This is a genomic window from Streptomyces narbonensis (genome assembly GCF_014649015.1).
GTDB lineage: Bacteria > Actinomycetota > Actinomycetes > Streptomycetales > Streptomycetaceae > Streptomyces > Streptomyces narbonensis.
Genome location: NZ_BMSF01000004.1, coordinates 1 through 113,598, shown reverse-complemented (window position 1 = coordinate 113,598; position 113,598 = coordinate 1). Strand labels below are relative to the sequence as shown.

The window sequence follows — 113,598 nt, the reverse complement described above, 5'->3', positions numbered from 1 at the left end:
CCGTCGTCGAGATGGTCTGCGCGACCATCCAGAACGCCGAGGTGTCCTGGCCGAACTGGTTGTACATCTGGACGCCGAGCATGCCCGAGGCGAAACACGCCCAGTAGATCGAGCCCGTGCCCTGGAAGGCGTTGAACAGCGGCACGATCAGGCCCATGGCCAGCGAGGTCACCCACGCGGCCTTCGTCTTGGGGTCGCGCCAGATGTACCGCAGGGTCCGTTCCATGGTCGCGCCCGTGCGCCCGACCGGCAGCATCCGGCCGAGCAGCCCCGTACCGCCGGACTTCTCGCGGACGCCCTTGTCGGAGGACGCGCCGATCGTGGAGCCGTCCGGCTCGACCATCAGCTTCACCAGGCTCCGCTGCCACCAGTACACGAGCGCCACGAGCGTCGCCGCCGTGAGCAGCAGCCGGGCCGCCGCCACGGCGTAGTCGCCGGTACTCGCCGCGTCCACGGCGCCGATCGCGGCGGCGGGCGGCAGCCAGCCGACGACCGCGGCCGCCGGTTCGAGCGGGCCCAGGCCGCCGGCCTGACCGAGGCGCTGGGCGCCGAAGTTGACCAGCTGCATGCCGACCGCGATCACCAGACCGCTGAGCAGCGCCAGGTCCCGGCCCTTGCGGGAGGTCAGGAGCCGGATGTTGGCCGCGACCACCGCCCGGGACAGCGCCACGCACACGACCGTCACGAGCGGGACGGCGAGGACGGCGACGACCGTCCCGGCCGCGCCGTGCGCGACCGACACGGCCGCGCCGAACGCCAGGCACAGCGTGAGGACCGGCCCGATGCCCACCAGGGACGCCACGAGCAGGGCGCGGACCAGTGGCCGCGGCCGCAGCGGCAGCATCACGAGCCGTGACGGGTCGAGCGTCTCGTCCCCGGTCGGCACGAACAGCGGCATGACGGCCCAGGAGAGCGCCACGACCCCCGTGAGCAGGACCGCGATCGTGTCGGCGTCCGCGCTGCCCCGCAGCAGGACGGAGGACAGCACCATGGCCGCGGCGAAGAGGACGCCGAGGACGATCGAGGCGATGTACGCGGCGGTCCGCCCGCCCGACTGCCGCAGCCCGTTCTTCAGCAGCGACAGCTTGAGCCGGACGAAGACCGAAGTGAGGGACGGTACGGGGGAGGGCGGGGTCGAGGAGGGCGAGGCGGAGGGGGAAAGGGCCGTGGCGTTCGTGCTCATCGCTGTGTCCCGCCCGAAGCGCCCGAAGCACCTGCGGAGCCCGAAGCGCCCGAAGTGCCGGCGGAGCCCGCCCCGCCGCCCAGCCAGTCCAGGGACTCCCCGGCCGTCTCGCGCCCGCTCGCCCCGACCAGTTCCAGGAACGCCGCCTGGAGCGAGGGCCGGTCGCCGCGGACCTCGGCGAGCGTGCCCTGCGCGCGGATCCGGCCCGCGGCCATCACGGCGACCCAGTCGCAGAGCGACTCGACCAGCTCCATGACGTGACTGGAGAAGACGACGGTCGCGCCGGACTGGGTGTACCGCTCCAGGACCCCGCGGATGGTCTGCGCGGAGACCGGGTCGACGCCCTCGAACGGCTCGTCGAGGAAGAGCACTTCGGGGTTGTGGAGGAGCGCGGCGGCGAGACCGATCTTCTTCCGCATGCCGGTCGAGTAGTCGACGACCAGCTTGTTCTGCGAGCCGGTCAGGTCGAGGACGTCGAGGAGCTGTGACGCCCGCTTGTCGACCTCGGCGCCCGGCAGCCCCCGCAGCCGCCCGCTGTAGGCGAGGAGTTCACGGCCGGAGAGCCGCTCGAAGAGCCGCAGACCCTCCGGCAGGATGCCGATCCGGGCCTTGACCTGGGCGACCGACTCGGGGTCCGCCCAGACGTCGTGGCCGGCGACCAGGATCCGCCCCTGGTCGGGCCGGAGCAGGCCGGTGATCATGGAGAGGGTGGTGGTCTTGCCGGCCCCGTTGGGCCCGACGAGCCCGATGAACTTCCCCGCCGGCAGGACGAGATCGATCCCGTTCACCGCGATCTGCTGGCCGAAACGCTTCCACAGCCCCTCGACACGCACCGCGGGCACCGCACCGGAACCCGGTGTGGTGCCCGCAGTGGCGCCCGCCTTTTCGAAAACTCCGTCAAATGCCTGGTCAGGCATGGTCCGTCAACCCTTCGGTTGTCCCCGTGTACAAGGGCACCACCATACGGGTGAGTCCTGACCCGGCCCAGGGATCACTGCGCCCGGGAGCGCGCCTCCGCCGCTTCCCGGCCACACGCGTACGCGAGGGGGCTGATCAGCTCCTCCGCGTCGGGGAGCCAGCGGTTCGCCGGGGTGGGCCGCCGCGCCCACTGCACCGCGCCGACGCCGCCGATCCGGGTCGGCGGGGCAGCGACGTAGTGGCCCTCGCCGCGCGTGGCGAGATCGATCGCCCCCGGGACCCAGCCCAGCTTGCGGACGAGGTCGGGCACCTTGGTCGCGGCGCCCGGCAGGACGAAGAAGAACATCCTGCGGTCCGGCGTGCAGGTCACCGGGCCGAGCGTCAGGTCCATGCGCTCCATGCGGGCGAGCGCGAGGAAACCGGCCGACTCCGACACCTCGATCGCGTCGAACGTCCGGCCCGTCGGCAACAGGATCGACGCCTTCGGCGTCTTCGACCACATGCGCCGTGCCCCGACGCCGCTCCCGGTGGCCTGGGTCGACCAGTCGGGCTTGACCGCGTGCGCGCCGGGGACGGCGCACTCCGCGCCGCAGGAGCAGCGCTCCCTGCCCTCGACGGCCTCAAGCCAGGTCCCGGGGAACACGTCCCAGTGCCGCTCTTCCGCGTACCGCACGGCGTTGTCCAGCAGTTGCTCGCCTCGCTGCTGGGGGATCTGTGCGGCTTCCGTGACTCCGATGGTCTCTTCCACGGTGAGCACAACTGCCCCCGTCACCTGGGGTTACGGGCGCGGGGGAGAGCGGTGTGACGCATCGATCCTGCATACGGGGCGCACAGGTGCACCGGCGGGGGCGCGCGGGGGCCGGGAGAGCGGGGGTGGGTACGCACCAGTGGGGGCGCCGGCGGCAGCGTCGCGGCCGGCGTGTCCGGTGCCGATCGTGCGGCACGTGCGAGGCCGGACTGTCCGGTTTCGCGTGTTCACATCGGCATTGACCGGATATCCACCGGGCATTGATCACTTCTCGCGATCACTGCACCGGTGATCATCGTTCGGCCTCAGGGGGTAATTCATGGCAGCCAGGCCACTCGTCGCGCGTCAGCCGAACGAACGGCTCCAGGCGCTCATCCAGGAGGCGGTCTGCTCACACGCCGGCCTCGCCCGCAGGGTCAACATGGTCGGCGCGGAGCGCGGCCTCGACCTGCGGTACGACAAGACGTCGGTGGCGCGGTGGCTGCGCGGGCAGCAGCCGCGCGGCCGGGCGCCGGGCATCATCGCGGAGGCCCTGGGGCGCAAGCTGGGCCGGACGGTCACCATCGACGAGGTCGGGATGGCGAACGGCCGGAACCTCGCCGCGGGCGTGGGGCTCCAGTTCGCGCCGACGGTCCTCGGGGCGATCGAGCAGGCCTGCGAGCTGTGGCGCAGCGACGTGGGCAGACGGGACTTCCTGACGGGTTCCACGGTCGCGGCCTCCGCGCTCGTCGAGCCGAGCAGGGACTGGCTGATCACCGGGCCGGACACGCACGTGGCGCGGCTCGCGGGCGCGCGCGTCGGGGTCGCGGACGTCGCGGCGGTGCGGGAGATGACGAGCGCGCTGGTCGACCTCGACCGGCGGTTCGGCAGCGGTCATGTGCGGCCGGTGGTGGTGCACTACCTCAACAGCGTGGTGTCGGGGATGCTTTCGGGCTCCTACCGGGAGGCCGTGGGCCGGCAGCTGTTCGCGGCGGCGGCGCGGCTGACCGAGCTCGCCGGGTACATGGCGGTGGACACGGGCGAACCGGGGCTCGCGCAGCGTTACTACATCCAGGCCCTGCGGCTCGCGCAGGCGGCCGGGGACCGGGGCTACGGCGGCTACGTCCTGGCCGCGTCGATGAGCCACCTCGCCGCGCAGCTCGGGAACCCCAGGGAGATCGCCCAGTTGGCGCGGGCGGCGCAGGAGGGGGCGCGGGGCAAGGTGCCGCCGAGGGCGGAGGCGATGTTCCTCGCGGCCGAGGCGCGCGGGCACGCGCTGATGGGGGACGAGAGCTCCTTCGAGACGGCGGCGGGCCGTGCGGTGCGGGCGCTGGAGCGGGCCGATCCGGAGACGGGCGACGACCCGGTGTGGATCGCGCACTTCGACCACGCCTACCTCGCGGACGAACTGGCGCACTGCTACCGGGACCTGGGGCAGGCGGAGGCGGCGGCGCGGGCGGCGCGGGAGTCGATCGCGGGGCATCCGGAGACACGGGCGCGGCGCCGGGCGATCGGGCTGGCCCTGCTGGCCTCGGCGCAGGTGCAGCAGCGGGAGGTGGAGCAGGCCTGCCGGACGGGGACGCGGGCGCTCGAACTCCTGGGCACGCTGCGGTCGTCGCGGGGCGCCGAATACCTGGACGACCTGAGGGACAGCCTGGAGCCGTTCGCGGGAGAGGCGGTGGTGCGGGAGTTCACCGCGCGGATGGACCTGTCGGCGGCCTAGGGCCTGTCCGACAGGTCTGTGCGGCGCCTTCGCGTGAGGAGCTTGTGTAACCGGCCTCACACGTGTGTGCGGAGCCCCGCGCGCACCCGGTAGCGTGAGCCGACGATTCCATAGGTTTATCGGTAGGAGTCCCGGTGACGCAGAACGGACAGGGTCAGGAGCCGCAGTACCCGGCGGCGCCCCCCGCGCACGACGGTGCCTGGGGTCCCGCCGGTGGCCGGTCGGGCGGGCAGCCGCTGCCGCCCGCACAGCCGCTGCCCCCCGAGGCGACGCCGGGCGCGGCCGACATGCAGTCCACGCAGTACCTGGCGCCGATACCGCAGCAGCAGTTCCCGCCGCAGGCGCCGCCGATACCGCAGCAGCTCCCGCCGCAGCCCGGGTACGGCTACCCGCCGCCGGCCGCCCAGGCGGCGGCCGACATGCAGGCGACGCAGCACATCGCGCCGGTCCCCGGCGCGATGCCGCCGGTGCAGGCCCCGCAGCCCGGGTACGGCTACCCGCCGCCGGCCGCGCAGGCCGCCGCCGACATGCAGGCGACGCAGCACATCTCCGCCGTGCCGCCGCACCCGGGAGCGGGCTCCGACACCCAGTTCCTGGGGACGAGCGCGCTCCCGCACCAGGGGCCCGGGCAGCCCGCGGGTGCCGCGGACGCGACCCAGTACATCGCTCCCGTACCGCCGCAGGCCCAGGCCCAGCAGCCCGGTGAGCGGCAGCCGCCCGCCGAGTTCGACAACCTTTTCCGTACGGAGGCGCCGCGGGCCCCGCAGCAGCCGCAGGCCTACCAGCCGCCGCAGCACCAGCAGCCCGCCCCGCCGGCGTTCCAGCAGCACCAGCAGCATCAGGGGCCGCCGCAGCAGCACGGCTACCAGCCGCCGCAGCCGCCGCTGGGGGCACCTCCCGGGCAGTACGCCTACCAGGACGCCTACTACGACGACGAGCCCGAGCCGCCGCGCCGCAAGTCGCCGGTCGCTCTGATCGCCGCCGTCGTCGTCGGCTGCGCGGTCGTCGGCCTCGGCGCGGGGATGCTGCTGAGCGGCGAGGACGAGAAGGACCCCAAGACGCCGGGCCAGAACGTCGCGGCGAGCTCCGCCGCGCCCTCCGCCACCGCCACCACCACGCCGCCGACGGAGAAGCCGGTCGACCCGGCGGAGCCGCAGGCCAAGGAGCTGGACAAGCTCCTCGCGACCAGCAACAGCAGCCGTGACACGGTGATCAGCTCGGTGGAGCAGATCAAGCAGTGCAAGAACCTGGACAAGGCCGCGAGCGACCTGCGGGGCGCCGCCGACCAGCGTCGGGGTCTGGTCACCAAGCTCCGGACGCTGTCGGTCGACAAGATCCCGAACAACCCCGCGCTGACGGCCGCGCTGACCAAGGCCTGGCAGGCCTCGGCCGCCGCCGACGACCACTACGCGGCCTGGGCCGTCCAGATGAAGGCCAAGAAGGCCTGCAAGGACGGCAAGGCGAAGAGCACCAACCGCCTGGCCGAGGCGAACAAGAAGAGCGGCGAGGCGAGCGCGGCCAAGAAGCAGGCGGCCGGGCTGTGGAACCCGACCGCCGTGAAGTACGGCCTCGACAAGCGGACGCCCACCCAGCTGTAGGGCCCCCGGCCGCAGCGCGGCCGGTGGGCGGCGGGTGGGCGGCCCGCGAGGGGGCGCTAGGGGCGCTAGGGGGCGGTGAGGACCGTCTCGCCGACGTCGACGAAGCCGGGCTTCTCCGCCACGAGCCGCCCCTGGCGGACCACCTGGAACGTCACCTGGTGGTTGACGACCCGCGTGAGGCCGGGGGCGCCGAGCAGGTCCTCGTACTTCCAGCGCAGGCTGGGGGTGAGGCCGCCGGTGTCGACGCGGGCGCCCCGGTCGAGGGCGTGGATGATCTGGTCCGGGGTGATCCGGTCCTTGTCGAGGGCCTCGACGACGGACTTGAGGACCGTGTAGGCGATCCATGTGGTCTGGACGCCGGCGTCGGCCGGGTCGACGCGGTTGTCGGCGAAGGCGTGCTCCTGGATGACCTTGCGCATCGGCGCCCAGCTCTTGTCGGAGGCCTCCGGGTACCAGCCGGTGACGTACGCGCCCTCGAAGGGGCTGCGGGCGCCGCCGGTGCGGTCGATGACGGGCTGGGCGACGCTGCCGAGCACGGAGGAGATGCGGACGGGGTCGCTCTTCCTGCCGGAGCCGCCGTTCTTCCCCTCCGCCGGGAGGCGGCGGAAGGAGTCGAAGAAGGTCTGGGTGCGCTCGCCGAGCACGGCGGTGACGCAGCCGTTGTCGCCGCCGGCCTTGTCGCGGGCCCGGCCGGCCTGTTCGGTGTACTCGCCGGCGTCCTCGACGGCCGGGATGTCGACGGCGCTGCGGTGACTTGCCCTGCGGAGACCGGAGTTGAGGAGATCGGGGAGCCGGTCACCGGCGACGGTGTCGGGCCGGACGAGGGAGACCCTGCGGCAGGACTCGGCGAGCTGGATGCCGTGGCCGGCGATGAGGGAGGCCTGTCCGCCGTTGACGGGGTAGGAGAGCGAGCTGGTGAACTCGTCCTCCGAGATGCCGTAGCCGCCGATGTACGGGATGCCGGCGGCTTCCAGCGGGCCGAGGAACGCGCTGCCGTTCTGGCTGTACGAGCCGACCACCGCGACAGCGCCCTCTCGGGCGGCGCGGCGGGCGCAGGCGGCGGCGCCGGCGCCGGTGTTCTGTTCGTTGCAGGTGAGGACTCGGAGTTCGTGGCCGTCGATGCCGCCCTGGGAGTTCACCCAGCGGGCGTAGGTCTGCGCCATGGCGGGCATGCCGGGCATGTTGGTCGCTCGGGTCTGGTCGGGGGCCCAGGTCATCACCGTGACGGGCTCCCTGGAGCCCCCCGTGGCTCCAGGGAGCACGCCACACCCGGTGAGCAGTGACGCTCCGGCCGCAGCGGTGGTGACGTACGCGAGGAGTGAGGTCAGTCGCCTACCGGTCATGGGCATGCACATTTCCGCCCCACGGGTAACGCGGGAGTGAGCACGGTTCAACGATGGGTGACGTAAAGGTGAATTACGGGGGCCGCTCACGGATGGGGAGGGGGTGAGTCCGCATACCGGGCACGGGAACGTACGATCGAAACGTGTCCAGTCCAGTCTCCGGTTCGGTTAACTCTTCCCGTCGCGGCCGTCGCTCCTCCACCATGGGCGGCATGCCGCTCAACGACATGCCGTGGTGGCGCTGGCGCATCAACGTGCGTTCCGCGCTGCACATGCTTTCCGACCCCGGGTTCCACGAGACCACCTGGCTGACCGGCCAGGAGGGGTACGGCGACGTCACCGACGCCGTCTACCGACTCGTCGAGGACACCTGGCTCGACAACTGGTCCGCCGAGAAGTACGTGGGTGCCGTCTTCCGCGACAGCGGCGAGGCCGCCCTCGTCGACGTCGCCGTGCTCCGCGTGCTGCGGATCCTGCACCAGGTGGGCCCGGACGCGCCCGTCTCCGCCTACCTGGAGCACCAGGGCTGGCCCGAGGTCGTCCTGGCCGCCCGCGAGGCCCACGTACGGATGGCGCGGGCCGACGGGGAGGACCCCGACGCGCCCCCGCGCTCCCTCGACGTGATCCGTATCATGACCCGGTCCTGAGCCGTTCCGCCTGGCGGACGGTGGCTCTTGCGGGCCTCTCGTGTATGGCAGGCTGACGGGATGACCGACCAGTACGTCCTCACCCTTTCGTGCCCCGACAAAAAGGGCATCGTGCACGCCGTGTCGAGCTACCTGTTCATCACCGGGTGCAACATCGAGGACAGCCAGCAGTTCGGAGACCACGACACGGGTCTCTTCTTCATGCGGGTCCACTTCTCGGCCGAGGCGCCGGTGAACGTGGAGAAGCTGCGGGCGAGCTTCACGGCGGTCGGGGACTCCTACGGGATGGACTGGCAGATCAACCGCGCCGACGACCGCATGCGGATCGTGCTCATGGTCTCCAAGTTCGGGCACTGCCTGAACGACCTGCTGTTCCGCTCGCGGCTCGGCGCGCTGCCGGTGGAGATCGTCGCCGTCGTCTCCAACCACACGGACTTCGCGGAGCTCGTCGGCTCCTACGGCATCCCCTTCCGGCACATTCCGGTCACCAAGGACACCAAGGCCGAGGCCGAGGCGGAGCTCCTCGACCTGGTCCGCGAGGAGGACGTCGAGCTGGTCGTCCTCGCCCGCTACATGCAGGTGCTCTCCGACGACCTGTGCAAGCAGCTCTCCGGCCGCATCATCAACATCCACCACTCCTTCCTGCCGAGCTTCAAGGGCGCCAAGCCCTACCACCAGGCCCACGCGCGCGGTGTGAAGCTGATCGGCGCGACCGCGCACTACGTGACGGCCGACCTCGACGAGGGCCCGATCATCGAGCAGGAGGTCGAGCGGGTGGGCCACGAGGTGACCCCGGACCAGCTGGTCGCGGTGGGCCGCGACGTGGAGTGCCAGGCACTCGCCCGCGCGGTGAAGTGGCACGCGGAGCGCCGCATCCTGCTGAACGGCCGCCGCACGGTCGTCTTCGCCTGACCCCTGACCCCTGGCCCCTGGCCCCTGGCCCCTGCCCCCTGACCCCTAGCCCATGGGGGCCCGCGGCTAGAGGCGACTGAGCGAGGCCGCCGCCGACAGGACGTCGCGGATGGCCTCCCGGTCGCCGTCCTGGCCGGCCGCGGCCTCCTCCGGCGAGATGTGGCCGGCCACCAGCTGGCAGAACTCCACCCCGTCCATCGCGACCTGCGCCACCGCCCGCTCAGGCGAGCCGACCGCAGCCGGGGAGTCCAGCGCGATGTACCAGTGGCCGCCGCCCGCGCCCTCGACCTCCAGATGGAGCGAGCGGCCGGGCGCGCCCGCCGCGACGAGCTGCCGGGCCGGGGCGGCGAGGCCGCTGCGCCGGCGCCCGGCGAGCGCCGCCGGGAGCAGCCGGGCCGCCAGGTCGATCATGCCGTGCAGATGGGCGCCGCTCGGCGGGGCGTACGGATACGCGACCGCGTTGGCGATGTCGTCCGCGTGCAGCCAGCACTCGAAGGCCCGCTCCAGGAGCGAGTCCCGCAGGGGCAGCGCGAAGTCCTTGTAGGTGACCGTGAGGTCGCCGACGCCGCGGCCCGCGAAGGAGACCGTGCGGATCAGGGTGTGCGACTGGTCCCGCCAGGGGGGCCACGCAGCGCGCGGTTCGGCGGCCGGTCGAGCGCCGACCAGAAGGCCTCGGTCCGCTCCGTCGGCGAGAGCTCGGGCACGCCCGAGCCCAGCGGGTCCTTGATGCCGAGCGCGGAGCTCACCAGGCCGTCCACGGCGAGGAGGTGGCCGATGACCCCGGCGACGGTGGTCTTGCGGCGCACCAGGTGGTCCTCCTCGTACCACTTGAGCCGCACCGGGGCGTGCCACTCCGACTCGCCGATGTCCCGCAGCAGCGCGTCGAGCCGGGCGGTCTCCGCGTCGTACGGGGTGACCCACTCGGGTACCGGTACGCGGGCGGGGCGGCGGCCCAGGCAGTTCTCCAGGACCCGGGAGCGCAGCAGCGGGTCGAGGTCCAGGTCGCGGTCCTCGTGGAGCAGTGCGACGGCGTCCCGCAGCCGCAGGGCCTCCTCGGCGCAGGGTGCGCACTCGGTGAGGTGGTCCTCGACGGCCTTCGTCTCCCCGGTGGAGCACGCCGAGAGCGCCCAGGCCCCGAGGAGGGACTTGAGCACGCGGTGCGTCAGCTGGGGCACGTCAGGCGGGTCGTCGGGCTCCGGCTCGGTCACCCCGGCCACCCCGGTCACCCCGGTCACCCCGGTCACCCCGGTCACCTCAGTCACCCCGGTCACAGGGCTCTCCGGGTTCGCGGGAGTCTCCGGGGCCGTCGGCGGGCTCCACGTCAGGTCCGCGTGGTCGTCCGCCGAGCGGCGCGGGCCCGGTATCCACGGGGCGCGTGCGACGTCGTCCGCGTCGCCGTTCGCCCCCGTCACAGCGTCCGTCCGTAGCCGCCGGGCGGCGAGGAGCCCTCCAGGGGGCGGGTGTTCGCCGAGGAGAGCAGCTGGAGTCCGAGCCGGAGGCGGCGCCGCGCCTCGTCCTCCGTGACCCCGAGGTCGGCCGCGGTCTGCCGGTAGTCCCGCCGCTGGAAGTAGGCCAGTTCGAGCGCGGCCCGCAGCGGCGCCGGCATGGAGGTCACGATGTGCTCCGCGCGGGCCGCGACATGGGCCCGCCGGACCTTCTGCTCCAGCTCCTCGGCGGAGCCCTGCCCGGTCTCCGCGTAGGCCTTCGCCTCGGCCTGCCGCAGCCGGTGGACGGCCTGCCGCTGGGTCAGCCGGGCGACCCACGAGCGCATGTTCCCCTGCTTGGGGTCGTAGTCGTCGGGGTTCTCCCAGATGTAGCCGAAGACCTCGCGGGTGACCTGGTCGGCCGCGGCGTCGTCGTCGAGCACCCGGTGGGCGAGGCTGTGCACGAGCGAGGCGAAGCGGTCGTAGAACTCGCCGAGCGCGGCTGCCTCTCCGGCGGCGAGCCGCTGCTGCATCTTGCGGTCCCAGCGCGGTGGTGTCTCCATCGCCATGCGAATCCTCCGTCCCCTGCCGGTCCTCTGGTCCTCGACTGCCCTCGTCCTGGTGGCTTTCCAACTCCAAAGTAATGTGCCGGGCCGACAGAACACGTCTGTTTGCCGCAAGTGCGCCCTTGACGCGGGTCTGGATGGTAAGGAAAGCGCCATACCTCGGAGAAGGGGTTTCGCGCGGCCGTGCCGGGGCAGGCGGCGACCGTGACGACGATCGAGGTCGACGAGGACGAACGCGGTCCCTGGACGGTGCTGCGCATCCGGGGGGAACTGGACCTGGTCACCTCCCCCCGGATACGCCGCCGCGTCCACGACGCCGTCGCGGGCGGCCGCCACGACCTGGTCATAGACCTGTCCGCCGTGCGGTTCTGCGACTCCAGCGGGGTCGGCGTCCTCATCGCCGCCCGCCGCCTGCTGCGCTCCTGCGGTGGCCGCCTCCGCCTGATCCTGCCCGAGGCGGTGATCGAGAGCGGCGACGGCCACGTCGACCGCGTGCTGTCCGCCCTGGGCGTCCGCCGCCTCTTCGAGGTCTACGGGGACGTCCCGGCGGCGGTGGAGGAGGTCAGCTGATCGACCGGATCGTGCTCCACGAGCTCGACCCGACCGTGGTGCGGGGGCCGTCCACCGGGGTTCCCGAGGCGCCGGTGCCGCCCGCGTAGAAGAGCAGGGTGCCGGTGCCCTCGTCCGTCGTCGCCCACAGGTCGGCGACCCCGTTCAGGTCGGCGTCGGCGGCTCCCGCGAGCAGCGGGCGCGAGGCGACGTCGTAGCCGTGCCCGTACGCGACCCGGTGGTCGAAGGTCCCGTCGTCGTACCCCCGGTAGAGCCAGAGGTCGCCGGTCCCGGTGTGCCGGGCGAGCAGATCCACGCGGCCGTCCCGGTCCGCGTCGCCGGGGGACGTCAGCGTCATGACGTCCCAGCCGCTCGCCCCGATCAGGACGGGCGCGGCCACCGCCGGCGCGGAGCCGCGGACCCCGGCGCGCAGCCACAGCCCGTCGTCGTACCGGAGGACCGCGTCCGGGTGTCCGTCATGGGTGACGTCGCCGACGCCCACGACCTTCGCGTCGGTGGGCAGTCCGGTCGCGACCGTCACGGGCGCGGTGATCGAGCCGTCGCCGCGGTTGGCGTAGACGCGCAGTTCGCCGCCGACGCGGGCGAGCACGTCCTCCGTGCCGTCGCCGGTCCAGTCCCCGCGGTGCGCCACGGAGGCGGTGGACCAGCCGCCGGTGCCGATGACGTCGTGGGCGCCGGGGACGCCGCCGGTGCCCTTGCCGTGGTAGAGCCGCAGCCTGCCGGCGTCGTCGACGGCGACGAGGTCGGGCGCACCGTCGCCGGTCTGGTCGCCGGGGACGGGGGCCGGGCGGCGGTAGCCGATGACGGGGGCGTGGTCGGACCAGCCGTTCGGCTCCTCGGCTCCGGACGCCAGGTTGTGCGTGGTGTCCAGGAGGGAGTGGTCGACGGTGCAGGACACGAACCGCTGCCCGCCGGGCCGCTGGGTGCCGAAGAGGTGGTCGAGCCGGCTCCAGCGGGGCTCGGGCTTGTCGTTCTCCCAGCGTACGAAGGTGTCGTCGTCGTTCTCGCAGCGGTCGAGGGTCCCGGCGATCGGGGCCAGGGCCGCCGTGGTCTCGCGGTTGTTGAGGTCGCCGCCGAGGACGACACCGGTGGCGAGGGCGCCCTGGAGGTGGTCGCGGATGGTCTCGCTCTGGCGCTGTGCGACGGTGGCGTCGTTGTCGATGAGGTGCGTGGTGCAAAAGGTGTCGGTGAGGCCGGTGACCTTGGCGCAGAGCAGGGGCATCCGGCGGTCGGAGAGTTCGGCGGGGACGGTCTCGACGCGTTCGACGGGGCCGTCGAAGGTGCCCTTGACGGCGAGCAGGACGCCGAGCGTGCCGCCCAGGGCGGTGCCGCGGCAGGCCGACACGGGCTTGAGGGTGCTGGTGTCGGGGATGTAGTCGCCGGCCCTGTTCCCGGGGGCGTGCGCGAGGGACCAGCCGGCGCCGAGGCGGGCGGCGAGCAGCGCCATGTGGCTCTTCTCGGCACCGGGCGGGGGCGTCGCGCCCTGGTAGCCGCAGGCCTCCTGGAGCATCACGACGTTCGCCTGGTGGGCGTCGACGAGCTTCTTGACCTCGTCCATCTTGGGGCCGGGGTCGTTGCGGTGCGGGCAGAAGCCGAGCTGCCCACGCACGCCGCCGGCCTCGCCGCAGATGTTCCAGGTGACGACGCGTACCTCGTCGGCGTACGGGGCGGTGGCCGTCGGCGCGGATGCCGCGGCCGCTGTTGCCGTTGCTGTTGCTGTTGCCGTTGCCGTCGCCGTCGCCGTCGCCGTCGCCGTCGCCGTCGCGGTCGTGGCCGCCGTCGCCGGGGCCGCCGCCGGTATGCCGAGCAGCAGGCCCACGACGGCCGCGAGGCCCGCCGCGAGCGCGATGGGTCGTCTTCTCATGTGGTCCCCCTCCGGTTCCGCGGGCGGGTGCCCGCGGAGGATTCCCGGGGATCATAGAGCGGGGGTCACCGAGCGCCGAACCGCTCTCTGAGCTGGTACTTGAGCACCTTGCGCAGGGTCTCGTTGCGCGGGAGGGCGGCCACGACCTCAAGCTGTTCGGGGAGTTTGTGGACGGAGAGGCCCGCCTCGCGGAGGAAGGCAGTGACCGTCGGCAGGGTCAGCGGGGCGGCGCCCGGGGGCTGTTCGACGACCGCGCAGACGCGTTCGCCGCGCTCGGGGTCCGGGAGGCCTATGACGGCCGCGTCGCCGACGTCCGGATGGCCGTGGAGGAGGTCCTCGATCTCCTTGGCCGAGATGTTCTCTCCCTTCCGGATGATGATGTCCTTGATCCGGCCCGTCAGGACGAGGTGGCCGCTGGGGGTCAGACGACCCACGTCCCCGGTGATGAGGAAGCCGTCCTCGTCGAAGGCCGCGGCGGTCTGCGCCGGGTCCAGGTAGCCCTGGCAGACGGCCTCGCCGCGGAGCCGGACCTCGCCGTCGCCGGTGCCGTCGCCGGTGATCCGGATCTCCATGCCGGCGGGCGGGCGGCCCTCGGTGGTCGCGAGGTTCTCGGCGGTGTCGTCCGGGTCGCCCATCGTGATCATCGGGACCTCGGTCATGCCGTACCCGTGGGTGAGCTGGCAGCCCAGCTCCTTGCGGACCGCGTGGTAGATCTCCGGCGGCTTCGGCGCCCCGCCGCCCGCGAGCAGCCGCAGGGTGGGGATGACCGGTTCGCCGGGCCGCGCGCGCTGTTCGGCGAGGAACATCGCGTAGAAGGCGGTCGAGCCGCCGGCGACGGTCACGCCGTGGGCGCGGTACTCGTCGAGCGCCTCGGGCAGCGAGAACTGTTCGAACATGACGGCGGGGAATCCGTACAGCAGGAGCATCACCGTGTAGTCGGGCCCGGCGATGTGCGCGTACGGGAAGGCCATCGAGCCGACGTCCTCGGCGGTCAGCCGCAGGGCGTGGGCGAGGCAGGAGCCGCCCGCGAGGAGCGAGCGGTCGGTGTGCAGGACGCCCTTGGGGTCGGAGGTCGTGCCGGAGGTCCAGTAGATCCAGCGGACGTCGGTCCCGGAGGAGGGCGGCGGGGGGAGCACCGCCGGGTCGCCGTCGGGGAGGCTCTCGGGGGAGTACGCCTCGAAGATCCCGCGCGCGCCGAGCCGGCGGGCCATCTCCGTGTGGTCGAATCCGCGCCACACGCCGGGGACGGCGAAGTACTCCGCCCGGGACTCGCGCAGGGCGAAGCCGACCTCCTTGTCCCGGTAGAAGGGGATCACCGGCGTCTGTACGGCGCCGAGGCGGGCGAGCGCGAAGGTGAGCACCGCGGTCTCGATGCGGGTGGGCAGCTGCCAGGCGACGACCGTGCCCGGCCGCACCCCCATCCCGTACAGCCCGGCGGCGCAGCGCTCGGCGCGCTCGCGCAGGCCGCCGAAGGTGAGGACGCGGTCGCCCTGGAGCAGGACGGGCCGGTCGGGGGTGAGGGCGGCGCGGCGCTCGACGAGCTCCCAGAGGGTGCGGGACTCGCCGAGGGCGTGCGCGGTCTGGTCCAGGGCCGTATCCATGACCGTACTCCTCTTGGCTGACGTTCCGTCAGATAGTGCGGTGAGCGTAGAGGCCGGGCGCTTGTCGGTCCAGGGGTGCGGGGCTAGCCTGATCCCGTCAGATCTGACGGTCCATCAGAAATCGTCATCAGAAACGCCATCAGAAACGCCATCAGAAACGCCATCGGAAAACGTCATCAGAAACGCCATCAGGAACGCCATGAGAGACATGGAGGGGTCATGACGGAACTGCCCCGCATCATCAGCGTCGACGACCACGTGATCGAGCCGGCCCACCTCTTCGACACCTGGCTCCCGAAGAAGTACCGCGACCGCGGCCCCAGGCCCCTCACGGCCGGTATCGGCGAGCTCGCCTACGTCGCCGGCAAGTACCAGATCACGATGGACCCGGACGGCCCGCCGACCGACTGGTGGATCTACGAGGACCTCAAGTTCCCGTACAAGCGGAACATCGCCGCCGTCGGCTTCGACCGCGACGACATGACCCTCGAAGGCATCACGAGGGAGGAGATGCGGCGCGGCTGCTGGGACCCGGCCGCCCGCCTGAAGGACATGGACCTCAACCACGTCGAGGCCTCCCTCTGCTTCCCCACCTTCCCGCGCTTCTGCGGCCAGACCTTCGCCGAGGCCCACGACAAGGAGGTCGCCCTCGCCTGCGTCCGCGCCTACAACGACTGGATGGTCGAGGAGTGGTGCGGCGACAGCGGCGGCCGGCTCATCCCGCTCTGCATCATCCCGCTCTGGGACATCCGTCTGGCCGTCGCCGAGATCCGGCGCAACGCCGCCCGGGGCGTCAAGGCCGTCACCTTCTCCGAGATCCCCACCCACCTCGGACTCCCGTCCATCCACTCCGGCTACTGGGACCCCTTCTTCGCCGTCTGCCAGGAGACCGGCACGGTCGTCAACATGCACATCGGCTCCAGCAGCCAGATGCCCGCCGCCTCCCCCGACGCCCCGCCCGCCGTCCAGGCCTCCCTGAGCTTCAACAACGCGATGGCCTCGATGATGGACTTCCTCTTCAGCGGGGTGCTCGTGAAGTTCCCGCGGCTGAAGCTCGCCTACAGCGAGGGCCAGATGGGGTGGATCCCGTACGCCCTCGAACGCGCCGACGACGTGTGGGAGGAGCACCGGGCCTGGGGCGGCGTCCGCGACCTCATCCCCGAGCCGCCGTCCACCTACTACTACCGGCAGATCTTCTGCTGCTTCTTCCGCGACAAGCACGGGATCGCCTCGCTGGACGTGGTGGGCCGCGACAACGCCACCTTCGAGACCGACTACCCGCACGTCGACTCGACCTTCCCGCACACCAAGGAGGTCGCCCTCGACCACGTCCAGGGCCTCGACGACGAGACGGTCTACAAGCTCATGCGCGGCAACGCCATCCGCATGCTCGACCTGGACTTCGACCGAGGCCCCGACCTGGGCGCCGTCTGATGGACCTCGCGTACAGCGCGGAGGAGGAGGAGTTCCGGGCGCGGCTGAGGGTCTGGCTCGCGGCCGTCCTGCCCACGTTGCCGCCGCGGCCCGACCCGCTCGACTGGCCGGCCCGGCGCGCGTACGACTGCGGCTGGCAGCGCAGGCTGCACGACGCCGGGTACGCCGACGTCCACTGGGACGCCTCACCCACCCAGCGGCTGATCTTCCTGGAGGAGACGGAACTCGCCGGAGCGCCCTACGTCGGCGCCAACTTCGTGGGGCTGCTGCACGCCGGCCCGACGATCGCCGCCGAGGGCACCGCCGCGCAGCGGGACCGCTGGCTGCCGCCGGTCCTGCGCGGCGACGAGGTCTGGTGCCAGGGCTTCAGCGAGCCCGACGCCGGCTCCGACCTCGCCTCGCTCCGCACCCGGGCGGTCCGGGACGGCGACGAGTACGTCGTCAGCGGGCAGAAGATCTGGACCTCGCACGCCGAGGTCGCCGACTGGTGCGAACTCCTCGTCCGCACGGACCCCGCCGCGCCGAAACACCGGGGCATCAGCTGGCTCGCCATGCCCATGGACGCCCCCGGCGTCACCGTACGGCCGCTGCGGACCCTCGCCGGGTCCACCGAGTTCGCCGAGATGTTCCTCGACGAGGTGCGGATACCCGTCGGCAACCGGGTGGGCGACGAGAACGACGGCTGGCGCGTCACCATGGTGACCCTCTCCTTCGAGCGCGGCACCGCGTTCGTCGGGGAGGTCGTCGCCTGCCGCCGCCTCCTCGGCGAACTCGCGCGTACGGCACGGGAGAACGGCACCTGGGACGACCCCGTCCTGCGGCGGCGGCTCGGCAGGCTCTCCGCCGAGTTCCAGGCGCTGTGGCGGCTCACCCAGGCGAACGTCAGCGAGGCGCAGGCGACCGGCGGGGTGCCGGGCGCCGGCGGGTCCGTCTTCAAGCTGCACTACTCGCACGCCCGCCAGGAGCTGTACGAGGCCGCCGCGACGGTCCTGGGCCCCGACGCGCTCGACCTCGGGCACGACTGGACGCTCGACCGGCTGTCCTCGCTCTCGTACACGATCGCCGCCGGCACCTCCCAGATCCAGCGCAACATCGTCGCCGAGCGCATCCTCGGCCTCCCGAAGGGACGGTGACCCCCGCCATGGACTTCCGACTCACCGAAGACCAGCGGGCGCTGCGCAAGGGGGTGCGCGAGCTGCTCGCGCGGCTCTTCGACCGGGAGGCGCTGCGGGCCGCCGTGGACGCGCCGTCCCTGGACCGGGAGCTGTGGCGGGAGCTCGGCGCGGCCGGGTTCTTCGCGCTGCGGCTGCCGGAGGAGGAGGGCGGGGTGGGGCTCGGCCTCCCGGAGGCGGTGCTCCTCTTCGAGGAGGCGGGCCGGGTGTTGCTGCCGGGGCCGCTGGTCGCGACACATGTGGCGGCGGGGGCCCTGCGGGGCGCGGCGGAGGGGGAGGTGGTGGTGACCTCCGCCTCGGAGGGGCTGGTCCCTTGGCTGGACGAGGCGGATGTGGTGCTGGGCTCGACCGAGGGCGCCGTACCGGTGCGATCGGTGGATCCACTGACGCCGCTGCATCGGGTGCCGGGCCTCGTGGGCGCCGTAGGTGCGGGGAGCCCAGGCCCGGCAGGGGAGGTGCGGCCCGCGACGGGGGGCCCGGTGACGGGCGACGACCTCGTCGCGGCTCTCCTCTCCGCCGCCGAGCAGGTCGGGAGTGCGGGGCGGACCACCGACATGGCTGTCGCCCACGCCCGCGAGCGGGAGCAGTTCGGGCAGGTCATCGGGGGGTTCCAGGCGGTCAAGCACCTCTGCGCCGGGATGCTCGTGCGGGCCGAGCTCGCGCGGGCCGCCGTGCGGGCCGCAGCCGTGACCGGCGACCCCGTCGAGATCGCCGGGGCCAAGCTCCTCGCGGACGAGGCCGCCACCGCGAACGCCCGGGACTGCCTCCAGGTGCACGGCGGCATGGGGTTCACGTGGGAGGCGGACGTGCACCTGCACCTCAAGCGGGCCTGGGTGCGGTCCGAGATGTGGCTGCCCGCCGCGCGGGCCGAGGAGGTGGTGGCGGCCCACCTGTAGCGCTCTGCGTCCGCCACGTCACGGAATGTCGATACCGGGTTGTGTCCTTCGGCGGGGCCGTCACGGCCCGGAGTCGGTCTCCGGCTCCGGTACGCTCCGTGGGATGCGAGTGCTCGTTGGCCCGGATCGTCCCGGTGTCGCCCCCGTGGTGACTCCGGGCCCGGGGATGCCCGCCGCTCGCACCCGGCGTTCGACTACCCGCAGAGTGCGTCGCACAGTATGGACCACTCGTACTCCTTCGCGCTGGAATATGCCCGAAGCGCTTGTTGCGGTGACTGTACGTCAACCATGCTGTCCCACAAGGGAATCACGTTCCGTGAAGGTGTGTCCGCCGGTTCGGATGGTGTGAGCGGTGCAGGTGCTTCAGGTTCAGTTGGAGGTCGGGCCCGACCCGGCGGAAGTGGGGCGAGCCCGGAGGTGGGCGCGTTCGCGGCTCGCCGGTTCGGGCATAGGGGACGACGAGCCGCTGGCGGAGACGCTGGTGCTGCTCATCTCCGAGCTCGTGACCAACGCCGTCGTGCACACGGGCTGCCCCGCGGTGCTGCGGATGCTGTTCGCGGCGGAGGGCGGCGTGCGGGTCGAGGTCGCGGACGCGAGCGACCGCCCGCCGCAGCCCCGGCACGCGGAGGGCGAGGACACCAACGGGCGCGGTCTGGAACTGGTGGACGGCCTCGCGGACCGGTGGGGCTGGCAGCGCGAGGGTGCCGGGAAGAGCATCTGGTGCGAGGTGGACCGGGCCCCGGTGACTCCCGCGAGCGGCCCGGGCGCGGTGGCGCCCGGCCGGGTGCGCTGTTGACGGTTCGTTCCGTTTTGCCCACTCTGGTGTGAGCGATTCGTGGCGAGGGGAGCCGAGGGCCGTGTGCCCTCGGCGTGTGCGGGTCGTGGCCGGGTGGCGGCGCCCGCACCGTGCTCGGGGCGCGTGCGAGCGCGCCGCCACCGGCTGAGACAGGTCTCGGAGGGCCGCGACCTCGGGGATTCCGACCTCAGAGGATCGCGACCGGTGCCACCGGTGTGCCCGTGCCGCCGACGAAGGGCTCCGGCATCGCGGAGAGCAGGAAGGCGTAACGCCGCTCCTGTGCACAGGCTGTGGACAGTTCCTCCAGATTCCAGTTCTGCCCCTGGAGCATCCCCATCTCGACGAGGTCGAGGGCGTGGACGGGCAGCCAGAGGTCGTCGATCTCCGGCGGGAAGATCTCGAAGGTGAGCGTGTCGTTGGCGACGGCCGCGACGTCCCGGGCGTGGAACCACTCCGGCGTACGGACCGAGAGGCCGGGGGACGGGAAGGCGTACCCGTGCTTGTCCCCGGCCAGGTACACCTGCATCTGTCCCGTCCGTACGAGGACGATGTCGCCGGACCGGACGGTGACCCTGCCGAACTCGGCTGCCTCGTCGAGGTCTTCGGGGGTGACGGCGTGGTCGCCGGGCAGCCGGTCGAGGCTCTTGGCGGCGGCCACGTCGAGCAGGACGCCCCGCGAGACGACCTGGCGGGCGGTGTGGATGCCGCTGAACTCGGCGCGGCCGTGCGCGGTGATCGTGCCGGCGGGCCGGCCGTTGTAGATCCGGCCCGAGTGCGAGGCGTGCGTCAGGGCGTCCCAGTGGGTGCCGGCCTGGAGGCCGAGGGTCACGGCGTCGTCGCTGGTGGCGACCGTGCCGGGGCCGAACAGCTCCTGGTTGACCTGGACCATCACGTGGAGCGGGTTGACGCGGCCGGGGATCATGCCGGTCTGGACGCCGTCCTGCTTGAGGTCGACGGCGAGGGGTACGCGCCGGCCGGTGCGTACGGTCGCGACGGCCTCCCGTACGACCTCGTCGGTGACGAGGTTGAGGGTGCCGATCTCGTCGTCCTGGCCCCAGCGGCCCCAGTTGTTGACGCGCTTGGCGATCTCGTGAAATGCGGCGGGCAGAGACATCGGGGCCTCCGGGGTCTTGTTCTCGGGTATCTGACGGACCGTAGAATCCTGACGACGAATGAATCTAACGGACCGTCAGAAACTGCGGGAGGGGCCGGGCATGGGGAACTTCTTGGCTGGCAAGGTCGTCGCCGTGACGGGCGCGGGGCGGGGCATCGGCCGCGCCGTCGCCCTCGCGTGCGCGGCGGAGGGCGCGAAGGTCGTCGTGAACGACTACGGGGTGTCGATCGAGGGCGGCGAACCGACCTCGGAGATCGCCCTCTCCGTCGTGAAGGAGATCGAGGCCGCCGGCGGCACGGCCGTCGCCGTCGCCGACGACATCTCGACGATGGCGGGCGGGCAGCGCGTGGTGGACATCGCGCTCGCCGAGTACGGGCGGATCGACGGCGTCGTGTGCGTGGCCGGCATCCTGCGCGAGCGGATGCTCTTCAACATGGCCGAGGAGGAGTGGGACCCGGTCGTCGCCACCCACCTGAAGGGCACCTTCACCGTCTTCCGCGCGGCCTCGGCCGTGATGCGCAAGCAGGGCACGGGCACCCTGATCGGATTCACCAGCGGCAACCACCAGGGCTCGGTCGCGCAGGCCAACTACTCGGCGGCGAAGGGCGGGATCATCTCCCTCGTCCGGAGCGCCGCCCTCGGGCTCCACAAGTACGGGGTCACCGCGAACGCGGTCGCGCCCGTGGCCAGGACCCGGATGTCCGCGAACGTCCCCATGGAGCTGAAGGAGATCGGGGAGCCGGAGGACGTGGCCGCGCTCGTCGTCTACCTGCTCTCGGAGCGGGCCAGGGCCGAGAAGATCACCGGCCAGGTGTACACGATCGCCGGCCCGAAGATCGCCGTCTGGGCGCAGCCGAGGGAGCTCCGCGCCGGGTACGCGGAGGGTGGTGGCTGGACCCCGGAGCGGATAGCGGACTTCCTGCCGGGGACGGTGGGGACGGACCCCATGCCGATGCTGGAGCGCCTTGAGGAGATGGCCAGGGCGGCGGCGGCCGGCGAGCGCCCCAACACGGACAAGAGGAGCGGGTCATGAGGGGTGTCGTGTTCGACGGGAAGTCCGTCCAGGTCGTCGACGACCTGGAGGTGCGGGACCCCGGCCCCGGCGAGGTGCTGGTCGGGATCGCCGCCGCCGGGCTCTGCCACAGCGACCTGTCCGTGGTCGACGGGACGATCCCCTTCCCGCCGCCCGTCGTCCTCGGCCACGAGGGCGCCGGAGTCGTCGAGGCCGTAGGCCCCGGCGTCACGCACGTCGTCCCCGGTGACCATGTCGCCCTCTCCACCCTCGCGAACTGCGGCGCCTGCGCCGACTGCGACAGCGGCCGGCCCACCATGTGCCGCAAGGCGATCGGGATGCCGGGGCAGCCGTTCTCGCGCGCCTCGACCGGACAGGCGCTGTTCCAGTTCGCGTCCAATTCCTCCTTCGCCGAGCGGACCGTCGTCAAGGCCGTCCAGGCCGTGAAGATCCCGAAGGACATCCCGCTGACCTCCGCCGCCCTCATGGGCTGCGGCGTCCTCACCGGCGTCGGCGCCGTGCTCAACCGGGCGAAGGTCGGCCGGGGCGAGACCGTCGTCGTCATCGGCACCGGCGGCATCGGCCTCAACGTCATCCAGGGCGCGAGGATCGCGGGCGCGCCGACGATCGTCGCGGTGGACACGAACCCGGCGAAGGAGGGGGTGGCCCGGCAGTTCGGGGCGACGCACTTCCTGACCTCGACGGACGGGGTGCGCGAGATCCTCCCGACCGGCGCCGACCACGTCTTCGAGTGCGTCGGCCACACCGGGCTCGTCCGCACCGCGATCGACCTCCTCGACCGGCACGGCCAGGCGATCCTCCTCGGGATGACCGCGCCGAAGGCGGAGGCGAGCTTCCTGCCCGCCGCGATGTTCCTCGACAAGTCGATCCTGGGCTGCCGGTACGGCTCCTCCCGCCCGCAGAAGGACCTCGCTCTCTACGCCGAGCTCTACCGCTCCGGCACCCTCCTCCTCGACGAGCTGGTGACACGGACGTACCCGGTGGAGGAGTTCGCGCGGGCCGTCGAGGACGCGGAGCGAGGGAAGGTGGCGCGCGGGGTGCTCACCTTCTGAGGCGCACCGGGCCGCCGGTTCTGAGGCGCACCGGGCCGCCGGTTCTGAGGTGCACCGGGCCGCCGGTTCTGAGGTGCACCGGGCCGCCGGTAACTTTCCTGGGTGTCAGGACCGCCTGAGGGCTACGGTCATGGCCATGTCCTACCGCGAGCTCGCCACCCGCCCCGTCCTCGCCTGGTGCGCCGTCACCGCCGCCGGGCGGCTGCCCGTCGCCATGGCGCCGCTCGCGCTCGTCTTCCTCGTGCGCGAGCGGCCCGGCGGCTACACCGTCGGGGCTCTCCTCGCCGCCGCGTACGTCATCGGGGAGATCGTCGCCGCCCCCGTCCTCGGCATGCGCATGAACGCCGAGCGAGCCCGGCCGCAGCTCGCCGCCGGACTCGCCGTCGGGGCCGCCGGCTTCGCCGGCCTCGGGCTCGCGCCCGGCGCGCACCCCGCCGTCCTCGCCGCCTTCGCTCTCCTCGCGGGCGCCGGACCCGCCGCCGTCCCCGGCGGGCTGCGCGCGCTCCTGACGAGCCTGGTCCCCGAGCGGGCCGTGACCCAGGCGATGAGCCTGGAGTCGGTGCTGACCTTCGGGATCTGGGCGGCGGCGCCCGCGCTCGCCACCGGTCTCGCGCTCGGCGTCGACCCCGCCGTACCGTTGCTCCTCCAGGCCGTCCTGATGGCGCTCTCCGTGGCGGGGCTGTGGCTGCTGCCGGCCGGCTGGTCGGCCGAGCCGCCGGGCGAGGGCGCCTCGGTGCGGCGGGCACTCCTGCGGGCCTGGCCCGTGTACGTCCTCGGGGCCGGCGCCCTGACCCTGCTCGCGCTCGCCGAACTGATCCTGCCCGCCCTGCTCGAACAGCGCGGGATCGCCATCGGCTGGGCGGGTCCGCTCCTCGCCGGCTTCTCGATCGGCTCGGCCGTCGGCGCGTTCGTCTACGGCCTGCGGGGCGGCCGCTGGCCCGGTCCGCTCCCCGTCCAGTCCGTCGTCCTGGTCCTCGCCGTGTCCGCCGGGGTCGCGCTCGTCGCGCTGCTGCCCTGGACGGCCGGCATCGCGCTCACCCTGGCCGCCTCCGGCCTGCTCATGGCCCCCGCGATGCTCACCCGGAACCTCGCGCTGCGGGAGATCCTCCCGCCGTCCGCGCTCGCCGCCGGGTACTCGGTCATGTACGCGGCCGTCGGCGCCGGTTACGCGGCGAGCGGCACCCTCGCGGGCGCCCTCCTCAAGGTGGTGGCCCCCTCGACGGCGATCCTCTGCGGGGTCGGCCTGACCGTGCTGCTCACGGTCGTCGGCGCGGTGGGGGAGCGGCGGTCGGCCCGCCCGGGCCCGGAGGGCCAGGAGAGTCAGGAGGAGGCTTTCGAGGGATCCTGCGCCGCCCCCGAGGCCTCCGAGGCCTCCGACGACTTCGAGGCCTCCGGCGACTCCGAGGCCTCCGAGGCCTCCGAGGCCTCCGACGACTCCGGCGACGAGGCGGTGCGGAAGGTGCGCCGGTAGGACGTCGGCGTCACCCCTATCGCGCTCATCAGGTGCACCCGCAGCGACTGGGCCGTGCCGAAGCCCGCGTCCTGCGCGACCCGGTCGACGGGCAGGCCGGTGGACTCCAGGAGGTGCCGGGCGCGCTCGACGCGCTGCTGGGTGAGCCACTGCCCGGGGCTGATCCCGACCTCGTCGCGGAAGCGGCGGGTGAACGTCCGTACGCTCATCGCCTCCTTCCCGGCCAGGTCCCGCAGCTGGATCGGCTCGTGGAGGTGGGCGAGCGCCCACGCCCTGGCCGTGGTCGTGGTGTGCGTGCCGGCCTCGGGAAGGGGCCGCTCGATGTACTGGGCCTGTCCGCCGTCCCGGTGCGGCGGTACGACGGTCCTTCGGGCGACGTCGTTGGCGACGGCCGTGCCGTGGTCGCGGCGCACGATGTGCAGGCACAGGTCGATGCCGGCGGCCACGCCCGCCGAGGTGAGGACGTCGCCGTCGTCGACGAAGAGCACGTCGGCGTCGACCCGCACGCTGGGGAAGAGCCGCTGGAAGTGCGCGGCGGAGGACCAGTGGGTGGTGGCCGGGCGCCCGTCGAGGAACCCGGCGGCGGCGAGCACGTACCCGCCGGTGCAGATGGAGACGAGCCGGGTGCCGGGCCGGATGTGCGCGAGGGCGGCGGCGAGCTCCTCGGTGAGCCTGCCCTCCTCGTAGACCGGGCCGAGCTCGTACGAGGCGGGGACGACGACCGTGTCGGCGGTGGCGAGGATCTCGGGGCCGTGCTCCACGTGCACGGAGAAGTCGGCGTCGGTGGGGACGGGGCCGGCGACCGGGGCGCAGGTGACGATCTCGTACAGGAGCGTGCCCTCGGGGTCCCGGGCGCGGCCGAAGATGCGGTGCGGGATGCCCAGCTCGAAGGGGAGGAGCCCGGGCAGGGCGAGGACGGCGACGCGGTGGGGCGGCCTCGGCACGGTGGGGGCTCCTTCGGAAGCGCGTGGGCGGGAAAATCAGTGGTGGTCCAGACCAGTTGGCTGGTACCTCTTCGTGTCCGTGACGGACAACACGTACAAGTCTGAGGCCGCCGAACGGATTCCCGCACCGGGTTCCGCACCGGCCGGGCCGCCCGCACTGTGGAACCGTAACTTCCGGCTCTTCTTCGTCGCCCGCGCGGTGGCCGTCTTCGGCGAGGGCATGGTCCCGGTCGCCTATGCCGCCGGACTCCTCGGCGCCGGCCACCCCGGCTCCACCGTCGGCTACGCACTCGGCGGCTGGACCGCCGCCTTCGCGCTCTTCGTGCTCTTCGGCGGCGTCCTCGCCGACCGCTTCACCGCCCGCCGCATGATGATCCTCGCGGACCTGCTCCGGCTCCCCGGCGCCGCCGTCCTCGCCGCCTCCTTCACCCTCGGCAGCCCGCCCCTGTGGGCCGTCTACGCCCTGTCCGTCCTCAGCGGCATGGGCGCCGCCCTCTTCCAGCCCGGGGTCGCCTCCACGATCCCGCGCATCGCCCCCGACGTGCAGCGTGCCAACGCCGTCCTGCGGGTCGTCGAAGCCCTCATGATCATGGCGGGACCCGCCGCGGCGGGCCTGCTCGTCGCCGTGTGGAACGCGGGCGCGGCCTTCGCCGTCAACGGCGCGACCTTCGCCGTCAGCGCCCTCTGCCTCACCCTCGTGCGGCTCGTCCCCATCCCGTCCGACACGGCCCGCCGCGACTCCCTCGGCGCCGAACTCGCCGGCGGCTGGCGCGAGTTCCGCGCGCGCAGCTGGCTGTGGGGGGTCATCTCCATCTGGACCGTGTACGGGCTGACCGTCGCGGGCCCGATGGTCCCGCTCACCGCGAGCCTGGTCACCGGGGAGCACGGCTCCGCCGCGTACGGCGTCCTCATGGCCGTCAACGGCGCGGGCAGCGCCGCCGGCGGCCTCCTCGCCCTCCGGCTGCGCCCCCGACGCCCCCTCGCGGCGGGCGCGGTGGCCCTCCTCGGCCTCCCCGTGAACCTCCTCCTGCTCGGTACGGGCGCCCCCGTGGGGCTGCTCGGCGCGGGCCAGTTCATCGGCGGCGCGGCCTTCGCCTTCTGGCTGGTCATGTGGTCCACCGCCGTACAGACCCATGTCCCGCATGAGGCCCTCAACCGGATGCACGCGTACGACGTGGCCGGCTCGCTCCTGATGATGGGCGTCGGCCGCACCCTCTCGGGCCCGGTCGCGGCGGCCGTCGGCACGGAGGAGGTGCTGCTCACGGGCGCGGGCATCGCCGTGCTCGTCGTGGCGGCGCTGCTGGTCGTACGCCCGATCAGGAGGCTGCCGAGGGTGTAGGCCGTTGCGGGTGGGCCGGTGTCCCGATCCTTTGGGTGTCCGATCCTTTGGGTGTCCCGATCCTTTGGGTGTCCCGATCCTTTGGAAAGGTGTCGTTCAGGCCAATGGTCGGTAGGGGGCGGGAGCCGGGATGCTCGATGGCATGGCCCAGACAACCGAGAGTCCCGCTCCCGCGACGCCCGCTCCCGAGCCCCCCGCCCGCCGCACGTCTCGCGCGCCCCGCGTCCACCGTGCCTGGTTCGTCGCGGCGGTCACCTTCGTCACGATCATCGGCGCGGCGGCCTTCGCCTCGCTTCCGGGCCTGCTGATCGAGCCGCTGCACGAGGAGTTCGACTGGTCGCGCGGCACGATCGGCTTCGCCGTCTCGGTGAACCTCGCCCTCTACGGGCTCACGGCCCCCTTCGCCGCCGCGCTCATGGACCGCTTCGGCATCCGCCGGGTCGTCGCCCTCGCGCTGACGGTCATCTCGGTCGGCTCCGTCCTCACCGTGTGGATGACGGCCGCCTGGCAGCTCGTCCTCTACTGGGGCGTGCTCGTCGGCCTCGGCAGCGGCTCGATGGCGCTCGCCTTCGCCGCGACCGTCACCAACCGCTGGTTCGTCGCCCGCCGCGGCCTCGTCACCGGCATCCTCACCGCCGCCGGCGCCTCCGGACAGCTCGTCTTCCTCCCCCTCCTCTCCTGGCTGGTCGAGCACCACGGCTGGCGCCCCGCCGCCGTGACCGTGTCGCTCGCCGCTCTCGCGGTCGTCCCCTTCGTGTGGCTGCTGCTCCGCGACCACCCGGCGGACACGGGCCTCGCCCCGTACGGCGGGGAGTACGCCGAGAAGCCCGCCCCCGTCACGGGCGCCGCGCGCCGGGCCGTCACCGTCCTGCTCAAGGCGGCCCGCACAGGCCCCTTCTGGCTGCTCGCCGGCACCTTCGCGATCTGTGGGGCCTCGACGAACGGCCTGGTCAAGACCCACTTCGTGCCCGCCGCCCACGACCACGGGATGCCCGTCACGGCGGCCGCGGGACTGCTGGCCGTCATCGGTGTCTTCGACGTCGTCGGCACGATCGCCTCCGGCTGGTTCACCGACCGCTTCGAGGCCCGCCGGCTCCTCGCGGTCTACTACGCGCTGCGCGGCGTCTCGCTGCTCTTCCTGCCGATGCTCCTCGCGCCCACCGTGCACCCGCCGATGCTCTTCTTCATCGTCTTCTACGGCCTGGACTGGGTGGCCACGGTCCCGCCGACGATCGCCCTCTGCCGTGAGCACTACGGCGAGGACTCGGCGATCGTCTTCGGCTGGGTCCTCGCCTCCCACCAGGTGGGCGCGGCCCTCGTCGCCTTCGGGGGCGGTGTCGCCCGGGACCTCTTCGGCTCGTACGACGTCGTCTGGTACGCCTCCGGAGCGCTCTGCGCGGCGGCGGCCCTGATGGCCCTGGTCATCCGCCGCCCCCGGACGGAGGCGCCTTCCCTGGCGGGAGCATGAGCGATCACCAGGGGGTGATCGCTCATGAACAGCGGTCCTGACATGGGGCGTACGCACGCCCGGATGCTGCGGGTCTCGACGCTGGCGCTGCTGCTGGAGGCCGGGGTGGCTCTGGCGGTGCTCATGACGGTGGGCCTGTCGATGGAGCCGGAGCCGGGAGACGACACCGCCGGCGGCGCTCTCGTCCTGTTGGCGCTTCCGTTCGTGGCGGTGTTCGGCGTACTGGTGGCGTTCGCGGTCTCCGCCGTGCTGATCCTGCCCGTGGTGCTGCTGGGCGAGGACCTGGGCCGCAAGTCCGGCCGCGACCCGCTCTGGTGGCAACTGGCGCTCGCGGGCCTCGCCGGCGCCCTCCTCGCACCCCTGGCGGGCGTGCGGGGGTGGATCGTGGGCTGGACGGTCCTGGCGGTGGCGGTGCTGCTCACCCGGCCGGCGAGGCAGGGCTACTTCGTCTCCCTGCTTCTCTGGGGCACGCTCGCCGTGGTGAGCGTCTTCATGGTGGGCGGGATCGTCCTGTACGCGCAGGGCTAGGAGCTGAACCGCCCGAACCGCCCCCGGTGGAACAGCAGCGGATCCCCGTCCTCCGCCGCGCCGAGCGACTCGACCCGTCCGACCACGATCAGATGGTCGCCGCCCGTGTGGACGGCGGTGATCGTGCAGTCGATCCAGGCGGGCGAGCCCGCGAGGCGCGGTGAGCCGGTGGCCGGCGCGTGGTCCCACTCCACCCCCGCGAACTTGTCGGCCCCGCTGACCGCGAACGACCGGCAGAGCGGGCCCTGCTCGGCCCCGAGGATGTTGACGCAGAAGGTTCCGGAGTCCGCGATCCGGGGCCAGGTCGTCGACGTACGGGCGACCATGAAGGCGACCAGGGGCGGGTCGAGGGAGAGCGAGGCGAAGGACTGGCAGGCGAAGCCCGCCGGACCGTCGGCGTCGAGGGCCGTGACGATCGTGACCCCGCTCGCGAAGTGACCGAGGACGCGGCGGAATTCGGCCGGGTCGACGGGCGGTCGCTCGTCCTCCCGTACCGCGCGCAGTACCGGCCGTGGCAGTGGTTCGACGGCCGTCGGCGAACCGGCCGCTCTCAGGTGTCGGACGGCGGTGGCGGCCATCCCGGCGTGTCCCATCACACCGTCCATTGAAGCTGACGGTGTGTCAGATAGGAAGCCCCTCGGTGCGACGGTCGTCCGCCGCCCGAGGGGCCGCGTTCCGCCGGAGGAGAACGTGAAGGTCAGGCTTCCGGTGCCCTGGATCCGGTGCAGTCCCGGCCGCTCCACCGTCACCGTGAAGCAGACGGAGCCGGGGGCGGGGACGGACACCGTCCTGACCGCGTCGCCCGGGTCGCCGAAGGGGGCGAGCGGCAGGGCGGGGCAGTTGTCGATGGTGGGGGCGACGGTGGGGGTGGGCGTCGGCTCGACCGTTGGGGTCGGGTCCGGGGTCGGCGTCGGGTCCGGTGTCGGGTACGCCGACGGCGCCGTAGGCTCCGTTTCCAGTGTGGGAGCTGTGCTCGCGGTCGCCGCCGGCGTAGCCGCCACCGCCGCCCCCGTCGGAAGCATCGGGCTCAGCAGGGCCGCGAGCAGCGCGGGAGCGAGAAGAAGGGATCTTCCTGATCTTCGGGATCTTTTGCGCGAGCGCGCGGAGTTGGGTATTCCGTCCCCCCCCGGAGCGGCAGTGTGTGGCATATGCGCGACACGCCATAGGGCTCCGGTACGACAGCCTCCGCTACCGCCCCTCGTACCGCGCCTCCCGCCGTTCCACGAAGCTCGCCACCCCCTCCTGCGCGTCCCGTGTCGTCATGTTGAGCTCCTGGGCCGTGGCCTCCGTCGCGAAGGCCGTCGCGCGGTCCGTGTCCAGGGACGCGTTGACCAGCTGTTTCGTCAGGGCGAGGGCGCGGGTGGGGCCCTGGGCCAGGCGTTCGGCCCATTCTCGGGCCGTCTTCTCCAGGTCCTCCGCCGGGACGACCCGGTTCACCAGGCCCATCTCCCTCGCCTCCGCCGCGCCGACCGCGTCGCCGAAGAACATCAGCTCCTTCGCCCGCTGCGGACCGATCAGCCGGGGGAGGAGATACGCGCCTCCGCCGTCCGGGACCAGGCCCCGCCGGACGAACACCTCGATGAAGCGCGCCGATTCGGACGCCAGCACCAGGTCGCACGCGAACGCCAGGTGCGCGCCGATCCCCGCCGCCGTGCCGTTCACCGCCGCGATCACCGGCTTCTCGCAGTCCATCACCGCTCCGATGAAGCGCTGCGCGCCCTGCCGGATCATCCGGGCCACGTCCCCCGCGACCCGCTCGGCGGCCGCCGCAGGGCCGCCCCGCAGGTCCGCGCCCGCGCAGAAGCCCCGGCCCGTCGCCGTGACGACCACCGCCCGGATCTCCGGGTCGGCGGAGGCCGACGCCAGCAGGGCGATGATCCGCTCCCGCTGGTCCCAGGTGACGGCGTTCATCGCCTCGGGGCGGTTGAGCGTGATCCATGAGACGCCGTTCTCCACGGTGTGCAGGACCTCGTCCACGAGAAACTCCTATCGGCAGACAGCCAGCGCGTCCAGGGCCACCGCCCCCTGCCCGCGCGGCAGCACCATCAGCGGGTTGATGTCCAGTTCGGCGAGGTCGCCGTCGAGTTCGAGGGCCATCCGCTGCACCCGCAGCACGACCTCGACGAGCGCGTCGACGTCGGCCGGCGGAGCACCCCGTACTCCGTCGAGGAGCGCCTTCCCGCGCAGGTCGGCGAGCATCGAGCGGGCCTCGTGCTCGCCGAAGGGCGGGACGCGGACGGCGGTGTCGCCGAGGACCTCGACCAGGACCCCGCCGAGGCCGACCGTGACCGTCGGGCCGAACAGCTCGTCCCTCGTCACGCCCACCACCATCTCGACCCCGCGCCCGACCATCTGGCAGACCAGGACGCCGTCGAGGTCGATCGACTCGTACCGCGCGATGTCGGTGAGCTCGCGGTACGCGTCCCTGACCTGGCTCGCCGAGGTCAGCCCGACCTTCACGAGCCCCAGCTCCGTCTTGTGCGCGAGCTGCGCGCCCGAGGCCTTCATCACGACCGGGTAGCCGACGAGCCCCGCCGCCCGGACCGCCGCCGCCGCGCTCGTCACGAGCTGTTCGCGCGGCACCCGTATCCCGTACGCCCGCAGCAGCTGCTTGGCCGCGTGCTCGCTGAGTCGCCGGCCGGGGCGAATGAGGGCCTGCGCCTTGCGGAAGGAGGGGGAGGGGGTGCGGGGGGCCTCGTCGAAGGGGGAGCGGTAGCCGACGGTGAAGCGGTGGTGGTCGAGATAGGCCTTCACGGCCCCGATGCAGTTGCCGAAGGTCCGGAAGGTGGCGACGCGCGAGGAGCCGAGGAGGGTCGTGCGGTAGGCGTCCTCGGTGCCGACGGGGGAGCCCCACACCACGCAGACCAGCTTGTCCGTCGCCTCGGCGGCGTCGACCAGGTCCTGCGCGAGCTTGTCGCTCATGGGCGGGAAGGGCCCGGTGATCGGACAGATGAGGACGCCGACGGAGGGGTCGGCGAGGATCGCGTCGATGATCTTCCGGCCGCGCCAGTCGCCCACCGGGTGCCCGCCGTTGTCGACGGGGTTCGAGACGCTCAGGTACTCCGGGATCCACTGGTGCAGTTCGTCCTGCTTGGCCTGCGGGAGCGTGGGGAGTTCGAGCCCGGCCGCCGTCGCCAGGTCGGCGAAGTGGGCGCCCGTACCGCCGGAGATCGAGTAGACGACGACGCCGTCGGCCTGCGGCCTGCGGGCGCGGGCGAGCAGGGTCGCGGTGTCCTGGAGCTGGTCGAGGCCGTCGACCCGGATCACCCCGTACTGGCGCATGGCGGCGTCGACCACCTGGTCGGCGCCGGTGAGCTTGCCGGTGTGGGAGGCGGCGGTGCGGGCCCCGGTCTCGGTGCGGCCGACCTTCACGGCGACGACGGGGACGCCCTGGCGCGCGGCCCGGTCGGCGGCGAGGAGGAAGGAGCGGCCGTCCTTGAGCCCCTCGACGTAGCAGGCGATGGCGCCGACCTCGGGCAGTCCGGCGAAGTACGAGATGAAGTCGGAGGTCTCCAGGTCGGCTTCGTTTCCGGTGGGTGCCCAGTGGGAGAGCCGGACGCCCAGCTCCTGGAGGGTGAAGACGGGCCGTCCCTGGTGGCCGGACTGGGTGATGAGGGCGACGGCCGGGCCTTCGAGGTCCTCGCGGAAGCGCTCGAAGGCGTTGAGGTTGGTGTTGGGGCCGAGGAGCCGGAGCCCCGAGCGGCGGACGGCGGCGGCGAGACGTTCCTGCGCGGCGGCGCCGGCCTCGCCGGTCTCGGCGAAGCCGGAGGCGAAGGCGACCGCGAACCGCACCTTCGTGTCGGCGAGTTCCTCGATGACGGGGAGCGGGTCGGCCACGAGGAGGACGGCGAGGTCGACGGGTTCGGTGAGTGCGCCGACGGAGGGTACGCAGTCGATCCCGAAGACGCTCGTACGGGTCGGGTGCACGGGTACGAGCCGGGCGCCGACCCGCTCCGCCCAGGCGAGGAGCTGTCGGGTGATGCCGGTGTTGGGGCGGCCCTCGGTGTCGGAGGCGCCGACGACGGCGACGGACCCCGGCCGGAAGAACCGGTCGAGGTCGGGCACGGCGGCGTGCAGCGGGCGTCCGCTGACGTCCTGGTCGCCGGGGGCGGCGGTGAAGCCGTGCACGACGCCGGTGGGCTCCTCCCCGCAGGCGACCACGCGGGCGCGGAGATCGGTGGTGAAGGTGCCGTGAGTCGATCCAAGCATCGTTCCGCTCCACCTTCCGCCCAAGACCATTGACCTGACGCATAGTCAGATTAGCGAACTGACGCTCAGTCAGGAATGGTTGTGCGGGAGTGGATGTTCGGGAATGTGCGGGGGTGGATGGTCGGGTCGTACCCGAACTACCCTCTCTCTAGGCATTCTTCGGCCGTGACGCGTGTGCGACGCCGAGGAGCAGGACCCCGCAGACGGCGACCAGGATCCAGCCCGGGCGCGACGCCTGCGCGAGCTCGGCCGGGGCGGCGGTCGCGACCAGGCCCCCGGCGAGCGCGATGCCGAGGGCGGCGCCGAGCTGCCGTGCCGTGGAGGTGATCGCGCCGGCCACACCGGCACGGGCGGGCGGCAGGCCGTTGACCGCGGTGTTGGTGATCGGGGCGTTGGCGAAGCCGAACCCGATGCCGATGAGCGAGAGCGCGGCGAGCAGCAGGAACACGCTGGTGTGCGGGGTGAGCCCGACCAGACAGAGCCCGCCGGCCGTGAGGAAGCCGCCGGCGAGGAGTAGCGGCGGCCGCGGTCCCGTACGGCCCACCATGCGGCCGGACCAGGGGGCGCAGAGGGTCGCGCCGACGGCCAGGGGCAGGGTCGCCGCGCCGGCGGCCAGCGGCGACCAGCCCCGGGTGTGCTGGAGGTAGAGGGTGTTCAGCAGCAGCGTCATGTTCAGGGCGACGAAGACGGCCACCGCGCCGACGACGGCACCGCTGAAGACGGGGCGCCCGAAGAGTCGCAGATCCATCAGGGGTTCGGGCCGGCGGGACTCGGCCCACACGAAGCCGGCCGTCGCCGCGGCGGCTGCCGTGTATCCCGCGAGCGCCGCGGGAGACGTCCAGCCGATGCGCGGCCCCTCGATCAGGATGCCGACCACGGCCGCGAGGACGACGGTCAGCAGGAACTGCCCGGGCAGGTCGAGCCGCCGTGCGCGCGGGGCCCGGGACTCCGGCACGAACACCGCGGTGAGCACCAGCGCGGCCACGACGACGGGCGCGTTGATCCAGAACAGCGCCCGCCAGTCGAGCCCCGCGAGCAGCGCGCCGCCCGTGAGGGGCCCGGCGGCCATGCTCAGTCCGAACACCGACGCCCACACGCCGATCGCCCGCGCCCGCTCCTTCGGTTCCGGCATCGCGTTCACCACGATCGCGAGCGCCACGGGGCTGAGCATCGAGGCGCCGACGCCCTGCAGGGCGCGTCCCGCGACGAGGGCGCCCGCCGACGGGGCGAGCGCGCAGAGAAGCGAGGCCACGCCGAACACCACCAGCCCGCACCGGAAGACCCTGCGGCGCCCGAAGCGGTCCGCCAGCGCGCCGGCGGAGATCAGGAGAGAGGCCAGGACGAGGGTGTAGGCGTCCACGATCCATTCGAGACCGCGCGTGCCGACGTCCAGACCGCGCCCGATGGCGGGCAGACCCACATTGACGACGGTGGTGTCCAGGCCCACCAGGAACATGCTGAGGCAGCAGACGGCCAGCACCGTCCAGCGTCTGCGTCGGCTCAGCGGGGGGTGAGGGGGGCGAGCGGCATCGGCCGCCGTCGCCTCGGACGTCTTGGTTGCCTTGGTCGCCTTGGACGTGGTCATGGTCCACCCCTGACGTTCGGGAACAGTGCCCGGCAAGGCTCGCGCGCGTCACCCCGTGCTGCAAGGAAACTTGCCGACACCGCAAATCCCCGGACGCCCCGGACGCCCCGGACGCGCCCCGGACGGGCCCGCGGGCGGCGCACGGCCGGGCTAAGCGCCAACTCAGCGCCAACTCAGCGCCACTCAGCGGCGCTTGGCGCTCCTCGCGATCCTGCGCGCGATCTTCTCCGCGTCGATCGCCAGCTCGCGCAGCATCCCGCTGATCGGGTTGGTGAAGCCCTGGAAGAAGAGCCCCGGCGCCTCGCGCGGGCTGCGCGCCCCGTGCACCACCGGCCGGCCGCTCGCGTCGAGCACCCCGTCCAGGTGACCGAGGAGCGGCTCCAGGGCGCGCCGGTAGCCGGTCGCCGCGATCACCGCGTCCGGGGCGATCCGGGTGCCGTCCGCGAGGAGCACCTCGCCGTCCTCGAAACCCTCGACGGCGGCGACGACCTCGACCTTCCCGGCCCGTACGGCCTCGATGAGGCCCACGTCCTGCACCGGGACCGCGCCTTCCCGCTGGCGGGTGGCGAGGCCCTTCCCGGGCCGGGGCAGCCCGTGCGCCGACAGGTCGGGCAGGAAGCAGCGGGCGATCACGTCGCCCAGTCGGTCGACGACCGCCGTCGGCAGGCGCCGGACCAGGATGCCGCTGCGCTGGGCCGGCCAGCCGAGGGTCGTGCGCCGCACGATGTGCGGGACGGTCCGCACCGCGAGCCGCACGCGCCCGGCGCCGCCCTCGGCGAGGTCGGCGGCGATCTCGGCCCCGGTGTTCCCGACGCCCACGACGAGGACGTCCTTCCCCGCGTACGGCTTCGGGTTGCGGTACTCGCGGGCGTGGCTCAGCTCGCCCGCGTACGCGTCGAGGCCGGGCCACTCCGGCAGGCGCGGGGTGTGGTTGTAGCCGGTGGCCATGACCACGGCACTCCCGGTGAGCCGTCGGCCGCCGGTCGCGTGCAGGACCCACTCGTCGCCCGCCCGGTCGATACGGAAGACCTCGACGCCCGTCACGACCTCCAGCTCGTGCTTCTCCGCGTACTTCTCCAGGTACCGCACGACGTCGGCGCGGGCGACCCAGCGCCCGAAGGAGCGGGGTATCCGCAGGCCGGGGAGGCCGGAGAGGCGCCGGGTGGTGTGGAGGCGCAGCCGGTCGTAGTGGGTGCGCCAGGAGGCGCCGACGGCGTCGGACTTCTCCAGGACGACGGCCCGTACTCCGCGCTCGCGCAGGGAGGCGGCGACGGCGAGTCCGCCGGGGCCGCCGCCGATGACGTACACGGGGTGAGCGGGAGATTGCTGGGGGGTGGTGGCCATGAATGCTGAGCGTAATGACGTGTACACGTAGTGGGTCTCGACCGGGAGGGATTTCGGTTGCGAATCGGTCACGTCCGCCCGTGTCGGGCCCGCTCGCCCGCGTCGGGCCCGCCCGCCTCTTGCGCGGGGACCCGCCCTGCGCTGAACTGACGTACCGTCAGATTCATCTCTTCGGATTCCCGGACCGGCTCGTGGGGGCGCGCATGCAGACCGTCTGGCTCACCGGCGCCGAATGGCTCGCCGTCCTCCGCATCGGCCTCGGCCTGTGGTGGCTGGAGAGCTGGCGGCACAAGGACAGGAAGGGCTGGTTCGAGCGCGGCACCGGCATAGCCTGGGCCGCCGACGTCGCCGCCAAGCACAAGTGGCCGCAGGTGAAGAAGGGCTTCGACACCGTCGTCGCGCCCCGCCCCAAGGTCATGGCGTACGTCGTCGTCTACGCCGAACTCGCCCTCGGCCTCGGCCTGGTCGTCGGCTTCCTCACCCCGGTCGCCCTCGTCGGCGGCCTCCTCCTCAACCTCCTCTACCTCGTCCTGATGATCCACGACTGGGCCGAGCAGGGGCAGAACGCGATGATGGCGCTGATCTCCCTGGTCGCGCTCCTCGCGATGTCCTGGCAGACCTGGTCCCTCGACCACGCGATCGGACTCTTCTGATGACGGCAGCCGACCCCGAGATCGACGCCTTCACCCGCCCGTACTGGGACGCCGCCGCGGAGGGCGGGCTCCTGCTGCGCCACTGCGCGGCCTGCGACCGGACCCACCACTACCCGCGCGAGTTCTGCCCCCACTGCTGGAGCGAGGACGTCGGCTGGGAGCGGGCGAGCGGCCGCGCCACGCTCTACACCTGGTCGGTCGTCCACCGGAACGACCTCCCGCCCTTCGGCGAGCGCGTCCCGTACGTCGCCGCCGTCGTCGACCTCGCGGAGGGGCCGCGCATGATGACGGAGGTCGTGGACGTCCCGGAGGCGGACCTCCGGATCGGCATGGAGCTACGGGTCGCCTTCCGCGCGGAGGGCGACGCGACGGTGCCGGTCTTCACGGCCGGCACCTGACGCGCGGTTCAGACCGGAGAGACGTTCCGCCAGAGGTGGCTCCTGTCGCTCGGGTTGCAGGCGTACATCATCAGGAACGGCGGGCCGGGGATCATGCAGTCGCCGCTGTTCACGTTCTTGATGGTGTGACCCGCGGACGTCTTGGTGCCGATCGTCCACGACTGGAGGCTGGAGCCGTCGCAGGCCTTGGCGGTGAAGCCGGGTGTGCCGCCCGGCTGGAGGCAGTAGCCGGACTTCTTGTTGATCAGCCGGAAGGTGCCGTTCCCCGTGGACGAGTAGGTCCAGGAGTAGGTGATGGTGCCGCTGGTGGGCGGGGTGCCGCACGGGGCGGTGTTGACCATGACGCCGCCCCACGCGGGGTGGCTCTCGGACAGGCACTCCCCACTGGAGACGTTCTCGACGGAGTACGTCCCCGAGGGCACCGAGCCACCGCCGCCGGTGGCCGGCGGGGGAGCGGGCCGGTCGGTGGTCCGCGAGGGCTGCGGGGCGGGCGGCTGCGTGGTCTTCGTCCCGCCACCGCCTCCGTCGCCGCCGGGGCTGGTCGTGGTGGATCCGCCGCCGCCCGGGCTGGTCGTCGAACCGCTGCCGGACCCGCTGCCGGACCCGCTTCCGTCTCCGGGCGCGGTCCCTCCACCACCTCCCGCACCTCCCGCACCGCCCGTGCCGGGCGGAGGGGCCGCCGTGGACCCGGCGGGAGGCGCGGAGGGCGGACCCGAGGAGGCGGAGGCGGACGGGGAGGTGGAGGCGCCCGGCTTCGCGGACGCGGAGGGCGACGAGGGTACGGGCGCGGGGTTGCCGGGCGCCGGCTGCGAGGCGACGACGGAGGGCGAGCCCGAGGTGTCGGGGGCCGCGCCGAGGCGGCCGATCTCGTACGGGCCGAGGGCGACGGTCAGGGTCGTGCCGGTCGCCACGACGACGGGCACGGCCACCATGACGAATCGATTCCGCCGGGTCCGCCTGGCGCCCGGGGCGGCCGCCCCGGTGACCGAGGCGGGGTCGGGGGCGGCGGTGGCCGGCTCCTTCCCGCCCTGCGGGGTGAGCGAGGCGGTCGCGACGTCCTGGGCCGGCTCGGCCCGCTCCAGCTCCGCCAGGTGCTCGGCGGTGGGCGCGCCGGCGGCGAATTCCGCTCGCTCGCCTATCCGTTCGGCGACGGCGGCGGGCCACGTGGCCCCGGCGGCCTTCTGGGCGGCCCGCTCGACGAGCTCGGCGGCGGTCGGCCGGTCCGCGGGGTCCTTGGCGAAGCAGGTCCGGACGAGCGCGGCGAGCTCGGGGTCGCTCTCGGGGAGCTTCCCGAAGTCGGGCTCGCCGTGGACGACGCGGTAGAGGAGGTCGGGCCCGGAGCCGTCACCGAACGGGGGCCGCCCGTTCGCCGCGTACAGGAGCAGGCTTCCCAGCGCGAAGACATCTGCGGCGCCGGTCAGTTGGCGGTCGGCGACGGCCTGCTCGGGTGCCATGTAGGCGGGGGTGCCGATGACCATGCCGGTCTTGGTGAGCCGGCTCTGGTCGGCCGCGCGGGCCACGCCGAAGTCGATGAGGGAGAGGCCGCTGCCGGTCAGCATGATGTTGGACGGCTTGAGGTCGCGGTGCACCATGTCGGCGCCGTGCACGACCTTCAGCCCGGCCGCCGCGTCCCGGAGGAGCCGCCAGAGGGACTCCGTCGGCAGCGGGCCGCCGTGCAGCCGGACGGCCTCGCTGAGGGTGATGCCGGGGATGAACTCGGTCGCGAACCACGGCGGTTTGGCCGTGCGGTCGCTCGCGAGGAGCTTCGTGTCGGCCCCGCCGGGCAGTCGGGCCAGGTTGTCGAGCTCGTGCCCGAAGTGGCTCAGGAAGTCGGCGTCCTCGGCGAGCAGGGGAAGGACCCGCTTCACCGCCGCGAACTTCCCCGGCACGGCGCCGAGATAGACCCGCCCCATACCGCCGGATCCCAGCACGCCGAGGAGCCTGAAGGCCCCGATCCGGCGGGGGTCTCCCGCCTCGAGTGGCATGGCTCCGCTGCCGTTCAGGCTGCCCGGACCGGTGTGGTCTTCCTGTTCCCCCTGCATGGGCCACACATTAGCTGAGGGTTATTCACCTCTGTACTGATGCCAAGTGCGGCTCGCGGGACGGCGGTTGAAGGGTCGCGGAGACCGCTGAAGGGTCATTGAAAGCTCGCTGAAGGGCAGTTGAACGCCGACCGGGGGTCCGCGGCGCGTTCACCTCCATTCCATTGCAACGCCCCCATAGGATTTGTTGCATTAGCCCGCATGGTGGTTGCAATGAAATTCCTGGTGTGACCTGCATGGATGGGGGATTGGAGCAGGAGGGTCGTTGCAGGAATCGTGAACGCAACGTAGCGTTTCTCTTGTCGGAAACGGCGCGGACAAGAGTCCGAGAGCCTGAACCGCAAGAATCCGAGGAGTACGTCATGCAGTTCCCCACCACCGCCCCGATCGCCGTCGTCCTGTCCGTCCCCGCGGGTCTGATCCGCTTCATCGCCGCCGACCGGGCCGACGCCACGGTCGAGGTCCTCCCGGCCGACGCCTCGAAGGGCCGCGACGTGAAGGCCGCCGAGCAGATCGCCGTCGCCTACGCCGACGGTGTGCTGCGGATCGAGGCCGCGGAGGCCGAGAACCGCATCCTCGGCAACTCCGGCTCCGTCGAGGTCACCGTCCAGCTCCCCGCCGGCTCCAGCGTCGAGGCGAAGACGGCCACCGCCGAACTCCACGGAGTCGGACGCCTCGGTGACGTCACCTTCGAGAGCGCGCAGGGCACGGTCAAGCTCGACGAGACCGCCGCCGCCCACCTCACCCTCCAGGCCGGTGACATCACCGTCGGCCGCCTGGACGGGGCCGCCGAGATCCGCACCCAGCAGGGCGACATCCGCATCACCGAGGCCCTGGGCGGCACGGTCGTGCTGCGCACGGAGGCCGGTGACCTGGAGGTCGGCGCCGCGCAGGGGGTCTCCGCCACCCTCGACGCCGGCACCTCCTACGGCCGCATCAGCAACACCCTCCAGAACAGCGCGGGCGCCAAGGCCGGCCTGAACATCCAGGCCACCACCGCCCACGGCGACATCACCGCCCGCAGTCTCTGAGACACCCCGCCTCCGAGACACCCCTCCACCCCGCCCCCGCTCCTCACCACCAGAAGAAGGAACACCGTGAAGACCACCACCACCACCGCCTCCTCCACCACCACCCAGCACCCCGCCCCCTGGACCGGCACGGTCTCCGTCGACGACACCACCCTCGCCGTGACCGACACCGGCGGCCCCGGCCGCCCCGTCGTCTACCTCAACGGCTCCTACGCCGACCAGAAGCACTGGCGCCGCGTGATCACCGAACTCGGCGGCGACTACCGGCACATCACCTACGACGAGCGCGCCCGCGGCAAGTCGGGACTCTCCGAGGACTACTCCTTCGAAGCCTGCCTGCGCGACCTCGACGCCGTCCTCACCGCCCGGGGCGTGGAGCGCCCGATCCTGGTGGGCTGGTCCTACGGTGCGATGCTCGCCGTGCACTGGGCCTCCCGGAACCCGGACCGTGTCCTCGGCGTCGTGTCCGTGGACGGCGCCATGCCGCACGCATGGCTCGACGAGGCCAACAAGGCGCAGGTCCGCAAGCTGTTCCGCCGCCTGAGCCCGCTGTTCCCGGTCGCCCGCCGGATCGGCATGGCGGCCCGGATGAGCGCCGAGCAGCACGCCGAGATCAACATCGAGGTCAACGAGCTCTGCGCGCCCGCCCTCCTCGACCCGGTCTTCGACCGCCTGACGGTTCCCACCAGGTACGTCCTCGCCACCGACGGCAACCTGGGCGGCGACCCGAAGCTGATGGAGGAGATCCGCGACAACATGAACCCGGTGACCGCACGCAACCCGCACGTCCGGGTCAGCGCCAAGGTCCCGAGCAACCACTCCAAGATCCTGCGCAAGGACTTCCGGGCGGTGGCCGACGCGGCCCGCGAGATCGCCGCCGGCGCCCACGAGACCGGGCGGTGAGCGCGCGGCAGGACCCCACCCCGGCAGGACCCCCACTCGGCAGGACCCCACCCCGGCAGGACCCCACCCCGGCAGGACCCGCCCCTAGCGCACGCGCTCGCCGAGCCGCCTCATGGCCTGTTCGAGCTCCCCGCGCGCCCCGATCGGTACGAGGGCGGGCCTCCCCGGCACGCGTACGCCTCCGGTGAGCGCCACCCTCGTCCGGCCGTCGTCCAGCGCGTCGGCCGCCATCCCGACGACCAGGAACCGGCTCTGCAGCCAGCCCCAGCCGGGGCGCAGGACGCCGTGGAAGTGGGCGCGCATGCCGTACCGGCTGCGGGCCAGGGCCTCGACGCGGTCGCCGTCGACACGGAGGACCCGCACGGACCGCATGTCCGGCTGGAAGTCCCCGAAGCCCCCTTCGAGATCCCCCATCACGTCCCACACCTCGTCGAACGACGAGGGCAGCACTCCCTCGACGAGATGAGCCCCCCGGATCGCGGCCCCCATGACGCGCAGCCGCCCCACGTTGGTCTGTGTCATCCGTTCCACGCCTTTCGGAAACTCTGCCGGGCCCGGTGCAGCCGCGACTTCGCGGTGCCGGCCGGAACGCCGAGCACGGCCGCCGCGGACTCCTCGTCCATTCCTTCGACATCGCGCAGCACGAGCACGGCGCGATGCTGCGGAGACAGCCGCGAGAGGACGTCGTCGATGTCGGCGGCGAGCTGCGGATCACCCCGCTCCGGTACGTCGGCCGACTCGGCCGGCCGCGCCCGCGCCGCCCGCTTGGCGACCCGGACCGCCTCGCGTACGGAGATCCCCCGCACCCACCCGTACAGCGCCTCCGGATCCCGCAACGACCGCAGCGACGTGAACACGGCGACCAGTGCCTCCTGAGTGGCGTCCGGGCCGTCGTCCAGCGCGATCGGACGGCAGATCCGGGAGATGTACGGGGTGAGATGGTCGAGCAGGTCGTGCAGGGCCAGCGTGTCCCCCCGCCGGGCGGCCCGGGCCAGCGCGACGCCTCGTTCGAAGCCCCGGTCGGCGCCGCGTTCGCAGCCCCCGTCGACGCCTCGGGTGCGGCCCCGCTCGACTCCCTGCTCGACGCCGTCCCGGCCGGCACCCCGGCCGGCGTGATCAGCGGGCGGCACGCAGGGCCGCCCATCCGAAGACCAGGCACAGGGGCGTGTACAGGAAGGCGTTCAGCCACGGGAACGCCGCACCGGAGCCGTCGCGCCCGACCACGATCCACACCACCCCGACCGCCGCGCGCAGCAGCATCCCGGCGGCCACGGCGGCCGTCACCCACTGCGCCGCCCTGCCGCCCCGACCACGCACCCGGGCGTACACGGCCAGGGCGGCGAGGCCCTCCAGCGCGGCGAGCGGCAGCACGACGGGCGGCCCGAAGGAGACGACACTGCCGAGGACCGCGAGCGAGAGCGCCCGCTCGTCGTGGGCCGGCCAGGTCAGGCCGGTGGCCCAGTAGACGTGCACCAGCGCGAGGACGGCGAGCAGCGCCGGGACGGCCCGCGTGCCTGTGGCCGTACGAGGCCGCTGGATGTCGATGACCGTCATGGGTCCCCCTCCGAGTCGAGGCCGGCGCCGAGAGCCGACACCCGAAGGAGGAGCCGAAGCACCGATACGTTCCCTGTGACCCGCCTCACAGTGCGCGTGCGCAGGGCTACGTCAGCGTCGCCAGGATGTGCGGAGCCGCCTCGGCGAGGGTGGCGAAGTGGCGTTGGGCGCCCGCCACTTGATCGGGGCCGTTCACCGACCAGACCGTCATCCCGGCGGCGAGCCCCGAGTGGACCCCGGAGGGCGCGTCCTCGATGACCAGGCACTCCGCCGGGTCCGCGCCCAGCTTCTCGGCCGCGAGGAGGTACGGGACGGGGGACGGCTTCCCCTCGGTCACCGAGGCCGCGTCCACGATCAGCCCCGGCAGCGGCAGCCCGGTCCGCTCGAACCGCCCCCGCACCCGGTGCTCGTAGTTCGACGTGACGATCGCCCACCGGTCCGCCGGAAGTCCCCCGAGCAGCTCGGCGGCCCCGTCGAAGGCCGCGTACGAGCCCGTACGGACGTCCTCGTCCTCCAGCGCGTGCAGCAGGGCGAGGCACTCGTCCGGGTCGTGCCCGGGGGCGACGGCCGCGAAGGTCTCGACCGGCCGCGTCCGCAGGGCCACGGCGTACACCGCATCCCCGTCGAGCCCGTATCGGGCGGCCCACTCGTGCCACATGCGCCGCTGGTCGGCGACGGCGTCCATGAGGGTCCCGTCGACGTCGAAGAGTACGAAGGTGCTGGTGGAGGTCACGCCCCGGATGCTACGGCGAGCCGTCCGGGGCGCGACCGCCCGGGCGTCGCGCTACTGGGGGAGCGTCACGACACCGACGTGAACCTGGTCCCCTCGCCCGCGTACAGCGAGGTCACGGTCTTCGTGAACGGCGCCGCCCACGAACCCGTCCCGAGGAAGACGTGCGTCCCCGCCGACCCGTAGGCGACGAGGTCGTTCCGGCCGTCGTTGTTCGCGTCGCCGACGCCCACCATCTGGCTGTAACCGCCCCAGCCCGTACCGATCTTCGTCCGGGCCGCGAACGTCCCGTCGCCCTTCCCGAGGTACAGCCACAGCACGCCCGCCGCGTCCCGTGCGACGAGGTCGCCGGCGACTCCGCCGGCGATGTTCCCGACGGCCGTCAGCTGGTTGTAGACGCCCCAGCCGGACCCGACCTTCACCCGGCCCGCGTACGGCGCGGTGGAGCTGCCCGTGCCCTTGTAGAACCACAGCACGCCGGACGCGTCGGTGGCGACGAGGTCGGCCTTGCCGTCACCGTTGAGGTCGGACCCGCCGGCGAGCTTGTTGTAGATGCCCCAGCCGGGACCGACCTTGATCCGGGTGCCGAAGGTGCCGTCGCCCTTGCCGGGGTAGTTCCACAGCACCCCGGCCGTGTCCCGCCCGAGGACGTCGCCGACGGCGGAGCCGCCGTTGTTCCCGGCCGCCTCGATCAGGTTGTACGTGTTCCACCCCGTACCGATCTTCACGCGGGGCTTCGCCGGCGTCACCTGACCGCCCACCGGCCAGTCGAGCAGGTCGTCCCGCCACAGCACGCCCGAAGCGTCCCGTGCGAGCAGGTCCGGCGAGCCGTTGTCGTTGAAGTCGTGCGGGTTGGCCTTGCGGACGACCTTGAAGGCGCCGGAGGCGTATCCCGGGTACCCGATGCCGTTGGCCGGCGTGAGGGTGACCTGCCAGGTGTAGTCGCCGTTCGGGGCGCTGGCCCCGTCGACGAGCCCGTCCCAGGTGAGCCGCGCGGGGGCGGCGGGCCGCGTGAGCCGCTTCGTGAACGTCTTCCCGGTCACGGTGTGCCGCAGGGTGACGTCCATGTTCACGTTGTACCGCGAGAGTTCCCACTCCATGGCGACCTGACCGCCGTTGCGGTCGAGCTCGGCCACGGCGGGGACGGTGCTGCGGAGGACGGCCGGGTTGGTCGACGCGCCGGGGGTGGCCGCGATCAGCGAGGCCTGCGGATAGCCGCCTTCCGCGATCTTGAACAGCCCCTCGCCGTCGGACGCCTTCCCGCCCTGGACGTAGACGCTGCCGTCGGGTGCGGTCGACGTCGACGTGAAGTGGTCGAGCAGCGTCATCTTCTCGCCCGTGAGGACGTTGTGCGCGGTGAGCGCGTACTGCGGGTTGGGAGTGGGGGCGGTGAGCCCGCCCGGCACCCCGTACAGCACCCAGTCGCCGTTGAACCCGACGACGACCCCGCTCTTGCCCGCGCCAAGGGAGATGCGTGTGAAGGGCTCGAACTCGCTCCGCTTCTCCACGGCCACCCGTGTGACGCCGTCCACGTGCTCCGTCCAGGCGCTGTACGTCGGGCTGATGGCGGCGGTGACGGTGGCCGGGTCGAAGGCCTGCGTGCTCCGCTCGGGCCGCATGAAGTTGCCGGTGATGTCCGTCAGCGCGCGGTAGTACCCGGTCTGGCCGAAGCCGGCGGGCTGCGTGAAGAACACGAACACGGTGGAGAGCGAGTCCGCCGCGACCTTGTAGGTGGTGGCGGTGGGGTGGGTCGAGATCTGCTCCTGCTGCTGCACGCCGTTCACACGGGTGAGCCGGTAGAGGTCGTTGCCCTCGTACCGGTTGGGGACGCTGAGGTAGAGCGTCGAGCCGGCCGCCCCGACGACCGTGTACTCCGTCCCGATCCCGGTCGGCTCCACGTAGGTCGTGAACATGCTGACGCTCATGTCCCGCAGGACGAAACGATTCCCCTCACGGGTGATGACCGTGTCCGAGCGGCTCTTGTAGGCGAGCGTCCCCGGAATCGGCGTCCTGTTGCCGTCGGCGAACCGCGTCCACGTCAGCTCGGTCCCACCCGCGCCGTCGTCCTTCGAGGTGAGGAACCCGGTGCTCCCGGAACTGACGAGCTTCTCGCCGGCCGGAAGCGTGATGCTCGCGTCCTGCGTCGCCGCTGCGACGGCCGCCTCGGCGACCGGAGCGGTGACCAGCGTCCCGCCGACGGCGGAGACGGCGAGCACGGCGGTGACGGCCACGGCGAGCCGACGGCCGCGTATGTGCGCGTGGTTCATGGTGTGTTGCCCCCCTGCGAAGCGGGCGCGGAGCTACACGACACCGTGCCCGCTAACGATCTTTACGATTCCTCCGCAGCGTACGAGACGAAGGCGGCCCACGTCGCGGGGGTGACGGCGAGTCGGGGGCCGTGGGGGACCTTGGAGTCGCGGAGGTGGACGGTGGTGGGGTGGGCGGCGACTTCGATGCAGTTGCCGCCCTCGCCGCCGCTGTAGCTGGACTTCCGCCAGTCGTAGGCGATCTCGATGCAGTTGCCGCCCTCGCCGTCGCTGTAGCTGCTCTTGAACCAGGCCAGATCCGTGGTGCTCATAGCTCTCCCAGCATCTTCTCGATCAACTCCAGGGACTCGTGTGGCGTGAGTGCCTGCGCCCGGATGATCCCATAGCGCTCGGTGTACATGCGCACCTCTTCCGGGTCGGTGATCAGCCGAGGATGTCCGTAGCTCTCGGTGTACGCGACCTCCCGTCGCCCCTTGGGCGTGAGAAGGGTGAACGCCCCACCGAGAGCCGGGTGTTCCTCGCGGTCGATGGGCATGACCTGGAGGTGTACGGTCCGCATCCGGGCGACCTCGACGAGGCGCCGTAGCTGCTTGCGGAAGGCGTCCCGGCCGCCCAGCGGGCGGCGCAGCACCGCCTCCTCGATCACGAAGCTCATCGTCGGCGAGGGCCACCTTTCCAGGATGACCTGACGGGCGAGGCGGTCGGCCAACCGCGTTCCGATCGTCTCCTCGTCGTAGAGGGGACGTCGATGGCGGAACACGCTCTCCGCATAGCTGGGAGTCTGCAGAATGCCCGGCACGGCCTGCACTTCGTAGTAGTGCAACGCCACCGCCTCCGCCTCGGCCTTCGCGAAGCTCCGGAACCAGTCCGGATGCCGCACCCGTGCCTTGGCCAGCGCCTCCCGCACGTCGTCCACCGCCGCGATCAGCACCCCACCCGCGTTCAACACCGGGTCCACCCGCACCAGGAAGTCCGGCTGGGGAGTCCGTACGCCCCGCTCGATCGAGGAGATCAGGTCCTCGCTGCAATGGGTGATCTCCGCCAGCTCCGTCTGGCTCAGGCCCGCGTTCTTCCGCAGGACCTTGATGATCTTCCCGAGCGCACGAAACAGGTGCGCCGTACCGTCCACCTCGGAGGGCCGTTCCGGCCGCTCCTCCACGTTCCCCGACATCCGTACCGCCCTCTTGGCGCACCCGTACAGTGACTCAGCGTCGTCGCGTCGCTGCTGTTCAGGGTAGGTCGCGGCCAGCAGGCTCTGGGGCATGAAGTCCGAAACGACCACTCCAACCGGTGAGTTCACGCTCCGGCTCTCGGCCACGCGCCGGGGCGCGCGGCTGGCGCGGCTACTCGCCGTACAGCAGCTCCACGACTGGGGCGTGACCGGCTCCGCCGCCGAGGCGGCCGAGCAGGTCGTCGCCGAGCTCGCCAACAACGCCGCCCTGCACGGCCGGGTGCGGGGGCGGGATTTCGAGGTGCGGATGGAGCGCGGCGACGAGCACGTACGGATCGAGCTCTCCGACGCGCGGGGCGAGCGCCGCCCGTCACCGGCCGGGCAGCCCGACGAGGGCGGCTACGGGCTGGTGCTGGTGGCCGCCCTGTCCACCACGTGGGGCGTGAAGGACCGGTCCGTCGGCAAGACGGTCTGGGCGGCCGTCCCGCTCGTCTGCCGGTAGCTCCGGGGTCGGTACGGCGTCGGGCGTCCGTGGGCGAGGTCCGCCGGGAGCGGGGTGGCCGACCCGAGGGCGAACGGCACGCGCCAGTCGCCGCTGCCGCCGTACACGACGACCTCGTCGCCGCGGCCGGCGACGAGGTGACGCCGACGGCGACGGGCGGACAAACGGTTTTGCACGGTGAAGTACCCCCAGGACGACCGGGCGTGGCGTGCCACGCCCGGTCGGAGGGTGATCAGTGGTTGTACGACTCTTCGGCCGCGTGGGGCGGTGGGCGGGTCAGAACATCAGGGAGCCGTCGCGGACGAACCGCCGCGACGCGTCGATCCGCTCCTCCTTCGGGAAGGGGTTCCGCCAGTCGCCGCTGCCGGGGTAGAAGAGGAGGCTGCCGGTGTCGCCGCCGGTCACATGACGGACGACGAGGTCGGAACGGCCGTCGCGGTCGGCGTCACCGACGGCGATCAGGTCGGTGTAGTAGCCCCAGTTGCCGCTGATCCGGGTCCGGGCCGCGAAGGTGCCGTCGCCCTTGCCGAGGTAGAGCCAGTCGTCGCCGTTCCTGTCGCGGGCGATGAGGTCTCCGGCGGGGCCGCCGCCGATGTTCCCGGTGGCGGTGATCTTGTTGTAGATGCCCCAGCCGCCGCCGACCTTCACGCGCGGCCGGAAGGGCGAGGTGGGGGAGCCCGTGCCCTTGTAGACCCACAGGACGCCGGCCTTGTCGGCGGCCAGGAGGTCGCGGCGGCCGTCTCCGCTGACGTCGAGGCCGGCGGTGAGGTGGTTGTAGATCCCCCAGCCGCCGCCCACCCTCGTACGCGTCTTGAAGGGGACGGACGGGTTGCCGGTGCCCTGGTACGACCACAGCACGCCGTCCCTGTCCCGGCCGAGCAGGTCGGCGTGGACGGAGCCGCCCAGGTTTCCGGGGGTGACGATCCGGTCGTACGTGTCCCAGCCGGATCCGACGACGACCTCCGACAGCGGGGCCGTCGTGTTGCTGTCCAGGACCTGTCGGGCGTCGAAGACGGAGAGCCGGCCGCCGTTGCGGAAGAGCAGGTCGGGCGAGGTGCTGTTCGAGAAGTCGTGGTCCGCCGGCCGGCCGATGACCCTGAGCGAGCCCTTCAGCTCCGCCTTCTCGCCGATCCCGTTGCAGGGCACGGTCGTCAGTCGCCAGGTGTAGTCGCCGTTGTGGACGGCCGTGCCGTTGTCGAAGGTGCCGTCCCAGTTCAGGCTGACGGCCCCCTGCGTGGCCGTGCCGCCCAGGGTCGCGCGGGCCCCCGTCGCCGTGTGCGTCAGCTCCAGGGTCACCTTCCCGAGGCTGCTGCCGCTGCCCTGCACCTTCAGCGGCACGCCGTTCTTGGCGACGGAGAAGTCGACGGTCGCGGGGATCGTCACGCCGGTGACCGTGTACACGAGGGGGCGGCCCGTGCTCGCGACGAGGGTGGCGGCCGGTTCGCCGTCCGCGCCCACGGTGAGCCGGTAGAGGCCCTCGCCCTGCGCGAGCGTGGCGCCCTGGACGAGGAGGGTGTCGTCGCCGGTGGGGACGACACGGTGCACGAGGTCGAGGAGCTTGACCGTGCGGCCGTCGGTCAGCGAGCGGACCGTCAGGGCGTGCAGGGGGTTGGGCTCGGCCTTCGCGAACCCTCGCGGATCGCCGTACGCCACCCAGTCGTCGCCCAGGACCCCGAGCGCCAGCGACGCGTCCGAGCCCACGGGGACCCGCGTGGCGCCCTCCTGGCCGCGCTTGGCCAGCCAGAGGGCCGTGGTGGTGTCGCGGGCGTACTCGCCCCAGATCACATGGGTGGCGGAGGCGGTCACGTCGGGGCTCGCGATGCCATCGGTGAGCACCCGGTTCTCCGCGACCTTGGCCGTGGCGACGTCCACGAGGAGCGCGCGCAGGACGCTCTGGGTGGCGTCCCAGTAGCGGACGAGCAGCTCGCCCGGCGCGACCGGGTGGTAATAGCGGACGGAGGTGGTGGCGGGAACCCCGGAGACCTTGCGGTTCAGGAGGGTCCCGTCGGCCGCCTTGGCGACGAGGTGGACGTCCGAGCCGCCCCCGGCGCGCGGGACCTCCATGACGAGGGTCGAGCCCTCGGCCCGTACGAGCCTTGCGGTCGCACCGACCGAGGTGGTGTCGATGACGACGGGGGCGGCGCCCGTGGCCATGTCGTACAGGTGGTGCGTCGCCCCGTTGACCCTCTTCACGATCACGTCCGAGCCGGCGCTGCCCTCGTACGTGCCCGCGGGCAGGAGGGTGGTGACGCCGTCCTTGTACCGCGTCCATCGGTACTCCGACTGCCCGCCGGAGGGGGCGGCCCAGCGGACGGACAGGAAGCCCGTCGGTCCGTTGCCGATCACGGACGAGTTCGGCAGGAGCGCGGCGACGCTCTCCTGGGCCGTACCGCTCGAAACGGCGGCCGTCGTCCCGGTGGTGGCGAGGGCCACGCCCGACGTGAGCGTGCCCGCGCAGGCGGCGGCGAGGGCTACGGCGACGGCCGCGGTGAGGTGGCGGCGACGACGGGCGGACAAACGGTTCTGCACGGTGAATTACCCCCAAGACAACCGGGCGTGGCGAGTGCCACGCCCGGTTGGACCCGTGATCGGGATCAAGGGTTGTACGGCCTCGCCTGCTTGTTCGGGCTAGGCGATCAGGTTGATGTCGGGCGAGCCCCCGACGAAGACCGGGATGCCGGTGCGGACCCCGATGGGCGCCGAGAGGTTGCCCGTGCCCGGGTAGTAGAACGATCCGCTCGGGCCGTACGCCAGGACGTCGTTGCGGCCGTCGCCGTTGACGTCGCCGGAGCCGACCAGGTGGGGGTAGGCGCCCCAGCCGCCGCCGACGCGCACGCGGCTGCCGAGGGCGGTGCCGCCCGTGCCCGGGTAGAGCCAGAGGACGCCGCCGGTGTCGCGGGCGAGGAGGTCGCCGTGCGCGGTGCCGCCGAGGTTGCCGACGGCGGTGATCTGGTTCATGGTGCCCCAGCCGCCGCCGACCTTGGTCCGGGCGCCGTAGGGCGCGCGCCAGTTGCCCGTGCCCTTGTAGGCCCAGAGGACGCCGGTGGTGTCGGTGGCGAGGAGGTCGGCCCAGCCGTCGCCGTTGACGTCACTGCCGCCGGTGATCTTGTTGTACGTGTTCCAGCCGGTGCCGATCTTCGTCCGGGCCGCGAAGGTGCCGTCGCCCTTGCCGAGGTACAGCCAGAGCGCGCCGTCCCGGTCCCGGGCGACGACGTCGGAGACGGGCCCGCCGGCGACGTTCCCGACGGCCTCGATCTGGGTGTAGGCGTTCCAGCCGGAGCCGAGCAGCTTGTGCTCGGAGGTGGGGACGCCGTCCTCCGTACGGAAGTTGAGGACGTCGTCGCGCCACAGCCGGCCCGAGGGGTCGCGGGACAGGATGTCCGGGGTGCCGTTGTCGCTGTAGTCGTGCAGCGCGGCCTTGCGGACCACCTTGAAGGTGCCGGTCTTCGTCAGCTCCGGGCCGATGCCGCTGTTCGGCGTGGCGCGGAACTCCCAGGTGTAGTCGCCGTTGAAGGCGGCGGTCCAGTCGGTCTGCCCCGACCAGTTGACCGTGACCTTGTTCCCGGTGCTCGTGTTGCCGACCGTGGTCCTGAAGTCGATCTTCTGGGACTTCCCGGTGCGGACGTGCCGCAGGGTGAGCGAGCCCTGGACATAGGAATGGGTCAGGACGAAGTTGAAGGTGGCCCGGCCGCCGTTCTTGTCGAGGTCGACCGTGGCGGGGATGTCGTGGGAGACGAGACCGAGCGCCGTCGGGGCGTTCGTGGTCGCGACCATCTCGACGGTCGGCGCGCCGTTCTCGCCGTTCGGGGTGATCCGGTAGACGCCCTCGCCCTGGGCGAGCGTGCCGCCGCGCACGACGAGGGAGCCGTCGGGGGCGGTCGTCGCGGACTGGACGTGGTCGAGGAGCCGGACCAGCTCGCCACCGCCGACGGGGCGGGCCATCAGCGGGTAGAGCGCCGACGGGGACTCGGGGTTGCCGTAGTGCGTGCTGGAGTACGCCACCCAGTCGCCGAGGATGCTCGTCTGCAGGCCCGAGCCGCCGCCGAGGGGACCCAGGTCGGTGTACGTGGGCGTGTCGCCGCCGCCGCGCGGGGCGGTGGCGAGGCGGGCGCGGCCGTTGCCGAGGTACTCGACCCAGGTCCAGTGGGTCGCCGACGCGAAGGTGGAGTCGCGCGACGCCTGGGTGATCTCGGGGAGCTGCTCCACGATCTGGCCCGTGAGGGTGTCCAGGACGGCCACACCGTTGCGGACGTTGCCGACCGTCCCCGTCGTGTACCGGACGGTCGCCGTTCCGGGGGCGGTGACGGCGGCTCTGATGTAGCGGGCGTCGGACGGCAGCCCGGTCACGGGCGTGGACTTCGTGGAGCCGTTGGTGTTGCGGAGCAGGGCGAAGGTGGTGTCACCGGTTTCGTCGTCCTCGGTCGAGACCAGGAGCGCCGAGCCGAGGAAGGCACGTACGTAGGAGCCGTTGCTCAGCGAGATGGCCGGCCTGAGCATGTTGCCCGGCTGGGTCATGTCACGGACCGTGTACGAGAGCGAGGCGGCCTTGCTCTCGAAGACGATGTCGGAACTGTTGCCGGAGTAGGAGGTCTCCCGCGCGCTCAGGAGAGTGGTCGCGCCGGTCTCGTAGTTGGTCCAGCGGTATTCGTCCGTGTCCCCGGCGTAGTTCGGGACCGTGGTGAGGAAGCCGGTGGAGCCGGCGCTGACCATCCGCGAGTCGTTCGGGAGCGTGGCGAGGGCCGCCGTGTCCTGGGTGTTCTGCGTGGCGGTCGCGGGGGCCGCGTGGGCGGCCGGGACCACCGTCAGGGCCGTGCCGGCGGTGACGGCCAGGACGGCGACGACGGCGGCGGCGAGGTGCCGGCGGGGCGTCCGGGTCCGGGTGTACGAGCTGGAAATGGTCAAAGGATCGTTTCCTCTTGAGACGTGGGTGATCAAAGGGCGTGCTGGCACGCGGTGCTCGCGTACATGAGGAGCTCGGCTTCGCTCTCCTCCTTCTGACCGGGTCAGAACAGCCGCGAGTCGGTCTGGGCGAGCCGCGGCGACGTGAGGACGGATTCCACGGGCGAGAACGGAGCGCGCCAGTCGCCGGTGCCCGGGAAGAGGAAGAGCCGGCCCGCCGTGCCCTCGCCGCGGTGGCTGACCACGAGGTCGTTGCGGCCGTCGCGGTTGGCGTCGCCGACGGCGACGATGTCGTGGAACCAGTCCCAGCCGGTGTCGATCCGGGTCCGGCCGGTGAAGGTGCCGTCGCCCTTGCCGAGGTAGAGCCAGAGCTCGCCGGAGGTGTCGCGGGCGATGAGGTCTCCGGCGGGGCCGCCACCGATGTTCCCGGTGGCGGTGATCTTGTTGTAGACGCCCCAGCCGCCGCCGATCCGTACGGCCTTCGAGAAGGGCGCGGTGGCGGATCCGGTGCCCTTGTAGAGCCACAGGACACCGGTCTTGTCGGTGGCGAGGAGGTCGGGACGGCCGTCCCCGCTCATGTCGCCGCCCGCCGTGAGGAAGCCCGTCGCCCCGTGGCCGATGACCACGGAGTTCGGCAGGAGCGAAGCCACGCCCTGCTGCGTCGTGCTGCTCGAAACGGCCGTCGTCGCCGTGGCGGCGGCCGTCCCGCCCGTCGTGAACGTGCTCACGCACGCGGCGGCGAGCGCCACGGCGACGGCGGTGGTGAGGCGGCGACGGGACGAACCGGTGGGGGACAAGACGGAGTTCTCCCTCAAGTGATGTGGGTGCGGTGATCCACGCCGCACCCACATGACCTCCGATTGCGTCGCAAGGTTGTACGACTATCCGGAATGCCTCAGGACCGTCAGGCGTGGTGCCGTTCGGCACCCCGCCCGAGACATGAACGGGGTGTCAGATGACCGGGCTGTGGGCCGTCGAGCCCGGCAGGTAGACGCCGATGCTCGTGCGCGGGGCGAACGGCGCCGAGAGGTTCCCCGTCCCCCGGTGGAGGAACGAGCCGCCGCCCGGGCTGTACGCGAAGAGGTCGGCGCGGCCGTCGCGGTCGAAGTCGCCGGTGCCGACGAGCTGGGTGTAGCCGCCCCACCCGCCGCCGACGCGCACGCGCGTGCCGAACGTGCCGCTGCCCGTGCTCGGGTACAGCCAGAGGACACCGGTCGTGTCACGGGCGACGAGGTCGCCGTGGACGGTGCCGCCGAGGTTGCCGGTGGCGGTGATCTGGTTCATGACGCCCCAGCCGCCGCCGACCCGCGTCCGCGCGCCGTAGGGGGCCTGCCAGTTGCCCGTGCCCTTGTAGAGCCAGAGGACGCCGGAGGTGTCGGTGGCGAAGAGGTCGGCCTTGCCGTCGTTGTTGACGTCACTGCCGCCGGTGATCTTGTTGTACGCCTTCCAGCCGGTGCCGATCTTGGTGCGGGGCGCGAAGGTGCCGTCGCCCTTGCCGAGGTAGAGCCAGAGGACGCCGTCCTTGTCCCGGGCGACGAGGTCGCTCACGGGCGCGCCCGCGACGTTGCCGACGGCCTCGATCTGGTCGTAGATGTTCCAGCCGGATCCGAGCACCTTGTGGTCGGTCGTGGGGACGCCGTCCACGGAGACGCTGTTGTTGAGGTCGTCGCGCCACACCCGGCCGGCGGAGTCCCGGGCCAGGATGTCCGGGGTGCCGTTGTCGGAGAAGTCGTGCGCGGCGGCCTTGCGGACCACCTTGAGGGCGCCGGTCTTCCTCAGCTCGGGGCCGATGCCGCTGCGCGGCTTGAGGCGGAGGTCCCAGGTGTAGTCGCCGTTGAAGGCGGCGACGGAGGAGTAGGCGAGCTTGCCCGACCAGTCGACCGTGGCCTTGTTGTCCGGGTTGGCAGTCCCGTCCGTGGTCGAGATGAAGATCTGCTCGGTCTTGCCGGTGCGGGTGTGCCGCAGTGTGAACGAGCCATCCACGTTCGGCTGGGTCAGGGTCCAGCTGAACCTCGCGCCCTGGTTCTTGTCGAGGTCGACCACGGTCGGGGCGGCGTCCTGGGAGACGATCCCGAGTGCCGTCGGGGTGTTCGAGGTCGCGACCTTGGTGACGGTCGGCGCGCCGCCCGTTTCGTTGGCGGTGACCTTGTAGACGCCCTCGCCCTCGGTGAGGCTGCCGCCGCGCACGACGAGGGAGCCGTCGGTGTCCGAGACCGCGGAGACGACGTGGTCGAGGAGTTTGACCGGCGCCCCGCCGCCGAGGGGGCGGGCGGCCAGCGGGTAGTACGGCGACGGACCGGTGGACTGGAAGCCACCGACGCTGGTGTAGGTCACCCAGTCGCCCAGGAGGCCCGTGCGCATCGACGCGCCGCCGGTGACGAGGCCCAGGTCGATGGTGGTGGTCGCGCCGCCGCCGCGCGGGGCGGTGTGGAGGAGGGCGACGCGCTTCCCGCCGAGGTCCCCGTCGGGGTAGTCGTACTCGATCCACGACCAGTGGGTCGCGGAGAGCGCGACGTCGCCGAACTCCAGCGAGCTCGCCGGGCGCGTCTCCAGGACCTCGCCGGTCACGGTGTCCACGGCGGCCAGGTGGTAGCGGAGCGTTTCGGCGCGGCCCGTCTCGTACGCGATGACGGCCGTGCCGGGCGTCGTCAGGACGACCTTGATCAGGTTGGCGTCGCCGGGGATGCCGGGCACGGGCGTGGAGACCGGTGCGCCGGAGGGGCCCTTGCGGAGGATGGCGACGCTCACGGCGCCGGTGTTGCGGTCCTCGGTGGTGGTCACGAGCCCCGAGCCGATGGCCCCGTGCGCGTAGGTGCCGTTGTTCATCGAGACGCCGCCCGCGGAGGTGTTCGCCTGCGTCATGTCGTACATCGAGTACGAGAGCGAACCGGCCTGATGGCCCCAGACGATGTCCGAACCGGTGCCGAAGAAGGAGGTGTTCGGCTTGTTGAGGACGGTGGTGGAACCGTCTGCGTACTTCGTCCAGAGGAAGTCGGTGGTGTACGTGTCGTAGTGCTGGACCGTACTGAGGAAGCCGGTGGCCCCGGCACCGGTGACCCGCGCGTCCTGCGGGAGGGTGCCGATCGCCTCGGCCTTCTGTCCGACCGCCGGGCCGGGGGCGGGGGCCGCCGTGGCCGGGGTGGCGACGAGGGCCGTACCGGCCGTGAGCGCCAGGACGGCGGTGACGGCGGCGGCGAGGTGACGGCGGCGGTGACGGACGATCAAACGGTTCTGCAAGGTGAAGTCCCCCCATGGAAAGCCGAGATGGCCGATGGCACACCTGTTTGACTCACCATCACGATCTTTGGTTGTACGGCCGGAGGTCACCGCTCCCTGCGCCCCCGGCCCGCCTCACACCGCCGCGCGCCGCTCCACCACTCCCCGGACGAACGCCGCCTGCCCCGCGTGCTGGAGGTCGTCCGCGATCACCGAGACGAGCCGGACGCCCAGGGTGACCGGCGGGTCCCAGGCCGTGTCGACGACCCGGTCCAGGTCCGCGTTCGTCACCGTTCCGACCAGCTCCACCGTCCGCGCGTGCACGGCGTCGTGGTAGCCGAGCAGCAGCTCCGCCGGTGCCCGCACCGCGCCGACCTGGGCGCTCGTCTGCCCGTATCCCGTGGCCCGCCGGGAGAAGGGCAGGTCGAAGCGGCTCTCCCAGCCGTCCGCCACCCACAGCTGCTCCGTGTCGAAGGCGTCCGCGAGGTGGTCGTCCTGGATCCGGGTGAGGTGCCACACGAGCCAGGCGACCGAGTTGGCGTCCGGGTCGACCCGCGCCGCCAGCTCGTCCTCCGTCAGCCCCTCCACGGCCTCGTGGACGGTTTCCCGCACCCGCCCGAACGCATCGACCAGCAGACCGGCGCTGTTCACGGCAGCCTCCTCTCCGCCCGCCACCCCTCCAGCACCGCGTCGACGTCGAAGAGCGTCAGGTTCAGCGGCGGTCCGGCCGGCGGCCGGGCGAGGGCTTCGGCGATCTTGGTGTTGATCTCGCCGAGGATCCGGCGGACCTGGCTCTCCGAGACGGCCGCGGCCACCGCCTCCTCCGCGTCCTCGGCCTCCTTGCGCAGCGCCAGCGAGGGGGGCAGTACGGACGCGCCCTCGCTGTGCATCTTGCCCTTGATCCACCACAGCTCGTCGTACGGGGCGGAGTCGTCGGGCAGAGGCTGCCCGAAACCGGGCAGGCTGCGGAACTCGCCGCGCTCCGAGGCCTCCCGGATCTGCTTGTCGACGAAAGACTCGAAGCTCACACCCGGCGGTTTCCGTTCGGTCATGTGTCCAGCCTACGTAACAACGGCCGTACGAGTGTGGTCGTCGCGGACTACTGCGGCACGCGATCTTCCGGCACGCTGTGGTCCGTTCAACGCGCGTCGACCCTTGTCCCCACTCGGTTCCAGGAGGATGCATGCGTGCCCGGATCACTCCGCTCGGCACCCTGCTCGCGCTCGTCGCGGGCCTGCTCACCGCGCTCGTCACGACCACCCCCGCCCAGGCCGCGCCGCTCTTCAAGGCGCCCTACCCCTGCGGCCAGAAATGGACCTACAGCCACCACTCCGCCGAGGTCCGCCAGGCCCTCGACTTCATCCGCGCCGACGGCGGCGGCACGGCCGGCACCCCGGTCCTCGCCTCCGCGTCCGGCACCGCCTACCGCTACTCCCAGCCGAGCGGCGCGGGCAACTACATCGTGGTCGACCACGGCAGCGGCTGGAAGACGTACTACTTCCACCTCAACGCCTACTCCGTCGCCAACGGCGCCTGGGTCGCCCAGGGCCAGCAGATCGGAACCACCGGCTCCACCGGCAACAGCTCCGGCGCCCACATCCACTACGAGCAGCTCTACAACGGCGTCGGCCAGCCCATCGTCATCAACGGCGCCTCCCTCGCCCCCTACCCGGGCTCCTACGGATCCAAGTACCTGGCGAGCGACAACGGCTGCTCGGGCGGCGGAGGCGGAAAGTACTGGGTCGACACCTTCGCCAACGCCACGGGCTACGCCCAGGCCAACACCAACGACGCCCAGGGCGTGCTGAACGCGGGCACGAACTACGTCTACTGCAAGGTCTGGGGCCAGGAGGTCCGGGACGCCTCCGGGAACTTCAACCACTGGTGGCTGCGGACCGACCTCGACACCGTCTACGCCGGCAAGAACGGACGCGGAGCGTACGTCTCCGCCTACTACCTGTCGCGCTGGGGCAACGACGAGGCCCGTGACAACAACGGCACCGTGATCCCCACCTGCTGAGCCCTGGAGGAAGGGCCCGGAAAGAGGCAGGAGCCCCGCTCGTGCCGAGGCACGGAGCGGGGCTCCTTGGGTACTGCTCTAGTCCAGCGCTGACGCCGACCCGGGCAACTTAGGCCGGGGTGACGTTCTCCGCCTGCGGGCCCTTCGGGCCCTGCGTGACGTCGAAGGTCACGAGCTGGTTCTCCTCGAGCGAACGGAAGCCGTTCGCGTTGATCGCGGAGTAGTGGACGAAGACATCCGGGCCGCCGCCGTCCTGGGCGATGAAGCCGAAGCCCTTTTCAGCGTTGAACCACTTGACGGTTCCGGTAGCCATAAGCCCTCCTTGGGCCAAAGGGTTGCCCTGCTCCAGAACCTGCAAACAAGTCTGAAAACTACAAAAGCCTGCGGGTCACATGCTCCGCAGGCTCTGTACTGCAAGGGAAACCAAACTGCAACTTGCGTTGAGCGTAGCACGCAGGACGCGGCGGGCGGTAGAGGGAAAGATCACGTCGCCCACATGTTTGATCTGCGGTTCCGTCCCCATGGCGGACGACTCGCGCAACGCCCCGCGGCCGTGTCGCGCGCCCCGGCGATGCCCGCCGCACGCGACGGGTCTAGCCTCGCGATGTGGACAATGCAACCGATGACCACCAGCGCAGCCGGCCCCGCGTCGGACACATCCAGTTCCTGAACTGCCTGCCCCTTTACTGGGGGCTCGCGAGGACCGGAACGCTCCTCGATCTCGAGCTCACGAAGGACACCCCGGAGAAGCTCAGCGAGCGCCTCGTCAGAGGCGACCTCGACGTCGGCCCCATCACCCTCGTCGAGTACCTCCGCAACGCGGAGGACCTGGTCGCCCTGCCCGACATCGCCGTCGGCTGCGACGGCCCCGTCATGTCGTGCGTGATCGTCTCCCAGCGGCCGCTCCGGGAGCTGGACGGGGCCCGGGTGGCGCTCGGCTCCACCTCCCGCACCTCGGTGCGCCTCGCGCAGCTGCTCCTCGCCGAGCAGTACGGGGTGAAGCCCGACTACTACACGTGCCCGCCGGACCTCGGCGTGATGATGCAGGAGGCGGACGCGGCGGTCCTCATCGGCGACGCCGCGCTCCGGGCCTCGCTGCACGACGCCCCCCGCCTCGGGCTCCAGGTCCACGACCTGGGCCTCATGTGGAAGGAGTGGACCGGGCTGCCGTTCGTCTTCGCGGTGTGGGCGGCGCGCAAGGACTACCTGGCCCGCGAGCCGGAGACCGTCCGCGAGGTGCACCAGGCCTTCCTGGCCTCGCGCGACCTCTCCCTCGAAGAGGTCGCCAAGGTCGCCGAGCAGGCCGCCCGCTGGGAGACCTTCGACGCGGAGCTCCTGGAGCGGTACTTCCGTACGCTCGACTTCCGCTTCGGCCCGGAGCAGCTCGCGGGGGTCCGGGAGTTCGCCCGCCGCACCGGCCCGACGACCGGATTCCCGGCCGACGTGCGGGTCGAGCTGCTGGCGCCGAGCACCCTGCGGCAGCCGTGAGAAGCCCTGGCGTACGCTGGTTCGGTCGTTCAGAACCCCTCCGAAAGGGACGCACCCGGTGACCGAGAAGGCCGAACTGCAGTCCGTTCTCGACCGCGCAGCCGCGGGTGGCCGGATCACCCCCGAAGAGGCGCTCGACCTGTACCGCTCGGCGCCCCTGCACGCGCTGGGCGCCGCCGCCGACGCCGTGCGCCGCCGCCGGTACGCGGGTACCGAGCACATCGCGACGTACATCATCGAGCGGAACATCAACTACACGAACGTCTGCGTGACGGCGTGCAAGTTCTGCGCGTTCTACGCCGCGCCGAAGGACACGAAGAAGGGCTGGACCCGGGACCTCGACGACATCCTGCGCCGCTGCGCGGAGACCGTGGAGCTCGGCGGCACCCAGATCATGTTCCAGGGCGGCCACCACCCGGACTTCGGCGTCGAGTACTACGAGAAGCACTTCGCGGCCATCAAGAAGGACTTCCCGCAGCTCGTCATCCACTCCCTCGGCGCCTCCGAGGTCGAGCACATGGCGCGGATCTCCGGCGTCTCCGTCGAGGAGGCGATCACCCGGATCCACGAGGCCGGTCTCGACTCCTTCGCGGGCGCCGGCGCCGAGCTGCTCCCCGAGCGGCCGCGCAAGGCCATCGCGCCGCTCAAGGAGAGCGGCGAGCGCTGGCTGGAGATCATGGAGATCGCCCACAAGCTGGGCGTCGAGTCCACCTCCACGATGCTGATGGGCACCGGCGAGACGAACGCCGAGCGGATCGAGCACCTGCGCATGATCCGTGACACGCAGGACCGGACGGGCGGCTTCCGGGCCTTCATCCCGTACACGTACCAGCCCGAGAACAACCACCTCAAGGGCCGTACGCAGGCCACGCTCTTCGAGTACCTGCGGATGATCTCGATCGCGCGGCTCTTCCTGGACAACGTCGCCCACATCCAGGGCTCGTGGCTCACCACGGGCAAGGAGATCGGCCAGCTGACCCTGCACTACGGCGCGGACGACCTCGGCTCGATCATGCTGGAGGAGAACGTCGTCTCCTCGGCGGGCGCCAAGCACCGCTCGAACCTGCGCGAGATGATCGACATGATCCGCACGGCGGACCGCGTCCCGGCGCAGCGCAGCACGACGTACGAGCACCTCCTCGTCCACGAGGACCCGGCGAACGACCCGGTCGACGCCCGCGTCGCCTCGCACATCTCGTCCACGGCCATCGAGGGCGGCACGGCTCACCCCGAGCTGAAGCTCCTCGACGCCAACTGACGGCGCCATGCTGACGATCCACTGCGCCGAGGCCTCGCCCGAGACCGCCGTCCTGGTCGACGGCGAGCTCGTCGCCGCCGTCGGCCCGTACGACGATCTGGTCGCCGTCCGCCCCGACGCCCGGGTGCGGCGGTGGCCCGGCATCCTGACGCCGGGACTGCTCAACCCGTACGCGCCGGAGCTCCTGGAAGGCATGTACCACCCGGACCCCCGGGAGGCCGAGGGCTTCGGCACGGAGCCGATCGGCGGGGAGCGGGCGCAGCGGATCTTCCGCATGGACGCCTCCCGCCGGGGCGCCTCCGCGCGCCGCGGCGTGCAGCGGCTGCTCGCGCACGGGACGGTCGCCGTCGCGGGCGAGCTCCGCGGCCGGGCGGCGACGGACGCCGTGCGCCGGGCCGGTCTCGCGGTGGGCCGCCGCCCCGAGAAGCTCCCGGGCAGCCCGTCCTTCTCGCCGACGCCGCTGATCCTGCTGCCCGGCCTGATGCCGGGCGGCCCGGCCCGGTTCGCCGTCTTCGACGTCCCCGACCGGGCCGCTCTGGTCCGCCTCGGCGCGTCGACCTGCGTCGCGACCGTGATCGCCGGGCGGCTGGTCTACCGGGCGCGCTGAGCGTCAGGGGCAACCGGGGGCGAGGGGAGCAGGTCGAGCGGCGGGTCGTCAGCCTCCATCTGACGCGCGTCCGCTTCCTGCACGAGCTCCAGGAAGCGCGGGTCGCTGGTGACGGGGAAGAGATCGGTCGCCGACACCGGCGCTCCCCCATTCTTGTCGTACACGATGAGAAGGACATCGCTCCGGCGGTAGGTGTAGCCCACGAGCACTCTGCCGCCCAGCTCACTGATCGGCCCTGTCCGTAGCTTCGCCACCTCCTTCTCGGCCCACCGGTCCCCCCCGAACGCGCCGTGCACGGGAATCCGCCGCACCGACACGACCATGCGGAAGGTCTCACCGCCCGCCTCGAAGCGGTACTCGCTCACCCGGTCGCCCTCCGGCCGGACCCCCGTCACCGTCGCCGGCAGCAGCTCGTCCAGCAGCGCCGCCATCTTCCACCGGTACTCCTCCCGGCGCTCCCGCTCCTCCGGGGACAGCCGCTTCCCGACGGGGGCCGAGGCGGCGGGCATCGCCACGCCGGGATCGGCCCCCGGCAGCAGCGTGAGGCCGAGGGCCCCCGCCGTGACCACGCCGAGCGCCGCCGCCCCGACCGCGAACCGCGACCGGGCCCGCCGCCTGCGGCCCTCGCGCACCGCGAGCGGGGCGAGGTCGGGCAGTGGTGGCAGATCGCCGGCCGTCCGGTCCATGGCATCGCGCAACAGGGTGATGTCGTCGTTGTTCTCCACGGTGGACCTCAGCTTTCCGTGATCGAGAGCCCGGCATCGGCCAGGCTTACGCGAAGTCGGGCGAGCGAACGGGAGCACTGGCTCTTGACGGTGGCCTCGCTGCACCGCAGCAGGGTCGCCACGGAGGCCACGCTCTGGTCCTCCCAGTAGCGGAGTACGACCATCGCCCGTGCCCGGGGCGGGAGTTCGGCGAGCGCGCCGAGCAGCGTCACCCGCAGGTCGGTGTGGTCGGCGGCCGGTGCCGGGTCCGTGCCCCCGGTCCGGGTGAGCACGAGCAGATCGCGCAGCCGGCGCCGCCGCTCGGACAGGAAGGTCCGGGTCAGCACCGTCTTGGCGTAAGCGTGCGGATGGTCGGCCGCCCCCGCCCGCTTCCAGTGCTGGTACAGCTTGGCCAGCGTGGTCTGGGTCAGGTCGCGGGCGGTCTCGGCGTCGCCGCAGAGCAGGTACGCCGTGCGGTAGAGCCGCAGCTGGGCGGAGCGCGCGAACTCCTCGAAATCGGCGACCGGCCCCACGTCCACCTCTCTCGCCGCCTCGGGTCTCACTTCGGTCGACAGTGCCATCGCACCCCTGCTCTCCTGGCCGTCGCGTGCTGTTCTCGACCGTCCTTGAGTGCGCCCGGGCCCGAAAGGTTGAAGCGGTACGGGAAGAGATTCGGGCGGCTGCTTGAATGGGGAGCGTGACCCGAGCCAACCTGGACAAACAGCCGCACGAAGTCGCCTCGATGTTCGACGACGTGGCGGCGAACTACGACCTCACCAACGACGTGCTCTCCCTCGGCCAGGACCGCCGCTGGCGCAAGGAGGTCGCGAAGGCGGTCGACGCCCGCCCCGCGCAGCGGATCCTCGACCTCGCGGCGGGTACGGCCACCTCCTCGCAGCCCTTCGCCCGCGCGGGCGCGTACGTCGTGCCCTGCGACTTCTCGATCGGGATGCTCCAGGTCGGCAAGAAGCGCCACCCGTGGATGCCGTTCACGGCGGGCGACGGCATGAAGCTGCCCTTCCGTGACGACGTCTTCGACGCCGTCACGATCTCCTTCGGGCTGCGGAACATCCAGGACACCGAGGCGGCGCTCCGCGAGCTGTACCGGGTGACGAAGCCCGGCGGCCGGGTCGTCATCTCCGAGTTCTCGCACCCCACCTGGGCGCCGTTCCGCACGGTGTACGAGGAGTACTTGATGCGCGCCCTGCCGCCGGTGGCCCGCGCCGTCTCCTCGAACCCCGACGCGTACGTGTACCTGGCCGAGTCCATCCAGTCCTGGCCGGACCAGCCGACCCTGGCGGGACTGCTCCAGAAGGCCGGCTGGTCGAAGGTGGCCTGGCGGAACCTGACCGGCGGGATCGTCGCGCTCCACCGGGGGTTCAAGGCCTGACGGCTACGAGGCCTCTACGGCTTCGCGTACATCCCGTAGCCGCCGACGCCGGTGTACACGGTGTCCGCCACGTCCCGGTGCACGAGCTTGCCTTCCACGAGGTCCGTCGGCGGCGTGTGCACGGTGGTGCCCGTCTGCAGGGTCGTGGAGCCGCCGCCGTCCAGGTTGAGGGCGTCGAGGATCCCGAGCACCGGGGCGTCCAGGAGGGCGGCGAAGGTCTGGAGGTACTCGCCGTCCTCGTTGTCCTGCCCGGTGAGGGTGATGAGCACCGGACGGCCGCGGACGTTGGTGCCGAGCGCGGTGCGCGAGTCGGTGCAGATCAGGGTGACCCCGTCCGCGCCCGGCTCCTTGCCGCTGCACGAGTTGGGCAGCTCCTTGGGGATATCGCTGTTGAGGAGCAGCGTGTGGAAGGAACTGACGACGTCGACCGAGGCGTCCAGCGGGATGTCCCGGCCCGTGGTCACGTCCTCGAGCCGCTGGCCGATCGTCACCGTGTCGTCGCGGACGAGCCGGGCGCGGAGCCACTGGGCCCCGGTGCCGATGCCCTGGATGACGCGGCCGCCCGCCGGGACCACGGTTCCGCCGCGGCCCTCGCGGGCCTCGGTGACGACGCCGTGCGCGTCCACGACGACCTCGTAGCCCGGGTCGGCGGTGGCGGCGACGAGGGGATCGGTTCCGGGCTTCGGGGTGGGCAGGCCGTAGTCGTCGGTGAAGACGACGATCTCGTCGGTGTCGGTGAAGACGGGCGGACTCGTGCTCACGCGCTGGTCCTCTTCGTCACGCGCGCAGTGCGGGGGGCGTCCGGGTGTCCGGTTGATGTCGTCGATCCGCTCGAACTCGCCCGAGGACGTGGTGAGCTTCAGGTGGGTGCGGAGCTTGGTGACGTACGGGATGCCGTACTGGATGACCGCGCCGGAGGAGCCCTTGTCGCCGTCCCAGCAGCTGGAGCTGTGCAGGACGCCGTCGGTGACCGAGACGCTGGTGTGCGCGGTGGTCTTCTCGGCTCCGGCGCCCGCGGGTTCCCGCTGGAACAGGCCGCCGTTGACGCCGGCCCACGGGTGGCGGGCCGTGACGTGGGTGACCTTGGCGAGCTGCTCGGTGAGCGTCTCCGCGGTGGCGTCGTTCGTGCCGACCGCGCTCTCCAGGGTGAGCGAGCCCGCGGTGGGGTCGATCTCGACGATCTGGAGGACGCGGGCCTTGGTGCGGTTGGAGAGGGTCCGCCCGGTCTCGGGGTCGATCTTCTCGGTCCAGGTGGTGCGGGTGACGCCGGGGGTGACTGTGACAGCGGTTCCCTTGGTCCAGGCGACGAGCGGGCCCAGCTCCGCCTCGTCGTCGGCGCCGGAGGCGGGGGTGGTGAGGGCGAGGGCGGCGCCGAGTGCGGCGGCCATGGCCACCCAGGGGCGAAGCTTCCTGGTCACTGGCAGTCCGCCGTTCCCTTGACGAGCTCGTGAGAGCGGAAGGTGCCGGCGAACGGCGCCGGGATGGTGGTGCTGTCGCCGCGCAGGATGACGTAGGCGCCGAACTTCCTCACGCCCGAGGAGTCCGCCGGGTCGGCCCAGGTGCCGGTGTACGTCGGCTCGGGGTAGAAGCAGACTTCCTTCGCGGTCCGGTTCCAGGCGGACCTGGGCGCGGGCTCGGTGCCGTAGCTGTTGCCGTAGTTCTTGGTGGTGGCGTCGGTCGCCGGGCGGTGGACGGTCATCGCGCCGCGTCCGTTCGCCTCCTTGAAGGTGCAGACCCGGTTGTCGGGGCAGCGCTCGTAGCCGGTGAAGCAGAGGGCCCGGGACGGGACCAGCTTGTGGCCGCTGACGGTGCCGGCCGGGTAGGCGTCCGGGGCGCCCTTCTTGACGGTCTCGAGGTGCCCGCCGTACCCGGCGTCGCCGTAGACGCAGGCCCACATCGCGGTGTTGTTCTTCGCCGACAGGGTCTTGCCGTCCCAGGCCGCGCCGTAGCTCTCCGCGCTCTGCAGGTCGGTGAAGTCCCGGCGCTCGCCGGTGCCGCCGGCTCCGGAGTAGAGGCAGAACGTGGCGGGCGGGCAGTCGTCGAAGGGCTCGGCTTCGGCGCTCGCGGGCAGCACGAAGAACACCGAGCAGAGGAGGGCGAGGGCGGCCGTGATCAGCGCGCCCCGCCGTAGGTCGATACGAAAGTCGGTCACGGATGATCATCGTGCCACCACGCACAGCGCATGGGAACACGTGTTCACTCTGCGGGAAAGCGGTGGGGTGACCCTCCGTTTCTCCCGCACCGGCCCCCCATAGACTGCGATACGTCTCATCCCCTTCTTTGTCGCCGAACTCCGGGAGACTCCGCCGTGACCGAGCAGCCCCTCTCCGAGCACACCGCAGATGTGATCGTCGTCGGGGCGGGCCCGGCCGGCTCCACCACCGCGTACTACCTGGCCAAGGCCGGACTCGACGTCCTGCTCCTGGAGAAGACCGCCTTCCCCCGCGAGAAGGTCTGCGGCGACGGCCTCACCCCCCGCGCCACCAAGCAGCTCGTCTCCATGGGCATCGACATCTCCGAAGAGGCCGGCTGGCTGCGGAACAAGGGCCTGCGGATCATCGGCGGCGGCGTCCGTCTGGAGCTCGACTGGCCTGAGCTCGCCTCGTACCCGGACTACGGACTCGTCCGCAAGCGCGACGACTTCGACGAGCAGCTCGCCCGGCAGGCGCAGAAGGCCGGCGCCCGGCTGTACGAGCGCTGCAACGTCGGCGCCCCGATCGTCGACGACCGCACCGGCCGCATCACCGGAGTCGAGGCCAAGCTCGGCGAGGAGAAGACCCCGGTCACCTTCCACGCCCCGCTCGTCGTCGCCGCCGACGGCAACTCCACGCGGCTCTCGCTCGCCATGGGCCTGCACCGCCGCGAGGACCGCCCGATGGGCGTCGCCGTCCGCACGTACTTCACCAGCCCCCGGCACGACGACGACTACCTGGAGTCCTGGCTGGAGCTGTGGGACCGCCGCGGCCCGCAGGACCGGCTGCTCCCCGGCTACGGCTGGATCTTCGGCATGGGTGACGGCACCTCCAACGTCGGCCTCGGCATCCTCAACTCCTCCTCCGCCTTCCGCGAGCTGGACTGGCGCGAGGTGCTCAAGGCCTGGTGCGCCTCGATGCCGGAGGACTGGGGCTACACCCCGGAGAACATGACGACGCCGATCCGCGGCGCCGCCCTCCCGATGGCCTTCAACCGCCAGCCGCACTACACGAAGGGCCTGCTGCTCGTCGGCGACGCCGGCGGCATGGTCAATCCGTTCAACGGCGAGGGCATCGCGTACGCCATGGAGTCCGGCCAGATCGCGGCCGACGTCATCGTCCAGGCCCACGCCCGCACGACCCCGGCGCAGCGCGAACTGGCCCTGCGGAACTACCCGCAGGTCCTCAAGGACACCTACGGCGGCTACTACACGCTCGGCCGCGCCTTCGTGAAGCTCATCGGCAACCCGAAGGTCATGAAGATCGCGACCCAGCGCGGTCTGACCCACCCGCTGCTGATGAAGTTCACGCTCAAGATGCTGGCGAACCTCACGGACCCGACCGGCGGCGACGCGATGGACCGCATCATCAACGGCCTCTCGAAGGTGGCCCCGAAGGCCTGAACCCACCGGCGGTGCCTCCTCTCCCCACGGGGGAGGGGAGGCACCGCCGTTCCTCAGTTGCCGTTGACCTTCGCGGCCTTCCTGATCCGTTCCTCGTGCTCGGTCCTCACCTGCTTCAGGGTCTCCGCGTGCTCCTCCATGAGCTCCCGCTGGAAGCCGACCTCGGCCTCGTACCAGAGGCCCACGAGACGCACCCGCTTCTTGCAGGCGACGTCCTGCTTCGCGGCGGCGACGGCCTTCGGGGTGCTCAGGTCGGCCTCGCCCTCGGGGTTCAGCCCGAGCTCCTTGTGCGGCGCCATGGGGTCGGTGACGCGGTAGCCCTTCTCCGCCATGCACGCGGACCACGCCTTGACGGCCGCCGCGACCTTCGGGGACGCCTTGGCCCGGGTGAGCGCCTCGCCCTCCATCCCGAAGACGTAGAGCAGGTCCTCGGGCTCCTTCTTCTCCGCGTACAGCCGCAGGTGTGCCTCCCGGCCGCAGCCGCCCGCCGGGACCTTCTTCCCGTTGACCGTCCGGCCGCTGTCGGTCCTGCGCTGCTCCTCCAGGGTGCGCGGGGGCAGTTTCATGCCGCCCCCCGGCTTGGACTCCAGCGGCGGGCCGCTCAGCGCCAGGCGCTCGGCCGGGGTGAGCGGGTCCGAGCGGGGCCCCGCGGAATCCGGTACGTAGCCGGGCGTGCCGTAGCCGTACCGGGCCGCCCTGACCTCGTCCGTGAGTCCGTACCGCTGCGTGCTCCTGGCCGCGGGCACAGGCCGGGCCGCGGGCCTGTACGTGATCCCGAGCCGCTTCATGCAGTCCACCGCCAGCAGGTCCTGAGCCTTCTCCAGGGCGCGCCGCTGTTCGTCCGTCGCCTTGTACGGGTCCAGGGGGTACACCAGCTGTGCGGCGGACACCCTGGACGGGTCGGACAGCGGCGCCGGGTCGGCGGAGGCGGAGGGCTCACCGGTCGAGCAGGCGGTGAGCAGCAGCCCGGCACTCAGCAGGAGCGCGGCGGCCGGACGGGACGTGCGGGGATGCATGGTCGACTCCGGGGAGGGGTGGACTGCCGGTGAAGCAGGCTCAGTTGGCGTCGTTGTTGTAGATCGACGAGACCTGGTTCTTGAAGTTGGAGGAGAAGTCGCCCAGGTAGTAGTCCGGAAGCCATCCCTCGTTCCCCGTGTGGACGGCGCCGGTGTACACGTACCAGGTGAAGTCCGCCCGGTTCAGGTACGACTCGGCGTTGTTGTCCACGGCCTGGTTGTAGCCGCTGCCGGGTGTGATGAAGCGGTCGTTGAAGAGGTAGTCCTCGTCCCAGGCGAAGTCCGTCCACGACTCGTCCAGGCCGGCGGAGTAGTGCAGGATGAACTCGCCGAAGTCCGCGCGGCCGTCCTTCATCGCCGCGGAGGCGGGCGCGGCGGTCACCAGGGAGCCCGTGCCGAGGGCGCCGAGGGCGACGGCGGTCGCGAGGGTCCGGCGAAGCGTGCTGCTCTTCAAGGTTCTGGCCTTTCGGTACGAAGGGAGAACTGTGGGTGAAGCAGTGAGTGCCGAGGGTGAAGTCCACGTGACGGAAGCGGAATCGGTCAACCGTCGGGAATCGCGAACGGCGGCATGAGGGCTCCCGCGCGCCGCCGACCAGCGATCCTTCCCCCGGCCTTCGGGCGTGCCCCCGCGGCGAATATGTCAGGTCGGCCGAAGCCTTCTGCTGCAAGTCGTCCACACATGAACAAGAGGCGTGCGCCGAGGGAAAGTTGGGAATCGACGCCCCCTTCTCCCTGTGGTTAGAGTGACGCCGATCGAGCACCTGTACGCCGTGCCCGGTCCCTTCCGTGCCGAGCCGAGCAGGCGCCTCGCGCCGCCGGCTCCGGGCGCGGCCCCACCGCCGGGAACGCCTCCCCGCAGAAGGCAGAAGGACGTGCACCCATGAGACGTTTGCTCACCGCCCCGCTGCTCCTCGCGGCCCTCGGGTGCGCGGTCACCGGGTGCACCTCGGAGCCCGAGCTCTCACCGGTCGAGGCCGCCTACGTCGAGCACACGGAGTGCCTCGGCGAGAACGGGGTGAAGCTCAAGGAGGCGCGCCCCGGCTACTGGGTCGTGGACAAGGACGCCCTCGACAAGCAGCCGAGAAGGGTGATGCTCGACGCCCAGGAGAAGTGCGAGAGTCTCGTTCCCGCCGAACTCCCCGTCGACCCGGCGGTGTTGAAACAGCAGCAGAAGCTCGCGGACTGCTACCGGCGCAACGGGTACCCCGACTGGCCCGACCCCGACCCGAAGACCGGCGAGATCCCGGCGGACATGAACGACAACGCCGTCCAGAGCAAGTGCGGCGATGAGACCACCTGAGGCCCCCGGCGCGGACACCACGACCGCCGTCACGGACACCGCCGCCGCCGGCTCCGCCCCTGCCTCCGCCGCCGGCCCCGCCCCTGCCTCCGCCGCCGACCCCGCCCCTGCCGCCGCTCACCACCACCTTCGCCGCGGCCGCCTCTGGATCGGCGGCCTCGTCGTCGGAGCCGTCGTGCTCACCGCCGCCGGCGCCTTCGCCGGGACGGTGATCAAGTCGCCCGCCCAGGTCGCCGCGGACGCGGCCGCGCCGCCGGCCGACGTGCTCACCGCGCCCGTCGAGCGCCGCGTCCTGCACGAGACGGTGGTGCTGCGCGGCACGGTCACCGCGGGGCAGACGGTGCAGGTCGCGCCGGTCGTGTCCGGGGGCGAGGGCGGGACGCCCGTCGTCACCAAGGTGCCGTTCGCCGTCGGGGCGGCGGTCCGGCCGGGGCAGGTCCTCCTGGAGATATCCGGCCGGCCGCTCTTCGTCCTGCCGGGGCGGCTGCCCGTGTACCGGGACCTCAAGCCGGGCGCGACCGGTGACGACGTGGCCCAGCTCCAGGCCGCGCTGGTGGGGCTCGGCTTCGGCCGGGGCGGGGATCCGGAGGGGACGTACGGGGAGGGGACGAAGGCCGCCGTCGAGGGGTTCTACCTCGCCGCCGGCTACGACCCGCGTCCGGCCGTGGACGACGACGGCGCCGGCGTGGACACGGCGACCGCCGCCGTGACGGCCGCCGAGCGGGCCGTCGAGGACGCCGCTGACGCGCTCGCCGAGAACAAGGACCAGGCGCAGCGGAAGAACCTGCGCAAGTCCCGGGACCGGGCCGCCGAGGACCTGGCCGAGGCCCGTACCGCGCTCGGCAAGGCGTGGGCCGCGGCGGGGCCGATGGTCCCGGCGGGGGAGGTCGTCTTCGTGGAGCGGTTCCCCGCCCGCGTGGCGTCGGCCGCCGTGCGCCCCGGGTCACAGGCCTCCGGGACGCTGGTCTCGCTCTCCTCCGGCAGGCTCCTCGCGCAGGGCCTCCTCCAGGACCACCAGAGGGGCATGGTCCGTCCCGGTCAGAAGGTCCGGGTCGTCGACGAGGTGACCGGTACCGAACTCACCGCCGAGGTGGCGAGCGTCGCCTCGACGCCCACGTCGCCCGAGGCCGCGCAGGACGGCGGCGGGGGAGAGGGCCGGGAGGGCGCCGCCCCCGCGAAGGGCCCGGCCGGATTCCTCTTCACCGCCCTGCCCGCGAAGGAGATCCCGCCCGCCCTCGCCGGCCAGGACGTACGGCTGACGATCGAGGCGGCCTCCACGGACGGCGAGGCCCTCGTCGTCCCCGTCACCGCCGTCTCGGCGGGCGCGGACGGCCGGACCCTGGTCACCGTCGTCGACGCGAACGGGCGCCGGAACCCCGTCGAGGTGCGGACCGGCACCCTGGGGGACGGTTACGTCGAGGTCGTACCGCTCAGGGCGGGCGCCCTGGCGGAGGGCGCCGAGGTCGTGACCGGGGTGGCCGCCACCGGCGCCGCCCAGGACGGCGGGGCAGAGAAGTGACCCCGCTCGTACGAGGCCGATGGCCCCGACGCCCGGCACCACCCCCCGCCCCGGCACCACCCCCCGCCCCGACCCCGCACCCCACGCCGGACGCGGCCCCCACCCCGTACACCCCGTCCTCCCTGCCCACCCCCGTGGTCGAGTTCCGTCAGGTCGGTCTCACCTACCCCGGCCCGCCCCCCGTCCAGGCCCTGCGCCCCTGCGAACTCACCCTTCACCACGGCGAGTTCGTCGCCGTAGTCGGCCCCTCCGGCTCCGGCAAGTCCACCTTCCTGAACGTCGCCGGCCTCCTCGACGCCCCCACCGAGGGCACCTACCGCCTCGACGGCATCGACACCGCCGCCCTCTCCGACGGCGATCGGACCGCCCTGCGCGGCCGTCGCATCGGCTTCGTCTTCCAGGCGTTCCACCTCATGCCGCACCGCAGCGCCACGGAGAACGTCATGCTCTCGATGGTGTACTCGGCCGTGCCCCGCGCCGAACGCCGCAGCCGGGCCAGGGAGGCGCTCGCCCGCGTCGGCCTCGCCCACCGCGTCGACGCGCTCCCGGGCCGCCTCTCGGGCGGCGAGCGCCAGCGCGTCGCCATCGCCCGCGCGCTGGCGGGCCGGCCCTCGCTGCTGCTCTGCGACGAGCCGACCGGAAACCTCGACTCCGGCAACGCGGAGACGGTCCTCGCGCTCCTCGGCGAACTCCACGCCTCCGGCATGACGGTCGTCGTCATCACCCACGACAGCGAGGTCGCCGCCCGCGCCGGGCGCACGGTCACGATCCGCGACGGCGTCCTGAGCGAACGGCCCGGGGACACCGCACCCCGCGCGGATCGGGACCGCGCATGAGAAGCCGCCGCCCCCGTGCCGGCCGGCTCGTCGAACCCTCCCGTCTCACCCCCCGCGACGCGCTCTCCGAGGCCGTCGCCGGCATGCTCCAGCGGCCCGGCCGGTCCGTGCTCACCGCGCTCGGCACCGTCCTCGGCGTCGGCACCTTCGTCGCGATCCTCGGCCTGACGGCGACCACGTCGTCCCGGATCGACTCCCGGTTCGACCTGCTGACCGCCACCGAGGTCACCGTCGAGGACATCGCCCAGGAGCAGGACGAGTTCGCCGGCCCCGCCTTCCCCGCCGACGCGGACGCCCGGATCGGGCGGCTCGGCGGCGTCCGGGACGCCGGGGTCTACTGGACGGTCCGGCTCGGCCCGGAGGTCACCGTGCGCGCCGCCCCCGTGGGCGACGGCGCCGACGGCGTCCCCGTCGACGTGGTCGCCGCCTCGCCCGGGGCGCTGCGGGCCGCCGTCCCCCGTCTCGCGCAGGGCCGGCTCTACGACGAGTTCGCCTCGGCCGAGGCCCAGCCGGTCGCGGTCATCGGGGCGTCCGTCGCGGCCCGGCTCGGCATCACCACGCTGGAGACCCGGCCCGCGGTGTTCATCGGCGACGAGCCGTTCGTGGTGGCCGGCATCGTCGACGACGTCGAGCGCAGGCCGGACGTGCTGATGTCGGTCAGCGTGCCCCGTACGACCGCCGAGCGGATGTGGGGGCCACCCGGGGCCGGTGAGGCGCGGATGCTCGTCGCCACGGAGACCGGGGCGGCCCGGCAGATCGCCCACGAGGCCCCGGTCGCGCTCCGCCCGGACCATCCGGAGTATCTGAAGGCCGTCCCGCCGCCGGACCCGAGGGCGCTGCGGGCGGGCGTCACCGGCGACCTCGACCAGCTGTTCCTGCTGCTCGCCGGGGTCTGTCTGGTGATCGGCGCGGTCGGCATCGCCAACACCACCCTGGTCGCGGTCCTGGAGCGGACCGGTGAGATCGGTCTGCGGCGGGCCCTGGGCGCCCGGGCGCGGCACGTCACCGTCCAGTTCCTCACGGAGTCCGGGGCCCTGGGCGCGATCGGCGGGCTCGTCGGGACGGCACTGGGGGTGTGCACGGTGATCGGGGTGGCGCTGGCCCGGGACTGGACCCCGGTCGTCCATCCCGCGGCCGTCGTCGCGGCGCCGCTGATCGGTCTGGCCACGGGTGTGGTCGCCGGGCTCTACCCGGCCTGGCGGGCCTCCCGCGTCGAACCGGCCGAGGCGCTCCGCCACTGATCCGGGCCGGACACGACGAAGGACCGTCTCTCCCCCGAGGAGTGACGGCCCTTCGTGCTGTGCTCGGTCGTGCGGCGGATCAGAGGATCCGGACGGCGCCCGACGGGGTGTCCCAGTCGAGCGAGCGCTCGACGACGCCCGTGGACGGGTTCTGCGCGCCGACGTACTTGCCGCCGCCGACGTAGATGGCGACGTGGTACGAGCCGCTGCGGCTGCCCCAGTACAGGATGTCGCCCGGCTGGAGGTTGCTCAGCGAGACGGAGGTGCCCATGCTCGACTGGCTGCTGGAGATGCGCGGCAGGTCGATGTTGGCCTGGCGGTAGGCGGCCTGGACGAGGCCCGAGCAGTCCCAGGAGTTGGGGCCGGTGCCGCCCATGACGTACGCGTCGCCGATCTGGGCGCGCGCGAAGGCCACGATCGCGGCGGCGGAGCCGGAGGGGGCCTGCGTCTCGTTGCTGCTGCTGCCCGTGGAGGAGCCGCTGTCCGAGGTGCCGGAGGAGCCCGAGCCGGAGGAGCCGGAGTCCGAGACGGTGGAGCTGCTGCCGCTCGTGGAGGCGGTCGAGAGCTGGGTGCGCTCACGGTCGCGGGAGGCGCGCTCCTCGGCCTCCTTGCGCTCCTGCTCGGCCTTCGCCTTGGCCTCGGCCTCGGCGCGGGCCTTCTCGGCGCGCTCGGCCTCGGCCTTGCGGTCCGCCTCGGCCTTGGCCTTCTTGGCTTCCTTCGCGGCCTTCTGCAGGGCCGCGTTCTCCTGGGTCTCCAGGCTCTGGTCGAGGGCCTCCTGCTGGGAGGCCTCGGCCGAGGCGGCGACAGCGCTCGCCAGGCCCGCGGTGTCGAGGGATCCGAGCGTGGGCATTTCGATGGTCTCGGTCACCGGCTCGGCATTCGCCGGACCGGCAGCACCGGCCACCGCGATGGTGCCGAGGACGCCACCGGCAACTCCGGCGCGGAGCGCGAGCTTCGAGGCGCTGCGGCGGGGCTTCCGGTGGCTGGGTATGTGAGCGGAGTGGGACATGGGAACAACCGCTATCAGGGCTTGGCGGTTCCCTTCAAGAAACGTGGGCTGCGCCACAGTTGCCCAGGGAATGGCTGAATCCGGTTCCCTGGCGCCCTTATTGACGCCGTAACGGGCAAATCGGGCACGCCCCATCGCGCCCTTGATCATGTGTTTTCAATAAAACGTCCGAATTGCCCGTCGCTTACCACCTCTTCACCTCTGTGGCCAAGCCCCGCTTTTCCGGGGCCCTTTGATGCGTGACGCAGGTCACACTCCCGCTCGTGAACGCGTGCACGCGTCCACCTCCGTACGCAGGACCCCCCGACCGGGCGACGGCGGCTTGCTTTATCACCCCGATCCATCCCATCGCCAATTTGCCTGTATGGGCCATGGCTTGATAGTGCGCCACCCCCTCCGAGCAGCGACTTCCGGTACGGATGTCACATCTGGTGATCACCTGGGCGCTTCGCGCAACAAGATCACTGCTCATCCGGCTTCATGATCCTTCGTCAGGTGGTGGAGATCACAAACTCCTTGGCGTACCCCGTGTCGCAGATCACAGAGGGGCAGGCATAAGATGCGGGGCAGCCGGGCTTGTGAACTGCCTCACATGGGGGCGATCTTTCACGGTCCGGCCGTGCGATCCAACGGTCAAGGACGACTGGAAGGAGCGAGGAGCGTGAATGCGTACGCGCCCGTCCTCGTGCTCGGTGCCCTGGGTGCGGGGTTTGCGATCTTCTCCGTGGTCATGGCCACGCTTATCGGGCCAAAGCGGTACAACAGGGCAAAGCTTGAGGCGTACGAGTGCGGCATCGAGCCGACACCCACGCCCGCCGGAGGCGGCCGCTTCCCGATCAAGTACTACCTGACGGCGATGCTCTTCATCGTCTTCGACATCGAGATCGTCTTCCTCTACCCCTGGGCCGTCACCTTCGACGCCCTGGGGCTTTTCGGGCTCGTGGAGATGCTGCTCTTCGTGCTCACCGTCTTCGTCGCCTACGCCTACGTGTGGCGACGCGGCGGCCTGGAATGGGACTGAGGGGCTGAGGGGCACCAATGGGACTCGAAGAGAAACTCCCGAGCGGCTTTCTGCTGACGACGGTCGAACAGGCCGCGGGCTGGGTGCGCAAGGCGTCCGTGTTCCCCGCGACCTTCGGCCTCGCCTGCTGCGCCATCGAGATGATGACCACCGGAGCCGGCCGCTACGACCTGGCCCGCTTCGGCATGGAGGTCTTCCGCGGCTCGCCGCGCCAGGCCGACCTCATGATCGTCGCCGGCCGCGTCAGCCAGAAGATGGCGCCGGTCCTGCGGCAGGTCTACGACCAGATGCCCAACCCCAAGTGGGTCATCTCGATGGGCGTCTGCGCCTCCTCGGGCGGCATGTTCAACAACTACGCGATCGTGCAGGGCGTCGACCACATCGTGCCCGTCGACATCTACCTGCCCGGCTGTCCGCCGCGGCCGGAGATGCTCCTCGACGCGATCCTCAAGCTCCACCAGAAGATCCAGACCTCCAAGCTCGGCGTGAACGCCGAGGAGGCGGCCCGGGAGGCGGAGGAAGCGGCGCTGAAGGCGCTGCCGACCATTGAGTTGAAGGGTCTGCTCCGGTGAGCGACGAGACACCCAATCCCGAGAAGGACCTCAGCGCGCAGAACCTGCCGGGACAGCGCGGGGACCACGGCGAGGAGGTACGCCTCCAGCGTGGCATGTTCGGCGCCGACAAGGGCGGCGACACGTCCGGCTACAGCGGCCTCGTCCGCTCGATCCGCCTCCCCGGCCCGGCCACCCGCCCTTACGGCGGCTGGTTCGACGAGGTCGCCGACGAACTCGAAGGCGCCCTGGAGGAGCAGGGACTGCTCCCCGCCAACGCCATCGAGAAGACGGTCGTCGACCGCGACGAGCTCACCTTCCACATCGAGCGCGAGCACCTCGTCCGGGTCGCCCGCACCCTCCGCGACGACCCGGCGCTCCGCTTCGAGCTCTGCACCGGCGTCTGTGGCGTCCACTACCCGGGGGACAAGGGACGCGAGCTGCACGCCGTCTACCACCTGCGCTCGCTCACCCACGGCAGGCTGATCCGCCTGGAGGTCTCGGCGCCCGACGCCGACCCGCGCATCCCGTCCCTCGTCGCCGTCTACCCGACGAACGACTGGCACGAGCGCGAGGCGTACGACTTCTTCGGCATCGTCTTCGACGGCCACCCCGCCCTCACCCGGATCATGATGCCGGACGACTGGCAGGGCCACCCGCAGCGCAAGGACTACCCCCTCGGCGGCATCGCCGTCGAGTACAAGGGCGCCCAGATCCCGGCTCCGGACCAGCGGAGGTCGTACTCGTGAACACCCCGTCCGCCTCCCCCCGGGAGACGACAGAAGGCGCCGTCTACACGGTGACCGGCGGCGACTGGGAAGAGGTCGTCCAGTCCGCCGCCAAGGCCGACGACGAGCGCATCATCGTCAACATGGGCCCGCAGCACCCGTCCACCCACGGCGTGCTCCGGCTCATCCTGGAGATCGACGGCGAGACCGTCACCGAGGCCCGCTGCGGCATCGGCTACCTCCACACCGGCATCGAGAAGAACCTCGAATACCGGACCTGGACGCAGGGCACCACCTTCGTCACGCGCATGGACTACCTCACCTCGTTCTACAACGAGACGGCGTACTGCCTCGGCGTGGAGAAGCTGCTCGGCATCACCGACCAGATCCCGGACCGCGCCAGCGTCATCCGCGTGCTCCTCATGGAGCTCAACCGGCTCTCCTCGCACCTGGTGTGCATCGCCACCGGAGGCATGGAGCTCGGCGCCACCACGATCATGATCTACGGCTTCCGGGACCGCGAGATGATCCTGGACCTCTACGAGCTGATCACCGGCCTGCGCATGAACCACGCGTTCATCCGCCCCGGCGGCCTCGCCCAGGACCTGCCGCCCGGCGCCGTCGACGCCGTCCGCGAGTTCGTGAAGACCATGAAGAAGAACCTGCCGGAATACGACAAGCTCGCCACCGGCAACCCCATCTTCAAGGCCCGCATGCAGGACGTCGGCTACCTCGACCTCACCGGCTGCATGGCCCTCGGCGCCACCGGACCGATCCTCCGGTCCGCCGGCCTCCCGCACGACCTGCGCAAGACCGACCCGTACTGCGGCTACGAGGACTACGAGTTCGACGTCCCGACCGCCGACACCTGCGACTCCTACGGACGCTTCCTCGTCCGCCTGGAGGAGATGCGCCAGTCGCTGCGGATCGTCGAGCAGTGCCTCGACCGGCTCGCGCCCGGCCCGGTCATGGTCGGCGACAAGAAGATCGCCTGGCCCGCGCAGCTGGCGCTCGGGCCCGACGGCCTCGGCAACTCCCTCGACCACATCAAGAAGATCATGGGCACCTCCATGGAGGCCCTGATCCACCACTTCAAGCTGGTCACCGAGGGCTTCCGGGTCCCCCCGGGGCAGGCCTACGCGGCCGTGGAGTCCCCCAAGGGCGAGCTCGGCGTGCACGTCGTCTCCGACGGCGGCACCCGCCCCTTCCGGGTCCACTTCCGCGACCCGTCCTTCACCAACCTCCAGGCCATGGCCGCGATGTGCGAGGGCGGCCAGGTCGCCGACGTCATCGTCGCCGTCGCCTCCATCGACCCCGTGATGGGAGGCGTCGACCGATGACGGAGAACGTCAGCCTGGGGATGCCCCAGCTCCCCGCCCCCGAATACCCGGCCGAGGTCCACGCGCGCCTGGAGCAGGACGCCCGGGAGATCATCGCCCGCTACCCGGACTCGCGCTCCGCGCTCCTGCCGATGCTGCACCTCGTGCAGTCGGAGGAGGGCCACGTGACCCGTACCGGCATGCGGTTCTGCGCCGACCTCCTCGGCCTGACCACCGCCGAGGTCACCGCCGTCGCCACCTTCTACACGATGTACCGGCGCAAGCCCTCCGGCGACTACCAGGTCGGCGTCTGTACGAACACGCTCTGCGCGGTCATGGGCGGCGACGCCATCTTCGAGGAGCTCAAGCAGCACCTCGCCGTCGGCAACAACGAGACGACCGAAGACGGCAAGATCACCCTCGAACACATCGAGTGCAACGCGGCCTGCGACTTCGCACCGGTCGTGATGGTCAACTGGGAGTTCTTCGACAACCAGACCCCGGAGTCCGCCAAGCAGATGGTGGACGACCTGCGGGCCGGACGGACCGTCGAACCCACCCGCGGCGCCCCCCTCTGCACCTTCAAGGAGACCGCCCGCATCCTCGCCGGCTTCCCCGACGAGCGCCCCGGCGCCGTCGAGGCCACCGGCGGCGCGGGCCCCGCCTCCCTCGTAGGACTGCGACTGGCCAAGGGCGAGGCGCCCCACCACCGAATCGTCCACCCGCGCGGTGAGGCAACCCGTCAGGAGGGGGAGTGATGACCTTGGCGGCCGAGATCGACAACAGCAGCCCCGAGAAGCTTCTCGCCCCGGTCCTCTCCGCGTTCTGGGACCAGCCCAACTCCTGGACCCTGGAGACCTACGAGCGGCACGAGGGATACCAGGGCCTCAAGCGGGCCCTCGCGATGAGCCCCGACGACCTCATCGCCTACGTCAAGGAATCCGGCCTCCGCGGCCGCGGCGGCGCCGGCTTCCCCACCGGCATGAAGTGGCAGTTCATCCCGCAGGGCGACGGCAAGCCCCACTACCTCGTCGTCAACGCCGACGAGTCCGAGCCCGGCACCTGCAAGGACATCCCCCTCCTCTTCGCCAACCCGCACTCCCTCATCGAGGGAATGATCATCGCCTGCTACGCGATCCGCTCCGAGCACGCCTTCATCTACCTGCGCGGCGAGGTCGTCCCCGTCCTGCGCCGCCTCCACGAGGCCGTCCGCGAGGCCTACACGGCCGGCTACCTCGGCCGGAACATCCTCGGCAGCGGTCTCAACCTCGAACTCACCGTCCACGCCGGCGCCGGCGCGTACATCTGCGGCGAGGAGACCGCCCTCCTCGACTCGCTCGAAGGGCGCCGCGGCCAGCCCCGGCTGCGCCCGCCCTTCCCCGCGGTCGCCGGTCTGTACGCCTGCCCCACTGTCGTGAACAACGTCGAGTCCATCGCGTCCGTTCCCGCGATCCTCCACCGCGGCAAGGAATGGTTCACCTCGATGGGCAGCGAGAAGTCCCCGGGCTTCACGCTCTACTCGCTCAGCGGGCACGTCGCCTCGCCCGGGCAGTACGAGGCCCCCCTCGGCATCACGCTGCGCCAGCTCCTCGACATGAGCGGCGGCATGCGGCCGGGCCACCGGCTCAAGTTCTGGACCCCCGGCGGCTCCTCCACGCCCATGTTCACCGACGAGCACCTCGACGTGCCCCTCGACTACGAGGGCGTCGGCGCCGCCGGATCCATGCTCGGCACCAAGGCCCTCCAGTGCTTCGACGAGACGACCTGCGTCGTCCGGGCCGTCACCCGCTGGACGGAGTTCTACGCCCACGAGTCCTGCGGCAAGTGCACCCCCTGTCGCGAAGGCACCTACTGGCTCGTCCAGTTGCTCCGCGACATCGAAGCGGGCAAGGGCGAGATGTCCGACCTGGACAAGCTCAACGACATCGCCGACAACATCAACGGCAAGTCCTTCTGCGCCCTCGGTGACGGCGCCGCCTCGCCGATCTTCTCCTCGCTCCGGTACTTCCGCGAGGAGTACGAGCAGCACATCACGGGCAAGGGCTGCCCCTTCGACCCCGCCAGGTCGACCGTCTGGGCCGACCGGCGCGCAGACAACACGGAGGTGAACGCATGACAGTCTCCACGTCTGCCCCCTCCGGGGGCGGCGCGGCGGCGCTCCCGCCCCAGGACCTCGTCACGCTGACCATCGACGGCATCGAGATCTCCGTCCCCAAGGGGACGCTGGTCATCCGCGCCGCCGAACAGCTCGGCATCGAGATCCCGCGCTTCTGCGACCACCCGCTCCTCGACCCCGCAGGCGCCTGCCGCCAGTGCATCGTCGAGGTCGAGGGCCAGCGCAAGCCCATGGCCTCCTGCACCATCACGTGCACCGACGGCATGGTGGTCAAGTCGCAGCTCACCTCACCCGTCGCCGAGAAGGCGCAGCACGGCGTGATGGAGCTGCTGCTCGTCAACCACCCGCTGGACTGCCCGGTCTGCGACAAGGGCGGCGAGTGCCCCCTGCAGAACCAGGCCATGTCCCACGGGCAGGCCGAGTCCCGCTTCGAGGGCGTCAAGCGCACCTACGAGAAGCCGGTCCCGATCTCCACCCAGGTGCTGCTCGACCGCGAGCGCTGCGTCCTGTGCGCCCGCTGCACCCGCTTCTCCAACCAGGTCGCGGGCGACCCGATGATCGAGCTGATCGAGCGCGGCGCGCTCCAGCAGGTCGGCACCGGCGAGGGCGACCCCTTCGAGTCGTACTTCTCCGGCAACACCATCCAGATCTGCCCGGTCGGCGCCCTCACCTCGGCCGCCTACCGCTTCCGCTCCCGCCCCTTCGACCTGGTCTCCTCGCCGTCGGTCTGCGAGCAGTGCGCCGGCGGCTGCGCCACCCGCACCGACCACCGGCGCGGCAAGGTCATGCGGCGGCTCGCCGCCGAGGACCCCGAGGTCAACGAGGAGTGGATCTGCGACAAGGGCCGCTTCGGCTTCCGGTACGCGCAGCAGCGCGACCGGCTCACCACCCCGCTCGTCCGGAACACCGAGACGGGTGAGCTGGAGGCGGCGTCCTGGCCGGAGGCCCTGGAGGCCGCCGCCCGCGGACTCGTCCGCGGCCGCACCGGCGTCCTCGCCGGCGGCCGGCTGACCGTCGAGGACTCCTACGCGTACGCCAAGTTCGCCCGGGTCGCCCTCGACACCAACGACATCGACTTCCGGGCCCGCGTCCACTCCGGCGAGGAGGCCGACTTCCTGGCCTCCGCCGTCGCCGGACGCGGGAAGGACCTGGACGGCAGCGGCGTCACGTACACCTCGCTCGAAGCGGCGCCGGCCGTGCTCCTCGTCGGCCTGGAGGCCGAGGAGGAGGCCCCGGGCGTCTTCCTGCGGCTCCGCAAGGCCTGGCGCAAGCACGGCCAGAAGACCTACGCGGTCGCCGCCTTCGCGACCCGCGGCCTGGAGAAGGCGGGCGGCACGCTGCTGCCGGCCGCGCCCGGCACCGAGACCGAGTGGCTCGACGCCCTCACCTCCCGGCTCAGCCTCGAAGGCGACGGACTCGCCGCCGCCGAGGCCCTCCGCCAGGAAGGCGCCGTCATCGCCGTCGGCGAGCGCCTCGCGGGCGTGCCCGGCGCGCTCACCGCAGCCCTGCGGGCCGCGGCCGCCACCGGCGCCCGGCTCGTCTGGATCCCGCGCCGCTCCGGCGAACGCGGAGCGGTGGAGGCGGGCGCGATCCCGACGCTGCTGCCCGGCGGCCGGCCCGCGACCGACCCGCGCGCGCGGGAGGAGGTCGCCGCCGCCTGGGGCGTCCGCGAACTCCCGCACCGCTACGGCCGCGACACCGGCCAGATCCTGGAGGCCGCGGCCACCGGCGAACTCGGCGCGCTGCTCGTCGCCGGTGTCGACGTCGTCGACCTGCCCGACCCGGCACGCGCGCGTGAGGCCCTCGACGCGGCCTTCGTGGTCTCCCTGGAGCTGCGGCCCGGCGAGGTCACCGACCGCGCCGACGTCGTCCTCCCGGTCGCCGCCGTCGCCGAGAAGCCCGGCACCTTCCTCAACTGGGAGGGCAGGGCACGCCTCTTCGAGGCCGCGCTCAAGCCCGAGCAGATGACCAGGCCGCTCGCCCCGGCCGACGCGCGCGTGCTCCACATGCTCGCCGACGCCATGGACGCCCACCTGGCCCTGCCCGACCTGCGGTCCGCGCGACGGGAGTTGGACCGGCTCGGCCGCTGGACCGAGGAGCGGGCCTCCGAGCCCGCCGAGCCCGGCCGGCCCGCGCCCCGGCCCGGCGACGGCGAGGCCGTCCTCGCCGGACACCGGATGCTCCTCGACCTCGGCCGTCTCCAGGAGGGCGACACCGCCCTCGCCGGCACCCGCCACGCGGCCGTCGCCCGCCTCTCCGCCGCCACCGCCGCCGACACCGGCGTCAAGGACGGCGACACCCTGGAGGTCACCGGCCCGGCCGGCTCGGTCGCCTTCCCGCTCCGGGTCACCGAGATGCCCGACCGGGTGGTCTGGCTCCCGCTGAACTCGGCCGGCGCCGGCGTCCACTCCGACACCGGCGCCCGCCCCGGAGACCTGGTCCGCATCGGCCCGGCCACCCCGACGGAGGTGCAGGCATGAACACCCTCCTCGCCGCCGAAGACCTGTCCATGTTCGGCACGGACCCCTGGTGGCTCGTCCTGATCAAGGCCGTCTTCTGCTTCGCCTTCCTGATGGTCACCGTGCTCTTCTCCATCGTGTGGGAGCGCAAGGTCGTCGCCTGGATGCAGCTGCGCGTCGGCCCCAACCGGCACGGCCCCTGGGGCCTCCTCCAGTCCCTCGCGGACGGCATCAAGCTGATGCTCAAGGAGGACGTGATCGTCAAGAAGGCCGACAAGGTCGTCTACGTCCTCGCCCCGATCATCGCCGCGATCCCGGCCTTCATGGCGATCGCCGTGATCCCCTTCGGGCCCGCGGGCAACGAGGTGTCGATCTTCGGCCACCGCACGGCGATGCAGCTGACCGACCTGCCGATCGCGATGCTGTACGTCCTCGCGGTCGCCTCCGTCGGCATCTACGGCATCGTCCTCGCGGGCTGGTCCTCCGGCTCCACGTACCCGCTCCTCGGCGGCCTGCGCTCCTGCGCCCAGATGATCTCGTACGAGATCGCCATGGGCGCGGCCTTCGCCTCCGTCTTCCTCTACTCCGGGTCGATGTCGACCTCGGCGATCGTCGAGGCGCAGGCGGACCGCTGGTTCGTGATCCTGCTGCCGGTGTCGTTCATCATCTACATCGTCACGATGGTCGGCGAGACCAACCGCGCCCCCTTCGACATGCCGGAGTCCGAGGGCGACCTCGTCGGCGGCTTCAACACCGAGTACTCGTCCATCAAGTTCGCGATGTTCATGCTCGCCGAGTACGTGAACATGGTGACGGTCTCGGCCGTGTCGGTGACGCTCTTCCTGGGCGGCTGGCGGGCCCCGTACCCGGTCTCCACCTTCTGGGAGGGCGCGAACCACGGCTGGTGGCCGATGCTCTGGTTCGTCCTCAAGGTGCAGTTGCTCCTCTTCTTCTTCATCTGGCTCCGCGGCACCCTGCCCCGCGTCCGCTACGACCAGCTGATGAAGCTCGGGTGGAAGGTCCTCATCCCGGTCTCCGTGGTCTGGCTGATGCTCGTCGCCACCGTCCGGGCCCTGCGGAACGAGAACATCGCGTTCAGCAACATCGTCCTGTACGTGGCCGGCGCCGTCCTCGGACTGCTGCTGCTCTCCTTCCTCTTCGACACCTTCCGCGACAGGAAGGCCAAGGCGGAGGCGGCGGCGCCGGAGAAGGCGCGCGCCTTCGACCCGATGGCCGGAGGCTTCCCCGTACCGCCCAAGCCCGGGCAGTCGCTGCCGCCCGTGCCCCGGCGCAGGCCGCGGCAGGACCGGGACCTCGTGGCCAGTGGCGCCCCCGATACAGCTCCTGCGAGTGAGGGAAAGGAGACGGACGGTGTCTGACTTCCAGAATCCGGTGGCCGGCTTCGGCGTGACCTTCAAGGCCATGTTCAAGAAGCGGCTGACCGAGCAGTACCCGGAGCAGCAGAAGACGACGGCGCCCCGCTTCCACGGCCGGCACCAGCTCAACCGTCACCCCGACGGCCTGGAGAAGTGCGTCGGCTGCGAGCTCTGCGCCTGGGCCTGTCCCGCCGACGCGATCTACGTCGAGGGCGCGGACAACACCGACGAGGAGCGCTACTCGCCCGGCGAGCGGTACGGCCGCGTCTACCAGATCAACTACGCCCGCTGCATCCTGTGCGGTCTGTGCATCGAGGCCTGCCCCACGCGCGCGCTGACGATGACCAACGAGTTCGAGCTGGCCGACTCCTCCCGCGAGAACCTGATCTACACCAAGGAGCAGCTGCTCGCGGGTCTGGAGGAGACCATGGTCGACTCTCCGCACGCGATCTTCCCCGGCATGACCGAGCAGGACTACTACCGGGGCCTCGTCACCGAGGCCGCGCCCGGGACCGTCCAGCAGGTCGCCGTCTCCAAGGGTGAGAAGGGCGAGCCGGAGGGGGCGGACTCATGAGCGCGACCCATCTCGCGGCGTACACCACGTCGTCCGGTGAGGCCTTCCAGTTCTGGGTCCTCGGCACGGTCGCCGTCGTCGGCGCCCTCGCCACGATCCTGATGAAGAAGGCCATGCACAGCGCGCTGTCGCTGGCCGGCACGATGATCGTCCTCGCGGTCTTCTACCTCGCCAACGGCGCGTACTTCCTCGGCATCGTCCAGATCGTCGTCTACACCGGCGCGATCATGATGCTCTTCCTCTTCATCGTCATGCTGGTCGGCGTCACGGCCGCGGACTCGCTGAAGGAGACCATCAAGGGCCAGCGCTGGTGGGCCGCGGCCTGCGGGCTCGGCTTCGGCATCCTGCTGGTCGCCGGCATCGGCCAGGCCTCGCTCACCGAGTTCACCGGCCTCGGCGCGGCCAACGCGGCGTACGGCGGAAACGTGGAGGGCCTCGCCGCCCTCATCTTCACCAAGTACGTCTTCGCCTTCGAGATCACCGGCGCGCTCCTCATCACCGCGGCCGTCGGCGCGATGGTGCTCACGCACCGCGAGCGCACCGAGCGGGCCCGCACCCAGCGCGAGCTCTCCGAGCAGCGCGTCCGCCAGGGCACGCACGTGCCGCCGCTGCCCGCGCCCGGTGTCTACGCCCGGCACAACGCCGTGGACGTCGCCGGTCTGCTCCCCGACGGCTCCCCGTCGGAGCTCACCGTCATGCAGACCCTGCGCAAGCGGGGCCAGATCCGGGACGTGTCCGGCGAGGCGATCGCCGACCTCAAGGCCCTGGAGCAGCGCTCCGAGGAGCGGCTCGGCCGGGACCGGGACGAAGAGGAGGCCACCCGGTGAACCCCGTCAACTACCTGTACCTCGCGGCCCTGCTGTTCACCATCGGTGCGGCGGGGGTGCTGATCCGGCGCAACGCGATCGTGGTCTTCATGTGCGTCGAGCTGATGCTCAACGCCTGCAACCTCGCGTTCGTCACCTTCTCCCGCATGCACGGCAACCTCGACGGCCAGATCATCGCGTTCTTCACGATGGTCGTCGCCGCCGCGGAGGTCGTCGTCGGGCTCGCGATCATCGTGTCCGTCTTCCGTGCCCGCCACTCGGCCTCGGTCGACGACGCCAGCCTGATGAAGCTGTGAGGGGCTGACCCGTGGAAAATCTCATTGCGCTGCTCGTCGGGGCACCCCTGCTCGGCGCGGCCGTCCTGCTCTGCGGCGGCCGGCGGCTCGACAAGTCCGGGCACTGGCTCGGCACCCTGCTCGCGGCCGTCTCCTTCGTCATCGGCCTGGCGCTCTTCGCCGACATGCTCGGCAGGAGCGCGGACGACCGAGCGATGTACCAGCGGCTGTACACCTGGATCCCGGTGGAGGGCTTCCAGGCGGACATCGCCTTCCAGCTCGACCAGCTGTCGATGACCTTCGTCCTGCTGATCAGCGGGGTCGGCACGCTCATCCACGTGTACTCCATCGGCTACATGGAGCACGACGAGCGCCGCCGCCGCTTCTTCGGCTACCTCAACCTGTTCGTCGCGGCGATGCTCCTGCTCGTCCTCGCCGACAACTACCTGCTCCTGTACTTCGGCTGGGAGGGCGTCGGCCTCGCCTCGTACCTCCTGATCGGCTTCTGGCAGCACAAGCCCAGCGCGGCCACCGCCGCGAAGAAGGCCTTCATCGTCAACCGCGTCGGTGACATGGGCCTCTCGATCGCCATCATGATCATGTTCACCACCTTCGGGACCTTCACCTTCGGGCCGGTCCTCGCCTCCACCGGTGAGGCGTCCCAGGGCACCCTGACCGCGATCGGCCTGATGCTGCTCCTCGCGGCCTGCGGCAAGTCGGCCCAGGTGCCGCTGCAGTCCTGGCTCGGGGACGCGATGGAGGGCCCGACCCCGGTCTCGGCCCTCATCCACGCGGCCACGATGGTGACCGCCGGCGTCTATCTGATCGTCCGCTCCGCCGACATCTTCAACGCGGCGCCGGACGCGCAGCTCGTCGTCACGATCGTCGGCGCGGTCACGCTCCTCTTCGGTGCGATCGTCGGTTGCGCCAAGGACGACATCAAGAAGGCGCTCGCCGGTTCGACGATGTCGCAGATCGGCTACATGATCCTGGCGGCCGGCCTCGGCCCCATTGGTTACGTCTTCGCGATCATGCACCTGGTGACGCACGGCTTCTTCAAGGCCGGGCTCTTCCTCGGCGCCGGCTCGGTCATGCACGGCATGAACGACGAGGTCGACATGCGGAAGTACGGCGGCCTGCGGAAGTACATGCCGGTCACCTTCGTCACCTTCGGCCTCGGCTACCTCGCGATCATCGGGTTCCCCGGTCTGTCCGGCTTCTTCTCCAAGGACAAGATCATCGAGGCGGCCTTCGCGAAGGGCGGCACCGAGGGATGGATCCTCGGCGCGGTCACCCTGCTCGGCGCGGCCATCACCGCGTACTACATGACCCGCGTGATGCTCATGACCTTCTTCGGCGAGAAGCGCTGGGAGAACGACCCGGACGGCAACCCGCCGCACCCGCACGAGTCGCCGAAGTCCATGACGATCCCGATGATCCTGCTGGCCGTCGGCTCCGTCGCCGCAGGTGCCTACTTCGAGTTCGCCGGCTTCGTCGAGTGGCTGGAGCCGGTCACCGGCTTCGCCCACGGCCACTCGCCTCTCAGCGCCGCCACCGTCACCGCCGCCACCGTCGCCGTCATGGTGATCGGCGTCGGGCTCGCCTACCTCCAGTACGGCCGCAGGCCCGTCCCGGTGGTCGCCCCGCGCGGCTCGCTCCTCACCCGGGCGGCCCGCCGTGACCTGCTCCAGGACGACTTCAACCACGCCGTCTTCGTCACCGGCGGGACGCACGTGACCCGCTCCCTGGTCTACGTCGACCACACCCTGGTCGACGGCGTCGTCAACGGCACCGCGGCCGCCGTCGGTGGCCTCTCCGGCCGGCTGCGCAAGCTCCAGAACGGCTACGCCCGCACATACGCGGTCTCCATGTTCGGAGGTACTGCGGTGCTGATCGCCGCGACCCTGCTGATGAGGGCGGTGTAACTCACATGTCTTTCCCGCTCCTTACGTTGACGGCAGCGGTGCCGGCGGCCGGTGCGATCCTCACCGCCGCCGTCCCCGCCGCCCGCCGCACCGCCGCCAAATGGCTGGCGCTGCTCGTCTCGCTCGCCACGCTGGTGCTCGCCGCCGTCGTCTTCGTACGGTTCGAGCCCGGCGGCGAGCGGTACCAGCTGACCGAATCGCACGCCTGGATCAAGGACTTCGGCGTCCGGTACGAACTCGGGGTCGACGGCATCGGGGTGGCGCTCATCGCGCTCACCGCGCTGCTGATCCCCTTCGTCATCCTGGCGGGCTGGCACGACGCCGACCCCCTGGAGACGAAGTCGTCCCGCTGGCGCCCGACCCAGGGCTTCTTCGCGCTGATCCTCATGGTCGAGGCGATGGTGATCCTCTCCTTCGAGGCCACCGACGTCTTCCTCTTCTACGTCCTCTTCGAGGCCATGCTCATCCCGATGTACTTCCTCATCGGCGGCTTCGGCGACCGGGCGCACTCGGGCTCCGACGAGAACGCGGCGGCCCAGCGCTCGTACGCGGCGGTCAAGTTCCTGCTCTACAACCTGGTCGGCGGCCTCATCATGCTGGCCGCCGTCATCGGGCTCTACGTGGTCGCGGGGAACTTCTCGCTCACGGAGATCGCCGAGGCGCGGGCCAACGGCACGCTGGAGATGGCGACCAACACCGAGCGGCTGCTCTTCCTCGGCTTCTTCTTCGCCTTCGCGGTGAAGGCGCCGCTCTGGCCGCTGCACACCTGGCTGCCGAACGCGATGGGGGAGGCGACCGCCCCGGTCGCCGTCCTGATCACCGCGGTCGTCGACAAGGTCGGCACCTTCGCGATGCTCCGCTTCTGCCTGGGGCTCTTCCCGGAGGCCTCGAAGTGGGCCACTCCGGCGATCATCGTCCTCGCGCTCATCAGCATCGTGTACGGGGCGCTGCTCGCCGTCGGCCAGCGGGACATCAAGCGGCTGGTCGCCTACGCGTCGATCTCGCACTTCGGCTTCATCATCCTGGGCATCTTCGCGATGACCACCCAGGGCCAGTCCGGTGCCACGCTCTACATGGTCAACCACGGCATCTCGACGGCCGCGCTGATGCTCGTCGCCGGATTCCTGATCTCCCGGCGCGGCTCGCGGCTCATCGCCGACTACGGCGGTGTGCAGAAGGTCGCCCCGGTGCTCGCCGGCACCTTCCTCATCGGCGGCCTCGCGACCCTGTCGCTGCCCGGACTCGCGCCGTTCGTCAGCGAGTTCCTGGTCCTGGTCGGGACCTACGCCCGGTACCCGGTGGCCGGGATCATCGCCACCACCGGCATCGTCCTCGCCGCGCTCTACGTCCTCGTCCTGTACCAGCGGACGATGACCGGGCCGGTGAAGGAGGAGGTGCGGGAGCTGCCCGACCTGCGGGTGCGTGAACTCGCGGTGGTCGTCCCGCTGATCGCCGTCCTGATCTTCCTCGGCGTCTTCCCGAAGCCGCTGACGGACGTCGTCAACCCGGCGGTGCAGCACACCATGTCCGACGTCCAGCAGAAGGACCCCCAGCCCACCGTGCCCAACGTGGAGGCCGCCCAGTGAGTACAACGGCTGTCCACAGCCTGTGGACGACGGCGGCGGTCGAGCCGCTGAACAAGATCCCGGCCCCCCACATCGAGTACACGCAGCTCTCGCCCGTGCTCATCGTGGTCGGCGCCGCGATCGTCAGCGTCCTCCTTGAGGCCTTCGTGCCCCGCAAGGGCCGGTACGTGGCCCAGGTGTTCCTCTCCGTCCTGGCCCTCGCCGCGGCCTTCGCCGCCGTCGTCGCCCTGGCGGCCGGCGGCTACGGCACCACCAAGGCCCAGATCGCGGCCATGGGTGCCATCGCCGTCGACGGACCCGCCCTGTTCCTCCAGGGCACGATTCTCCTCGCCTCGATCGTCGCGATCTTCACCTTCGCCGAGCGCAGGCTCGACCCGGCCGACCACGGCCACAAGGTCGACTCCTTCGCCGCCGAGGCCGCGGCCGTCCCCGGCAGCGAGCAGGAGAAGGCGGCCGTCAAGGCCGGCTTCACGACCACCGAGGTCTTCCCGCTCGCGCTCTTCGCGATCGCCGGCATGCTGGTCTTCCCCGCGGCCAACGACCTCCTGACGCTCTTCGTCGCCCTGGAGGTCTTCTCCCTCCCGCTGTACCTGCTCTGCGCCGTCGCCCGCCGCAAGCGGCTGATGTCGCAGGAGGCGGCCGTCAAGTACTTCCTGCTCGGCGCCTTCTCCTCGGCGTTCCTGCTCTTCGGGATCGCCCTGCTCTACGGCTACGCGGGCTCCGTCTCGTACGCGACGATCGCCCGGGTCGTCGACGGCGCAGTCGTCTCCGTGAACCCGGCGCTCGCCGACACCATGGGCAACGACGTCCTGCTGCTCATCGGCTTCGCCATGGTCCTCACGGGGCTCCTCTTCAAGGTCGGCGCCGTGCCGTTCCACATGTGGACCCCGGACGTCTACCAGGGCGCCCCGACCCCGGTCACCGGCTTCATGGCCGCCGCGACGAAGGTCGCCGCGTTCGGTGCGCTGCTGCGTCTGCTGTACGTGGTGCTGCCGGGCCTCACCTGGGACTGGCGGCCGGTCATGTGGGGCGTCGCGATCGCCACGATGCTGGGCGGTGCGATCGTCGCCATCACCCAGACCGACATCAAGCGGCTCCTGGCCTACTCGTCCATCGCACACGCCGGGTTCCTGCTGGCCGGTGTCATCGCCGCCACCCCCGACGGCATCTCGTCCGTCCTCTTCTACCTGGGGGCGTACTCCTTCGTGACGATCGGCGCGTTCGCCGTCGTCACGCTCGTCAGGGACGCGGGCGGCGAGGCCACCCACCTGTCCAAGTGGGCGGGTCTCGGCCGTCGTTCGCCGCTCGTCGCGGCGGTCTTCGCGGTCTTCCTGCTCGCCTTCGCCGGCATTCCGCTGACCTCCGGCTTCTCCGGCAAGTTCGCGGTCTTCAAGGCGGCGGCGGACGGCGGCGCGGGCGCGCTCGTCGTGGTCGGTGTGCTCTCCTCGGCGATCGCCGCGTTCTTCTACATCCGGGTGATCGTGCTGATGTTCTTCAGCGAGCCGAAGGCGGACGGCCCGACGGTCGCCGTGCCCTCGGCCCTGACGACGCTCACCATCACGGCGGGTGTGGTGGTCACGCTGGTGCTCGGCGTCGCGCCGCAGTACTTCCTGGACCTGGCGAACCAGGCGAGCGTGTTCGTGCGGTAGCCCGTACGCGGTCCGTACGGGGAGGGGCCCGGCTCGTGGCGAGCCGGGCCCCTTCTGCGTGCCTGCGGGTGCGGGGGGCCTTCGGCGGCATCGGCCGCCCGGCCGGGGATGCCGCACGCGGGGGTGACCCATGGGACGTGCCCGTGCCATCGTGGAGACCGCCCCGAATGGTCTGTACCAGCCGTCGAGAGGGAAGCGGCCCGATGCGTGGCTCGACCGTCTTACCAGGGACTCCCTGCGCCGCCCCGCGCGCGGGCGAGCCGCCCGTCCACCGGCTGGAACTGCGCCTGCCCGACGACGTGCCCTTCGCCGCCGGAAGCTTCGACGCCCTCGGCCCCATGTCCCGGGCCGCCTTCCCGCACCGCCACACCTTCTACGAGATCGTCCACGTCACCGCCGGGACCGGCGCCCACGTCGTCGACCTGGCCCGATGGGAGCTGCGCCCGCCCCACCTGGCCGTGATCGTGCCCGGACAGGTGCACCGCTGGGAGGACGCCCGCGGCCTGGACGGCACCGTCGTCCTCTTCACCGAGGACTTCCTCCTCGACCACCCCGGCGACCGGGAGCTGCTGCGCCGCCTCGGCGAGCGCCCCTGGCTCACCCTCGACGGGCCCACGCACGCCCGTACCGCCCGCCTGATGGCCGAACTCGCCGAGGAGTACGGGCACGGCGACCCCGGCTTCGCGACGGTCCTGCGGTCCCTGCTGCGCGTCCTCCTCGTCCGCACGGCGCGACTGCCGGGACCGGGGCCCGACGCCGGGGCCGGGGCGCCGGGGGGCCGGACGGGGGCCGTCGCCGAGGAGTTCGCCCGGCTGATCGCCCGTACCGGCGAGGACCACCGGTCCGTGCGGGAGTGCGCCGAGCTGATCGGGGTCACGCCCGGCCACCTCACCGCGGCCGTCCGGGCCGCCACCGGCCGGACCCCGGGCGTGCTGCTCCGCGAGGCACGCACGCGCGAGGCCCAACGCCTGCTGCTCGGGACGGACCTGTCGATCCATCAGGTCGCCCGGCGGGCCGGCTTCGACGACCCCGCCTACTTCTGCCGCTTCTTCCGCCGCGAGACCGGCCGCAGCCCGGGGGACTTCCGAAAACACCACGACGGCCGTGTTCCGTCCCTCGAAGGCGGCGGCGCACGCGCCTAGGTTCGTAGCGACCCAAGCCCCCCCCGCACGAGGAGCAGGCATGGACCACGAAACCAGTACCGGCCACGTCACCCGCAAGGCGGTGCTGCGTGCCGCGCTCGCCGCCGGCATGGCGGCGCCCGCGGTGCTCATGGGCGTCCCGGCGCTCGCCCGGACCCTCACCGCCGGCGAGGCGGCGCCCGCGCTCACCCCGGAGTGCGACGACGGCGACGACCCGACCCCGCCGCAGACCGAAGGCCCCTACTTCAAGCCCAACTCGCCCCTGCGCACGAGCCTGTTGGAGTCCGGCACGGTCGGCGTGCGACTCACCGTCAGCGGCTACGTCTTCGGGCTCGCCTGCCGGCCGATAGCCGGCGTCCTGCTGGACTTCTGGCAGGCCGACACCAACGGCGCCTACGACAACACCGGCTTCCGCTTCCGCGGGCACCAGTTCACCGACGCCCAGGGCGCCTTCAAGCTCACCACGATCGTGCCCGGCCTCTACCCCGGCCGCACCCGGCACATCCACGTCAAGCTCCAGGCCCCCGGCCGCCCGGTGCTCACCACCCAGCTGTACTTCCCGAACGAGCCCCGCAACAACACCGACACGATCTTCGACCCGCGGCTGCTGATGACCGTGCGGGACACGGGCGGGGTCCGGGAGGCCGCCTTCGACTTCGTCCTGAACGTGCCGCAGACCCCCGGTCCGACCCCGACGGCCACCGCGACGACCCAGCCGCCCGGCGGCAGCTGGGCCGCCGGGACCGCCTACCGGGCGGGGGACACCGCCACGTACGGCGGCCCGGGCTACGTGTGCCTCCAGGCGCACACGGCCCAGGCCGGCTGGGAGCCGCCGAACGTCCCCGCCCTCTGGCGGCTCCGCTGAGACCTACGCGGAAGGAACGATCCGGCCCCGGACCTCGCCGAGACCCACCCGTGTGCCGTCCGGGCCCGGCGCCCAGGCCGTGAGCACGACCTCGTCGCCGTCCTCCAGGAACGTCCGCTTGCCACCGGCCAGTTCGATCGCGTCGCGGCCGTTCCAGGTGAGCTCCAGGAGCGAGCCGCGCTGGCCCACCTCGGGCCCGGAGACCGTCCCGGAGCCGTACAGGTCACCCGTGCGCAGCGAGGCGCCGTTCACCGTCATGTGGGCGAGCTGCTGGGCCGCCGTCCAGTACATGGTGGAGAACGGCGGCTCGGCCACGGCCTCGCCGTTGATCTCCACCGTGATCCGCACGTCGAAGCCGCCCGGCTCCTCCGCGGCCGCGTCGTCCAGGTACGGGAGCAGCGGGAAGTCCCGGGCCGGCGGGGCCGTCCGGGCGGCGTCCAGCGCCTCCAGGGGTGTCACCCAGGCCGAGACCGAGGTCTGGAACGACTTGCCGAGGAACGGGCCGAGTGGCACGTACTCCCAGGCCTGGATGTCCCGCGCCGACCAGTCGTTCAGCAGGGTCAGACCGAAGACGTGCTCCTGGAAGTCGCCGAGCGCGACCGGCCGGCCGAGCTCCGACGGGGTGCCGACGAGGAAGCCGACCTCCGCCTCGATGTCCAGCTTCACGGAGGGCCCGAAGACCGGGGCCGCGTCCGTCGGCGCCTTGCGCTGCCCGGAGGGGCGGACGACATCGGTGCCGGAGACCACGACCGTGCCCGCGCGGCCGTGGTAACCGATCGGCAGGTGCTTCCAGTTGGGGGTGAGGGCGTCGCCGTCGGGGCGGAACATCCGGCCCACGTTCGTCGCGTGGTGCTCGCTCGCGTAGAAGTCGACGTAGTCCGCGACCTCGTACGGCAGGTGCAGCGTCACCGCGTCCAGCGAGTGCAGCAGCGGCTCGATGTCCGCGCGGTGCGCGGGCACCGTCACCCAGGCCGTGAGCGCCCGGCGCACGTCGCGCCAGGCGGTCCGCCCGGCCGCGAGCAGCGGGTTCAGGCTCGGCTGGGCGAGCAGCGTCGCGTAGGGCGAGCCGAGCGCGTGCGCGGCGGCGCCCGCGTCCAGCACGTACCCGCCGATCCGGACGCCGAGCCGGCGCCGCTCGGGCTCGTCGGCGGCGGTGAAGACGCCGTACGGGAGGTTGTGCGGGCCGAAGGGATCGCCCTCGGCCAGGTCGAGCGGGCTGTGCTCGGACATCTGTGCGTGCCTCGCTTTCCACGTGTGTGGGGGACACGTTACGGGGCGGGCCGCCGGGCGCTGATGACATGGATCACACAGAAAGTGCGGCCTCCGTGGGCAACTGTCCGTATTTACGCGGTATGTGGCCGAGATTGGTTGGAGCACCCCTCCCCAACTGCGGAAACAGGGCTCCCGGGGAGGCCCCCCGAGCCATACGATCGCGATGGCGTCGCGCCGCGTGAAGTCCCCGCGGAGGCACGCCCTCACGCTCTCTTTCGCCATCCCTGACCAGGAAAAAGGTCCGCACTGTGAAGATTCGCCGCATCCTCGCGACCGCCGTGGCCGCCGCCGTGACCACCCCGGTCGTGTTCCTGTCCGCCGCGCCCGCGTTCGCCGACACCAAGCCGACGCCCGCCTCGACGCAGAAGCCCGCCTCGGACGAGGACCCGGACGGGGATGACTTCGCCGAGTACGAGAAGCTCATCGCCGCAGTCGCCGCGGCGGAGGCCAAGCTGGACGACCTCAAGGCCCAGCGCAAGGCGGCCGTGCAGGACATCAGGGACAACAAGATCGACGAGGCCCTGAAGACCGAGCTGGCCGCGGCCACGGCCGCCGCCGAGGCCGCCAAGACCGCGAAGGCCACCGCCGACGCGGCGCTCGTCACCGCCGAGGCGGACCTGGCGAAGCTGAAGGAGACCGGCAGCACCGCCACCCCGGAGGAGATCGCTGCGGCCGAGCTGGCCGTCACCACCGCGAAGACCGCAGCCGAGGCCGCCGCCGCCACCAAGACCGCCGCCGACCTCCGTCTGAAGGACGCGGACACCGCCTACGACGACGCGCATGTCGCCCTCACGCGGAAGGTGGGCCGCATCGATGCCCAGATCGTGGTGGCCGAACAGGATCTCGCCGACGCCGAGGAAGCCCTGGAGGACTTCGAGGACGGCATGATCTGCGATGAGGAGGACATGGAGAAGGACCCCTCCCTCAAGGTCGCGCTGACCGGTCCCAAGACGATCACCGCGGGCACCAGCGCCGTCTTCTCGCTGCGCGTCACCAACACCTCCGACCAGACCCTGGAGGACGTCCAGGCCTACGCCAACGCCCTCCACCTGCCGGAGCCCGGTGAGCTCATCGACGAGGAGACGGACTGGGAGAGCCGCCTCATCCAGGTCGAGTGGTCCTCCGCCGACAACCTGGAGTGGACGGAGTTCTCCGAGAAGTTCGACTCCATCGAGCTCGGCAAGCTGGTCAAGGGCGGCTCCGCCGACGTGAAGCTGCGGCTCACGGTCGAAGCGGACGCCCCCGTCGGAGAGGGCATGGTCTTCGCGGGCAGCGCGCACGAGACCGGCGAGGACGACGCCTGCGGCGGGGCCGAGGACTTCGCGACCGCCGAGTTCGACATCCTCGCGGCTGAGGACGGCAAGCCGACTCCGAAGCCCACCTCGGCGACGGAGTCCCCGGAGCCCACCCCGTCGACGACGACCGCCACCCCCGCGCCGACCGCCACCGCCTCCACGGGCAACGGCAACACCACCCAGCAGGGCGGCTCGTCGAACACCCCCGTGAACAACGGCGCCCTCGCCGCCACCGGTGCGAACGACACCCTGCCGCTGGGTCTCGCCGCCGCGGGCGCCGTCGCCCTCGGCGCCGGCGCGCTGGTCTTCGCCCGCCGCCGCAAGGCCGGCACGAACGCGTAAGGCAGTGAGGAAGGCGCCCGTTCCCCCGTCGGGGTGCGGGCGCCTTCGCATGGCGCCTTCGCACGTCCGTCCTCAGCCGGCCGTGCGCGGGATCCGCTCTTCCCAGGTGCGGTGGAAGACGACCTCGCCGCTCTCCTTGCACACCACCTCGTTGACGGTGAGGAAGGCGTCCGCGTCGCAGGAGATCTCCGAGCGCGTGTCGACCGTGACGTCCCAGGCCGTCTCGGGCCGGTGCAGCCGGATCGCCCACTCCGAGCGGGTCCGCGCGGACAGCGGGTCGCCCTCGTCGATCGTGTACGTCTCCACGGCGTCCTCGGTGAACTCCAGGCCGTCCGGGTACACGCGCGTGCCGCCGTACTTCGGGTCGACCTCCAGCCTCCACTCGCCCTTCGCCACGTCCCGCACCACGACCCGCTCCGGGCGCGGCTCCTCCAGGGTGCGCGGATAGGCGACGCCCAGCGGCTCGGACTGCTCCGGCTCCGCCCACTCGACGGCGTCCTCCGTGTGGCGGCGCACCGGCAGGGTGAGGGAGGAGCCCACCGGGTCGAGCGTGAAGCCCTTCGCGTCCGGCTGCGGCCAGATCCACGGCCAGTACGTGGAGGAGACCGCGAGCCGCACCCGGTGGCCGGGCGGGAAGGTGTGCCCGATGCCGTTCAGCTCGAAGTCGAAGCTCTCCGCCTCGCCGACCTGCGCCTCCACGGCCCGGTCGCGCCCGTAGCGGGCGGAGAAGTTGAGCGCGCCGCGCGTGACGAGCGTGGAGGAGCCGTCGGGGGCGATGTCGCAGAGCCGGGCGACGACCTGGCCGGTGGGGGCGCCGGCGCGCAGCGAGAGGCTCACGGCCGGGCGGCCGAGGATCTCGATGGGGCTGCCGTCCTCGGGGACGGGGAAGTCGAAGCAGGCCGAGTGGGCGTCCTCCTCGCGCTGGTCGGGCGGGAGGTCGGCGTCGTTGCCGAAGGGGAAGAACCGGCCGGCGTCGATGCCGGTCTGCTGGGGCGAGTCGACCACGACGGGGGAGCCCTGGAAGGCGTACGTGACGGGGGTGACGTTCGGGGAGGGCCAGGCAGGGTCGGTGACCCAGCGGCCCGGCAGCTCCTCGTAGACGGTGGCCGGCGGGTGCGAGTCGCTGATCCAGGAGCGCAGCAGCGGCTCGGCCATCACGTCGTTCTCGGCGCCCTTGAGGTGGTGGTCCCACCAGCGCAGGGTCTCCTGGAGGAAACCGATGGCGGGGCCGGGGGGCAGGCCGCGGTCCGGGTACTGGTGGGACCAGGGGCCGATGATGCCGCGCACCCGGTCCTGGGGGAGGTGCTGGACGAGCCGCAGGACGGTGTCCCGGTAGGGGTCGTGCCAGCCGCCGACGGCGAGGACGGCGGCCCCGACGGCGGAGTAGTCCTCGCAGACGCTGCCGTGCTTCCAGTAGGCGTCGCGGGTCTGGTGGGCGAGCCAGGTGTGGATGAGCGGGTCCACGGCCTCCAGGCGCTCCAGCCACATCGCGCGCCACTGCTCGCCCGCGTACCGCGGGTCGGGCGGGCGGCAGACGAAGGCGAGCATGGTGGCGGCCCAGGCGTGCATGTCGACGCCGAGGACCGAGCCGCCCATGTAGTGGACGTCGTTGTCGTACCGGTCGTCGGTGGAGCAGACGGTGACGACCGCCTTCAGGGGTTCGGGGGCGAGGGCGGCGATCTGGAGCGCGTTGAAGCCGCCCCAGGAGATGCCGAACATGCCGACCTTCCCCGAGCACCAGGGCTGTTCGGCGAGCCAGTTCACGACGGCCACGCCGTCGGCGAGCTCGACGGCGTCGTACTCGTCGCCGGGGAGGCCCTCGCTGTTGCCGTGGCCGCGGACGTCGACCCGTACGGAGGCGTAGCCGTGTCCCGCGTACCAGGGGTGGCGCTGCCAGTCGCGCGGCGCGGTCCAGTCGGTGAGGCGGTACGGCAGGTACTCCAGGAGGGCCGGTACGGGCTCCTCGGTGACCGGGCGCCAGATCCGGGCGTACAGCCTCGTGCCGTCCGGCAGCGGGATGCGGACGTCCTCGTGGCGGGTCTCGTACGGGAAGTCGGTGCGGATCTTCGGCATGAGCTCACCTCGGGGCTGCCTCAGTGGACGGGGTGCATGGTGCGGCGCAGCCAGGGCGCCAGGGCGATCACGGCGAGGCCGACGGCGATGGCCACGGCGCCGTTGACGCCGAAGTAGACGGGCTTGGAGACGTCGTCGTAGAGCTTCACGGTCTGGGCCTGGATGCCGTTGGCGAGCGCGAGCGACAGGAACCACAGCGACATCGTCTGGCTGGCGAAGGCCTTCGGGGCGAGCTTGCTCGTGGCGGACATCCCCGAGGTCTCCAGGAGCACGTCGCCGAGGCCGAGCAGCAGGTACGAGCCGACGATCCACCAGGCGGCCATCTGGTACGTGTCGTCGGCGTGCCCGGAGGTCGGCAGGACCATCAGGAGGAAGGAGAGGCCGCCGAGGATCACACCGAAGGCGATCTTGTTGGAGGCGTGCGGCTGCCGGGTCCCCATCCGGGCCCAGACGGCGGCCACGACGGGGGCGAGGAGGACCTCGAAGGCCCCGAGGGCGGAGGCGTACCAGCTCGCCGGGAAGTCGAAGCCGAGGATGGTCGTGCGGGCGTTGGTGGAGGCCAGCAGCATCATCGTCGAGTACGCCTGGAAGAGGATGAAGTTGAACGCCACCGAGGCCAGGAAGAGCACGATGTACGGCCTCAGCCGGCCGCGCTCCCCGGCCGTGACCCGGGGGCTGGTGAACATCACCCAGAAGTAGACGACGGGCGCGACGACCGAGATCAGGGTCAGCAGGTCCACGAACCGGTCCATGGTGAGCCAGCCGGCGAGGGCGAGCGCCACGGCGACGGCGGCCGTCACGAGCGCGCCGACGGCCATCAGCCGGACGGCCCTGCGCAGGGCGTCCGGGGCGAGCGGGAACTCGGCGGCGTGCTTGCGCCCGGCCAGGTGACGGCGGCCCGCCACGTACTGGATCAGGCCGAAGGTCATGCCGATCGCGGCGGCCGAGAAGCCCCAGTGGTAGCCCTTGTGGTCGGCGAGCCAGCCGGTGATCAGCGGTCCGGCGAAGGCGCCGATGTTGATCGCCATGTAGTAGAGCGCGAAACCGGCGTCGCGGCGGTCGTCGTCGGTGCGGTACAGCTTGCCGACCATGGTCGCCACGTTCGGCTTGAGGAGGCCGGTGCCGGCGCTGATCAGGCCGAGGCCCACCCAGGTCATCGCGGCCGTCGGCACGGCCATGGCGTAGTGGCCGCAGGCGATCAGGATCCCGCCCCAGAGGACCGCGCGGTACGAGCCGAGGACGCGGTCGGCGAGCCAGCCGCCGGCCACCGAGACGAGGTAGACGAGCGTGCCGTAGGCGGCGGAGACGGAGGCGGCGGTGCCGGCGGCCATGCCGAGGCCGCCGTCGGAGACGCTCGCGGCGAAGTAGAGGACGAGGATGGCCTGCATGCCGAGGAACGAGAACCGCTCCCAGACCTCCAGGCCCGAGAGGGTCAGCAGACCGCGTGGGTGCCCGAGGAACGCGTGGTCGTCCTCCGGGGGCGGCTGCTCGCCGTTCGGATCCGTATCGATCGCTGTTCGGGACAAAACGCATACTCCTGGTCGTATGAGCTGATCACGAACATACCGGGGGTGACGGGAAGGCGCCCACGGTGATCGAAAGGTGACCGGATACGCTGGCTTGAGTGAATCGAGCGACACATCGACAATCCGTGTGATCGTCAAACAGTCCATGTGATCGTCAGCAGGCGTCAGCAGACAGGAGACCCCCTCGTGACCGTCGTCGGGCCGTTCGGTCTTAGCGTGCGGGACCAGGCTCTTGAGGCCGATGTCCAGACCGGGTTGGCGGCTGTGGAGGCGGGCCTCCTGGACGCCACCAAGAGCGATGTCCCCTTCATCACGGAGGCCGCGCAGCACCTCGTCCTGGCCGGTGGCAAGCGGTTCCGCCCCCTGCTCGTGATGCTCGCCGCCCAGTTCGGCGACCCCTACGCGCCGGGCGTGGTGCCCTCCGCCGTGGTCGTCGAGCTCACCCACCTCGCCACGCTCTACCACGACGACGTCATGGACGAGGCGGACGTCCGGCGCGGGGTGCCGAGCGCCAACACGCGCTGGGGCAACTCGATCGCCGTCCTGACGGGTGACTTCCTCTTCGCCCGCGCCTCGCACACGCTCGCGGACCTCGGCCCCGAGGCCGTACGGATCCAGTCCGAGGCGTTCGAACGACTCGTCACCGGCCAGATCCTGGAGACCGCGGGACCGACCGACGGCCGCGACCCCGTCGAGCACTACCTCGACGTCCTCGGCGGCAAGACCGGCTCGCTCGTCGCCGTCTCCTGCCGCTTCGGCGCGATGATGTCCGGCGCCGACGAGAGCGTCGTCGACATCCTCACCCAGTACGGCGAGCGGCTCGGCGTCGCCTTCCAGCTCGCCGACGACGTCCTCGACATCGCCTCCGACTCCCACGAGTCCGGCAAGACCCCGGGCATCGACCTCCGCGAGGGCATCCCGACCCTGCCCGTCCTGCACCTGCGGGCCGCGGCGGCCGCCCACGGCCGCCCGGAGGACGTCGAGCTCGTCGCCCTCGTCGACAGCGATCTGACGGACGACGAGCGGCACGCCGAGGTCCTGCGGCGGCTGCGCGTCCACCCGGCCCTGGAGCAGGCCCGGCGGGACACCGTGCGGTACGCGGAGGAGGCGCGGGAGATGCTGGCGCCGCTGCCCGACGGGTACGCGAAGTCGGCGCTCCAGGAGATGTGCGACGCGGTGGTCCACCGGGCCCGCTGAGGCCCTTCCGCCGGCCGGCCGCCCGGATTTCGGGGCGTCGGCCGCGGTGGTCCCGTAACCCGTGCGGGTGAGGCGATCTCAGGGTCGGGTCATCCCGAAGCAGTACGCGAGGTTGATCCCCGGGGCTGACGCTTCCGTGCCGCCGTTTTGGTCAGATGGAGTCATCGACCACTAGGGCGCACGGAGGAAGCGGAGACCATGGCAGACACCCGTAAGGCGAGCCGGTTCATCGTCCCGGTCGCGGTGGCAGGAGTGGCCGCGGCGACCATCGGGCTCGTCCCGGCACTGGCGGCGGCCGGTGACCCGGACCTGCCGGAGATCACGGCCCAGCAGCTCATCGAGAAGATCGCCGCCTCGGACACCCAGACCCTGTCCGGCACCTTCAGGATCTCCACCGACCTCGGCCTGCCCCTCGACGGCCTGGCCGGCCTCGGCGGTCTCGCCGGCGGCGCCGGCGGCTCCTCCACGGCGGACCCCACCGAGAAGCTCACGGAGCTCGTCTCCGGTACGCACACCCTGCGGGTTGCCGCCGACGGCCCCGACCGCCAGAAGCTGACGCTGCTCGACGGCTCCGACGAGTACAGCCTGATCCACAACGGCGCCGACGTCTGGGCCTACGACAGCAAGTCCGAGGAGGTCTTCCACGAGAAGGCCCCCGAAGGCGCGGACGCCGGGACGGAGAAGCCCTCGAAGGAGCTCCCGACCACCCCGAAGGAGCTCGCCGACGAGGTCCTGAAGGCGGCCGGCGACACCACCTCGATCACTGTCGACGGCACGGCCAAGGTCGCCGGCCGGGACGCCTACCAGCTGCTGATCAAGCCGAAGCAGTCCGGCTCGACGGTCGAGTCGATCAAGATCGCCGTGGACGCGGGGACCGGCACCCCGCTCAAGTTCACCTTCGCCTCGGTCGAGGGCGGCAAGCCGGTCGTCGACGCGGGCTTCACGAAGGTCGACTTCGGCAGGCCCGCGGCCTCGACCTTCGACTTCAAGGTCCCCGAGGGCGCGAAGGTGACCGAGGGCGCCGCGGAGAAGGGCGCGCGGGAGGAGAAGCTCCCCGAGGACTTCGAGAAGGGTTTCGGTGACCTGCCCGGCCTCGGCGGCCTCGGGAAGGACGGCGAGCTGAACGTCATCGGCGAGGGCTGGACGACGATCGCGAAGCTCGACAGCGGCGCCCCGGCCCCGAAGACCGACGAAGCGCCGAAGGAGATCCAGGGTCTCCTGGACTCCTTCGGCGACAAGGTCACCGGCGAGTTCGGCTCGGGCACCGTCTTCAAGACGAAGCTGGTGAACGCGCTGCTCACCGACGACGGCAAGGTCTACGTCGGCGCGGTGACGCAGGACGCGCTCGTGAACGCGGCCAACGCCGGTAAGTAGCAGCCGGGTTGGGACCCCGGGCGGGTCGGGGGCGATGGTCACCGACCCACCCGGGAGCTTCGGCTTTCCCCCTCGGGCTTACGGGAAGGTCAGCTTGAAGTTGTTGATGTAGCCGGTGTCGACCGAGGCCTTGTCCTGGACGCGGAGCTTCCAGGCGCCGTTGGCGACCTCCGAGGAGGCGTTCACGGTGAAGGTCTGGACGATGTTGTCGGCGCTGCCGCCCGACCGGTTGGACAGGCTGTAGACCGAGCCGTCGGGGGCGACGAGGTCGACCACGAGGTCACCGCGATAGGTGTGGACGATGTCCACACCGACGGCGAGGTTGCTCGGGGCGTTGCCCGTGATGCCCGTGACGTTGACCGTCGAGGTCACCGCGGCGCCGTTGTCCGGGACCGAGACGTCGGCGCTGTTCTCGAAGACCGTGCCGGTGGGCGGCGTGGTCGTGGAGCCCGACAGCTTCCAGACCGCGTAGGCGGCCGCGTCGCTGTTGCGGTCGAGGGCGGTGTCGTTGATGTTCGACGTGTTGTCGCAGGACGAGTGGTAGCAGCGGTCGAAGGCCGTGGCCGTACCGCCCCACTTCGACACCTGGGCACTGGACTTGACCCGGCTCGCGCCCGTGAAGAGGCCGCCGACGGGTATGCCGACGTTCTTGAACGAGGCGTGGTCCGAGCGGCCGTCGCCCTCGGTCTCGATCTCGGTGGGGACGCCGAGACCGGCGAAGTACTCCTTGAAGGTCTGCTCGATGACCGGGTCGTCGTCGTAGACGAAGTAGCCCGGGTTCGGCGAGCCGATCATGTCGAAGTTCAGGTAGCCGGAGAGCTTGGCGCGCTCGGCCGTGGGCAGCTGGCTGACGTAGTACTTCGAGCCGACGAGGCCGAGCTCCTCCGCGCCCCACCAGCCGAAGCGCAGGTGCTTGGTGGGCTGGTAGCCGGAGCGGGCGACCGCGAGGGCGGTCTCCAGGATGGCGGCGGAGCCGGAGCCGTTGTCGTTGATGCCGGCGCCGGAGGAGACCGAGTCGAGGTGGGCGCCGGCCATCACGATCTGGTTCGGGTCGCCGCCCGGCCAGTCGGCGATGAGGTTGTAGCCGGTGGCGCCGCTGGTCGTGAACTGCTGGACGGTCGTGGTGAATCCGGCCGCGTCGAGCTTGGCCTTCACGAAGTCGATGGACGCCTTGTAGCCGGTACGGCCGTGGGCGCGGTTGCCGCCGTTGGCGTTGGCGATCGCCTGGAGGTCCGTCAGGTGCTGCTTGACGTTGGCCAGCGGGATGTCGGGCGCGGCGGCTGCCGCGCGCGCGTCGGCGCCGGCGGTGCCGGTGAGACCGGCGAGGGCGAGGGCCGCGAGAGCGGCGACCGCGGTGACGCGTCTGGGCACGGAGATGTTCATGTGGGGGCTCCGGATTCCGAACGGGGATGGGACGGAACGTGCGAGACGCCTCGGGCTTGGGTGCCACGAGGCGCTGGAGCTGTGCGAGTGCATGTGCGGTGTTCAGTTGTTCTGCTGTGCGTGCTGAATGTTCAGTGAGAGTTTGACTTCGCGTCAAGAGCGGAAACCGGTCAGGTGCGTTCGCTCAGCGGACGAGGGCGCCCCCGTCGCCGGTGGCTCCCCCGCGCAGGCCCCGCACGGGGACCCCGTGCCGAGCTCCCCGTCCGAATTCCGCCAGCGGGCGGCGGCCGCTCCGCGTGACCCTGGCTCCATGACCACCTACACCGCCCGTGCCATCCCGTCCACCGTCCTCGCCCGGCTGCGCGTCACCGACGACGCGGGGCGTGCCTGTGTGCCGTTCGTCGCCGAGGAGGGCGGCGGTCCCCTGCGGTGCTGTCTGCGGCCCGCCGTCGCGGGGGAGCGGATCGCGCTCGTGTCGTACGCGCCGCTGCGACGCTGGGCGGCCGAGACGGGGGCCGAGCCGGGGGCGTACGACGAGCAGGGCCCCGTCTTCGTGCACGCCGAGGAGTGCGGGGGCCCGGGGCCCTCGGAGACGTACCCCTTCGAGCGGGCCGGGGCGCTGCGGACCGTCCGGCGGTACGACGCGGAGGGCCGGATCGCGGGCGGGCGGCTCCTGGAGCTGCCGGAGGCCCCCGGCGAAGGCTTCGACCGGGCCTTCGCGGAGGCCTTCGCCGACCCGGCGGTCGTGCTGGTGCACGTCAGGGCGGTGGAGTACGGCTGCTTCCAGTTCGAGGTGCACAGGCCCTGACGGGTCGGCTCGGCCTGGTCGGGTCTGACGGGTCGGCTCGGCCTGGTCGGGTCTGACGGGTCGGCTCGGCCTGGTCGGGTCTGACGGGTCGGCTCGGCCTGGTCGGGTCTGACGGGTCGGCTCGGCCTGGTCGGTTCTGACGGGTCGGCTCGGTCCGGTCGGCTCTGACCGGCCGGCTTCGGCAGAGCCGTTCGGCCGGCCTGCCGCGTGCCTACTGCACGCAGAACTCGTTGCCCTCCGGGTCGGTCATGACCGTCCAGGACCCGGAGGGCTCGTCCACCCGGCGCAGGACCTTCGCGCCGAGTTCCTCCAGGCGGGCGACCTCGGCCTCGCGGGTGCCCGGGTCCGGGTGGAGGTCGAGGTGGAGCCGGTTCTTGGCGGTCTTGGGCTCCGGGACGCGCTGGATGAGGAGGCGCCGGCCGAGCCCGCCGCCCGTCGCCGCATCGTGGGCGTCGCCCGGGTGGCGGACGGCGGCCAGGTCGCGCCAGCCGAGGCGCTCCCGGTCCGTGCCCTCGTGGACGGTGACGGTCGCCTCGGCCGGGGCGGCGCCGGCGTCGAGGAGGCGGCGGATGAGGGCGTCGTGGTCCTCCTCGACATAGCCGAGGGCGGCGGCCCAGAAGGCGGCCTGCGCGTGCGGGTCGGCGGCGTCGAGGACAAGCTTCCAGTGGATGGGCTTCATGGAACCGGTTATACGGGGAGAACCGGGCCGATCGCCGCATTCTCGGCGCGGAGGTGGTCCAACAGTCCGGCGGGTGCCGGGTACGGCTCCTCCCGGGGCAGCAGCCGGGCGGCGGAGGCCGGGTCGTCCGCGCGGACCAGCGCGTGGACGTCGTGGGCGAGCGGGGTCACGTCGGTGACGGAGACCGTCCACTCGTCCGCGTACCGGCGGGAAGCCTCGCCCGACAGACCGAGCTGGAGCGAGCGGTACGGGAGTGGCCGCAGGTGCAGATCGCGCTCAGGGTCCCACTGGACGCGGGCCGGGGCCTGCTTCAACTGCCGCTTCCAGGAGGCCTGGTCGGGGTGGAAGCCGCGCGCGTAGTGCGAGAGGCAGGCGTTCCGCAGGGCCCACTCGAAGCCCTCGCGGGTGATCTCCACGGCGAGGACCGTCTCCTGGCCCTCCTTCGCGGCCCAGCCGCAGCGGTACATCATCCAGAGGAACGAGGGCTTGATCCACGTCATCCGGTCACGCTTCCAGGTGGCCGGGAATCGACCGTCACGGGCGGCGGGCAGGCCGATCTCCGGCCGGTAGGCCTGGTAGACGGTGACGGTGTCCGGGGTGTGGAGCGCCCGGATCCGGTACTTCGGTTCTTCCATGGACCTCAGGGTGGGCGACGCCCCGTGGGCCGGGCCACCGGATTTCCCCGGGACTCCGGCTCTCCGGAGCCCGGTGAAGGCGCCACCCTCAGACGAGGGCCGACTCCTTCGCGTCGTACTCCTCGCGCGCCGCCGCGATCTCGTTCTGGTGCTGCTCGGTCCAGGTCACGAGGGATCGGATCGTCGTGTGCAGGGTGCCGCCCAGGGGCGTGAGCTCGTACTCGACGCGGGGCGGGACCACCGGATGGACGGTGCGCTTCACCAGGCCGTCACGCTCCAGCTGCCGCAGCGTCACGGTCAGCATGCGCTGGCTGACGCCGTCGATCTCGCGCTTGAGCTCGGTGAAGCGCAGGACGCGGCGGTCGAGGAGGGCGATGACGAGGAGGGACCACTTGTCGGCGACGCGGTCGAGGATCTGGCGGACCTCGCAGTCCTCGCGGGTGTCCCACTGGAAGGGGTCGGGGTCCCCGTCGCTCCCGTAGCTCGCCGCGCAGTGGCTCGGTGCCTTGATGGCGCTGTCATCCATGCCGCTGATCCTGGCGCAGGGTCCTGTCGGTTACAAGAGAGAACCGACCTCATGGGCGGTAACCGGCCATGTCGAACGGCCCTCCGGGCTGCGACCAACGTCACGCCCGGAACCTCCTGGCCCACGCCTAATGTGGAGTGATGAGCGATTCGCCCCGCTGCCCGTTGACCGACCTCGCCGTCGCGTACCTCCCGCGGCTCGCGGAGGTCACCTCCGAGCCGGGTCTCGCGGCCGCCGTGGACCAGCACGCCGCCGCGGTGTGCGACGCGCTCGTCCCGGCCCAGCGGGGGCCGGAGGGCCGGACCGTACGGCGGGAGGAGCTCGCCGACTACGTGCGCGGCTTCACCCACGGGCTCACCGAGGCCGAGTGGGCCGAGCCCGCGGGACACGACTTCGTGACCCTGCGGCTGACGGCGGTCTGCTGGCTGATCCGGGAGCACGACCTGCTGGACGCGTGAGCGGCGGGTGAGGGGTCAGCGCCCCTGGTGGACCTTCTCGGCCGCGGCGGCCTCGACCGTGGCCACCGCCTCCGCCGCCGCGGCGGCCATCGCGGCCCGGCTGCGGCGGGCCGTGCGCAGTGCGTCCCAGGTGAGGAGCGTCAGCGCGAGCCAGACGAGCGAGAAGCCGGCCCACCGCTCCGGCGGCATCGCCTCGTGGAAGTAGAGGACCCCGAGCAGGAACTGGAAGGTCGGCGCCAGGTACTGGAGCAGTCCGAGCGTCGACAGCGGCACACGGATGGCGGCCGCCCCGAAGCAGACCAGCGGTACCGCCGTGACGATGCCGGTGGAGACGAGCAGGGCCGCGTGGCCGGCGCCGTCGGAGCCGAAGGCCAGGCCGCCCTGGGTGCCGAGCCAGACCAGGTAGCCGAGGGCCGGCAGGAACTGGACGGCGGTCTCGGCGGCGAGCGACTCCAGGCCGCCGAGGTTGAGCTTCTTCTTCACGAGGCCGTAGACCGCGAAGGAGGACGCGAGGGTGAGCGAGATCCACGGCGGCTGTCCGTAGCCGATCGCGAGGACCAGGACGGCCGCGAAGCCGACGCCCACCGCCGCCCACTGGACCGGGCGCAGCCGCTCCTTGAGGACGAGGACGCCGAGCGCGATGGTGACGAGCGGGTTGATGAAGTAGCCGAGGGAGGCCTCGACGACCCGGCCGGTGTTGACCGACCAGATGTAGAGGCCCCAGTTCACGCTGATGACGGCGGCGGCGACGGTGATCAGCGCGAGCTTGCGCGGGTGGCGCACGAGCTCCGGTATCCAGCCCCAGCGGCGGAGCGCGAGCAGCGCGATGCCGACGAAGACGAGCGACCAGACCATCCGGTGGGCGAGGATCTCGACGGCTCCGGCGGGCTTGAGGAGCGGCCAGAAGAGCGGGACCAGTCCCCACATGCCGTAGGCGCCGATCCCGTAGAGCAGTCCTGCTCGTCCCTCGTTCTCCGTCTTCGTCTCCACCGGACCTCCTGCCCTGCCCTGCCCCGCGCCGCGCTGTCCTGTCGAAGGTAGCGCCGCACGGGGCGGTTGTCATGCCCGTATCGCCATACGGTCATGACATTTCGGCGGCTCGGTTCAGGAGGCGTTCAGCGCTTTCCCGATCGTCACGGCGATCGGGGTGGTCGGGCGGCCGATCAGCCGGGCCAGGTCGCCGGTCCGCAGGGCCAGCGCGCCGCGCTCGACGGCCCGGTCGACGTCGACCAGGATCGCGGCGAAGGGCTCCGGGACCCCGGCGCCGGTGAGGATCGCGAGGTGCGTCTCGGCGGGGACGTTGCTGTACGCGACGTCCCGGCCGGACTGGGCGGCGACCTCGGCCGCGTACTCGGTGAGCGACCAGGCGGTGTCGCCGCTCAGCTCGTACGCCCGGTTCAGGTGCTCCTCGGCCGGGCCGGTCAGGACGGCGGCCGCGGCGGCGGCGAAGTCGGCGCGGGTGGCGGAGGCGATCCGGCCCTCGCCGGCGTTGGAGACGACGGCGCCGTGGGCCAGGACGGGGGCGAGGTTCGCGGTGTAGTTCTCGCTGTACCAGCCGTTGCGGAGGAAGGTGTACGGCACTCCGGAGTCGAGGATCAGCCGCTCGGTCTCCTGGTGCTCGACGGCCAGGTCGAAGTCGGCCTCCGGGCCGCCGAGGATGCTCGTGTACGCGAGCTGGGCGACGCCCGCCGCCTTCGCCGCGCCGAGCACGGCGGCGTGCTGGGGGACGCGCCGCCCGACCTCGCTGCCCGAGACGAGGAGCACCCGGTCGCCGGCCTCGAAGGCCTCCGCGAGGGTCTCCGGACGGTCGTAGTCCGCGATCCGCAGCTCCACGCCGAGCTCCGCGAGGTCGGCGGCCTTCTCCTTGTCCCGGACGACGGCGGCGACGGACGCGGCCGGGACGGTGGCGAGGAGGGTGTCGATGACGAGTCGGCCGAGCTGTCCGGTGGCTCCGGTGACGACGATGCTCATGGTGCTTCCTTCTCCCGTGGTGGTGCGGTGGTGGTGCGGTTGCTGTGCCGTGGTGGGTGGTGCGGTGGGCGGCGCCGTGGCCGGCGTGCTCACCGGTACTCACCGTACGACCGGCACTATCTATTCGTAAGTACCCACTTTGAAGTAAGGTACTGGTATGGGAGTAAGTGAGGAACCGAAGAGCCTGCTGGCGGACGTCGGCGGCGCCATGTGCCCGGCCCGGCTCGTCCTGGAGCACGTCACCAGCCGCTGGGGCGTGCTGATCCTCATCGCGCTGCAGGAGCGCCCGTACCGCTTCAGCGAGCTGCGCCGCCGGGTCGGCCGCGTCAGCGAGAAGATGCTCACGCAGACGCTCCAGACCCTGGAGCGCGACGGCTTCGTCCACCGCGACGCCAAGCCCGTCATCCCACCCCGCGTCGACTACAGCCTGACCCCCCTGGGCGAGGAGGCGGCCGGCCGGATCCGGGAGCTCGCGAGCTGGACCGACCAGCGGGTGCCCGAGGTCGAGGCGGCCCGCGCGCGATACGACGAGGCCCGTCGCGAGAGCGCCACGGATTCGTCTCAATGATGTTGTAACCGGGGTGAGTTGCCTCCACGGGTCGTACGATCTGCTCACTGTTCGGGGGAACCGTGAAGGACCGTGGGGGAACTGTGGCGTACGGGGACCGAAGACTGCTGCGTGCCTGCTGTGGCTTACTGCTGGGCGGGCTGGTCGCGACCGGCTGTTCCGACGGCGGCGACGAGGGGAAGAGACCCGACGGCGGGAAGGGCAAGGGGAGCACGAGCGCGTCGGCCGCCCCCACCACGGCCGCCCCGACCGCCGCCCCCACGCCGACCGCCCTCGACTTCGTCCCCGACCCGAAGCGCGCGCCCAGGAACGAGGCCGACGCCCGGCGGATCGCCCTCGCCGTCGTCGCCGGGCCCGACGCCTGGGGCCCGGACTACGTGAAGCGCACCCCGCACCTCAGCGGCCCGACCTACTGGCCCGTCCTCGGCAAGGACTGCGCCTGGGGGACGGGCGTCCGGCCCTCCACCGTCCTCTACAGCGTCACCGCCTACAGCGAGATCCCCGCCGAAGGCGCCCGCGGGACCCTCCGGGTCGCCGCCACCGTCACCGTGCACCGCAGCGAGAGCGACGCCGACTGGGAGATGGCCGGGACCCTGGAGGAGGCGCTGCGCTGCCCCGACCAGAAACTCCGCGACGGAGAGCGCATCTCGCAGCTGATCTCCCTCGGCAACCCCTTCGGCGTCGGCGGGAACTTCACCGCCACCGACTCCCTGGGAGAGCGCGGGCTCTACCTCGCCGACGGCGTGAAGGGCGACCAGTTCTACGGCTGGTACCAGTCCCGGATCGGCCAGGTCACCGTCGCCACCGTCGTCAAGGGCGCCCCCGGCTACAGCGAGGAGGAGACCAGCACCACGGTCGGCACCGTCACCGGCCAGGTCCAGGCCCTCGTCACGATGATCGAACGCGCCAAGGACGAGCTGGAGGTCCAGTCATGAGCCCCACGCCTCCCGAGCCCGAGCAGCAGCCCGAGCGGCAGTCCGAGCAGCAGCCCGAGCCCGAGCAGCAGCCCGAGCGGCAGTCCGAGCCCGAGCAGCAGCCCGAGCGGCAGTCCGAGCCCGAGCAGCAGCCCGAGCAGCCCGAACAGCCTTCCGGGCCCCGGCAGTCGGAGCAGCCGTCCGGGCCCCAGCAGTCCGGGCGCCGGCTGCCCGATCCCCGGCAGCCCGCTCCCCGGCTCGACGAGCCGCCGTCCCGGCCCGATCCCCGGCAGCCCGCGCCCCGGCCCGAGCCGCAGCAGCCCGCGACCGAAACCGCACCCGCGACCGAAACCGCACCCGCGACCGAAACCGCACCCGCGACCGAAACCGCACCCGCGGTCGACGCCGCGCCCCCGGCCGGCGCCCAGCCCGCCCCCGAGCCCCGGGCCGAGGCCCCGGCAGCACCCGCGTCCCCGGCCCCGGCAGGGCCCCCGCGCCCGCCCCGCCCCGAGCCCGGTGCTCTCCAGCCGCTCCTCCCCTCCGACCCGTCCGCCCTCGCCGGCTACCGGCTCCTCGGGCGGCTCGGCGCCGGCGGCATGGGCGTCGTCTATCTGGGCCGTACGGGGAACGGCGAGCTCGCCGCCGTCAAGGTCACCCACGCCGACCAGGCCGACCAGCCCGACTTCCGGGCCCGCTTCCGCCGCGAGGTCGAGGCCGCCCGCCGGGTCGTCAGCCCGTGGGCCGTCCCCGTCACCGGCGCCGACCCGGACGCGCCCGAGCCGTGGATGGCGACCGCCTTCGTCCCCGGCCCCTCCCTCGGTGAGGCCGTCGTCGCACACGGCGCGCTGCCGGAGCGGAGCGTCCGCGTCCTCGGCGGGGCCGTCGCCCGCGCGCTCGCCGCCGTGCACGCGGCGGGGCTCGTCCACCGGGACGTCAAGCCCGGGAACGTCCTCCTCGCCGTCGACGGCCCCCGGCTCATCGACTTCGGCATCGCCCGCGCCACCGGAGAGACCGCCCTCACCGCGACCGACATGGTCGTCGGCACCCCCGGCTTCCTCGCCCCGGAGCAGGCCGAGGCCCGCACCGACGCCATCGGCCCGGCCGCCGACGTCTTCGCCCTCGGCTGCCTCCTCGCCTACGCGGCGACCGGCCGCCCGCCCTTCGGCACCGGCGCCGTGGACGCCCTGATGTACCGCACCGTCCACGACGAACCCGACCTCGGCGGCGTACCGGACGGCCTCCTCGCCCTGCTGCGCGCCTGCCTCGCCAAGGACCCGGCCGCCCGGCCCACCGCCGAGGACGTCGCCGCCGGGCTCGTCGAGGACGCCCCGTCCGGCGGCGCCGACTGGCTGCCCGCCCCGGTCGTCCGGACCATCGCCGAGCGCTCGGCCCGGATGCTCGCCCTGCCCGAGATCGACGCCACGACGGCCGGCACCACACCGGAGGGACCGGCGAAGCCCGGCCGGCGGAGCTTCCTGCTGCTCGCCTCCGGCGTCGCCGCGCTCGCCGTGGGCGGCGGTGTCGCCGCCTGGGCGGGGTTCGGGGACGACGGCGACGACGGGAAGCTCGGCAACAAGCCCGTCCCGCCCCGCACCACCTGGAAGATCGGCGTCCTCGCCGACCTCTCGGGACCCGCCAAGGAGATCGGGCTTGCCCAGGAGCGCGGCGCGCGCCTCGCCGTCGAGCGGTTCAACGCCCGCAAGGACAAGCCCTTCACGCTCGAACTCAAGGTCGCCGACGACCGCGGGGACCGCGCCACCGCCCTCGCGACGGCCCGCCGGCTCACCACCGACCCGGGCGTCCTCGCCGTCCTCGGTCCCACCTCCGACGGCGTCGCCCAGACCGTGCTCTCCGCCTTCGAGGAGGCCGGCCTCCCGCTGATCACGGTCTCCGCCGGGTACAACCTGCTCACCGTCCGGGACAAGGAGAGCGCGCCCAACGCCACGGTGCTCCGCGCGATCCCGCACCACCCCTTCGCGGGGATGCACCTCGCCTACGCCGTCACGCTCCTGTCGGGGATCCGCCGACCGGGCGTCCTCCAGGAGCGCACCGACGACCAGTACAGCTGGCTGCTCGTCCGGGGCGCCCAGTTCGCCTTCGGCCAAGCGGGCCTCACGCCCCACTTCCGGGTGGTCCCGGCGAGCGCGCGGGACTACCGCTCGATCCTCGGCGAGATGATCGACGCCGGCATGGACGCGTACGTCCACTGCGGAGTCCGGCAGACCGCCGTCCTCGCCGCCCGGGCCCTCAACGAACTCCGTTTCACCGGGCCCCGGTTCGCCGGCCAGCACGTCTTCGGGCAGGCGTTCCTGAAGGAGGCCGGCGCCGATGCCGAGGGCTGGTTCCTCGGCGCGCCCGTGCTGGACGCCGTCACCCGCAAGGAGGCCGCCGGCTTCGTCGCCGCCCACCGGAAGCGGTTCGGTGCGGCCCCCGCGTACTACTCGGGAGAGTCGTACGACGTCGTCACCATGGCCATGGCGGAACTCGCGCGCAGGGCGAAGTCCGGGGGCCCCACCCGCAAGGGGCTCTGGGCCGCGCTGCGCAAGGGCAAGTACACGGGTGTCATGGGTGGTTACACCTTCGACGAGGCCGGCGACCTCACCAACGGCGGCACGTTCGTGCACGCCGTGCAGAACGGCGCCTACAAGGTGATCGGTCCCGCGCCCGTCGCCCCCGCGAACAAGGCGAAGCAGAAGGCCTGACCGTGGATCCACTGCGCAGGGGCGACCCCTCCTCGATCGCGGGCCACCGGCTCCTCGGCCGCCTCGGCGCCGGTGGCATGGGCGTCGTCTACCTCGCCCGCTCCGGCGGCGGGGCGCTCGCCGCGCTCAAGCTCATCCGGGCCGAGCACGCCGCCGACCCCGGCTTCCGGGAGCGGTTCCGGCGCGAGGCCCGGGCCGCCGAGCGGATCACCGGCCGCTGGGTCGTCCGGGTCCTCGGTTCGGACCCGGAGGCGAGGGAGCCGTGGCTCGCGACCGAGTACGTGCCCGGCCCCTCCCTCGCCGAGGCCGTCGGCCTGCACGGCGCCCTGCCCGAGGCGACCGTCCGCGCCCTCGGCGCCCGTCTCGCGTCCGCGCTCGCCGATATGCACGGGGCCGGGCTCGTCCACCGGGACGTCAAACCGGGCAACGTCCTCCTCGCCCTCGACGGGCCGCGCCTCATCGACTTCGGCATCGCGCGCTCCGCCGGGGCGACCGCGCTGACCGCCACGGACGCGATGATCGGCACCCCCGGCTTCCTCGCCCCCGAGCAGGCCAGGGCAGCCGGGGCCGGCGAGGTCGGCCCGGCCAGCGACGTCTTCTCCCTCGGCTGCGTCCTCGCGTACGCCCTGACGGGGGAGCGCCCCTTCGGTACGGGCGGGGTGGCGTCCGTCGTCTACCGCACCGTCCACGAGGAACCCGAGCTCACCGGCGTACCCCCCGCGCTGCTGCCCCTGGTCACCGCCTGTCTGGCGAAGGACCCGGCGGACCGTCCCACGGCGGCCGACGCCGGCGCCGCGCTGGGGGAGGCGGCAGGGCCGGCGGGGGACTGGCTGCCGCCCGGCCTGCCCGCGCTGATCGCGCAGCGCTCCTCGCGGGTCCTGGACCTCCCGGTCCCCGAGCCCACGATGTTCGTGCCCGCGGACCCCCCGAAGGGCGTGTCGCGGCGCGGTCTCCTGGCGGGCGGCGCGGCGGCCGTCGTCGGCGCGGGAGGCCTGACCGCCTGGCTGCTGACCCGCCCCCCGGCGAAGACCGGTACGGACCTCGGCAAGGGCACCGGCGGGCCGCTCCCCGCCTATACGATCGGCGTGCTCACCGACCTGAGCGGCCCCACCGCACCGGCCGGCCGGGCACAGGAGCGCGGCGCCCGGGTGGCCGTGGAGCGCTTCAACGCCCGCCGGGACCGCGCCTTCGACCTGGTCCTGCGCACCGTGGACGACCGAGGGGACGCGGAAGGCGCCAAGGCGGGGGCCCGCACCCTGCTCAAGGACGAGAACCTGATCGCCGTCCTCGGCCCGACGACCGTCCCGAGCGTCCTCTCCGCCGTGACCGAACTCCTCGACCGCTCCGTCCCCCTGGTGAGCGTCGTCGCCTCGGTGCCGACCGGCACCACGGTCAAGGGCCAGACCCTCAAGCGCACTTACTTCGAGCCCCGTGCCGCCCCCGACACGATGATCGTGCCCTTCGCGCGCTACCTCTCCGAGCACGGGTGCGTCCGGACCGCCCTCGTCGAGGACCGGGCCGGCGGCCGGTACACCTGGTTCGCGGCCAGGAGCATGAAGTCCACCCCGCCGTCGATGGCCCAGGGCGGGGTGGCGACCTCGTACCCCGTCGAGCAGGACAGCGAGGACTTCGCGTCCGCCGTCCGGGCGGCCCTCGCGGCCGACCCGCAGGGCGTGATGTACCTGGGCACCTCCCCGCGCCGCGCCGCGCTCTGCGCCAAGGCGCTGCGCGAGCAGGGGTACGAGGGCCACCGCGGGAGCGTCGAGCACGTGCTCCGGCCGGAGTTCCTGACGCTCGCGGGGCCGGCGGCCGAGGGCTGGTTCATCGGCACGGGCTTCGCCGACGCCGACGGAATCCCGGCGGCGAAGGAGTTCACCGCCGCGTACCGCTCGCGCTGGGGGCTGGCCCGTGCGACCCCCGTCGAGCCGTACGCGACGGAGGCGTACGACGTGGTCAACTGGGCCGCCCAGGCGCTGGGGACGGCCGTCCGGAACCACTCCGAGGCGGAGGCGTCCGGGGTGTCGAACGACCTGCGGACGACGCCGTACCGAGGGCTCGTCAAGACGTACTCGTCCGCCGGCAGGGAGAGCGTCGCCGCGAGTCTCGTCGGGCTCTTCCTGTGGCAGGTGAAGGGCGGAGTGCCGCGCTACCTGGGGGAGTTCGACAAGGCGGCGGTCGCGGGGACCTGAGAGGGGAGGCGTCCGCGGGTGGGACGGCGGGCGGTGCCGGTGGGTGTGCCCGACGGGCGTGCGGCGGACGTGCCGGTGGATGTGACGGGGCCCGGCCCGTACGGAGGTACGGACCGGGCCCCGAGGGCGTGCGTACGGGGTACTACCCCGCCACCGTCCACGTGTCGTTGCCGGTGAGGAGCCGGCTCAGGTCGCCCTTGCCGTGCTGCTCCACGGCCGTGTCGAGCTGATCGGCCATCAGCGTGTCGTAGACCGGGCGGTCCACCGACCGGAACACCCCGATGGGCGTCTGGTGGAGGGTGTCCGGGTCCGCGAGCCGTGAGATCGCGAAGGCGGTCGTGGGGGTGGCCGCGTGGGCGTCGTGGACGAGGATCCGTGACTGGTTGTCCTCGGTGACGGCGACGACCTGGAGGTCGCCGGTGGCCGGGTCGCGGACGACGCCCTTGTCGAGCTCGGCGCCGAA

The 113,598-nt window shown here is 72.1% G+C and carries 99 protein-coding genes and 3 pseudogenes (1 of these 102 only partly in view); 55 read left to right on the top strand and 47 right to left on the bottom strand.

Annotation, left to right across the window (positions count from 1 at the left end; all coding sequences use genetic code 11):
• The 3 genes from IE124_RS08955 to IE124_RS08945 all read right to left on the bottom strand — a co-directional run.
• A protein-coding gene (locus IE124_RS08955) for a transporter (protein ID WP_189506624.1) crosses the window boundary here: on the bottom strand, positions 1-1,183 show its 5' portion. Its footprint begins 479 nt before the window's first position; only the first 1,183 of its 1,662 coding nucleotides appear in the window; it begins with the start codon at positions 1,181-1,183; its stop codon lies beyond the left edge, outside the window.
• Positions 1,180-2,100 carry an ABC transporter ATP-binding protein gene (locus IE124_RS08950; RefSeq protein WP_189506622.1) on the bottom strand — a complete coding sequence of 307 codons (921 nt, stop codon included), beginning with the start codon at positions 2,098-2,100 and terminating at the stop codon, positions 1,180-1,182. Before IE124_RS08950 ends, IE124_RS08955 begins: the two co-directional genes overlap by 4 nt.
• A 74-nt stretch (positions 2,101-2,174) precedes the next feature.
• A complete protein-coding gene (locus IE124_RS08945; RefSeq protein WP_189506620.1) occupies positions 2,175-2,858 on the bottom strand; it encodes a bifunctional DNA primase/polymerase in 684 nt (227 codons plus the stop codon).
• A 310-nt stretch (positions 2,859-3,168) separates the two neighbouring features.
• Here IE124_RS08945 and IE124_RS08940 point away from each other — a divergent pair, with 310 nt between their 5' ends.
• Both IE124_RS08940 and IE124_RS08935 read left to right on the top strand, forming a co-directional pair.
• On the top strand, positions 3,169-4,551 hold the full coding sequence (locus IE124_RS08940; RefSeq protein WP_189506618.1) for an NsdA family TPR-like regulatory protein: 1,383 nt from the start codon (positions 3,169-3,171) through the stop codon (positions 4,549-4,551).
• A 134-nt stretch (positions 4,552-4,685) separates the two neighbouring features.
• Positions 4,686-6,149, top strand: a complete 1,464-nt coding sequence (locus IE124_RS08935) for a hypothetical protein (RefSeq protein WP_189506616.1) — start codon at positions 4,686-4,688, stop codon at positions 6,147-6,149.
• Between the two features lie 65 nt (positions 6,150-6,214).
• Here the strand turns inward: IE124_RS08935 and IE124_RS08930 are convergent, their stop codons facing one another.
• A complete protein-coding gene (locus IE124_RS08930; protein ID WP_189506614.1) occupies positions 6,215-7,492 on the bottom strand; it encodes an ABC transporter substrate-binding protein in 1,278 nt (425 codons plus the stop codon).
• 203 nt (positions 7,493-7,695) lie between these two features.
• Between IE124_RS08930 and IE124_RS08925 the strand changes: the two genes are divergently transcribed.
• Complete coding sequence (locus tag IE124_RS08925; RefSeq protein WP_189507201.1) at positions 7,696-8,139, top strand: SCO4402 family protein; 444 nt, start codon at positions 7,696-7,698, stop codon at positions 8,137-8,139.
• A gap of 60 nt (positions 8,140-8,199) precedes the next feature.
• Entirely contained in the window at positions 8,200-9,051 is an 852-nt protein-coding gene (purU, locus tag IE124_RS08920; RefSeq protein WP_189506612.1) for a formyltetrahydrofolate deformylase, read from the top strand.
• Positions 9,052-9,117: 66 nt separating this feature from the next.
• Here the strand turns inward: purU and IE124_RS08915 are convergent.
• Positions 9,118-10,463, bottom strand: a pseudogene (locus tag IE124_RS08915) (maleylpyruvate isomerase N-terminal domain-containing protein).
• Positions 10,460-11,044: a sigma-70 family RNA polymerase sigma factor gene (locus IE124_RS08910; RefSeq protein ID WP_189506610.1), complete on the bottom strand. Its 585-nt coding sequence runs from the start codon at positions 11,042-11,044 to the stop codon at positions 10,460-10,462. Before IE124_RS08910 ends, IE124_RS08915 begins: the two are co-directional and overlap by 4 nt.
• A gap of 201 nt (positions 11,045-11,245) precedes the next feature.
• On the opposite strand from IE124_RS08910, the gene IE124_RS08905 reads away from it, so the two are divergent.
• Complete coding sequence (locus IE124_RS08905; RefSeq protein WP_189506608.1) at positions 11,246-11,611, top strand: STAS domain-containing protein; 366 nt, start codon at positions 11,246-11,248, stop codon at positions 11,609-11,611.
• On the opposite strand, the gene IE124_RS08900 is transcribed toward IE124_RS08905, so the two are convergent.
• Together IE124_RS08900 and IE124_RS08895 are read right to left on the bottom strand one after the other, a co-directional pair.
• Entirely contained in the window at positions 11,604-13,475 is a 1,872-nt protein-coding gene (locus IE124_RS08900; protein WP_189506606.1) for an FG-GAP-like repeat-containing protein, read from the bottom strand. The two genes, IE124_RS08905 and IE124_RS08900, sit on opposite strands and share 8 nt — an antisense overlap.
• 65 nt (positions 13,476-13,540) lie before the next feature.
• Positions 13,541-15,076, bottom strand: coding sequence for a class I adenylate-forming enzyme family protein (locus IE124_RS08895; RefSeq protein ID WP_370468745.1), 1,536 nt, complete (start codon positions 15,074-15,076; stop codon positions 13,541-13,543).
• 219 nt (positions 15,077-15,295) lie between these two features.
• On the opposite strand from IE124_RS08895, the gene IE124_RS08890 reads away from it, so the two are divergent.
• From IE124_RS08890 to IE124_RS08875, 4 genes are all read left to right on the top strand, one after another.
• Positions 15,296-16,510, top strand: a complete 1,215-nt coding sequence (locus tag IE124_RS08890; RefSeq protein ID WP_189506604.1) for an amidohydrolase family protein — start codon at positions 15,296-15,298, stop codon at positions 16,508-16,510.
• A complete protein-coding gene (locus IE124_RS08885) occupies positions 16,510-17,643 on the top strand; it encodes an acyl-CoA dehydrogenase (RefSeq protein ID WP_189506602.1) in 1,134 nt (377 codons plus the stop codon). Before IE124_RS08890 ends, IE124_RS08885 begins: the two co-directional genes overlap by 1 nt.
• Positions 17,644-17,651: 8 nt before the next feature.
• Entirely contained in the window at positions 17,652-18,578 is a 927-nt protein-coding gene (locus IE124_RS08880; RefSeq protein WP_189506600.1) for an acyl-CoA dehydrogenase family protein, read from the top strand.
• A gap of 352 nt (positions 18,579-18,930) precedes the next feature.
• On the top strand, positions 18,931-19,374 hold the full coding sequence (locus IE124_RS08875; RefSeq protein ID WP_189506598.1) for an ATP-binding protein: 444 nt from the start codon (positions 18,931-18,933) through the stop codon (positions 19,372-19,374).
• A 187-nt stretch (positions 19,375-19,561) separates the two neighbouring features.
• On the opposite strand, the gene IE124_RS08870 is transcribed toward IE124_RS08875, so the two are convergent.
• A complete protein-coding gene (locus IE124_RS08870) occupies positions 19,562-20,488 on the bottom strand; it encodes a cyclase family protein (RefSeq protein ID WP_189506596.1) in 927 nt (308 codons plus the stop codon).
• A gap of 100 nt (positions 20,489-20,588) precedes the next feature.
• Here IE124_RS08870 and IE124_RS08865 point away from each other — a divergent pair, with 100 nt between their 5' ends.
• From IE124_RS08865 to IE124_RS08855, 3 genes and pseudogenes are all read left to right on the top strand, one after another.
• Positions 20,589-21,521: an SDR family NAD(P)-dependent oxidoreductase gene (locus IE124_RS08865; protein ID WP_189506593.1), complete on the top strand. Its 933-nt coding sequence runs from the start codon at positions 20,589-20,591 to the stop codon at positions 21,519-21,521.
• Positions 21,518-22,573 (top strand): Zn-dependent alcohol dehydrogenase, encoded by a 1,056-nt coding sequence (locus IE124_RS08860; protein ID WP_189506591.1) that lies wholly within the window; start codon positions 21,518-21,520, stop codon positions 22,571-22,573. Before IE124_RS08865 ends, IE124_RS08860 begins: the two co-directional genes overlap by 4 nt.
• Positions 22,574-22,709: 136 nt before the next feature.
• A pseudogene (locus IE124_RS08855) lies at positions 22,710-23,871 on the top strand (MFS transporter); the annotation flags it as partial.
• Between the two features lie 22 nt (positions 23,872-23,893).
• On the opposite strand, the gene IE124_RS08850 reads toward IE124_RS08855, so the two are convergent.
• Positions 23,894-24,988 carry a GlxA family transcriptional regulator gene (locus IE124_RS08850; RefSeq protein ID WP_189506589.1) on the bottom strand — a complete coding sequence of 365 codons (1,095 nt, stop codon included), beginning with the start codon at positions 24,986-24,988 and terminating at the stop codon, positions 23,894-23,896.
• Positions 24,989-25,061: 73 nt separating this feature from the next.
• Here IE124_RS08850 and IE124_RS08845 point away from each other — a divergent pair, with 73 nt between their 5' ends.
• The 3 genes from IE124_RS08845 (at position 25,062) to IE124_RS08835 (ending at position 28,323) form a co-directional block, all read left to right on the top strand.
• Positions 25,062-26,327, top strand: coding sequence for an MFS transporter (locus IE124_RS08845; protein WP_189506587.1), 1,266 nt, complete (start codon positions 25,062-25,064; stop codon positions 26,325-26,327).
• Positions 26,328-26,469: 142 nt separating this feature from the next.
• The gene (locus IE124_RS08840) at positions 26,470-27,795 is read left to right on the top strand and encodes an MFS transporter (protein ID WP_229832294.1); all 1,326 of its coding nucleotides are present in this window, start codon (positions 26,470-26,472) and stop codon (positions 27,793-27,795) included.
• A gap of 24 nt (positions 27,796-27,819) precedes the next feature.
• A complete protein-coding gene (locus IE124_RS08835; protein WP_189506583.1) occupies positions 27,820-28,323 on the top strand; it encodes a hypothetical protein in 504 nt (167 codons plus the stop codon).
• On the opposite strand, the gene IE124_RS08830 is transcribed toward IE124_RS08835, so the two are convergent.
• From IE124_RS08830 to IE124_RS08810, 5 genes are all read right to left on the bottom strand, one after another.
• A complete protein-coding gene (locus IE124_RS08830; protein ID WP_189507197.1) occupies positions 28,320-28,901 on the bottom strand; it encodes a flavin reductase family protein in 582 nt (193 codons plus the stop codon). The two genes, IE124_RS08835 and IE124_RS08830, sit on opposite strands and share 4 nt — an antisense overlap.
• A 610-nt stretch (positions 28,902-29,511) precedes the next feature.
• Positions 29,512-30,300, bottom strand: coding sequence for an enoyl-CoA hydratase/isomerase family protein (locus tag IE124_RS08825; protein ID WP_189506581.1), 789 nt, complete (start codon positions 30,298-30,300; stop codon positions 29,512-29,514).
• Between the two features lie 9 nt (positions 30,301-30,309).
• A complete protein-coding gene (locus IE124_RS08820) occupies positions 30,310-32,532 on the bottom strand; it encodes an acetate--CoA ligase family protein (protein ID WP_189506579.1) in 2,223 nt (740 codons plus the stop codon).
• Between the two features lie 148 nt (positions 32,533-32,680).
• Complete coding sequence (locus tag IE124_RS08815) at positions 32,681-34,117, bottom strand: MFS transporter (RefSeq protein ID WP_189506577.1); 1,437 nt, start codon at positions 34,115-34,117, stop codon at positions 32,681-32,683.
• 183 nt (positions 34,118-34,300) lie between these two features.
• The gene (locus IE124_RS08810) at positions 34,301-35,461 is read right to left on the bottom strand and encodes a flavin-containing monooxygenase (RefSeq protein WP_189506575.1); all 1,161 of its coding nucleotides are present in this window, start codon (positions 35,459-35,461) and stop codon (positions 34,301-34,303) included.
• Positions 35,462-35,664: 203 nt separating this feature from the next.
• On the opposite strand from IE124_RS08810, the gene IE124_RS08805 reads away from it, so the two are divergent.
• Complete coding sequence (locus tag IE124_RS08805) at positions 35,665-36,114, top strand: DoxX family membrane protein (protein WP_055641966.1); 450 nt, start codon at positions 35,665-35,667, stop codon at positions 36,112-36,114.
• Positions 36,114-36,512, top strand: a complete 399-nt coding sequence (locus tag IE124_RS08800; protein WP_189506573.1) for a Zn-ribbon domain-containing OB-fold protein — start codon at positions 36,114-36,116, stop codon at positions 36,510-36,512. Before IE124_RS08805 ends, IE124_RS08800 begins: the two co-directional genes overlap by 1 nt.
• Positions 36,513-36,520: 8 nt before the next feature.
• Here IE124_RS08800 and IE124_RS08795 read toward each other — a convergent pair whose 3' ends face one another.
• Positions 36,521-38,554, bottom strand: coding sequence for a serine/threonine-protein kinase (locus tag IE124_RS08795; protein WP_229832292.1), 2,034 nt, complete (start codon positions 38,552-38,554; stop codon positions 36,521-36,523).
• A 362-nt stretch (positions 38,555-38,916) separates the two neighbouring features.
• On the opposite strand from IE124_RS08795, the gene IE124_RS08790 reads away from it, so the two are divergent.
• Together IE124_RS08790 and IE124_RS08785 are read left to right on the top strand one after the other, a co-directional pair.
• Entirely contained in the window at positions 38,917-39,585 is a 669-nt protein-coding gene (locus IE124_RS08790; protein ID WP_189506571.1) for a DUF4097 family beta strand repeat-containing protein, read from the top strand.
• A gap of 66 nt (positions 39,586-39,651) precedes the next feature.
• Positions 39,652-40,488: an alpha/beta fold hydrolase gene (locus tag IE124_RS08785; RefSeq protein ID WP_189506568.1), complete on the top strand. Its 837-nt coding sequence runs from the start codon at positions 39,652-39,654 to the stop codon at positions 40,486-40,488.
• 84 nt (positions 40,489-40,572) lie between these two features.
• Here IE124_RS08785 and IE124_RS08780 read toward each other — a convergent pair whose 3' ends face one another.
• The 7 genes from IE124_RS08780 to IE124_RS08750 all read right to left on the bottom strand — a co-directional run bounded on the left by IE124_RS08780 (position 40,573) and on the right by IE124_RS08750 (position 46,210).
• Positions 40,573-41,010, bottom strand: a complete 438-nt coding sequence (locus IE124_RS08780; RefSeq protein WP_189506566.1) for a hypothetical protein — start codon at positions 41,008-41,010, stop codon at positions 40,573-40,575.
• Entirely contained in the window at positions 41,007-41,618 is a 612-nt protein-coding gene (locus tag IE124_RS08775; RefSeq protein WP_370468744.1) for an RNA polymerase sigma factor, read from the bottom strand. Before IE124_RS08775 ends, IE124_RS08780 begins: the two co-directional genes overlap by 4 nt.
• On the bottom strand, positions 41,605-42,042 hold the full coding sequence (locus IE124_RS08770; protein ID WP_189506564.1) for a DUF3995 domain-containing protein: 438 nt from the start codon (positions 42,040-42,042) through the stop codon (positions 41,605-41,607). Before IE124_RS08770 ends, IE124_RS08775 begins: the two co-directional genes overlap by 14 nt.
• Before the next feature lie 106 nt (positions 42,043-42,148).
• Positions 42,149-42,775: an HAD family hydrolase gene (locus tag IE124_RS08765; protein WP_268246709.1), complete on the bottom strand. Its 627-nt coding sequence runs from the start codon at positions 42,773-42,775 to the stop codon at positions 42,149-42,151.
• Between the two features lie 65 nt (positions 42,776-42,840).
• Positions 42,841-45,039 carry an FG-GAP repeat domain-containing protein gene (locus IE124_RS08760; protein ID WP_189506562.1) on the bottom strand — a complete coding sequence of 733 codons (2,199 nt, stop codon included), beginning with the start codon at positions 45,037-45,039 and terminating at the stop codon, positions 42,841-42,843.
• A 62-nt stretch (positions 45,040-45,101) separates the two neighbouring features.
• The gene (locus IE124_RS08755) at positions 45,102-45,350 is read right to left on the bottom strand and encodes a DUF397 domain-containing protein (protein WP_189506560.1); all 249 of its coding nucleotides are present in this window, start codon (positions 45,348-45,350) and stop codon (positions 45,102-45,104) included.
• Entirely contained in the window at positions 45,347-46,210 is an 864-nt protein-coding gene (locus IE124_RS08750; protein WP_189506558.1) for a helix-turn-helix domain-containing protein, read from the bottom strand. Before IE124_RS08750 ends, IE124_RS08755 begins: the two co-directional genes overlap by 4 nt.
• Before the next feature lie 91 nt (positions 46,211-46,301).
• Between IE124_RS08750 and IE124_RS08745 the strand changes: the two genes are divergently transcribed.
• Positions 46,302-46,712 (top strand): ATP-binding protein, encoded by a 411-nt coding sequence (locus IE124_RS08745; RefSeq protein ID WP_189506556.1) that lies wholly within the window; start codon positions 46,302-46,304, stop codon positions 46,710-46,712.
• A gap of 276 nt (positions 46,713-46,988) precedes the next feature.
• Here IE124_RS08745 and IE124_RS08740 read toward each other — a convergent pair whose 3' ends face one another.
• The 6 genes from IE124_RS08740 to IE124_RS08715 form a co-directional block, all read right to left on the bottom strand.
• Positions 46,989-49,241: an FG-GAP repeat domain-containing protein gene (locus tag IE124_RS08740; RefSeq protein WP_189506554.1), complete on the bottom strand. Its 2,253-nt coding sequence runs from the start codon at positions 49,239-49,241 to the stop codon at positions 46,989-46,991.
• Positions 49,242-49,340: 99 nt separating this feature from the next.
• Positions 49,341-51,614 carry an FG-GAP-like repeat-containing protein gene (locus tag IE124_RS35320; RefSeq protein ID WP_189506552.1) on the bottom strand — a complete coding sequence of 758 codons (2,274 nt, stop codon included), beginning with the start codon at positions 51,612-51,614 and terminating at the stop codon, positions 49,341-49,343.
• Positions 51,615-51,715: 101 nt separating this feature from the next.
• Complete coding sequence (locus tag IE124_RS08730) at positions 51,716-52,408, bottom strand: FG-GAP repeat domain-containing protein (RefSeq protein ID WP_229832290.1); 693 nt, start codon at positions 52,406-52,408, stop codon at positions 51,716-51,718.
• Between the two features lie 154 nt (positions 52,409-52,562).
• Positions 52,563-54,848, bottom strand: coding sequence for an FG-GAP repeat domain-containing protein (locus IE124_RS08725; protein ID WP_189506548.1), 2,286 nt, complete (start codon positions 54,846-54,848; stop codon positions 52,563-52,565).
• A 114-nt stretch (positions 54,849-54,962) separates the two neighbouring features.
• Positions 54,963-55,478 (bottom strand): mycothiol transferase, encoded by a 516-nt coding sequence (locus IE124_RS08720; protein ID WP_189506546.1) that lies wholly within the window; start codon positions 55,476-55,478, stop codon positions 54,963-54,965.
• Positions 55,475-55,879 carry a DnaJ family domain-containing protein gene (locus IE124_RS08715; protein ID WP_189506544.1) on the bottom strand — a complete coding sequence of 135 codons (405 nt, stop codon included), beginning with the start codon at positions 55,877-55,879 and terminating at the stop codon, positions 55,475-55,477. The genes IE124_RS08720 and IE124_RS08715 overlap by 4 nt, the downstream gene beginning before the upstream one ends.
• A 131-nt stretch (positions 55,880-56,010) precedes the next feature.
• Here IE124_RS08715 and IE124_RS08710 point away from each other — a divergent pair, with 131 nt between their 5' ends.
• Positions 56,011-56,847, top strand: coding sequence for a M23 family metallopeptidase (locus IE124_RS08710; protein WP_189506543.1), 837 nt, complete (start codon positions 56,011-56,013; stop codon positions 56,845-56,847).
• A 109-nt stretch (positions 56,848-56,956) separates the two neighbouring features.
• On the opposite strand, the gene IE124_RS08705 is transcribed toward IE124_RS08710, so the two are convergent.
• Positions 56,957-57,160, bottom strand: a complete 204-nt coding sequence (locus IE124_RS08705) for a cold-shock protein (RefSeq protein WP_030208785.1) — start codon at positions 57,158-57,160, stop codon at positions 56,957-56,959.
• Positions 57,161-57,453: 293 nt separating this feature from the next.
• Between IE124_RS08705 and IE124_RS08700 the strand changes: the two genes are divergently transcribed.
• The 3 genes from IE124_RS08700 to IE124_RS08690 are packed head-to-tail and all read left to right on the top strand — an operon-like array spanning position 57,454 to position 60,200.
• Positions 57,454-58,335: a menaquinone biosynthetic enzyme MqnA/MqnD family protein gene (locus IE124_RS08700; protein ID WP_150267271.1), complete on the top strand. Its 882-nt coding sequence runs from the start codon at positions 57,454-57,456 to the stop codon at positions 58,333-58,335.
• 58 nt (positions 58,336-58,393) lie between these two features.
• Positions 58,394-59,593: a cyclic dehypoxanthinyl futalosine synthase gene (gene mqnC / locus IE124_RS08695; protein WP_189506541.1), complete on the top strand. Its 1,200-nt coding sequence runs from the start codon at positions 58,394-58,396 to the stop codon at positions 59,591-59,593.
• A 7-nt stretch (positions 59,594-59,600) separates the two neighbouring features.
• Positions 59,601-60,200: a hypothetical protein gene (locus tag IE124_RS08690; protein WP_189506539.1), complete on the top strand. Its 600-nt coding sequence runs from the start codon at positions 59,601-59,603 to the stop codon at positions 60,198-60,200.
• Here the strand turns inward: IE124_RS08690 and IE124_RS08685 are convergent.
• Together IE124_RS08685 and IE124_RS08680 are read right to left on the bottom strand one after the other, a co-directional pair.
• Positions 60,185-60,925 (bottom strand): hypothetical protein, encoded by a 741-nt coding sequence (locus IE124_RS08685; protein ID WP_189506537.1) that lies wholly within the window; start codon positions 60,923-60,925, stop codon positions 60,185-60,187. The two genes, IE124_RS08690 and IE124_RS08685, sit on opposite strands and share 16 nt — an antisense overlap.
• An 8-nt stretch (positions 60,926-60,933) precedes the next feature.
• A complete protein-coding gene (locus IE124_RS08680) occupies positions 60,934-61,485 on the bottom strand; it encodes a SigE family RNA polymerase sigma factor (RefSeq protein WP_189506535.1) in 552 nt (183 codons plus the stop codon).
• Positions 61,486-61,601: 116 nt separating this feature from the next.
• On the opposite strand from IE124_RS08680, the gene IE124_RS08675 reads away from it, so the two are divergent.
• Positions 61,602-62,294: a demethylmenaquinone methyltransferase gene (locus IE124_RS08675; protein ID WP_189506533.1), complete on the top strand. Its 693-nt coding sequence runs from the start codon at positions 61,602-61,604 to the stop codon at positions 62,292-62,294.
• 14 nt (positions 62,295-62,308) lie between these two features.
• Here IE124_RS08675 and IE124_RS08670 read toward each other — a convergent pair whose 3' ends face one another.
• Both IE124_RS08670 and IE124_RS08665 read right to left on the bottom strand, forming a co-directional pair.
• The gene (locus tag IE124_RS08670) at positions 62,309-63,712 is read right to left on the bottom strand and encodes a phosphodiester glycosidase family protein (RefSeq protein WP_189506531.1); all 1,404 of its coding nucleotides are present in this window, start codon (positions 63,710-63,712) and stop codon (positions 62,309-62,311) included.
• The gene (locus tag IE124_RS08665; RefSeq protein ID WP_189506529.1) at positions 63,709-64,446 is read right to left on the bottom strand and encodes a peptidase inhibitor family I36 protein; all 738 of its coding nucleotides are present in this window, start codon (positions 64,444-64,446) and stop codon (positions 63,709-63,711) included. Before IE124_RS08665 ends, IE124_RS08670 begins: the two co-directional genes overlap by 4 nt.
• A 156-nt stretch (positions 64,447-64,602) precedes the next feature.
• On the opposite strand from IE124_RS08665, the gene IE124_RS08660 reads away from it, so the two are divergent.
• On the top strand, positions 64,603-65,889 hold the full coding sequence (locus IE124_RS08660; protein ID WP_189506527.1) for a geranylgeranyl reductase family protein: 1,287 nt from the start codon (positions 64,603-64,605) through the stop codon (positions 65,887-65,889).
• A 53-nt stretch (positions 65,890-65,942) separates the two neighbouring features.
• Here the strand turns inward: IE124_RS08660 and IE124_RS08655 are convergent, their stop codons facing one another.
• Positions 65,943-66,905: a hypothetical protein gene (locus IE124_RS08655; protein WP_189506525.1), complete on the bottom strand. Its 963-nt coding sequence runs from the start codon at positions 66,903-66,905 to the stop codon at positions 65,943-65,945.
• Between the two features lie 40 nt (positions 66,906-66,945).
• Positions 66,946-67,359, bottom strand: coding sequence for a hypothetical protein (locus tag IE124_RS08650; RefSeq protein WP_189506523.1), 414 nt, complete (start codon positions 67,357-67,359; stop codon positions 66,946-66,948).
• 426 nt (positions 67,360-67,785) lie between these two features.
• Between IE124_RS08650 and IE124_RS08645 the strand changes: the two genes are divergently transcribed.
• From IE124_RS08645 to IE124_RS08630, 4 genes are all read left to right on the top strand, one after another.
• Positions 67,786-68,205 carry a hypothetical protein gene (locus tag IE124_RS08645; protein ID WP_189506521.1) on the top strand — a complete coding sequence of 140 codons (420 nt, stop codon included), beginning with the start codon at positions 67,786-67,788 and terminating at the stop codon, positions 68,203-68,205.
• Positions 68,192-69,724 carry a peptidoglycan-binding protein gene (locus IE124_RS08640; protein WP_189506519.1) on the top strand — a complete coding sequence of 511 codons (1,533 nt, stop codon included), beginning with the start codon at positions 68,192-68,194 and terminating at the stop codon, positions 69,722-69,724. The genes IE124_RS08645 and IE124_RS08640 overlap by 14 nt, the downstream gene beginning before the upstream one ends.
• Positions 69,725-69,846: 122 nt before the next feature.
• Positions 69,847-70,560: an ABC transporter ATP-binding protein gene (locus IE124_RS08635; protein WP_229832335.1), complete on the top strand. Its 714-nt coding sequence runs from the start codon at positions 69,847-69,849 to the stop codon at positions 70,558-70,560.
• Entirely contained in the window at positions 70,557-71,801 is a 1,245-nt protein-coding gene (locus tag IE124_RS08630; RefSeq protein ID WP_189506515.1) for an ABC transporter permease, read from the top strand. Before IE124_RS08635 ends, IE124_RS08630 begins: the two co-directional genes overlap by 4 nt.
• Before the next feature lie 79 nt (positions 71,802-71,880).
• Here the strand turns inward: IE124_RS08630 and IE124_RS08625 are convergent, their stop codons facing one another.
• Positions 71,881-72,810, bottom strand: a complete 930-nt coding sequence (locus IE124_RS08625) for a C40 family peptidase (protein ID WP_189506513.1) — start codon at positions 72,808-72,810, stop codon at positions 71,881-71,883.
• Positions 72,811-73,471: 661 nt separating this feature from the next.
• Here IE124_RS08625 and IE124_RS08620 point away from each other — a divergent pair.
• The 16 genes from IE124_RS08620 to IE124_RS08545 all read left to right on the top strand — a co-directional run bounded on the left by IE124_RS08620 (position 73,472) and on the right by IE124_RS08545 (position 91,223).
• A complete protein-coding gene (locus IE124_RS08620) occupies positions 73,472-73,831 on the top strand; it encodes an NADH-quinone oxidoreductase subunit A (RefSeq protein ID WP_019888619.1) in 360 nt (119 codons plus the stop codon).
• Positions 73,832-73,848: 17 nt separating this feature from the next.
• Positions 73,849-74,403 (top strand): NuoB/complex I 20 kDa subunit family protein, encoded by a 555-nt coding sequence (locus IE124_RS08615; RefSeq protein WP_024756031.1) that lies wholly within the window; start codon positions 73,849-73,851, stop codon positions 74,401-74,403.
• Positions 74,400-75,131 carry an NADH-quinone oxidoreductase subunit C gene (locus tag IE124_RS08610; protein ID WP_189506511.1) on the top strand — a complete coding sequence of 244 codons (732 nt, stop codon included), beginning with the start codon at positions 74,400-74,402 and terminating at the stop codon, positions 75,129-75,131. Before IE124_RS08615 ends, IE124_RS08610 begins: the two co-directional genes overlap by 4 nt.
• On the top strand, positions 75,128-76,450 hold the full coding sequence (locus IE124_RS08605; protein WP_189506509.1) for an NADH-quinone oxidoreductase subunit D: 1,323 nt from the start codon (positions 75,128-75,130) through the stop codon (positions 76,448-76,450). Before IE124_RS08610 ends, IE124_RS08605 begins: the two co-directional genes overlap by 4 nt.
• On the top strand, positions 76,447-77,187 hold the full coding sequence (nuoE, locus tag IE124_RS08600; RefSeq protein WP_189506507.1) for an NADH-quinone oxidoreductase subunit NuoE: 741 nt from the start codon (positions 76,447-76,449) through the stop codon (positions 77,185-77,187). Before IE124_RS08605 ends, nuoE begins: the two co-directional genes overlap by 4 nt.
• On the top strand, positions 77,187-78,545 hold the full coding sequence (nuoF, locus tag IE124_RS08595) for an NADH-quinone oxidoreductase subunit NuoF (protein WP_189506506.1): 1,359 nt from the start codon (positions 77,187-77,189) through the stop codon (positions 78,543-78,545). The genes nuoE and nuoF overlap by 1 nt, the downstream gene beginning before the upstream one ends.
• Positions 78,542-81,025 carry an NADH-quinone oxidoreductase subunit G gene (locus IE124_RS08590; RefSeq protein ID WP_189506504.1) on the top strand — a complete coding sequence of 828 codons (2,484 nt, stop codon included), beginning with the start codon at positions 78,542-78,544 and terminating at the stop codon, positions 81,023-81,025. Before nuoF ends, IE124_RS08590 begins: the two co-directional genes overlap by 4 nt.
• Positions 81,022-82,383, top strand: coding sequence for an NADH-quinone oxidoreductase subunit NuoH (gene nuoH, locus IE124_RS08585; protein ID WP_189506501.1), 1,362 nt, complete (start codon positions 81,022-81,024; stop codon positions 82,381-82,383). The genes IE124_RS08590 and nuoH overlap by 4 nt, the downstream gene beginning before the upstream one ends.
• Complete coding sequence (gene nuoI / locus IE124_RS08580; protein WP_189506499.1) at positions 82,376-82,954, top strand: NADH-quinone oxidoreductase subunit NuoI; 579 nt, start codon at positions 82,376-82,378, stop codon at positions 82,952-82,954. Before nuoH ends, nuoI begins: the two co-directional genes overlap by 8 nt.
• Positions 82,951-83,781 (top strand): NADH-quinone oxidoreductase subunit J, encoded by an 831-nt coding sequence (locus IE124_RS08575; protein ID WP_189506497.1) that lies wholly within the window; start codon positions 82,951-82,953, stop codon positions 83,779-83,781. Before nuoI ends, IE124_RS08575 begins: the two co-directional genes overlap by 4 nt.
• Positions 83,778-84,077, top strand: coding sequence for an NADH-quinone oxidoreductase subunit NuoK (nuoK, locus tag IE124_RS08570; RefSeq protein ID WP_017239464.1), 300 nt, complete (start codon positions 83,778-83,780; stop codon positions 84,075-84,077). The genes IE124_RS08575 and nuoK overlap by 4 nt, the downstream gene beginning before the upstream one ends.
• 11 nt (positions 84,078-84,088) lie before the next feature.
• On the top strand, positions 84,089-85,981 hold the full coding sequence (nuoL, locus tag IE124_RS08565; protein WP_189506495.1) for an NADH-quinone oxidoreductase subunit L: 1,893 nt from the start codon (positions 84,089-84,091) through the stop codon (positions 85,979-85,981).
• Between the two features lie 5 nt (positions 85,982-85,986).
• Entirely contained in the window at positions 85,987-87,567 is a 1,581-nt protein-coding gene (locus IE124_RS08560) for an NADH-quinone oxidoreductase subunit M (RefSeq protein WP_189506493.1), read from the top strand.
• A complete protein-coding gene (nuoN, locus tag IE124_RS08555) occupies positions 87,564-89,216 on the top strand; it encodes an NADH-quinone oxidoreductase subunit NuoN (protein WP_189506491.1) in 1,653 nt (550 codons plus the stop codon). Before IE124_RS08560 ends, nuoN begins: the two co-directional genes overlap by 4 nt.
• A 203-nt stretch (positions 89,217-89,419) precedes the next feature.
• Complete coding sequence (locus IE124_RS08550) at positions 89,420-90,358, top strand: helix-turn-helix transcriptional regulator (protein WP_189506489.1); 939 nt, start codon at positions 89,420-89,422, stop codon at positions 90,356-90,358.
• A 40-nt stretch (positions 90,359-90,398) separates the two neighbouring features.
• Positions 90,399-91,223: a dioxygenase family protein gene (locus tag IE124_RS08545; RefSeq protein WP_189506487.1), complete on the top strand. Its 825-nt coding sequence runs from the start codon at positions 90,399-90,401 to the stop codon at positions 91,221-91,223.
• A 3-nt stretch (positions 91,224-91,226) separates the two neighbouring features.
• Here the strand turns inward: IE124_RS08545 and fahA are convergent, their stop codons facing one another.
• The gene (gene fahA / locus IE124_RS08540; RefSeq protein WP_189506485.1) at positions 91,227-92,453 is read right to left on the bottom strand and encodes a fumarylacetoacetase; all 1,227 of its coding nucleotides are present in this window, start codon (positions 92,451-92,453) and stop codon (positions 91,227-91,229) included.
• A 290-nt stretch (positions 92,454-92,743) separates the two neighbouring features.
• On the opposite strand from fahA, the gene IE124_RS08535 reads away from it, so the two are divergent.
• On the top strand, positions 92,744-94,132 hold the full coding sequence (locus IE124_RS08535) for an LPXTG cell wall anchor domain-containing protein (RefSeq protein ID WP_189506483.1): 1,389 nt from the start codon (positions 92,744-92,746) through the stop codon (positions 94,130-94,132).
• A 72-nt stretch (positions 94,133-94,204) separates the two neighbouring features.
• On the opposite strand, the gene IE124_RS08530 is transcribed toward IE124_RS08535, so the two are convergent.
• The gene (locus IE124_RS08530) at positions 94,205-96,205 is read right to left on the bottom strand and encodes a CocE/NonD family hydrolase (protein WP_189506481.1); all 2,001 of its coding nucleotides are present in this window, start codon (positions 96,203-96,205) and stop codon (positions 94,205-94,207) included.
• A 20-nt stretch (positions 96,206-96,225) separates the two neighbouring features.
• The gene (locus IE124_RS08525) at positions 96,226-97,731 is read right to left on the bottom strand and encodes a peptide MFS transporter (RefSeq protein ID WP_189506479.1); all 1,506 of its coding nucleotides are present in this window, start codon (positions 97,729-97,731) and stop codon (positions 96,226-96,228) included.
• Between the two features lie 186 nt (positions 97,732-97,917).
• On the opposite strand from IE124_RS08525, the gene IE124_RS08520 reads away from it, so the two are divergent.
• Complete coding sequence (locus tag IE124_RS08520; protein WP_189506477.1) at positions 97,918-98,928, top strand: polyprenyl synthetase family protein; 1,011 nt, start codon at positions 97,918-97,920, stop codon at positions 98,926-98,928.
• A gap of 198 nt (positions 98,929-99,126) precedes the next feature.
• Positions 99,127-100,302: a LolA family protein gene (locus IE124_RS08515; protein ID WP_189506475.1), complete on the top strand. Its 1,176-nt coding sequence runs from the start codon at positions 99,127-99,129 to the stop codon at positions 100,300-100,302.
• 78 nt (positions 100,303-100,380) lie between these two features.
• Here the strand turns inward: IE124_RS08515 and IE124_RS08510 are convergent, their stop codons facing one another.
• Positions 100,381-101,685 carry a M28 family metallopeptidase gene (locus IE124_RS08510; protein WP_189506473.1) on the bottom strand — a complete coding sequence of 435 codons (1,305 nt, stop codon included), beginning with the start codon at positions 101,683-101,685 and terminating at the stop codon, positions 100,381-100,383.
• 310 nt (positions 101,686-101,995) lie between these two features.
• Here IE124_RS08510 and IE124_RS08505 point away from each other — a divergent pair, with 310 nt between their 5' ends.
• Entirely contained in the window at positions 101,996-102,493 is a 498-nt protein-coding gene (locus tag IE124_RS08505; protein WP_189506470.1) for a DUF1203 domain-containing protein, read from the top strand.
• A 211-nt stretch (positions 102,494-102,704) separates the two neighbouring features.
• Here the strand turns inward: IE124_RS08505 and IE124_RS08500 are convergent, their stop codons facing one another.
• From IE124_RS08500 to IE124_RS08490, 3 genes are all read right to left on the bottom strand, one after another.
• Positions 102,705-103,172: a VOC family protein gene (locus IE124_RS08500; RefSeq protein ID WP_189506468.1), complete on the bottom strand. Its 468-nt coding sequence runs from the start codon at positions 103,170-103,172 to the stop codon at positions 102,705-102,707.
• Positions 103,173-103,180: 8 nt separating this feature from the next.
• Positions 103,181-103,807, bottom strand: a complete 627-nt coding sequence (locus IE124_RS08495) for a DUF4291 domain-containing protein (RefSeq protein WP_189506466.1) — start codon at positions 103,805-103,807, stop codon at positions 103,181-103,183.
• Positions 103,808-103,895: 88 nt separating this feature from the next.
• The gene (locus tag IE124_RS08490) at positions 103,896-104,333 is read right to left on the bottom strand and encodes a winged helix-turn-helix transcriptional regulator (protein ID WP_150267198.1); all 438 of its coding nucleotides are present in this window, start codon (positions 104,331-104,333) and stop codon (positions 103,896-103,898) included.
• A 140-nt stretch (positions 104,334-104,473) separates the two neighbouring features.
• Here IE124_RS08490 and IE124_RS08485 point away from each other — a divergent pair, with 140 nt between their 5' ends.
• Positions 104,474-104,791, top strand: a complete 318-nt coding sequence (locus IE124_RS08485; protein ID WP_189506464.1) for a DUF6401 family natural product biosynthesis protein — start codon at positions 104,474-104,476, stop codon at positions 104,789-104,791.
• Between the two features lie 15 nt (positions 104,792-104,806).
• Here the strand turns inward: IE124_RS08485 and rarD are convergent, their stop codons facing one another.
• Together rarD and IE124_RS08475 are read right to left on the bottom strand one after the other, a co-directional pair.
• Positions 104,807-105,718, bottom strand: coding sequence for an EamA family transporter RarD (gene rarD / locus IE124_RS08480; RefSeq protein ID WP_229832331.1), 912 nt, complete (start codon positions 105,716-105,718; stop codon positions 104,807-104,809).
• Between the two features lie 177 nt (positions 105,719-105,895).
• Complete coding sequence (locus tag IE124_RS08475) at positions 105,896-106,762, bottom strand: NAD(P)H-binding protein (RefSeq protein ID WP_189506460.1); 867 nt, start codon at positions 106,760-106,762, stop codon at positions 105,896-105,898.
• Between the two features lie 157 nt (positions 106,763-106,919).
• Between IE124_RS08475 and IE124_RS08470 the strand changes: the two genes are divergently transcribed.
• From IE124_RS08470 to IE124_RS08455, 4 genes are all read left to right on the top strand, one after another.
• Positions 106,920-107,330: a winged helix-turn-helix transcriptional regulator gene (locus IE124_RS08470; RefSeq protein ID WP_189506458.1), complete on the top strand. Its 411-nt coding sequence runs from the start codon at positions 106,920-106,922 to the stop codon at positions 107,328-107,330.
• A gap of 83 nt (positions 107,331-107,413) precedes the next feature.
• Positions 107,414-108,265, top strand: coding sequence for a hypothetical protein (locus IE124_RS08465; protein ID WP_189506456.1), 852 nt, complete (start codon positions 107,414-107,416; stop codon positions 108,263-108,265).
• A complete protein-coding gene (locus IE124_RS08460; protein ID WP_189506454.1) occupies positions 108,262-110,946 on the top strand; it encodes a bifunctional serine/threonine-protein kinase/ABC transporter substrate-binding protein in 2,685 nt (894 codons plus the stop codon). Before IE124_RS08465 ends, IE124_RS08460 begins: the two co-directional genes overlap by 4 nt.
• Before the next feature lie 2 nt (positions 110,947-110,948).
• Positions 110,949-113,135 carry a bifunctional serine/threonine-protein kinase/ABC transporter substrate-binding protein gene (locus IE124_RS08455; RefSeq protein WP_189506452.1) on the top strand — a complete coding sequence of 729 codons (2,187 nt, stop codon included), beginning with the start codon at positions 110,949-110,951 and terminating at the stop codon, positions 113,133-113,135.
• Positions 113,136-113,277: 142 nt separating this feature from the next.
• Here the strand turns inward: IE124_RS08455 and IE124_RS08450 are convergent.
• Positions 113,278-113,598: pseudogene (locus IE124_RS08450) on the bottom strand (2-oxoacid:ferredoxin oxidoreductase subunit beta); the annotation flags it as partial.

What these genes read in the sequence shown, in the direction of transcription:
- IE124_RS08950 (WP_189506622.1), bottom strand. Translation starts at nt 2,100, where the DNA reads ATGCCTGACCAGGCATTTGACGGAGTTTTCGAAAAGGCGGGCGCCACT.
- IE124_RS08940 (WP_189506618.1), top strand. Translation starts at nt 3,169, where the DNA reads ATGGCAGCCAGGCCACTCGTCGCGCGTCAGCCGAACGAACGGCTCCAG.
- IE124_RS08930 (WP_189506614.1), bottom strand. Translation starts at nt 7,492, where the DNA reads ATGACCGGTAGGCGACTGACCTCACTCCTCGCGTACGTCACCACCGCT.
- IE124_RS08925 (WP_189507201.1), top strand. Translation starts at nt 7,696, where the DNA reads ATGGGCGGCATGCCGCTCAACGACATGCCGTGGTGGCGCTGGCGCATC.
- purU (WP_189506612.1), top strand. Translation starts at nt 8,200, where the DNA reads ATGACCGACCAGTACGTCCTCACCCTTTCGTGCCCCGACAAAAAGGGC.
- IE124_RS08910 (WP_189506610.1), bottom strand. Translation starts at nt 11,044, where the DNA reads ATGGCGATGGAGACACCACCGCGCTGGGACCGCAAGATGCAGCAGCGG.
- IE124_RS08900 (WP_189506606.1), bottom strand. Translation starts at nt 13,475, where the DNA reads ATGAGAAGACGACCCATCGCGCTCGCGGCGGGCCTCGCGGCCGTCGTG.
- IE124_RS08895 (WP_370468745.1), bottom strand. Translation starts at nt 15,076, where the DNA reads ATGGATACGGCCCTGGACCAGACCGCGCACGCCCTCGGCGAGTCCCGC.
- IE124_RS08890 (WP_189506604.1), top strand. Translation starts at nt 15,296, where the DNA reads ATGACGGAACTGCCCCGCATCATCAGCGTCGACGACCACGTGATCGAG.
- IE124_RS08885 (WP_189506602.1), top strand. Translation starts at nt 16,510, where the DNA reads ATGGACCTCGCGTACAGCGCGGAGGAGGAGGAGTTCCGGGCGCGGCTG.
- IE124_RS08880 (WP_189506600.1), top strand. Translation starts at nt 17,652, where the DNA reads ATGGACTTCCGACTCACCGAAGACCAGCGGGCGCTGCGCAAGGGGGTG.
- IE124_RS08870 (WP_189506596.1), bottom strand. Translation starts at nt 20,488, where the DNA reads ATGTCTCTGCCCGCCGCATTTCACGAGATCGCCAAGCGCGTCAACAAC.
- IE124_RS08865 (WP_189506593.1), top strand. Translation starts at nt 20,589, where the DNA reads ATGGGGAACTTCTTGGCTGGCAAGGTCGTCGCCGTGACGGGCGCGGGG.
- IE124_RS08860 (WP_189506591.1), top strand. Translation starts at nt 21,518, where the DNA reads ATGAGGGGTGTCGTGTTCGACGGGAAGTCCGTCCAGGTCGTCGACGAC.
- IE124_RS08840 (WP_229832294.1), top strand. Translation starts at nt 26,470, where the DNA reads ATGGCCCAGACAACCGAGAGTCCCGCTCCCGCGACGCCCGCTCCCGAG.
- IE124_RS08835 (WP_189506583.1), top strand. Translation starts at nt 27,820, where the DNA reads ATGAACAGCGGTCCTGACATGGGGCGTACGCACGCCCGGATGCTGCGG.
- IE124_RS08830 (WP_189507197.1), bottom strand. Translation starts at nt 28,901, where the DNA reads ATGGCCGCCACCGCCGTCCGACACCTGAGAGCGGCCGGTTCGCCGACG.
- IE124_RS08820 (WP_189506579.1), bottom strand. Translation starts at nt 32,532, where the DNA reads ATGCTTGGATCGACTCACGGCACCTTCACCACCGATCTCCGCGCCCGC.
- IE124_RS08815 (WP_189506577.1), bottom strand. Translation starts at nt 34,117, where the DNA reads ATGACCACGTCCAAGGCGACCAAGGCAACCAAGACGTCCGAGGCGACG.
- IE124_RS08810 (WP_189506575.1), bottom strand. Translation starts at nt 35,461, where the DNA reads ATGGCCACCACCCCCCAGCAATCTCCCGCTCACCCCGTGTACGTCATC.
- IE124_RS08805 (WP_055641966.1), top strand. Translation starts at nt 35,665, where the DNA reads ATGCAGACCGTCTGGCTCACCGGCGCCGAATGGCTCGCCGTCCTCCGC.
- IE124_RS08800 (WP_189506573.1), top strand. Translation starts at nt 36,114, where the DNA reads ATGACGGCAGCCGACCCCGAGATCGACGCCTTCACCCGCCCGTACTGG.
- IE124_RS08795 (WP_229832292.1), bottom strand. Translation starts at nt 38,554, where the DNA reads ATGCAGGGGGAACAGGAAGACCACACCGGTCCGGGCAGCCTGAACGGC.
- IE124_RS08790 (WP_189506571.1), top strand. Translation starts at nt 38,917, where the DNA reads ATGCAGTTCCCCACCACCGCCCCGATCGCCGTCGTCCTGTCCGTCCCC.
- IE124_RS08780 (WP_189506566.1), bottom strand. Translation starts at nt 41,010, where the DNA reads ATGACACAGACCAACGTGGGGCGGCTGCGCGTCATGGGGGCCGCGATC.
- IE124_RS08770 (WP_189506564.1), bottom strand. Translation starts at nt 42,042, where the DNA reads ATGACGGTCATCGACATCCAGCGGCCTCGTACGGCCACAGGCACGCGG.
- IE124_RS08760 (WP_189506562.1), bottom strand. Translation starts at nt 45,039, where the DNA reads ATGAACCACGCGCACATACGCGGCCGTCGGCTCGCCGTGGCCGTCACC.
- IE124_RS08755 (WP_189506560.1), bottom strand. Translation starts at nt 45,350, where the DNA reads ATGAGCACCACGGATCTGGCCTGGTTCAAGAGCAGCTACAGCGACGGC.
- IE124_RS08750 (WP_189506558.1), bottom strand. Translation starts at nt 46,210, where the DNA reads ATGTCGGGGAACGTGGAGGAGCGGCCGGAACGGCCCTCCGAGGTGGAC.
- IE124_RS08745 (WP_189506556.1), top strand. Translation starts at nt 46,302, where the DNA reads ATGAAGTCCGAAACGACCACTCCAACCGGTGAGTTCACGCTCCGGCTC.
- IE124_RS08715 (WP_189506544.1), bottom strand. Translation starts at nt 55,879, where the DNA reads ATGACCGAACGGAAACCGCCGGGTGTGAGCTTCGAGTCTTTCGTCGAC.
- IE124_RS08710 (WP_189506543.1), top strand. Translation starts at nt 56,011, where the DNA reads ATGCGTGCCCGGATCACTCCGCTCGGCACCCTGCTCGCGCTCGTCGCG.
- IE124_RS08705 (WP_030208785.1), bottom strand. Translation starts at nt 57,160, where the DNA reads ATGGCTACCGGAACCGTCAAGTGGTTCAACGCTGAAAAGGGCTTCGGC.
- IE124_RS08690 (WP_189506539.1), top strand. Translation starts at nt 59,601, where the DNA reads ATGCTGACGATCCACTGCGCCGAGGCCTCGCCCGAGACCGCCGTCCTG.
- IE124_RS08680 (WP_189506535.1), bottom strand. Translation starts at nt 61,485, where the DNA reads ATGGCACTGTCGACCGAAGTGAGACCCGAGGCGGCGAGAGAGGTGGAC.
- IE124_RS08655 (WP_189506525.1), bottom strand. Translation starts at nt 66,905, where the DNA reads ATGCATCCCCGCACGTCCCGTCCGGCCGCCGCGCTCCTGCTGAGTGCC.
- IE124_RS08645 (WP_189506521.1), top strand. Translation starts at nt 67,786, where the DNA reads ATGAGACGTTTGCTCACCGCCCCGCTGCTCCTCGCGGCCCTCGGGTGC.
- IE124_RS08640 (WP_189506519.1), top strand. Translation starts at nt 68,192, where the DNA reads ATGAGACCACCTGAGGCCCCCGGCGCGGACACCACGACCGCCGTCACG.
- IE124_RS08630 (WP_189506515.1), top strand. Translation starts at nt 70,557, where the DNA reads ATGAGAAGCCGCCGCCCCCGTGCCGGCCGGCTCGTCGAACCCTCCCGT.
- IE124_RS08625 (WP_189506513.1), bottom strand. Translation starts at nt 72,810, where the DNA reads ATGTCCCACTCCGCTCACATACCCAGCCACCGGAAGCCCCGCCGCAGC.
- IE124_RS08615 (WP_024756031.1), top strand. Translation starts at nt 73,849, where the DNA reads ATGGGACTCGAAGAGAAACTCCCGAGCGGCTTTCTGCTGACGACGGTC.
- nuoE (WP_189506507.1), top strand. Translation starts at nt 76,447, where the DNA reads ATGACGGAGAACGTCAGCCTGGGGATGCCCCAGCTCCCCGCCCCCGAA.
- nuoF (WP_189506506.1), top strand. Translation starts at nt 77,187, where the DNA reads ATGACCTTGGCGGCCGAGATCGACAACAGCAGCCCCGAGAAGCTTCTC.
- IE124_RS08590 (WP_189506504.1), top strand. Translation starts at nt 78,542, where the DNA reads ATGACAGTCTCCACGTCTGCCCCCTCCGGGGGCGGCGCGGCGGCGCTC.
- nuoH (WP_189506501.1), top strand. Translation starts at nt 81,022, where the DNA reads ATGAACACCCTCCTCGCCGCCGAAGACCTGTCCATGTTCGGCACGGAC.
- IE124_RS08575 (WP_189506497.1), top strand. Translation starts at nt 82,951, where the DNA reads ATGAGCGCGACCCATCTCGCGGCGTACACCACGTCGTCCGGTGAGGCC.
- IE124_RS08560 (WP_189506493.1), top strand. Translation starts at nt 85,987, where the DNA reads ATGTCTTTCCCGCTCCTTACGTTGACGGCAGCGGTGCCGGCGGCCGGT.
- IE124_RS08550 (WP_189506489.1), top strand. Translation starts at nt 89,420, where the DNA reads ATGCGTGGCTCGACCGTCTTACCAGGGACTCCCTGCGCCGCCCCGCGC.
- IE124_RS08545 (WP_189506487.1), top strand. Translation starts at nt 90,399, where the DNA reads ATGGACCACGAAACCAGTACCGGCCACGTCACCCGCAAGGCGGTGCTG.
- fahA (WP_189506485.1), bottom strand. Translation starts at nt 92,453, where the DNA reads ATGTCCGAGCACAGCCCGCTCGACCTGGCCGAGGGCGATCCCTTCGGC.
- IE124_RS08530 (WP_189506481.1), bottom strand. Translation starts at nt 96,205, where the DNA reads ATGCCGAAGATCCGCACCGACTTCCCGTACGAGACCCGCCACGAGGAC.
- IE124_RS08515 (WP_189506475.1), top strand. Translation starts at nt 99,127, where the DNA reads ATGGCAGACACCCGTAAGGCGAGCCGGTTCATCGTCCCGGTCGCGGTG.
- IE124_RS08510 (WP_189506473.1), bottom strand. Translation starts at nt 101,685, where the DNA reads ATGAACATCTCCGTGCCCAGACGCGTCACCGCGGTCGCCGCTCTCGCG.
- IE124_RS08505 (WP_189506470.1), top strand. Translation starts at nt 101,996, where the DNA reads ATGACCACCTACACCGCCCGTGCCATCCCGTCCACCGTCCTCGCCCGG.
- IE124_RS08500 (WP_189506468.1), bottom strand. Translation starts at nt 103,172, where the DNA reads ATGAAGCCCATCCACTGGAAGCTTGTCCTCGACGCCGCCGACCCGCAC.
- IE124_RS08495 (WP_189506466.1), bottom strand. Translation starts at nt 103,807, where the DNA reads ATGGAAGAACCGAAGTACCGGATCCGGGCGCTCCACACCCCGGACACC.
- IE124_RS08490 (WP_150267198.1), bottom strand. Translation starts at nt 104,333, where the DNA reads ATGGATGACAGCGCCATCAAGGCACCGAGCCACTGCGCGGCGAGCTAC.
- IE124_RS08485 (WP_189506464.1), top strand. Translation starts at nt 104,474, where the DNA reads ATGAGCGATTCGCCCCGCTGCCCGTTGACCGACCTCGCCGTCGCGTAC.
- rarD (WP_229832331.1), bottom strand. Translation starts at nt 105,718, where the DNA reads ATGTGGGGACTGGTCCCGCTCTTCTGGCCGCTCCTCAAGCCCGCCGGA.
- IE124_RS08475 (WP_189506460.1), bottom strand. Translation starts at nt 106,762, where the DNA reads ATGAGCATCGTCGTCACCGGAGCCACCGGACAGCTCGGCCGACTCGTC.
- IE124_RS08470 (WP_189506458.1), top strand. Translation starts at nt 106,920, where the DNA reads ATGGGAGTAAGTGAGGAACCGAAGAGCCTGCTGGCGGACGTCGGCGGC.
- IE124_RS08460 (WP_189506454.1), top strand. Translation starts at nt 108,262, where the DNA reads ATGAGCCCCACGCCTCCCGAGCCCGAGCAGCAGCCCGAGCGGCAGTCC.